At 35.4% G+C, this 115,343-nt stretch carries 110 protein-coding genes (2 of these 110 cut by a window edge); 53 read left to right on the top strand and 57 right to left on the bottom strand.

The genetic code is table 11. The annotated features are described in order from the left end of the window. Together ISP71_02125 and ISP71_02130 are read right to left on the bottom strand one after the other, a co-directional pair. On the bottom strand, window positions 1–542 hold the 5' portion of the coding sequence (locus ISP71_02125; GenBank protein MBL6662876.1) for an ATP-binding cassette domain-containing protein. The gene continues 205 nt to the left of window position 1, outside the view; the window shows 542 of its 747 coding nt (coding positions 1–542); it begins with the start codon at window positions 540–542; the stop codon falls past the left edge of the window. After that, entirely contained in the window at window positions 539–1,282 is a 744-nt protein-coding gene (locus tag ISP71_02130) for an ABC transporter permease (protein ID MBL6662877.1), read from the bottom strand. The genes ISP71_02125 and ISP71_02130 overlap by 4 nt, the downstream gene beginning before the upstream one ends. 257 nt (window positions 1,283–1,539) lie before the next feature. On the opposite strand from ISP71_02130, the gene ISP71_02135 reads away from it, so the two are divergent. The 4 genes from ISP71_02135 to ISP71_02150 are packed head-to-tail and all read left to right on the top strand — an operon-like array spanning window position 1,540 to window position 5,575. Beyond that, window positions 1,540–1,767, top strand: coding sequence for a ferrous iron transport protein A (locus ISP71_02135; protein MBL6662878.1), 228 nt, complete (start codon window positions 1,540–1,542; stop codon window positions 1,765–1,767). Window positions 1,768–1,771: 4 nt separating this feature from the next. Continuing rightward, the gene (gene feoB / locus ISP71_02140) at window positions 1,772–3,880 is read left to right on the top strand and encodes a ferrous iron transport protein B (protein ID MBL6662879.1); all 2,109 of its coding nucleotides are present in this window, start codon (window positions 1,772–1,774) and stop codon (window positions 3,878–3,880) included. After that, window positions 3,880–4,455 (top strand): SprT-like domain-containing protein, encoded by a 576-nt coding sequence (locus ISP71_02145; GenBank protein ID MBL6662880.1) that lies wholly within the window; start codon window positions 3,880–3,882, stop codon window positions 4,453–4,455. The genes feoB and ISP71_02145 overlap by 1 nt, the downstream gene beginning before the upstream one ends. Before the next feature lie 31 nt (window positions 4,456–4,486). After that, window positions 4,487–5,575 carry an NTP transferase domain-containing protein gene (locus tag ISP71_02150; protein ID MBL6662881.1) on the top strand — a complete coding sequence of 363 codons (1,089 nt, stop codon included), beginning with the start codon at window positions 4,487–4,489 and terminating at the stop codon, window positions 5,573–5,575. 1 nt (window position 5,576) lies between these two features. On the opposite strand, the gene fumC is transcribed toward ISP71_02150, so the two are convergent. The 4 genes from fumC to ISP71_02170 all read right to left on the bottom strand — a co-directional run bounded on the left by fumC (window position 5,577) and on the right by ISP71_02170 (window position 9,111). Beyond that, window positions 5,577–6,977: a class II fumarate hydratase gene (fumC, locus tag ISP71_02155; GenBank protein MBL6662882.1), complete on the bottom strand. Its 1,401-nt coding sequence runs from the start codon at window positions 6,975–6,977 to the stop codon at window positions 5,577–5,579. A 210-nt stretch (window positions 6,978–7,187) separates the two neighbouring features. Beyond that, complete coding sequence (gene arsC / locus ISP71_02160; protein MBL6662883.1) at window positions 7,188–7,532, bottom strand: arsenate reductase (glutaredoxin); 345 nt, start codon at window positions 7,530–7,532, stop codon at window positions 7,188–7,190. 4 nt (window positions 7,533–7,536) lie between these two features. Then, on the bottom strand, window positions 7,537–8,625 hold the full coding sequence (gene prfB / locus ISP71_02165) for a peptide chain release factor 2 (protein MBL6662884.1): 1,089 nt from the start codon (window positions 8,623–8,625) through the stop codon (window positions 7,537–7,539). Window positions 8,626–8,643: 18 nt separating this feature from the next. Next, window positions 8,644–9,111 carry a RecX family transcriptional regulator gene (locus tag ISP71_02170; protein MBL6662885.1) on the bottom strand — a complete coding sequence of 156 codons (468 nt, stop codon included), beginning with the start codon at window positions 9,109–9,111 and terminating at the stop codon, window positions 8,644–8,646. A gap of 25 nt (window positions 9,112–9,136) precedes the next feature. Between ISP71_02170 and ISP71_02175 the strand changes: the two genes are divergently transcribed. Beyond that, on the top strand, window positions 9,137–10,417 hold the full coding sequence (locus tag ISP71_02175) for an MFS transporter (protein MBL6662886.1): 1,281 nt from the start codon (window positions 9,137–9,139) through the stop codon (window positions 10,415–10,417). Here the strand turns inward: ISP71_02175 and ISP71_02180 are convergent. Both ISP71_02180 and ISP71_02185 read right to left on the bottom strand, forming a co-directional pair. Beyond that, entirely contained in the window at window positions 10,414–11,961 is a 1,548-nt protein-coding gene (locus ISP71_02180) for an Rne/Rng family ribonuclease (GenBank protein MBL6662887.1), read from the bottom strand. The genes ISP71_02175 and ISP71_02180 overlap by 4 nt on opposite strands. 208 nt (window positions 11,962–12,169) lie before the next feature. Further along, on the bottom strand, window positions 12,170–12,457 hold the full coding sequence (locus ISP71_02185) for an integration host factor subunit beta (GenBank protein ID MBL6662888.1): 288 nt from the start codon (window positions 12,455–12,457) through the stop codon (window positions 12,170–12,172). Between the two features lie 113 nt (window positions 12,458–12,570). Here ISP71_02185 and mutY point away from each other — a divergent pair, with 113 nt between their 5' ends. From mutY to ISP71_02205, 4 genes are all read left to right on the top strand, one after another. After that, window positions 12,571–13,608, top strand: coding sequence for an A/G-specific adenine glycosylase (gene mutY, locus ISP71_02190; protein ID MBL6662889.1), 1,038 nt, complete (start codon window positions 12,571–12,573; stop codon window positions 13,606–13,608). A gap of 57 nt (window positions 13,609–13,665) precedes the next feature. After that, window positions 13,666–14,088, top strand: coding sequence for a single-stranded DNA-binding protein (gene ssb / locus ISP71_02195; GenBank protein ID MBL6662890.1), 423 nt, complete (start codon window positions 13,666–13,668; stop codon window positions 14,086–14,088). Between the two features lie 111 nt (window positions 14,089–14,199). Then, window positions 14,200–15,426, top strand: a complete 1,227-nt coding sequence (gene gldE / locus ISP71_02200) for a gliding motility-associated protein GldE (protein MBL6662891.1) — start codon at window positions 14,200–14,202, stop codon at window positions 15,424–15,426. Further along, complete coding sequence (locus ISP71_02205; protein MBL6662892.1) at window positions 15,416–15,967, top strand: gliding motility lipoprotein GldD; 552 nt, start codon at window positions 15,416–15,418, stop codon at window positions 15,965–15,967. The genes gldE and ISP71_02205 overlap by 11 nt, the downstream gene beginning before the upstream one ends. Window position 15,968: 1 nt before the next feature. Here the strand turns inward: ISP71_02205 and ISP71_02210 are convergent, their stop codons facing one another. The 15 genes from ISP71_02210 to mraZ form a co-directional block, all read right to left on the bottom strand. Continuing rightward, window positions 15,969–16,277 carry an energy transducer TonB gene (locus ISP71_02210; GenBank protein ID MBL6662893.1) on the bottom strand — a complete coding sequence of 103 codons (309 nt, stop codon included), beginning with the start codon at window positions 16,275–16,277 and terminating at the stop codon, window positions 15,969–15,971. Window positions 16,278–16,425: 148 nt separating this feature from the next. Further along, entirely contained in the window at window positions 16,426–16,860 is a 435-nt protein-coding gene (locus tag ISP71_02215) for a GatB/YqeY domain-containing protein (GenBank protein MBL6662894.1), read from the bottom strand. Window positions 16,861–16,862: 2 nt separating this feature from the next. After that, entirely contained in the window at window positions 16,863–18,548 is a 1,686-nt protein-coding gene (gene ftsZ, locus ISP71_02220; GenBank protein ID MBL6662895.1) for a cell division protein FtsZ, read from the bottom strand. 31 nt (window positions 18,549–18,579) lie between these two features. Then, window positions 18,580–19,848: a cell division protein FtsA gene (gene ftsA / locus ISP71_02225; protein MBL6662896.1), complete on the bottom strand. Its 1,269-nt coding sequence runs from the start codon at window positions 19,846–19,848 to the stop codon at window positions 18,580–18,582. 2 nt (window positions 19,849–19,850) lie between these two features. Further along, window positions 19,851–20,576, bottom strand: a complete 726-nt coding sequence (locus ISP71_02230) for a hypothetical protein (protein MBL6662897.1) — start codon at window positions 20,574–20,576, stop codon at window positions 19,851–19,853. Further along, window positions 20,563–21,966, bottom strand: a complete 1,404-nt coding sequence (locus tag ISP71_02235; GenBank protein ID MBL6662898.1) for a UDP-N-acetylmuramate--L-alanine ligase — start codon at window positions 21,964–21,966, stop codon at window positions 20,563–20,565. Before ISP71_02235 ends, ISP71_02230 begins: the two co-directional genes overlap by 14 nt. Beyond that, a complete protein-coding gene (murG, locus tag ISP71_02240) occupies window positions 21,963–23,063 on the bottom strand; it encodes an undecaprenyldiphospho-muramoylpentapeptide beta-N-acetylglucosaminyltransferase (protein ID MBL6662899.1) in 1,101 nt (366 codons plus the stop codon). Before murG ends, ISP71_02235 begins: the two co-directional genes overlap by 4 nt. Then, on the bottom strand, window positions 23,053–24,219 hold the full coding sequence (locus ISP71_02245; protein ID MBL6662900.1) for an FtsW/RodA/SpoVE family cell cycle protein: 1,167 nt from the start codon (window positions 24,217–24,219) through the stop codon (window positions 23,053–23,055). The genes murG and ISP71_02245 overlap by 11 nt, the downstream gene beginning before the upstream one ends. A 2-nt stretch (window positions 24,220–24,221) precedes the next feature. Then, window positions 24,222–25,547, bottom strand: coding sequence for a UDP-N-acetylmuramoyl-L-alanine--D-glutamate ligase (gene murD / locus ISP71_02250; protein MBL6662901.1), 1,326 nt, complete (start codon window positions 25,545–25,547; stop codon window positions 24,222–24,224). Next, window positions 25,547–26,761 carry a phospho-N-acetylmuramoyl-pentapeptide-transferase gene (locus ISP71_02255; protein ID MBL6662902.1) on the bottom strand — a complete coding sequence of 405 codons (1,215 nt, stop codon included), beginning with the start codon at window positions 26,759–26,761 and terminating at the stop codon, window positions 25,547–25,549. Before ISP71_02255 ends, murD begins: the two co-directional genes overlap by 1 nt. Further along, a complete protein-coding gene (locus ISP71_02260; protein MBL6662903.1) occupies window positions 26,761–28,221 on the bottom strand; it encodes a UDP-N-acetylmuramoyl-L-alanyl-D-glutamate--2,6-diaminopimelate ligase in 1,461 nt (486 codons plus the stop codon). Before ISP71_02260 ends, ISP71_02255 begins: the two co-directional genes overlap by 1 nt. Then, a complete protein-coding gene (locus ISP71_02265; GenBank protein MBL6662904.1) occupies window positions 28,218–30,302 on the bottom strand; it encodes a transpeptidase family protein in 2,085 nt (694 codons plus the stop codon). The genes ISP71_02260 and ISP71_02265 overlap by 4 nt, the downstream gene beginning before the upstream one ends. Continuing rightward, window positions 30,302–30,646 (bottom strand): hypothetical protein, encoded by a 345-nt coding sequence (locus tag ISP71_02270; GenBank protein ID MBL6662905.1) that lies wholly within the window; start codon window positions 30,644–30,646, stop codon window positions 30,302–30,304. The genes ISP71_02265 and ISP71_02270 overlap by 1 nt, the downstream gene beginning before the upstream one ends. Next, window positions 30,643–31,539, bottom strand: coding sequence for a 16S rRNA (cytosine(1402)-N(4))-methyltransferase RsmH (rsmH, locus tag ISP71_02275; protein ID MBL6662906.1), 897 nt, complete (start codon window positions 31,537–31,539; stop codon window positions 30,643–30,645). The genes ISP71_02270 and rsmH overlap by 4 nt, the downstream gene beginning before the upstream one ends. Further along, entirely contained in the window at window positions 31,539–32,000 is a 462-nt protein-coding gene (gene mraZ, locus ISP71_02280; GenBank protein MBL6662907.1) for a division/cell wall cluster transcriptional repressor MraZ, read from the bottom strand. Before mraZ ends, rsmH begins: the two co-directional genes overlap by 1 nt. Window positions 32,001–32,175: 175 nt before the next feature. On the opposite strand from mraZ, the gene ISP71_02285 reads away from it, so the two are divergent. Beyond that, window positions 32,176–32,940, top strand: a complete 765-nt coding sequence (locus tag ISP71_02285; protein MBL6662908.1) for an alpha/beta hydrolase — start codon at window positions 32,176–32,178, stop codon at window positions 32,938–32,940. Between the two features lie 7 nt (window positions 32,941–32,947). Further along, window positions 32,948–33,556, top strand: coding sequence for a YihA family ribosome biogenesis GTP-binding protein (locus tag ISP71_02290; GenBank protein MBL6662909.1), 609 nt, complete (start codon window positions 32,948–32,950; stop codon window positions 33,554–33,556). Here the strand turns inward: ISP71_02290 and gldC are convergent. Then, window positions 33,545–33,871 carry a gliding motility protein GldC gene (gene gldC / locus ISP71_02295; GenBank protein MBL6662910.1) on the bottom strand — a complete coding sequence of 109 codons (327 nt, stop codon included), beginning with the start codon at window positions 33,869–33,871 and terminating at the stop codon, window positions 33,545–33,547. The two genes, ISP71_02290 and gldC, sit on opposite strands and share 12 nt — an antisense overlap. Next, complete coding sequence (locus tag ISP71_02300; GenBank protein MBL6662911.1) at window positions 33,871–34,839, bottom strand: hypothetical protein; 969 nt, start codon at window positions 34,837–34,839, stop codon at window positions 33,871–33,873. Before ISP71_02300 ends, gldC begins: the two co-directional genes overlap by 1 nt. A gap of 35 nt (window positions 34,840–34,874) precedes the next feature. Between ISP71_02300 and nadE the strand changes: the two genes are divergently transcribed. Both nadE and ISP71_02310 read left to right on the top strand, forming a co-directional pair. Next, the gene (nadE, locus tag ISP71_02305) at window positions 34,875–35,654 is read left to right on the top strand and encodes an NAD(+) synthase (GenBank protein ID MBL6662912.1); all 780 of its coding nucleotides are present in this window, start codon (window positions 34,875–34,877) and stop codon (window positions 35,652–35,654) included. 28 nt (window positions 35,655–35,682) lie between these two features. Continuing rightward, on the top strand, window positions 35,683–38,247 hold the full coding sequence (locus ISP71_02310; GenBank protein ID MBL6662913.1) for a carboxypeptidase-like regulatory domain-containing protein: 2,565 nt from the start codon (window positions 35,683–35,685) through the stop codon (window positions 38,245–38,247). Here the strand turns inward: ISP71_02310 and ISP71_02315 are convergent. The 5 genes from ISP71_02315 to ISP71_02335 are packed head-to-tail and all read right to left on the bottom strand — an operon-like array spanning window position 38,244 to window position 42,828. After that, a complete protein-coding gene (locus tag ISP71_02315; GenBank protein ID MBL6662914.1) occupies window positions 38,244–39,245 on the bottom strand; it encodes a 2-oxoacid:ferredoxin oxidoreductase subunit beta in 1,002 nt (333 codons plus the stop codon). The genes ISP71_02310 and ISP71_02315 overlap by 4 nt on opposite strands. Then, a complete protein-coding gene (locus ISP71_02320) occupies window positions 39,235–41,073 on the bottom strand; it encodes a 2-oxoacid:acceptor oxidoreductase subunit alpha (protein ID MBL6662915.1) in 1,839 nt (612 codons plus the stop codon). The genes ISP71_02315 and ISP71_02320 overlap by 11 nt, the downstream gene beginning before the upstream one ends. Beyond that, window positions 41,073–41,333, bottom strand: coding sequence for a NifU family protein (locus ISP71_02325; protein ID MBL6662916.1), 261 nt, complete (start codon window positions 41,331–41,333; stop codon window positions 41,073–41,075). Before ISP71_02325 ends, ISP71_02320 begins: the two co-directional genes overlap by 1 nt. A 2-nt stretch (window positions 41,334–41,335) precedes the next feature. After that, the gene (locus ISP71_02330) at window positions 41,336–42,460 is read right to left on the bottom strand and encodes an Mrp/NBP35 family ATP-binding protein (protein MBL6662917.1); all 1,125 of its coding nucleotides are present in this window, start codon (window positions 42,458–42,460) and stop codon (window positions 41,336–41,338) included. A 41-nt stretch (window positions 42,461–42,501) separates the two neighbouring features. Next, window positions 42,502–42,828, bottom strand: a complete 327-nt coding sequence (locus ISP71_02335; GenBank protein MBL6662918.1) for an MGMT family protein — start codon at window positions 42,826–42,828, stop codon at window positions 42,502–42,504. 89 nt (window positions 42,829–42,917) lie between these two features. Here ISP71_02335 and ISP71_02340 point away from each other — a divergent pair, with 89 nt between their 5' ends. From ISP71_02340 to ISP71_02350, 3 genes are read left to right on the top strand one after another with little or no spacing between them, the layout of a single operon-like run. Then, entirely contained in the window at window positions 42,918–43,703 is a 786-nt protein-coding gene (locus ISP71_02340; protein MBL6662919.1) for a hypothetical protein, read from the top strand. Between the two features lie 19 nt (window positions 43,704–43,722). Then, window positions 43,723–45,000, top strand: coding sequence for a discoidin domain-containing protein (locus ISP71_02345; GenBank protein MBL6662920.1), 1,278 nt, complete (start codon window positions 43,723–43,725; stop codon window positions 44,998–45,000). A 5-nt stretch (window positions 45,001–45,005) separates the two neighbouring features. Continuing rightward, on the top strand, window positions 45,006–45,803 hold the full coding sequence (locus ISP71_02350; GenBank protein ID MBL6662921.1) for a hypothetical protein: 798 nt from the start codon (window positions 45,006–45,008) through the stop codon (window positions 45,801–45,803). A gap of 2 nt (window positions 45,804–45,805) precedes the next feature. Here the strand turns inward: ISP71_02350 and trmB are convergent, their stop codons facing one another. After that, window positions 45,806–46,471: a tRNA (guanosine(46)-N7)-methyltransferase TrmB gene (trmB, locus tag ISP71_02355; protein MBL6662922.1), complete on the bottom strand. Its 666-nt coding sequence runs from the start codon at window positions 46,469–46,471 to the stop codon at window positions 45,806–45,808. Between the two features lie 50 nt (window positions 46,472–46,521). On the opposite strand from trmB, the gene ISP71_02360 reads away from it, so the two are divergent. Continuing rightward, the gene (locus ISP71_02360) at window positions 46,522–47,568 is read left to right on the top strand and encodes a glycosyltransferase (protein ID MBL6662923.1); all 1,047 of its coding nucleotides are present in this window, start codon (window positions 46,522–46,524) and stop codon (window positions 47,566–47,568) included. On the opposite strand, the gene ISP71_02365 is transcribed toward ISP71_02360, so the two are convergent. Both ISP71_02365 and ISP71_02370 read right to left on the bottom strand, forming a co-directional pair. Next, entirely contained in the window at window positions 47,554–48,576 is a 1,023-nt protein-coding gene (locus tag ISP71_02365) for a sensor histidine kinase (protein MBL6662924.1), read from the bottom strand. The genes ISP71_02360 and ISP71_02365 overlap by 15 nt on opposite strands. Further along, window positions 48,576–49,256, bottom strand: a complete 681-nt coding sequence (locus tag ISP71_02370; protein MBL6662925.1) for a response regulator transcription factor — start codon at window positions 49,254–49,256, stop codon at window positions 48,576–48,578. The genes ISP71_02365 and ISP71_02370 overlap by 1 nt, the downstream gene beginning before the upstream one ends. 143 nt (window positions 49,257–49,399) lie before the next feature. Here ISP71_02370 and ISP71_02375 point away from each other — a divergent pair, with 143 nt between their 5' ends. From ISP71_02375 to ISP71_02425, 11 genes are all read left to right on the top strand, one after another. Next, window positions 49,400–50,362, top strand: a complete 963-nt coding sequence (locus tag ISP71_02375) for a hypothetical protein (GenBank protein MBL6662926.1) — start codon at window positions 49,400–49,402, stop codon at window positions 50,360–50,362. A 200-nt stretch (window positions 50,363–50,562) separates the two neighbouring features. After that, window positions 50,563–51,501: a PstS family phosphate ABC transporter substrate-binding protein gene (locus ISP71_02380; protein MBL6662927.1), complete on the top strand. Its 939-nt coding sequence runs from the start codon at window positions 50,563–50,565 to the stop codon at window positions 51,499–51,501. Between the two features lie 100 nt (window positions 51,502–51,601). Then, on the top strand, window positions 51,602–52,483 hold the full coding sequence (pstC, locus tag ISP71_02385; protein MBL6662928.1) for a phosphate ABC transporter permease subunit PstC: 882 nt from the start codon (window positions 51,602–51,604) through the stop codon (window positions 52,481–52,483). Next, window positions 52,476–53,333, top strand: a complete 858-nt coding sequence (gene pstA / locus ISP71_02390; GenBank protein ID MBL6662929.1) for a phosphate ABC transporter permease PstA — start codon at window positions 52,476–52,478, stop codon at window positions 53,331–53,333. Before pstC ends, pstA begins: the two co-directional genes overlap by 8 nt. Then, a complete protein-coding gene (locus ISP71_02395; GenBank protein ID MBL6662930.1) occupies window positions 53,333–54,100 on the top strand; it encodes a phosphate ABC transporter ATP-binding protein in 768 nt (255 codons plus the stop codon). Before pstA ends, ISP71_02395 begins: the two co-directional genes overlap by 1 nt. Before the next feature lie 12 nt (window positions 54,101–54,112). Next, on the top strand, window positions 54,113–54,772 hold the full coding sequence (gene phoU, locus ISP71_02400) for a phosphate signaling complex protein PhoU (protein MBL6662931.1): 660 nt from the start codon (window positions 54,113–54,115) through the stop codon (window positions 54,770–54,772). Window positions 54,773–54,988: 216 nt separating this feature from the next. Further along, a complete protein-coding gene (locus ISP71_02405) occupies window positions 54,989–56,131 on the top strand; it encodes a hypothetical protein (protein MBL6662932.1) in 1,143 nt (380 codons plus the stop codon). A gap of 63 nt (window positions 56,132–56,194) precedes the next feature. Continuing rightward, complete coding sequence (locus tag ISP71_02410) at window positions 56,195–57,175, top strand: acyl transferase (protein MBL6662933.1); 981 nt, start codon at window positions 56,195–56,197, stop codon at window positions 57,173–57,175. Then, on the top strand, window positions 57,156–57,656 hold the full coding sequence (locus ISP71_02415; GenBank protein ID MBL6662934.1) for a GNAT family N-acetyltransferase: 501 nt from the start codon (window positions 57,156–57,158) through the stop codon (window positions 57,654–57,656). The genes ISP71_02410 and ISP71_02415 overlap by 20 nt, the downstream gene beginning before the upstream one ends. A 39-nt stretch (window positions 57,657–57,695) precedes the next feature. Further along, the gene (locus ISP71_02420) at window positions 57,696–59,720 is read left to right on the top strand and encodes a gliding motility-associated C-terminal domain-containing protein (protein MBL6662935.1); all 2,025 of its coding nucleotides are present in this window, start codon (window positions 57,696–57,698) and stop codon (window positions 59,718–59,720) included. Window positions 59,721–59,740: 20 nt separating this feature from the next. Further along, window positions 59,741–61,852 (top strand): gliding motility-associated C-terminal domain-containing protein, encoded by a 2,112-nt coding sequence (locus ISP71_02425; GenBank protein ID MBL6662936.1) that lies wholly within the window; start codon window positions 59,741–59,743, stop codon window positions 61,850–61,852. Here ISP71_02425 and ISP71_02430 read toward each other — a convergent pair whose 3' ends face one another. Next, a complete protein-coding gene (locus ISP71_02430) occupies window positions 61,853–63,121 on the bottom strand; it encodes a tyrosine--tRNA ligase (protein MBL6662937.1) in 1,269 nt (422 codons plus the stop codon). A gap of 74 nt (window positions 63,122–63,195) precedes the next feature. On the opposite strand from ISP71_02430, the gene ISP71_02435 reads away from it, so the two are divergent. Beyond that, the gene (locus ISP71_02435; GenBank protein MBL6662938.1) at window positions 63,196–64,206 is read left to right on the top strand and encodes an NAD-dependent epimerase/dehydratase family protein; all 1,011 of its coding nucleotides are present in this window, start codon (window positions 63,196–63,198) and stop codon (window positions 64,204–64,206) included. Here the strand turns inward: ISP71_02435 and ISP71_02440 are convergent. Next, the gene (locus ISP71_02440) at window positions 64,196–64,540 is read right to left on the bottom strand and encodes a DUF4296 domain-containing protein (protein ID MBL6662939.1); all 345 of its coding nucleotides are present in this window, start codon (window positions 64,538–64,540) and stop codon (window positions 64,196–64,198) included. The genes ISP71_02435 and ISP71_02440 overlap by 11 nt on opposite strands. Window positions 64,541–64,618: 78 nt before the next feature. Here ISP71_02440 and ISP71_02445 point away from each other — a divergent pair, with 78 nt between their 5' ends. Beyond that, window positions 64,619–64,810, top strand: coding sequence for a hypothetical protein (locus ISP71_02445; protein ID MBL6662940.1), 192 nt, complete (start codon window positions 64,619–64,621; stop codon window positions 64,808–64,810). Window positions 64,811–64,853: 43 nt separating this feature from the next. On the opposite strand, the gene ISP71_02450 is transcribed toward ISP71_02445, so the two are convergent. Beyond that, window positions 64,854–66,188 (bottom strand): dihydroorotase, encoded by a 1,335-nt coding sequence (locus ISP71_02450; protein ID MBL6662941.1) that lies wholly within the window; start codon window positions 66,186–66,188, stop codon window positions 64,854–64,856. Continuing rightward, window positions 66,181–66,924: a polyprenol monophosphomannose synthase gene (locus ISP71_02455; GenBank protein MBL6662942.1), complete on the bottom strand. Its 744-nt coding sequence runs from the start codon at window positions 66,922–66,924 to the stop codon at window positions 66,181–66,183. The genes ISP71_02450 and ISP71_02455 overlap by 8 nt, the downstream gene beginning before the upstream one ends. A gap of 178 nt (window positions 66,925–67,102) precedes the next feature. Between ISP71_02455 and ISP71_02460 the strand changes: the two genes are divergently transcribed. The 3 genes from ISP71_02460 to ISP71_02470 are packed head-to-tail and all read left to right on the top strand — an operon-like array spanning window position 67,103 to window position 73,171. Next, on the top strand, window positions 67,103–68,017 hold the full coding sequence (locus ISP71_02460; GenBank protein MBL6662943.1) for a lamin tail domain-containing protein: 915 nt from the start codon (window positions 67,103–67,105) through the stop codon (window positions 68,015–68,017). Between the two features lie 59 nt (window positions 68,018–68,076). Continuing rightward, a complete protein-coding gene (locus ISP71_02465; protein MBL6662944.1) occupies window positions 68,077–70,884 on the top strand; it encodes a TonB-dependent receptor in 2,808 nt (935 codons plus the stop codon). Window positions 70,885–70,894: 10 nt separating this feature from the next. After that, window positions 70,895–73,171, top strand: a complete 2,277-nt coding sequence (locus ISP71_02470; protein ID MBL6662945.1) for a T9SS type A sorting domain-containing protein — start codon at window positions 70,895–70,897, stop codon at window positions 73,169–73,171. On the opposite strand, the gene ISP71_02475 is transcribed toward ISP71_02470, so the two are convergent. Next, window positions 73,172–73,933: an alpha/beta fold hydrolase gene (locus ISP71_02475; protein ID MBL6662946.1), complete on the bottom strand. Its 762-nt coding sequence runs from the start codon at window positions 73,931–73,933 to the stop codon at window positions 73,172–73,174. It abuts the gene before it with no gap. Then, window positions 73,930–74,646, bottom strand: coding sequence for a pyridoxine 5'-phosphate synthase (locus tag ISP71_02480; protein MBL6662947.1), 717 nt, complete (start codon window positions 74,644–74,646; stop codon window positions 73,930–73,932). Before ISP71_02480 ends, ISP71_02475 begins: the two co-directional genes overlap by 4 nt. Here ISP71_02480 and ISP71_02485 point away from each other — a divergent pair. The 9 genes from ISP71_02485 to ISP71_02525 all read left to right on the top strand — a co-directional run bounded on the left by ISP71_02485 (window position 74,640) and on the right by ISP71_02525 (window position 83,741). Continuing rightward, window positions 74,640–75,365, top strand: a complete 726-nt coding sequence (locus ISP71_02485) for a CBS domain-containing protein (GenBank protein MBL6662948.1) — start codon at window positions 74,640–74,642, stop codon at window positions 75,363–75,365. The two genes, ISP71_02480 and ISP71_02485, sit on opposite strands and share 7 nt — an antisense overlap. Next, window positions 75,365–76,747 carry a hypothetical protein gene (locus ISP71_02490; GenBank protein MBL6662949.1) on the top strand — a complete coding sequence of 461 codons (1,383 nt, stop codon included), beginning with the start codon at window positions 75,365–75,367 and terminating at the stop codon, window positions 76,745–76,747. Before ISP71_02485 ends, ISP71_02490 begins: the two co-directional genes overlap by 1 nt. A 2-nt stretch (window positions 76,748–76,749) precedes the next feature. Continuing rightward, window positions 76,750–77,625: an NAD kinase gene (locus tag ISP71_02495; protein MBL6662950.1), complete on the top strand. Its 876-nt coding sequence runs from the start codon at window positions 76,750–76,752 to the stop codon at window positions 77,623–77,625. Between the two features lie 60 nt (window positions 77,626–77,685). Continuing rightward, a complete protein-coding gene (locus ISP71_02500) occupies window positions 77,686–78,600 on the top strand; it encodes a hypothetical protein (GenBank protein MBL6662951.1) in 915 nt (304 codons plus the stop codon). Between the two features lie 3 nt (window positions 78,601–78,603). Next, a complete protein-coding gene (locus ISP71_02505; protein MBL6662952.1) occupies window positions 78,604–79,356 on the top strand; it encodes an isoprenyl transferase in 753 nt (250 codons plus the stop codon). Beyond that, on the top strand, window positions 79,328–81,826 hold the full coding sequence (gene bamA, locus ISP71_02510; protein MBL6662953.1) for an outer membrane protein assembly factor BamA: 2,499 nt from the start codon (window positions 79,328–79,330) through the stop codon (window positions 81,824–81,826). The genes ISP71_02505 and bamA overlap by 29 nt, the downstream gene beginning before the upstream one ends. A 13-nt stretch (window positions 81,827–81,839) precedes the next feature. Beyond that, window positions 81,840–82,349, top strand: a complete 510-nt coding sequence (locus ISP71_02515) for an OmpH family outer membrane protein (protein MBL6662954.1) — start codon at window positions 81,840–81,842, stop codon at window positions 82,347–82,349. A gap of 24 nt (window positions 82,350–82,373) precedes the next feature. Next, entirely contained in the window at window positions 82,374–82,874 is a 501-nt protein-coding gene (locus ISP71_02520; GenBank protein MBL6662955.1) for an OmpH family outer membrane protein, read from the top strand. 66 nt (window positions 82,875–82,940) lie between these two features. After that, window positions 82,941–83,741, top strand: a complete 801-nt coding sequence (locus ISP71_02525) for a glutamate racemase (GenBank protein ID MBL6662956.1) — start codon at window positions 82,941–82,943, stop codon at window positions 83,739–83,741. On the opposite strand, the gene ISP71_02530 is transcribed toward ISP71_02525, so the two are convergent. Continuing rightward, window positions 83,731–84,246, bottom strand: coding sequence for a gamma carbonic anhydrase family protein (locus tag ISP71_02530; GenBank protein ID MBL6662957.1), 516 nt, complete (start codon window positions 84,244–84,246; stop codon window positions 83,731–83,733). The genes ISP71_02525 and ISP71_02530 overlap by 11 nt on opposite strands. Before the next feature lie 43 nt (window positions 84,247–84,289). Here ISP71_02530 and ISP71_02535 point away from each other — a divergent pair, with 43 nt between their 5' ends. The 6 genes from ISP71_02535 to ISP71_02560 all read left to right on the top strand — a co-directional run bounded on the left by ISP71_02535 (window position 84,290) and on the right by ISP71_02560 (window position 90,249). Further along, window positions 84,290–84,898, top strand: coding sequence for a NifU family protein (locus ISP71_02535; protein ID MBL6662958.1), 609 nt, complete (start codon window positions 84,290–84,292; stop codon window positions 84,896–84,898). Beyond that, window positions 84,891–85,619 (top strand): hypothetical protein, encoded by a 729-nt coding sequence (locus ISP71_02540; protein ID MBL6662959.1) that lies wholly within the window; start codon window positions 84,891–84,893, stop codon window positions 85,617–85,619. Before ISP71_02535 ends, ISP71_02540 begins: the two co-directional genes overlap by 8 nt. 113 nt (window positions 85,620–85,732) lie before the next feature. Continuing rightward, window positions 85,733–88,300, top strand: a complete 2,568-nt coding sequence (locus ISP71_02545; GenBank protein ID MBL6662960.1) for a gliding motility-associated C-terminal domain-containing protein — start codon at window positions 85,733–85,735, stop codon at window positions 88,298–88,300. Window positions 88,301–88,374: 74 nt separating this feature from the next. After that, window positions 88,375–88,626 (top strand): hypothetical protein, encoded by a 252-nt coding sequence (locus ISP71_02550; protein ID MBL6662961.1) that lies wholly within the window; start codon window positions 88,375–88,377, stop codon window positions 88,624–88,626. After that, on the top strand, window positions 88,592–88,855 hold the full coding sequence (locus ISP71_02555) for a T9SS type A sorting domain-containing protein (GenBank protein ID MBL6662962.1): 264 nt from the start codon (window positions 88,592–88,594) through the stop codon (window positions 88,853–88,855). Before ISP71_02550 ends, ISP71_02555 begins: the two co-directional genes overlap by 35 nt. Window positions 88,856–88,857: 2 nt before the next feature. Then, window positions 88,858–90,249 (top strand): T9SS type A sorting domain-containing protein, encoded by a 1,392-nt coding sequence (locus ISP71_02560; GenBank protein ID MBL6662963.1) that lies wholly within the window; start codon window positions 88,858–88,860, stop codon window positions 90,247–90,249. Between the two features lie 3 nt (window positions 90,250–90,252). On the opposite strand, the gene ISP71_02565 is transcribed toward ISP71_02560, so the two are convergent. The 16 genes from ISP71_02565 to dprA all read right to left on the bottom strand — a co-directional run bounded on the left by ISP71_02565 (window position 90,253) and on the right by dprA (window position 109,285). After that, window positions 90,253–91,740, bottom strand: coding sequence for a carboxypeptidase-like regulatory domain-containing protein (locus ISP71_02565; protein MBL6662964.1), 1,488 nt, complete (start codon window positions 91,738–91,740; stop codon window positions 90,253–90,255). 82 nt (window positions 91,741–91,822) lie between these two features. Beyond that, window positions 91,823–93,004: a 2-oxoglutarate dehydrogenase complex dihydrolipoyllysine-residue succinyltransferase gene (gene odhB, locus ISP71_02570; protein ID MBL6662965.1), complete on the bottom strand. Its 1,182-nt coding sequence runs from the start codon at window positions 93,002–93,004 to the stop codon at window positions 91,823–91,825. Between the two features lie 6 nt (window positions 93,005–93,010). Further along, window positions 93,011–95,719, bottom strand: coding sequence for a 2-oxoglutarate dehydrogenase E1 component (locus tag ISP71_02575; GenBank protein ID MBL6662966.1), 2,709 nt, complete (start codon window positions 95,717–95,719; stop codon window positions 93,011–93,013). A gap of 86 nt (window positions 95,720–95,805) precedes the next feature. Continuing rightward, entirely contained in the window at window positions 95,806–96,771 is a 966-nt protein-coding gene (locus tag ISP71_02580) for a polyprenyl synthetase family protein (protein ID MBL6662967.1), read from the bottom strand. Further along, window positions 96,768–97,628 (bottom strand): glucose-1-phosphate thymidylyltransferase RfbA, encoded by an 861-nt coding sequence (gene rfbA / locus ISP71_02585; GenBank protein ID MBL6662968.1) that lies wholly within the window; start codon window positions 97,626–97,628, stop codon window positions 96,768–96,770. The genes ISP71_02580 and rfbA overlap by 4 nt, the downstream gene beginning before the upstream one ends. Continuing rightward, window positions 97,625–100,003: an MMPL family transporter gene (locus ISP71_02590; GenBank protein MBL6662969.1), complete on the bottom strand. Its 2,379-nt coding sequence runs from the start codon at window positions 100,001–100,003 to the stop codon at window positions 97,625–97,627. Before ISP71_02590 ends, rfbA begins: the two co-directional genes overlap by 4 nt. A 99-nt stretch (window positions 100,004–100,102) precedes the next feature. Next, window positions 100,103–100,660 carry a ribosome recycling factor gene (frr, locus tag ISP71_02595; protein ID MBL6662970.1) on the bottom strand — a complete coding sequence of 186 codons (558 nt, stop codon included), beginning with the start codon at window positions 100,658–100,660 and terminating at the stop codon, window positions 100,103–100,105. Window positions 100,661–100,667: 7 nt separating this feature from the next. Then, the gene (locus ISP71_02600; GenBank protein MBL6662971.1) at window positions 100,668–101,375 is read right to left on the bottom strand and encodes a UMP kinase; all 708 of its coding nucleotides are present in this window, start codon (window positions 101,373–101,375) and stop codon (window positions 100,668–100,670) included. 63 nt (window positions 101,376–101,438) lie between these two features. Beyond that, window positions 101,439–102,260: an elongation factor Ts gene (locus ISP71_02605; GenBank protein ID MBL6662972.1), complete on the bottom strand. Its 822-nt coding sequence runs from the start codon at window positions 102,258–102,260 to the stop codon at window positions 101,439–101,441. 30 nt (window positions 102,261–102,290) lie between these two features. Continuing rightward, window positions 102,291–103,067 (bottom strand): 30S ribosomal protein S2, encoded by a 777-nt coding sequence (rpsB, locus tag ISP71_02610; GenBank protein ID MBL6662973.1) that lies wholly within the window; start codon window positions 103,065–103,067, stop codon window positions 102,291–102,293. A 92-nt stretch (window positions 103,068–103,159) separates the two neighbouring features. After that, window positions 103,160–103,546 carry a 30S ribosomal protein S9 gene (gene rpsI / locus ISP71_02615; GenBank protein MBL6662974.1) on the bottom strand — a complete coding sequence of 129 codons (387 nt, stop codon included), beginning with the start codon at window positions 103,544–103,546 and terminating at the stop codon, window positions 103,160–103,162. A gap of 2 nt (window positions 103,547–103,548) precedes the next feature. Beyond that, entirely contained in the window at window positions 103,549–103,998 is a 450-nt protein-coding gene (gene rplM, locus ISP71_02620; GenBank protein MBL6662975.1) for a 50S ribosomal protein L13, read from the bottom strand. A 103-nt stretch (window positions 103,999–104,101) separates the two neighbouring features. After that, window positions 104,102–105,292, bottom strand: coding sequence for a glycine C-acetyltransferase (gene kbl / locus ISP71_02625; protein MBL6662976.1), 1,191 nt, complete (start codon window positions 105,290–105,292; stop codon window positions 104,102–104,104). Between the two features lie 69 nt (window positions 105,293–105,361). Next, window positions 105,362–106,711 carry an NADP-specific glutamate dehydrogenase gene (gene gdhA, locus ISP71_02630; protein ID MBL6662977.1) on the bottom strand — a complete coding sequence of 450 codons (1,350 nt, stop codon included), beginning with the start codon at window positions 106,709–106,711 and terminating at the stop codon, window positions 105,362–105,364. Window positions 106,712–106,838: 127 nt separating this feature from the next. Beyond that, window positions 106,839–108,164 (bottom strand): T9SS type A sorting domain-containing protein, encoded by a 1,326-nt coding sequence (locus ISP71_02635; protein MBL6662978.1) that lies wholly within the window; start codon window positions 108,162–108,164, stop codon window positions 106,839–106,841. A 35-nt stretch (window positions 108,165–108,199) separates the two neighbouring features. Next, complete coding sequence (dprA, locus tag ISP71_02640; protein ID MBL6662979.1) at window positions 108,200–109,285, bottom strand: DNA-protecting protein DprA; 1,086 nt, start codon at window positions 109,283–109,285, stop codon at window positions 108,200–108,202. A gap of 41 nt (window positions 109,286–109,326) precedes the next feature. Here dprA and ISP71_02645 point away from each other — a divergent pair, with 41 nt between their 5' ends. The 4 genes from ISP71_02645 to ISP71_02660 are packed head-to-tail and all read left to right on the top strand — an operon-like array spanning window position 109,327 to window position 113,913. Continuing rightward, window positions 109,327–111,681: a TonB-dependent receptor gene (locus ISP71_02645; protein MBL6662980.1), complete on the top strand. Its 2,355-nt coding sequence runs from the start codon at window positions 109,327–109,329 to the stop codon at window positions 111,679–111,681. Further along, window positions 111,678–112,397, top strand: a complete 720-nt coding sequence (kdsB, locus tag ISP71_02650; protein ID MBL6662981.1) for a 3-deoxy-manno-octulosonate cytidylyltransferase — start codon at window positions 111,678–111,680, stop codon at window positions 112,395–112,397. Before ISP71_02645 ends, kdsB begins: the two co-directional genes overlap by 4 nt. Window positions 112,398–112,418: 21 nt before the next feature. Next, on the top strand, window positions 112,419–113,399 hold the full coding sequence (locus ISP71_02655) for an SPOR domain-containing protein (GenBank protein ID MBL6662982.1): 981 nt from the start codon (window positions 112,419–112,421) through the stop codon (window positions 113,397–113,399). A gap of 4 nt (window positions 113,400–113,403) precedes the next feature. Further along, window positions 113,404–113,913: an acyl-CoA thioesterase gene (locus ISP71_02660; GenBank protein MBL6662983.1), complete on the top strand. Its 510-nt coding sequence runs from the start codon at window positions 113,404–113,406 to the stop codon at window positions 113,911–113,913. Here ISP71_02660 and ISP71_02665 read toward each other — a convergent pair. Further along, window positions 113,906–114,835, bottom strand: coding sequence for a glycosyltransferase family 9 protein (locus ISP71_02665; GenBank protein ID MBL6662984.1), 930 nt, complete (start codon window positions 114,833–114,835; stop codon window positions 113,906–113,908). The genes ISP71_02660 and ISP71_02665 overlap by 8 nt on opposite strands. A 49-nt stretch (window positions 114,836–114,884) precedes the next feature. Between ISP71_02665 and ISP71_02670 the strand changes: the two genes are divergently transcribed. Beyond that, window positions 114,885–115,343: the 5' portion of a TatD family hydrolase gene (locus tag ISP71_02670; protein ID MBL6662985.1), read on the top strand. Its footprint extends 309 nt past the window's final position; the window shows 459 of its 768 coding nt (coding positions 1–459); it begins with the start codon at window positions 114,885–114,887; its stop codon lies beyond the right edge, outside the window.

A 115,343-nucleotide genomic window follows, 5' to 3' on the forward strand; every position in this document is an offset into this window, starting at 1 on the left:
TGAATAAGGTTATCAATAATAATGGCTGTTTGTGGGTCTAAACCTGAGTTTGGCTCATCACAAAATAGATATTTAGGCTTCATAGAAATGGCTCTTGCAATAGCTACTCGTTTCATCATACCACCGCTTAATTCGGCAGGAAATAAGGCATTAGCATTATTTAAATTGACTCTTTTCAAACAAAAATTTACTCTATCTTTTTTTTCCTCATTACTCATATCAGTAAACATATTGAGAGGAAAAGCAATATTTTCTTCGACTGTTAGGTAATCAAATAATGCTCCACCTTGAAAAAGCATTCCAATTTCTTTTCTAAGGTTTCGTTTTTCTTTTTTATCCAAATCATCAAATGAGGATTCATTAAATAAAATACTTCCAGAATCAGCTCTATGCAAACCTACCATGCATTTTATGAGGGTTGTTTTACCTGAGCCACTAGCTCCTATAACAAGATTGGTTTTACCAGACTGAAAGGTAAAAGATACGTCTTTTAAAACGTGATTATCTCCAAAGGTTTTATGTATATTTTTAACTTCTATCATGCCAACATTAATTGCGTAAGAATGAAGTTCATAATAAGAATAACTATACAGCTATAAACCACTGATTTAGTACTAGACTTTCCAACGGCTAAGGCTCCGCCCCTAGTAAAGTATCCAAAAAAAGAAGAAATAGAGGAAATAGCAAAAGCGAAAAATACCGTTTTTACCAGAGCATAAAAAATATAAAAAGGTTCAAACCAATATATAAGCCCTTGCAAAAATTCTGGCTTACTAATAATTCCACCTAGGGTAGCTGCTAAAAACCCACCGAACATACCAATACCCATACTAATAATAACAAGAAAAGGGAAAAATAATACTGATGCTATTATTTTAGGTTGGATAATAAAGGCAGCAGAATTGATGCCCATAATTTCTAAAGCATCTATTTGTTCAGAAACTCTCATTGTTCCAATTTCAGAGGCAATACTAGAGCCTACTTTACCTGCAAGAATTAGGGCAATCATGGTCGGTGAAAACTCTAATATGAGTGACTCACGTGTAGCATATCCAATCAAGTATTTAGGAATAAAAGGATTATTTAATTGCAAACCCGTTTGTATAGTCACAACGGCACCCATAAATAAAGATATGATAGAAACAATTGTCAAAGAGTTTACACCAAGCTTAATCATTTCATCGACAATGCGTTTGATATAAACCTTCTTATTCTCTGGGCGACTAAACACATTCCCCAACATACTGAGGTACAAGCCAAAAAGTTTTAAGCCATTAATCATAGTCCACCAAAAATAACAATATTTATGTGGCTATCTTAAAAGCATATTAGTATTTTTGATAAGATTATACAATAATTATGTTTTCTAAAAATCAAATACTTCTGTTCGTCTTAATTACTTCGCTTTTTTTAAGCTTATCTTCTTGTGGTATTTTAAAAGAAGATTGTGATTGTCCATCATTTTCAAAAACACAACCAGCCGTTGAAAAACATATTTAATTACTTTTTAGATTAATTCTAAATAAGTAATTTAGTGGCATGAAAAATTTAAGTGAATTAAAACTAGGCACTAAAGCTGTTATTGACTCTTTTTCTGATAAAGAATTAGCTTTGAAACTGATGGAAATGGGATGTTTACCTGGAGAAAAAATTCACATTGAACGCAAAGCACCACTTGGAGACCCCATTGCAATATCTATTTCTGGATATGTTCTTAGCATGAGAAAAGCAGAAGCAGAAACTATATTAGTTAATGAAATAAAATAACTCATTGGCAAAATCAAATAAAATCACTGTAGCCTTAGTGGGTAATCCAAACAGCGGAAAGACCACATTATTTAATGCTCTCACGGGTCTAAATCAAAAGGTTGGTAACTTTCCCGGAATTACTGTCGACAAAAAAGTTGGTGCCTGTCAAATTTCTCAACTTGCTAGTAAAAATAAAATAGACACAGAATTCATCGATTTACCCGGTACTTATAGCTTGTATCCAAAATCTATGGACGAAAGTATTAGCTTTCAAGTTTTGTGCGACCCCAAAAATGAACATCATCCTGATGTAAATATAATTATTGTTGACGCCTCGAATTTAAAACGGTCACTGTGTTTAGCAACACAAGTTATTGATTTAAAGACCCCTTGTATTTTGGCATTGAATATGATGGATCTTATAGAAAATGATGGTGTTAAAATTTATCTGAAACTATTAGAAGAAAAACTTGGCGTAACAGTAGTACCAATAAATGCACGAAAAAAAATAGGCATTGGAAATTTAAAACAAGCTATTCTTAATGTTAAAGAAAGAGAAAACAAAAATAGTTTTGTAGACATCAAGAATCTTTGTCCGGACCTAATAGAAGATATACAAAAATTACTTAACAAAGCTAGTGACTATAATGCCTTTCAAATTGCGTGCAACTACAAAACAATTACTGATTTTTCCAAACAAGACAAAGAAAAATTAGACAACATCATAAGTGAACATAAATTTATAGCCAAACGCTTACAAGCTACCGAAACAGTAAGAAGATATAAGGCTATAGACCAACTACTTGAGAAATGTGTTGAATATCCTGAAAACAGTAAAAACAATAGCCTCACTCAAAAATTGGATAATATTTTGACACATCCTATTTATGGCTTTGCTATTTTTTTAAGTGTGCTATTTTTAATCTTCCAAGCAGTATTTTCATGGTCCGAATATCCTATGGAAATCATTGATAATTCCATTTCTCAACTATCTCAATTTTTTGCCAATTCTTTACCTGAAGGTGCGTTAAATAATTTAATTGTGGATGGCATTATTGCTGGTTTGGGTGGTATTGTCATATTCGTTCCTCAGATAGCATTTCTTTTTGCTTTTATTGCCGTATTGGAAGATACTGGCTATATGTCTAGAGTGAGCTTTATTACAGATAAACTATTGAGAGGATTTGGTCTAAGTGGTCGTTCAATAATACCTTTATTAAGTGGTGCTGCTTGTGCTATTCCAGCAGTAATGTCAGCCAGAACAATCCCTAACTGGAAAGAGCGAATAATTACAATTATGGTAGTTCCCTTAATGAGTTGTGCAGCACGACTTCCAGTTTATACGCTACTAATTTCAATGATGATTTCAGCAGAACAAAAGTGGTTTATATTCAATCTGCAAGGTTTAACAATGATGGGATTCTATCTAATAGGTTTTGTCTCAGCAATATTGATAGCTTGGTTGATGAAATACATAATCAAGTCTAAAGAACGTAGCTATTTTGTAATGGAAATGCCTACATATAAAACTCCAGATTGGAGAACTGTTTTTTATACCATTATAGAAAAAGTGAAAGTCTTTCTTATTGATGCTGGAAAAATCATCATTGCTATATCTGTCGTTTTATGGGCCTTATCCTCCTACGGCCCATCTTCTAAATTTGACGAAATAGAACGTAAATACCAAAACACAGAAAATGCTGAAGTGGTAATTGCTAGCGAAAAACTTGAATCTTCATACGCAGGAATAATTGGTAAAAGCATAGAACCCGTTATTGCTCCATTGGGCTTTGACTGGAGAATTGGCATTTCTTTGATAACCTCATTTGCAGCTCGAGAAGTTTTCGTAGGTACTATGTCCACTATTTATAGTGTTGGTGATGCCGATAATACCAAGTCAATTCGTGAAAAGTTAATGTCATATAAAAACCCTAAAACAGGAGAAACATTTTTTACTCCGGCAGTAGCCTTGTCTTTAATGTTATTTTATGCATTTGCTATGCAATGCATGAGTACTTTAGCTGTAGTTTTCAGAGAAACTAACGGCTGGAAATGGCCTGCTATACAATTTATATACATGAGTGCTTTAGCTTATTTAGCAAGTTTCGTTGCCTATCAATTATTAAGCTAATGGAGTCTTTAAATCACTTTTTACCCACCCAATCGGTAAAAACCATTTCTAAATGGCTAACAGATTATGATTGCACATTGACTATAAAAAAATCGAGATCAAGTAAATTGGGAGATTATCGGTATATTCAAAATAAACATTATATCACTATTAATGAGGACTTAAATCCTTACTCATTTTTAATTACGCTAACCCACGAAATAGCACATATGATGGTGACTGATAAATATTCTTCTAGAGTTGCTCCACACGGCAAAGAATGGAAAAACGAATTTAAAACACTTATGCTTGCTTTTATCTCTATTTTTCCAACTGACATACAGCAATACTTAGCAATTCACCTGAAAAACCCCAAAGCATCTAGTAGTTCAGACTATAAACTTGTGAAAGCGTTAAGGAAATACGATAAAAATCCTACGCTTACCATTTCTGATATTCCTTACGGCAGTATTTTTTCAACGCCCAATGGCAAACGATATATTAAGGAAAAGAAAATTAGAACACGTTTTCAGTGCAAGTCTTTAAATAACAATAGAATTTATCTTTTTAACCCCTTAGCTGAAGTACAGATTTGATTTTGTATTTTTGAAGAATAATATCCTTATTATGAACACAAACAACTATGCCGTTATAATGGCTGGAGGAATTGGCTCTAGATTTTGGCCAATGAGTAGAAGTACATTTCCAAAACAGTTTTTAGATATACTAGGCACAGGAGAGACACTGATACAACAAACTTTTAGACGCTTAGCAAAATCTTGTCCTGCAGAAAATATCCTTGTTGTTACCAATGCAAAATACAAGGATTTATGTTTAGAACAACTCAGCGACATACTAGAAGATAATATTTTATGTGAGCCTTCAATGAGAAATACAGCCCCTTGTATTGCCTATGCCTCTTTCAAAATAACTAAGAAAAACCCTAATGCTAATATCATAGTCGCGCCTTCAGACCACTTGATTAGTAATGAAGATGAATTCACAAAAATTGTTGCTGATTGTTTTGAAGTGTGTTCAAAAAATAATGTGCTTTTAACCTTAGGCATAAAACCTTCAAGACCAGATACTGGCTATGGGTATATTCAATTCAACGAAGGAAATTCTGAACTTCATAATAACATACATAGTGTTAAAACATTTACAGAAAAACCTAACTTAGAACTAGCACAACAATTTTTAGAAAGCGGTGACTTTTTATGGAATTCTGGAATATTTATCTGGAGTGCTAAAGCCATTTCTTTAGGTCTAAGAAAACACTTAAGAGATTTATACGACAGATTTGAAGATGGCAACGATTATTACAATACGGATGAAGAAGTAGAGTTCATTAATCGCATTTTTCCTGGTTGTAAAAACATATCTATTGACTATGGTTTGATGGAGAAAGCTGAAAATGTTTTTGTTTATCCTTCTGACTTTGGCTGGAGTGATTTAGGAACCTGGGGCTCTTTATATGGTCATTTAAAGCTAGATGAAAGTCAAAATGGAATTATTGGCGATAATGTAATGATTTATGATTCTAAAAAAAATATTATCAATGCGCCTAATGATAAAGTTGTTGTTATTCAAGGTCTGGAAGATTATATTATTATCGATAATAAAAACACCCTACTTATCTGCAAAAAAGAAGACGAGCAACAGATTAAACAATTTGTTAGTGATATAAAAAGAGATAAAGGAGACGAATATGTGTAGTCTATTTCTTTAGACTACCACACATATCTTCAGGGCGAACCCACTCATCGAACTCCTCGGCAGTAAGGTATCCTAAATTGACAGACTCTTCTTTTAATGTTGTACCGTTTTGGTGAGCCGTCTTAGCAATTTTTGCTGCTTTTTCATAACCTATCTTGGTATTCAAAGCGGTTACTAACATTAAAGAATTATCCAAGTTCTTTTTTAGATTATCATAATTAGGCTCTATGCCTTCTGCGCAATTAACCTTAAAAGATACACAAGCATCTCCAATCAATCGTGCCGACTGTAAAATGTTAGCTGCCATCATCGGCTTAAATACATTAAGCTCATAATGACCTTGCATTCCACCAACACCAATAGCTACATCATTACCCATAACCTGAGCACATACCATTGTTAGTGCCTCACATTGCGTAGGGTTAACTTTGCCCGGCATTATAGACGAACCAGGCTCATTAGATGGTATTATTATTTCACCAATTCCGCTTCGTGGACCTGATGCTAGCAAACGGATATCGTTGGCTATTTTATTTAGAGAAACTGCTAATTGCTTCAAAGCATTATGAGACTCTACAATAGCATCATGAGCCGCTAAAGCTTCAAATTTATTGTCTGCTGATACAAATGGTAGCTGTGTAAATTCAGCAATTTTTTTAGAAACAAGAATGTCATAACCTTCTGGAGTATTTATTCCTGTTCCTACAGCTGTACCACCAAGAGCAAGTTCTGAAAGATGAGCTAAAGTATTTTTAAGTGCTTTTAATCCATGGTCTAGCTGTGAAACATATCCAGAAAATTCTTGACCTAATGTCAATGGTGTAGCGTCCATTAGGTGTGTTCTTCCTATTTTAACTACATGCATAAATGCTTTAGATTTTTTATCTAAAGTATCCCTCAACATTTCTACTCCAGGAATAGTAGTTTCAACAATCATTTTGTAAGCGGCAATATGCATGCCTGTCGGAAAAGTATCGTTAGACGATTGAGATTTATTGACATCATCGTTAGGATGAATAACTTTACTTTCGTCATCTAAACTACCACCATTTAAAACGTGAGCTCGGTTGGCTATCACTTCATTGGTATTCATATTAGATTGTGTACCTGAACCCGTTTGCCATATTACTAATGGAAACTCACCGTCGTGTTTGCCTTCTAATATCTCATCGCAAACAGCAGAAATTAAATCTCTTTTTTCAGTAGAAAGAACACCTAACTCGCAATTGGCATGAGCGGCTGCTTTTTTAAGGTATGCAAAACCATAGACTACTTCTAGTGGCATACTTGCTGATTGACCAATTTTGAAATTGTTTCTGGAACGTTCTGTTTGGGCTCCCCAATACTTTTCGGCAGGTACTTTTACCTCGCCCATGGTATCTTTTTCAATTCTATAGCTCATGATTTTTTTATTAGAATATTAACACTTACTTTTGTGCAAAGTTAATTCAAATATATAAAGATATGTTTATAGGTTTTGTCCTCTTTTTAGTTATCGCTGGTATGGCATTTTGGTTGTTAACCTTCATTATTAGTTTTTTACCATATTGGATTGGCGCTTGGTTTATCGAGTCATACAAAAATCGTGACTTAGTAGAAGACCTCGAATAGCTTAAATCACTTCTTGCACCCTTTCCAAAGGTCTTCCTACAACAGTACCTTTCTTACTTTTTATTATTGGTCGTTCAATTAATTTAGGATTTTGAACCATCGCTTCTATAATTGCTGTATCGCTCAAGTCTTTACCTTTGAATTGTTCTTTCCAAATACTTTCATTTTTACGAACGAGCTCAATTGGCTTTATAGATAAGTCGTGAAGTAAAGCCCTTAATTCTTCAGTTGACAATAAGTCTTTCAGATATTCTATAACTGTAATTTTACACGACTTTTCTTCTAAAAAAGATAAGGCTTCTCTACTCTTTCTACATCTAGGATTGTGATAAATTGTTACTTCCATAATTTTATTTTTGACCAAATTCCATTAAATATGCTTTGATAAAATCATTGATTTCACCATCAAGAACAGCTTGAGTATTAGATGTTTCATATTCTGTTCTTAAATCCTTAACCATTTTGTAGGGATGCAAAACATAGTTTCTAATTTGAGAACCCCATTCTATTTTTTTCTTGCCGTCTTCAATCTTATCTCTTTCAGATTGTCTTTTGCGTAATTCTATCTCGTATAACTGAGACCTCAACAACCGTATGGCTTTCTCTTTATTTTCAAGCTGAGAACGGGTTTCTGAATTAGCAATTATAATTCCTGTAGGAGCATGTTTTAAGCGAACTGCAGTTTCGATTTTATTAACTCCTTGTCCGCCAGCACCACCAGCCCGAAAAGTGTCCCAACTGATATCAGCAGGGTTAATCTCTATTTCTATGGATTCATCTACCAAAGGATATACAAAAACCGAAGTGAAAGAAGTATGTCGTTTGGCGTTAGAGTCAAATGGAGAAATACGAACTAATCGGTGTACTCCATTTTCACCTTTTAAATTACCAAAAGCAAAATCACCATCAAATTGTAGGGTGACCGACTTTATACCTGCAGCATCTCCAGCTTGAAAGTCTAGCTCTTTGACTTTAAACTTATTTTTCTCCCCCCACATGATGTACATACGCATAAGCATTTCAGCCCAATCTTGACTTTCTGTTCCTCCAGCACCCGGATTTATAGTCATCACTGCCGAGAGGTTATCTTCTTCGCCACTTAGCATATTTTTAAACTCTAAGTCAGCAACTTTAAGCAAAGTAGAGTCGAAACTTTTATTTATCTCATCTTCATCTGCTTCTCCTTCTTGAAAGAAATCAAAAAGCACAGAAAGGTCATCAAAAGCACTTTGCACCTCTTGAAAAGCAACAACCCATACCTTTTGTTTATTGATATTTTTCAAGTGAGTTTCGGCAGATTTAGGGTTATCCCAAAAATCAACAGCTTGAGTTTTTAACTCCTCAGCGGCTACAAAGTCTTTCTTTTCTTGTATAGATAAAAAGGCTTCTAAGTCAGCTATTCTTTTTTTAATATCGTCTATCTGTTCTGCTGTAACCATTGAGGCAAATTTAGTGTTTTAAAGTTTGTGGATGTAAGACCAGACCAATTCAGATTCATAGCCCTTCCTAATTAAATAATCCACCACTTTCTTCTTTCTAACATAGGTGTTTTTATCATTTATCAAAGCCATTTTCTTATTCGCTAAATGCTGTATAACATCCATATAATCTGCATCATCTATCTCAGACATCCCTAATAAAATACAGCTTTTTGGCACTTTCAGCTTAGACAGTTCGAAAGCTATCTTTTTTCGTCCCCAGCGTTTTATTTTAAATTTTCCACTACAATAAGATCGTGCAAAGCGCTCTTCATCAAGGTAGTTGTTTTGTATCAATTCAATTAAAATTTCATCAGCTAAAGCATCACTCACTCCATAGGACTTAAGCTTTGTAATTACCTGATATTGACAACGATCCATTACTGCACAATAATGTCTAATTCGGTCTTTTACAATTTTTACATCGTATATTTTGTCGTTCATCATTTCAAAGGTAGTATTTTTGTACCCAATGAAAAATAAAAAAGCAATAGGCTTATTATTTGTAGCTAATATCATATCAGGGCTTGCCCAAGGTATAAGTATGATTGCTATTCCTTGGTACTTTGCAGATATACTCGGTATGGGAGGCACATATGCTAAAGGTTATGCTATTTTAACATTTGCAAGTCTATTTTGGGGTTTATATTCAGGCACTCTTATCGATAGGTATTCAAGAAAGAAAATGTTCTTATACTCTAATTTAGCTTGTGCTTTAATAATCGGAAGTATCGCTTTGTATGGAATGAGTTTTGGTCAAACGCCATGGATATTAGTATTGGCTGTTTTTGGGACGACTATGTTTCATTATAATATTCACTATCCCAACCTATATGCATTTGGTCAAGAAATAACAGAGCCAAAAAATTATGCTAAGCTAAATGCCTACATCGAGATACAAGGGCAATCAACGAGTATTTTTGCTGGTGCATTTGCTGCTATATTATTGACTGGCACACAAAATGGTATCTTAAATTTATTAGGTTTCAAGATTAATATACCTTTCGATATACAAGCTTGGCAAATACACGAAATATTTTTAATGGACGCATTTACCTATATTTTGGCTTTCCTAATAATCCTATTTATCAAATATAAACCCATAGTAAAAAAGAACATTGACCAAGGAAATATGTTCAGTCGTCTGATAAAAGGATTTTCTTTTCTAAAAGAGAATTCTCTAATTTTTATTTTTGGCGTTTGTTCTTATGCAATTTTTACTTTTTTAATTGTTGAAATGTTTGTGTTGGTTCCCGTTTATGTCAGTAACTATTTAAAAGAAGGTGGAGATGTCTTTGCATCTTCTGAAGTATATTATTCTATTGGTGCTTTATTAGCAGGTTTTGGAATACACAAAGTAATGGGTAAAAATAATATCATAACAAACATCATCGTTTTGATGATAGCTACAATTGGAGGTTGTCTGCTTCTAACTTATACCAAGAGTGTCGCTGCTTTTTTCGCTGTTAGTCTTCTAATTGGACTAAGTAATGCTGGAACACGTATTTTAAGAATTACATTCCTTTTTGAAAAGGTATCTAACGATATCATTGGAAGAACAGGTAGCGTATTTAATTCAGTTAGCATCCTTATCAGAACAGCATTAATCACTAGCGTATCCTTACCATTCTTTAATAGTGGTGATAATGTAAGGTATGGCTATTTATTAGGAGCTATATTTTTATGCATAGCACTTATTCCACTGATAAAGTATCGTAAAAAATTAAGCGAATTAAAAAGCCTAAATACTTAGGTTGTAATGACTTTACGCTCCTTGTTAAAAAAGCGATATTGTAAAAGATGATAAGTAGTATCTTCTTCTACTTGTAGTTTACAACCGAATTCTTTAGACCACGTTTTTCTTTGATTTCTAAACCAACCTTTATTGATATAACTCGCCACAAATGGATGAGTTTTTAAAATGATATCGTTACTCTTGTTGGTGGCTTTAGCTAACTTTTGTTCAATTTCATCAATTAACAAAATACTTGCTTCTATTTTACCTGTTCCTTTACAAGAAGGACAACCTTCTTTAGTTTCAATATTCAATTCTGGTCGAACACGCTGTCTTGTTATTTCAATAAGTCCAAAACGCGATGGTGGCAAAATATGGTGTTTAGCCTTATCATCAGCCATAAACTCTTTTAATGCTTCGAATAACTTTTTCCTATTCTCACCATTATACATATCTATGAAGTCAACTACAATGATACCACCCATATCACGCAATCGTAACTGACGTGCAACTTCTTCAGCAGCAATTAAGTTAACTTCTAAAGCATTAGCTTCTTGGTCTTGCTTTGAATTGACGCGTTTTCCACTATTGACATCGATGACGTGCATAGCCTCAGTATGCTCAATAACTAAGTAGGTACTTTTACGCATAGTTACTGACTTCCCAAAGGAAGACTTGATTTGTCTTTCAATTTGGAATTTTTGAAAAAGTGGAATCTTGCCCGTGTACATACGAACAATTTTTTCTTGATTAGGAGATATTGTCGCTATGTAATCTTTTATTTCATCATGAAGTTTTTCATCATTAACGAGAATACTAATGAAGTCATCATTCAACACATCTCTGAGTAAAGATGCCGTTCTTCCAAGCTCTCCAAGAACTTTATAAGGAGGATTTCCTTTTTTAGTTTGCTTAAATAAGGTTTGCCATTTTTTGTATAAATACTTGATATCAGCATCTAAATCAGCTACTTTTTTACCTTCAGCAACAGTTCTTATAATAACACCAAAGCCTGGTGGCTTAATGCTTTGAACCAGTTTTTTTAATCTCTTTTTCTCCTCGTTGGATTCTATTTTTTGAGAAACTGAAACTTTATTAGAGAAAGGAACTAACACCATGTATCTACCGGCAATAGTTATTTCGGTAGTCAGTCTTGGACCTTTTGTAGAGATGGGCTCTTTGGCAACTTGTACAAGAACTTGATTGCCAGATTGCAGAACATCTGTAATAGAACCTGATTTATCAATTTCCTCCTCTAGTTTGAAGTTTTTTAAGGAAGCGGTATTAAGTTTTCCTCCAAGGTTTCTTTGTGTAAATTTCTGAAAAGTTTTGAATTTAACACCTAAATCTAGGTAATGAAGGAAGCCATCTCTTTCATAGCCTACGTCTACAAAAGTAGCATTTAGTCCAGTGATAATCTTCTTAACCTTAGCTAGAAAAATATCACCAACGGAAAACTTTGTTCCTATGGGTTCTTTGTGTAGTTCTATTAATTTCTTGTCTTTCAACAAGGCAATTACGACCTCATTAGGCCTAGAATCTACTAGCAATTCATATTTCAAAATAATAACGGCTGTGAGAACAAATCTAGGGTATAGACGATCTCAAATTGATACTAAAATAGTACAAAGACTATTTTTTCTTGTGTCTATTTTTTCTTAAACGCTTTTTACGTTTATGAGTAGCCATCTTATGTCTTTTTCTTTTTTTACCGTTTGGCATAACGTTTTGTTTTAAATATTTTTAAATCTCTTTTCTATTCAGCTCTTTTTATAACTGAACGTTTGTTTTAACTTTATTTACAAATTCTTTAGAGGGCTTAAAAGCAGGAACATTATGAGCTGGTATGATAATCGTTGTATTTTTAGAAATATCTCTACCTGTTTTTTGTGCTCTTTGCTTAACAATAAATGAGCCAAACCCTCTTAAGAAAACATCTTCTCCACTAGACACAGAATTTTTAACTTCGTGCATAAACGCTTCAACTACAGCTTGCACATCGACTCTTTCTACACCGATTTTATCAGAAATAGAATTAACGATTTCTAACTTTGTCATAATTAAAAGGATTTAAAAGATGTTTAAATATCTTAATTTCGCGTGCAAATATACTTACTTTTATTTAATTCAGATGTGTTTTATCACTATAACTCGCTAGAATTTACGACTTTATGGATTTTTTCTCTTCTAAAATTATCAAATGGTACTCCCAACACAAAAGGGAATTGCCGTGGAGAAATACCAAAGATCCTTACAAGATATGGCTTTCAGAAATTATTTTACAACAAACTCAAGTAAAACAAGGACTCCCTTATTATCAGAAATTTATTAAAACATTTCCAAGCGTTTCGGAACTAGCCAATGCTAATGAAGAACAAGTTTTGAAATTATGGCAAGGTTTAGGTTATTACTCAAGAGCAAGAAATCTGCATTTTGCTGCCAAACAAATACAGCAAGCTGGTTTCTTTCCAAAAGAATACAAGGACATTATCAGGCTAAAAGGCGTTGGAGAATATACCGCAGCCGCAATTGCATCTTTTGCTTTCAAATTGCCTTATGCTGTAGTAGATGGTAATGTTTTTCGACTACTTTCACGCTTTTATGGTATTGACACCCCAATTGATACTTCTAGGGGTAAAAAGGAATTTTCTGAGATAGCTCAAACACTATTGATAAAAGAAGATGCTGACACTCACAACCAAGCTATAATGGAGTTTGGTTCTCAAATGTGTAAACCAAAGCAACCCAATTGTAATAGTTGTCCATTAAAAGATGAATGTGTTGCTTTTGCTAACAACACTACACATCTTTTGCCTGTTAAAAAAGGTAAAGTCAAGGTGAAAACCGTTTTTTTCGAATACTTCTTTTTCAAAATGAATGGATACACTTTAGTCAATAAACGAGCAGACGATGGAATATGGCAAAATATGTATGAATTTCCACTCATTACTTTTGATGAATTAAAAAGTACTGAAGAAATTTTAAACCACAATCAATTTGATTCATGGATGAAAGACATTGACTTTAGTATAGAATCAATTAGTGAATTTAAGCACATTTTAAGTCACAGAAAAATTAATGCTCGATTTTGGGAAATCAAGTGTCAAAAAACACTTCCCGCATCAAATTTTAAAAAAATTAAAATTGAAACTATTGATAAGCTTGCGGTATCAAGACTCATTGAAAAATTTATTCAAGCTAAAATTTGATACCTATTAATAATTAGGCTATATTTGACTATAAGCAAAACTTAAAAACATAAAAAAATGGCTAGCGTAAATAAAGTAATCTTAGTTGGAAACTTGGGTAAAGATCCCGAGGTAAGACACTTCGAAAATGGCGGCTCTTTAGCGAGATTCCCATTGGCAACTTCCGAAACATACACTAAAAAAGACACTAATGAAAAAGTCACTCAAACCGAATGGCATACTGTTGTGACTCGAGGTGGATTAGCAGCAAAAGTGGTTGAGCCCTACCTCAAAAAAGGAAATAGTGTCTATATAGAAGGGCGACTGCGTACTCGTTCATGGGAAGATAAAGATGGTGTAACTCGATATACTACCGAAGTTATTTGCGACAGTTTAGAAATGTTAGGTAAAAAAGACCATGTTGAAAGTACTGAAAATGAAGCAACTACCAATTCAACACCACCAATTCAAGAGTCAGCTGATGACGATTTACCGTTTTAAGACTAACTAAACACCCTACTTTTGGACGAAGACCCTCAGCAACTCACACTTTTAATAGAAAATTTAACTACTAATAACTTAGACCTAAACTTGTTGTTAGCAAGTATAGCAATGCTATCCTTATTGTTTTGCTCTGCAATGATATCAGGTTCTGAAGTGGCTTACTTTTCTTTGGACGCTTCCAAATGGCAGGAAGAAGAAGATAAAACAAGTGTCACCCAGATTAAAAAATTACTTCAGAAACCCAATCATTTGTTGGCAACCATATTGATATCAAACAACTTTATCAATGTCGCCATTATTATACTCTCAACCTATATGACCGATAGCTTATTGGATTATACTCAACATCCAATTTTCAGCTTTGTTATTCAAGTAGTAGTTGTCACATTCGCATTACTGTTATTGGGTGAGGTCATTCCAAAAGTTTATGCCAATCAAAAAACTCTAACGTTTGCTAAAAGAATGAGTGGCCCATTAAGTTTACTAAGTACTCTATTTAAACCACTTAGCCAACTTCTAGTTTCATCAACGTCTATAATCGAAAAACGTTTTAACGCCAAGGGCTATCAAATATCTGTTGATGACTTGTCATCAGCACTAGATCTGGCTGGAGAAAATGACACTAAAGAGGAAGAAAAAAGAATTCTTAGAAGTATCGTTGAATTTGGTAACATTCAAGTAAAAGAAATCATGAAATCAAGAGTCGATGTAAATGCTCTTGAGCAAAACACCCCATTTGAAGTTGTCAAGAAATTAGTAATTTCAAGTGGCTATTCAAGAATACCTGTATACAGAGAGAATTTTGACACGGTAATAGGCATACTTTATATCAAAGATTTATTACCATTTCTAAATCATACAGATTTTGAATGGAGTAATTTAATAAGAACTCCGTTTTTTGTTCCTGAAGGCAAAATGATTGATGATTTAATGCGAGAATTTCAAGAGAAAAAAATACATCTCGCCATTGTGGTTGATGAATATGGAGGCACTTCAGGGATTGTTACACTTGAAGATATTATTGAAGAAATTGTAGGAGATATAAACGATGAATTTGATGATGATGGCATACATTTCTCTAGACTAGATAACTCTAATTATATTTTTGAAGGCAAAACATCTTTGAATGACGTACTAAAGACTATAGATGGGGAAATCGACTTTTTTGACCCTATTAAAGGAGAATCAGACACCCTTGCTGGACTAATACTTGAAATGAAAGGCAACATACCTGAAAATGGAGAGGTACTGAACTATGAGCAATATTCTTTTACAGTAGAATCTGTAGATAAAACAAGAGTTAAACGAATAAAAGTTACTATTAATGAGCAATAAACTTTACCTTTTTTGTGCTTTAATCTTTATTGCTTGTAACAACGACTACACTCCCAAACCTTGGGGATATTCTAGAGTAGATTTGCCTGAGCAAAGCACAACATTATTTGAAAGTAGTTGCCCATATAGTTTTCAGCAACCCAATTACAGTAACATCAATTTTAAATACGAAAATGAATGTTGGTTTGATTTAGAATTTAATGACTTCAATGGCAAAGTACATATGAGCTATAAACACCTTAAGGGTGATTTGAATAAATATACAGAAGACAGCAGACTACTTGCCTACAAACATGCCCAAATTGCAGAAGCTATTAGCGAACAAGTCTTTATTAAAGATTCTTTAAAAGTGTATGGCATGGTTTATACTTTTCAAGGAAGTACAGCAACACCTATGCAGTTTTATTTAACCGACAGTTTAAATCATTTTGTTAGAGGTGCTTTATACTTTAATTCTGCTCAAAACGACTCCATAACTCCAATTACCAATTTCATAAAAGACGATATTTATCGACTTATTGAAAGCTGGGAGTGGAAGTGATTTATAGTTTAAAAACAATAGGCAGAACTAATCTAATATTCACGTACTTCCCGTTCAGCAATCCCGACTTCCATTTAGGCATTTCAGAAACGACTCTTATTGCTTCATCATCAAAGTATTTTTTTCCTTGCCTTTTCAATTGCACGTCTTTAACACTACCCGATTTATCGACAACAAATTCGACAAAAACTCGAGCTGTTTCTTTGTTAGCTATAGCTTCTTTTGGATAGACTATATGCTCTTGAATATAGCTTGTCATAGCATCCATACCCCCCACAAACTCTGGAAATACATCGACTTGTTCATACACAGAGTCGTTATTTACAACAAGTACATTGGTAGCGAATAACGAATAGGAAAAACTTGAAAAAAGGTAATAGACAGAATTAATTTAATCAAATATAATAAAAAAAGCCCCAACATATTGTTGGGGCTTTTTAACTGAACATTAATTTTTACTATGACAACAGTGACTTCACAATTTGTGCAATGAGTTTGCCATCGGCTTTACCTGCCAACTGCTGGTTGGCTAAGCCCATAACTTTACCCATATCAGCCATACTGCTAGCTCCTACTTGAGCTATTACAGCAGTAACGACTTCTCGAATTTTATCTTCACTTAACTGCTCTGGAAGAAACTCTTCGAGTATAGCAACTTGTGCCATCTCATCATCGGCTAAATCTTGTCGATTTTGCTCTAAATAAATGGCGGCTGCGTCTTTTCTTTGCTTGACTTGCTTTTGTATGATTTTCTGCCTAGCAGCATCATCAAGTTCGCCAGCACCTTTTTCGGTTTGTGCCACTAAAAACGCTGATTTTATGGCTCTCAAAGAGGATAAACGCACCGAATCTTTGGCTAACATGGCTTCTTTTATTAATTGATTTATATCCATAATTAGTCAACGTTATCGTGTAAAAAATTATTTGGTTTAAGACCTACATTTTTATCATCGTCTTCTCCTAATACATAAGAGGAATTATCAGACTCTGAAGAATGAACAACGTCATCTAATTCGACTTCTCTTCTTTTATAAGCCGGTTCACTTTCTAAATCTGTAAGTCCAGAGGGCGTGCGTAATTTTACAGTTATTTCTCTAAGCCTTTCCATACGCTGGCGACTTCTTAAAGCCATTTGCTCTGCAGAAATACCGTGATTTATTTGAGTGAATTCTTCCTTTTCCACATCATCTTTTAAATCTGTTATTACATCCTCTGGAGAATCTTCTTCCAATTCAAGAGTGTGAACTACTACTTCGTCATTGTCATCTTCATTTTCACTCGTCAAGTTGATAGGGTCGTCTTGCTTAATATTTTCTATAGCAATTGGAAAGTCTATAGGGCTTTCTTCAGAACCTTCTTCTTCGAGTTCAAAATTCAATACAGGTGATTCTTCTTCCGTATTAAAATTCAAAGTTCCTTGTGGTTGCTCAGTAGATTCATCAGCTCTAGTATCAAACATTGACTCGAAAGAATCAACAGTTTCAGTATCATCTAAACTAAGCTCAACACTTTGTTCTTCAGTTGCAACTTCTTCTGTTTGCTCGTCTTTATCTAACTCATAGATTTTAGGAGTAATCGGTTTAGCTGGTCCAATGTTTTTATTGACCTTAAAACCAGTTGCAATTACTGTTACGCTTATTTCATCGTCCATACCTTCTTCAACACCGATTCCTTCAATAATATTGACATCAGAACCTGCGACATCTTGTATGTGTTTTTTGATACTGAACAACTCTGTCATTCTAATCTCTTTCTCACCAGAACCTGTAACTATTTTCAGTAGAACTTGCTGAGCACCTTTGATGTTATTATCGTGTAATAACGGTGAATCTAAGGCTGCCTCAATAGCATCAATAGCACGGTTTTCACCAGAAGCATAAGCCTGTCCCATTACAGCACTACCACTATCTTTAAGTACTCGCTTAGCATCATTAAGGTCAATATTTACCATCAATGTTTGAGAAATAACCTCTGCTATACCTTTTGTAGCGGTATTCAATACTTCATTGGCTTTGGCAAAGGCTTGACTTAAAGTCAAATCGCCATATACTTCAATGAGTCTATCATTATTAATTACTAACAGAGTGTCAACATTTGCTCTTAAGTCTTCCAAACCTTTTTCGGCATACTTTTTTCTGTAACCTCCTTCAGTCCAAAATGGTACAGTAACAACACCTACTGTTAAGATTTCTTTTTCACGAGCAGCTCGAGCAATTACAGGCGCAGCACCTGTTCCTGTTCCACCTCCCATACCAGCAGTAATAAATAGCATCTTGGTATTGCTTTCCAGCAGTTCTTCAATACGTTCGATACTTTCTTCTGCAGCTTGGCGACCAACTTCAGGATTGGCACCAGCACCAAGTCCTTCTGTTATTTCGGCACCTATTTGAATTTTTGTGGTTATTGGGCTTGCTTCTAAGGCTTGTAAATCTGTGTTACAAACCGCAAAATCTACGCCATCAATACCATTTTCGTACATGTAGTTTACAGCATTACTACCACCTCCACCTACTCCAATTACTTTGATAACTGAAGATTGGTTTTTTGGTAAATCGAATGCTAATACGCTTTCGTTTGTCATTGTTTTAATTATTAATTATTAATAGTTCAGTTTATTCATCATTTGTTAAATATTTGTCGATTTTATCGAGCATTTTTTTGAAAAAATCACCCAAACCTGCGTTAGATGTTCCACTTTTTTGGACACTACTCAATTCATCGCCATTTTCTTCTTCTAAGAATTTCATCACTAATCCTACTCCAGTAGCATACATTGGACTACTTACATCAATTGGTGAAGTAGAGGCAATGTGTTCATTAGGATATCCTATTCTGCATTCAATGCCAGTATGAAACTCAACCAATTGACCTATGTGCTTGAGCTGACTACCTCCACCAGTTAGCACTATACCCGTAATAAGTTTATTTTCGTAACCAGAATTTTTGATTTCGTGATGTACTAATTCTATAATTTCTTCTACTCTAGCTTGAATGATATTAGCTAGATTTTTTAAGGATATTTCTTTAGGGTCTCTACCTCTTAGACCTGGAATAGAAACGATTTCATTTTCTTTATTTTGACTTGCCAAGGCTGAACCAAACTTTATTTTCAAAAGCTCAGCTTGGTTTTCTAGTATTGAACAGCCTTCCTTTATGTCTTGAGTAATAATATTACCGCCAAATGGTATTACGGCTGTATGTCGTATGATGCCATCTTTAAAAATTGCTACATCAGTTGTTCCTCCGCCTATATCCACTAAAGCTACCCCTGCTTCTAACTCTTGATGGTCAAGAACAGAAGTTGCCGAGGCTAAAGGTTCAAGTGTCAATCCTGTCATAGCTAGACTAGCATTATTTACACATTTCTTGATGTTTGAAATCGCAGCAGTCTGCCCCGTTATAATATGAAAATTGGCTTCTAACTGAACACCCACCATACCACGAGGGTCAGGGAAGTTATCCTGTTTATCAACTATGTATTCTTGAGGGATTACGTGAATGATTTCTTCACCAGGCACCATAACAAGTTTATACATATTTTGCATCAACTTATTTATATCGGCATCGTTAATTTCAGTTTCTAAATTTTCTCTAACTAACTGTCCTCGATGCTGTAAACTTTTGATGTGCTGTCCAGCAATACCAACATTGACATTCTTAACTTGCATACCAGAAGAAGTTATGGCCTCCTCTAAGGCTTTGTTGATAGACTGTGTAGTTTTATCAATATTGGCAACTATCCCACGCATAACACCTGTTGACGGGGCTTTTCCCATTCCAAGTATTTCAATCTTTCCGTGTTCATTTTTTTGACCAACGATGACTGTGATTTTGGTTGTGCCAATATCTAAACCGACTGCTATTTTTGTGTTGTTTTCCATAATTATCTTTTTACACAAACAATTTGATTCCTAAATTTTAGGTTAATTTCTTTATAATTATTCCACCCAACTTGATTAACTCCTTTCTCGTAAAACAAATAGAGCTTTTTAAGTTTCTCTTGAAAGTTAGTTATGTCTCCTAACAATATAGTATGATTCCCTACTCTAGGGACAAGTTCTATTTCTTTATTCTCCTTTAGATAAATCTGTACAATTTGAGCATTCCAAAGGCTATCAGAATATATGTATTTTGCCAAATCTAAAACAGTCATATAATCTGTGCTATCTTGTATGTTACCATTAGCTACAAGTAGATGTTCTGTGTAGTTATGTGACAACCCAAAGATTGAACCTTCAGAATCCATATAAAAGTCTTTACCTTCTTTTGGACTTATTCGTACAATAGCTTTTTTCTGAAAAACATCTATATGTAACATTCCTTCCATGTTGATATAAACCTCAGCGTTTTGCACATTATTTAAACTCTCTATTTTACGCTCAATTTCATAGATAGGTACTTCAGTAATGGTTGTGCCTACAATACTATCTTGAATAGATTCCATAAGTAAAATTATCTCCCCTCGAGTTATGAGTGAAGTGTTTTCGTCAGCTAGATTTATACGATAATCTGTACAAGTCTTATTGCTATATCGAGTATTGGTAAAAGCTAACAGAAAAATGATACCTCCTACAAATAAAAATTGTGATATAATTTTAATCCATTTCATTGACGTAATAGTGTTTTAATGGTTCAACGAATTGGTCTATATCTCCTGCGCCTAGCGTCAGTAGAAGTTCTCTTTTAGGGTTAGTTAATTCCTCAACTAAATCAGATTTCTTTAGCAAGGACTTTTCACAATCTACTACTTGAGTGAGTAACATTTCAGAATTTACTCCTTCAATAGGCATTTCTCTTGCTGGATAAATATCCAACAACAACACCTCATCTGCTAAAGACAAAGAGTCGCCAAACTCAGCGGCAAAATCTCGAGTTCTTGAATACAAATGAGGCTGAAATACTACCGTTATCTTTTTTTCTGGGAAAAGCTCTTTAGTCGCTACTAGTGTTGCTTTAATTTCTTCAGGGTGGTGGGCATAATCATCAATATACACATACTTGCCTTTAGCATGTAAATCGTATCTTCTTTTTACTCCTTTAAAATCTTTTATAGCGGCTTTTATTTTCTCATGCTTAGCACCTAAAGAAGACGCTACAACAATAGCTGCAATGGCATTCTCTACATTGTGTTTTCCTGGTAATTGCAGTTGAATATCTTTTAACTCGTATTCATACACTTGACCTGGCATAATCTCCTTAAAATTAGCATCAAAATATTGTGAACCCTCTTTAATTCGTAAGTTGAAGGCTGTGTTGTCTGCTCTAACTGTTGAAGAATAAGTCATTAAGCTACCATCTAGGGGAGCTTCAAAATCAACATCGATGGATTTATTGACCAACAGCATACCATTCTGCTTTGTGTTTGATGCAAACATTTTAAATGTATTCTTCATATCATCAATATCATTGTAGATGTCTAAATGATCGGCGTCAAGAGATGTAATGATTGAAATATCAGGAGATAGCTTTAAGAAAGAACGGTCGTATTCATCGGCCTCCACAACTACAATATCACCTGATTCTGAAAGAATTAGGTTAGTATTATAATTACTGCTAATACCTCCTAAGAATGCTGTGCAATAGATGTCAGAATATTTAAGTATATGAGCTAAAATGCAAGAAGTGGTTGTCTTGCCATGAGTACCAGCAACTGCTATTGTGTAAGCGTCTTCTGTAATTAAACCCAATAACTCAGCTCGTTTTAGAACAGTCCATTTTTTAGAAGCAAAAGAAGTTAGTTGTGGGCTATCTTGACTTACTGCAGGTGTATAAACTATAAGGACTGATTGAAAATCAGCATCTTTTATCTCCTTAGGAATATAATTTTCATCAAAATGTAAACTCATTCCTTCTGCTGTTAGTGCATCAGTAATAGGCGATGGTGTTTTATCGTAGCCGCTAACTTTCTTGCCTTTAGCGTTGAAGTATCGTGCTAAAGCTGACATACCTATACCTCCAATCCCTACAAAGTATATATGTTCGACTAACTTAATATTCATTTTTCTTGTACTAATTTTAACACCTCATCAACAATGTGTTTAGCTGAATTTGGCATGGCTAACTTTTTAATATTGTCTCCTAAGTGTTGTTGAGTGTTTTCATGTTCTAATAAATCGAAGATAACTTGACCTAACTGCTCTTGAGCTTGGCTATCCTTAACCATCAGGGCGGCATTTTTTTCAATTAAAGCCATTGCATTTTTAGTCTGATGATCTTCAGCTACATTTGGAGAAGGAATTAATATAGCTGGTTTGCCAATAAGACAAAGCTCCGAAATTGTACTAGCTCCAGCTCTTGAAATAATTATATCTGCTGCGCTATATGCTAAATCCATATTGTAAATAAAAGCATGGGCTTGTACATTAGAAAGCGATTGACACAAATCCTTGGCAGTACTTTCATAAGAAAGTCCTGTCTGCCAAATTAATTGAATGTTTTTTTCTTCGAATTGCTGAACGAGCTCAGCTATAGAATGGTTAATTGTTCTTGCCCCAAGACTACCCCCTACTACCAATAACGTTTTACGACTCGAGTCTAAACTGAAATGCTTGACGGCTTCTGTCTTTTTTTCTGCCGAATCAAGTAAATCCTGACGAACAGGATTACCTAACATCATTAATTTAGATTTAGGGAAGAAACGTTCCATATTATCGTATGAAACACATATTTTCTGAACCGACTTCGACAACAATTTATTAGTAATACCTGGATAAGAATTTTGTTCTTGAATAAGAGCTGGAACAGAAAGTTTAGAAGCAACAAATAATAAAGGTCCACTCGCATAACCACCAGTGCCCACGACAACAGAGGGCTTGTATTTTTTAATGATCCAATACGACTTCCACAGACTAGATATCAATTTAAAAGGAAACCATATATTTCTAACATCTTTCCAACTCCTTTGTAATCCACTAATGTTAAGCCCTTTGATAGAGTAACCAGCCTTAGGGACTTTTTCCATTTCCATACGGCCTTTAGCACCAACAAATAAAATATTGATATCCTTGACTCTTTGCTTCAACTCATTAGCAATAGAAATTGCAGGGAATATATGCCCCCCTGTACCACCGCCACTTATAATAACTCTAACTGACATTGGTACTTATTTTAGAAACGTTAACACTTCGACTGGTACTAAGAATTACCCCTAATGAAATACAAGTGAAAATAACCGAAACACCACCCATACTTATCAATGGTAAAGTTTGACCTGTTACTGGAAAAAAATCAACCGCAACAGCCATATTTATAAAAGCTTGAAGAACCATGGATAAACTAAGACCAACCCCAAGATAGGCTGCTAATGGATCACTAGCTAAATTAAAAATCCGTTTACCCCGCAATAGTAAAACCACATAGGCAAAGACGACTGCAAAACCTCCTAAGAAACCCCATTCTTCTATTAGAATAGCATAAACATAATCTGAATTAGGTAAGGGCAAAACATTACGCTGTGTACTTTTCCCTGGTCCTCTACCCTTTATTCCTCCGTTTACAATAGCAACCTTGGCATGCGCCACTTGATAATTTTCATCACTTTTAACAGTTTTATTCTCTGAGAAATTAACAATTCTATTGACCCAAGTTTGTGCTCTAGGAAATGTTTTTTGCAAGGCAGGGACTGTTAAAGACAAACTAATAACCAACACTCCTAAAGTGAGGATACTCCCAAACAATAAAGCCAAATACTTAAATGGCACACCTCCAAGATACAATAGCATAAGACCTGCTAAAAATATCATCGCTGAAGTTGATAAATTCGCTGGAAATATAATAGCACAAATTAATACTAATGGAGCAAATAATTTCCAAGAAACCGTTTTCAAATCGCTAAGTTCGTCTTGACATCTTACCAATTGACGGGCTAGAAAAACAGTAATTGCAATTTTTCCAATTTCAAAAGTGTTTATTGGCATATCAGCAATAGTAATCCAACGATTAGCATCGTTCATAGATGTACCAAATGCAACAGTATAAATAAGGATAGGTATGGCAATAATGAACCCTAATTGCCCTAAACGAGAGAAATATTTATGTGGCACTTTATGAACAAAATACATTAATACAAGTCCAACAATTAAAAACTTGAAATGCTTGAAGAATAAATGCCAAGTGTTGCCACCATAAGAAGTATAGGCTAAACCACCCGTTGCACTATATACTACTACAATAGATACAATAGATAGAAAAAATACAACCCCCCAAATACGAGTATCGCCCTCTAAGTTTATGTATTTTTTTAGCTTACTCATCTTTATAAACTTCTTACTGATGATTTAAATTCATAACCTCGGTGCTCATAATTTTCGAATAAATCGAAACTAGCACATGCTGGCGATAACAAAACAGCATCGCCCTTAGTAGCGAGTTCATAAGATTTATTGACGGCTTCTTTCATAGATGATGCAAATAACATCTCTACATCTAACTTTTCAAATGCTGCTTTTATAGAATCTACATTTTCACCTAGACAAACAATTGCTTTTACTTTCTGATTGACTAAAGGAATTAGTGATGAGTAATCGTTTCCCTTATCAACACCACCGACAATCCAAATGGTATCTTTGGTCATACTTTCCAGAGCGTACCATGTAGAATTGACATTGGTAGCCTTAGAGTCGTTAATGAACTCGATACCGTGTACTTTAATGACACGTTCGAGTCGGTGTTCTACATTTTTAAAGTCAATAAGACTCTCTCTTATTAAATCTTTGTTTAAATCTAAAATCCTTGCTGATATAGCTGCAGCCATGGAATTGTAAATGTTGTGTTTGCCCTGAAGGGCTAATTGTTGAATATTCATATTAAATGATTCTTGGTTAATATTTATTTCTATCTCATCATTGTTTAAACAAGCACCTTGCTCTTGATTTTCTTTAATAGAAAATGGCAAACATTGAGCCTGAGTTTTTAAATTCATTGTTATATTATTATCATCCGAACAGTAGATTAAATAATCTTCTGAAGTCTGATTCATAGTAATTCTCATTTTTGATTGAATGTAATTCTCCATTTTGTTGGCATATCTGTCCAAATGATCTGGCGTGATATTGAGCAAAATGGCGATATAAGGCTTAAAATTATCTATGCCGTCCAATTGAAAACTGCTTAACTCTAAGACATAAAAGTCATGAGACTCATTGGCAACTTGCAAAGCAAAACTATCGCCGACATTTCCAGCAACACCCACATTTAAACCCGCTTTTTTGAGCATATGCCCTACTAATAATGTAGTAGTGGTTTTGCCGTTGCTACCTGTAATACCAATAATTTTTGCATCGGTATATCGTGCCGCAAATTCAATTTCAGAAATGATAGGCACTGAAGCTTTTTTCAAATCTTGTATTATAGGAATAGTATCAGGGATACCTGGACTTTTGACAATTATATCTGCCTCGAAAAAACGCTTTTCAGAGTGTTTTTCTTCTTCCCATTCAATCGCATTATGTGTAAGAACATTTTTGTATTTCTCCTTTATCTTTCCGATATCAGAAAGAAATACCTCAAATCCTTTTTGTTGTGCTAATAGTGCCGCCCCACAGCCACTTTCTCCACCACCAAGCACAACAACTTTCCCCATTATCTCAGTTTTAGAGTGACAATGGTTAGTATAGCCAACATGACACCAGCTATCCAAAAGCGAGTAACAATTTTACTTTCGTGCATACCTAACTTTTGAAAATGATGATGTAATGGTGCCATCTTGAATATTCGACGACCTTCGCCGAATTTCTTTTTGGTGTATTTGAAATAACCCACCTGTAGCATCACTGATAAGTTTTCTACCAAGAAAATACCACACAACACAGGTATCAATAATTCTTTTCTAATAGCAATAGCAAATACTGCAATAATTCCTCCTAGTGCTAAACTTCCAGTATCGCCCATAAATACTTGTGCTGGATAAGAATTGTACCATAAAAACCCTACACAAGCTCCTACAAATGCAGCCATATAGATAACCAACTCACCAGAGTTTGGCAGATACATAATATTGAGGTAGTCGGCAAAGAATACATTACCAGATACATAAGCCAATATGCCTAATGTAGCACCTATTATGGCTGATGTTCCTGTTGCAAGACCATCTAGACCGTCGGTCATATTGGCGCCATTACTTACGGCAGTAACCACAAAAATGACCATTAAGACAAAGACTATCCAAGCGTATTTCTTGCCAGTTTCTCCCATCCAACTTACCAAAGTGGTGTAGTCAAATTCATTATTCTTTACAAAGGGTATGCTTGTTTTAAGTGACTTTGTTTCTTCTCCAAAAACAACTTCTGTATTGGCTTTGTCAATATTTCGGATTTCTTCCTTGATAGTAATCCCTTCGTGAAAATACATAGTAAGACCTATGATGAGTCCCAGACCTACTTGTCCAATAATTTTAAATCTTCCCGCCAAGCCTTCTTTATCTTTTTTAAATACCTTGATGTAATCGTCTATGAATCCAATTAGCCCTAACCAAACTGTAGAGATTAGCATTATGACGATATAGATGTTTGAAAGTTTGGCAAATAAAAGTGTTGGTAACAGAATAGCTGCGAGTATAATTAAGCCTCCCATAGTAGGCGTTCCTTTCTTTTGTGCCTCTCCCTCTAAACCTAGAGTCCTGACTTCTTCTCCTATTTGTTTATTTCTTATTAGATTGATAATCTTACCGCCAAACACCATAGAAACCAATAAAGAAGTAATGACCGCTAAGGCTGCCCTAAATGAAATGTATTGAAACACACCTGCCCCTGGCAACTGATATACGGATTCTAGGTATTCAAATAGGTAATAAATCATTATTTTCTAAGTAGGTTAAATGTGTTTTTTAATTCTTCTTTATCATCAAATGCTAACTTTTCGCCATTGATTTCTTGGTATTTTTCATGACCTTTTCCCGCTAGCAGAATAATATCACCTTCGTTAGCTAGTGAGCAAGCTGTTTTAATAGCCTCTTTTCTGTCAGAAATACTTAGTACCTTTTTTAGGTGTTTAGGGTTTACTCCCTGTGCTATTTCATCTAATATATCATCTGGATTTTCAGTACGAGGATTGTCACTAGTAATGATGACTCTGTCACTAAGTTCTGAAGCAATTTGCCCCATTTTGGAACGCTTAGATTTATCTCTATCACCACCACACCCAAAGACTGTAATCAATTGCTGATTATTCTTGATTTCATTAATGGTATTTATCACATTAAGTAAAGCATCGGGCGTATGAGCATAATCTACTATGCCAATACAACCGTCATTGGCTCTGCATACATCAAATCTTCCCTCTGCACTAGTCAAGACGCTAAGACTTGTTAGTGATTGAAAACTGTCTTCTCCCAAAAGAAGGGTAGTAGCATATATAGAGAGGAGATTATAAGCATTAAATTCACCAATAAGCTTAGTCCAAACTTCTTTGCCATCGACATTTAAAAGCATACCGTCAAATTGATGCTCAATAATTTTAGCTTTAAAATCTGCTGAAGACTTTAAGGCATAAGTGTATTGTTTAGCCTTACAATGGTGTAGCATATTCAAACCGTGTCTATCGTCTTTATTAACTAATGCGAAAGCATCAGAAGGAAGTGAATCAAATAGTGCTTTTTTGGCAAGTATATAATCGTCAAATGTCTTGTGATAATCCAAGTGGTCGTGTGTGATGTTTGTGAAAACAGCACCTTTAAACTGTAATCCTGAAATTCGGTTTTGATGAATAGCGTGAGAACTTGCTTCCATAAAACAAAACTTACAACCCTCATCAACCATTTGAGATAAAAGCTTATTGATACTTAATGCATCAGGAGTAGTATGAGTTGAGGGAACTTCTTGAAAACCAATTTTGTTTATTATAGTTGACAGAACTCCTGTTTTGATTGCTAATGATTGATAAAACTGATGCAATAAACTGACAACCGAGGTTTTGCCATTAGTTCCCGTTACAGCGACGAGGTTTAATTTTTGAGAAGGATTATCATAAAAATTAGAGGCAATAACCCCTAAAGCTTTTGAGCTATCGTTTACTCTTATGTAGGTAAGTCCTTCTGGTTTTGTTAAAGGAAGTTCTTCAGCGACTATGGCAACTGCTCCTTTTTCAATAGCCTGATTGATGTACTCGTGTCCATCACTTATTGTACCTCTAACGGCGACAAATAAAGCGTCTTTTCCGACCTTTCTAGAATCAAAATAGACGTTTGGAATAGCAGCATGAGTTGAACCAGCAACTTCAAGTATCTCTACACCAAATAATATGTCTTGCAATAACTTCATGAAAGTACAATGGTTAAATTTTGTCCTTTTCTTATGTTTTCTCCTTTATTGATGGATTGCTCCTTGACACTACCACGACCTGAATAGCTGATATTCAATCCATAATTTTCTAATAAAAACAACACATCATTTAAGCCCATACCTTTTATATTGGGCATTATATTTTTTTCTAAATCTCTTGTGATATTTCTTGTTTGTAGTTTTACCTGTTCATTTTGGGATTTAGTAAGAACCCATTGTGCTTTATCGTCGTCGCTAAAAATTGGCACGTCAAAAGTATTGAAGACATTAGCCAAGTGCCTTTTATAGCCATCTTTAGAAACCGGAATTTGTCGCTTTTCGATAGTATCTGTAAGTTGTAGACTTAAGTCCGTATTCATTACATAATCAGAAATTGTTCTAAAAACAGGTGCTGCAACATCACCACCATAACTACCGTTTTCTTGGGGGTCGTTTATCATGACTATACAGGCATATTTAGGATTGTCTGCAGGAAAGTACCCAACAAATGATGCAAGGTGTCTTTGGTTGTCGTACACCCCATCAATTATCAATTGGGCAGTACCAGTTTTACCCGCTATTTTATACTGTTTAGATTTTATGTTTTTAGCAGTCCCATTTTCTACTACACCCTCTAGCATTCGTTTCACTTTTTTAATGGTAGTCATAGAGCAAATGGATGGATTTATAACTTCAGGATTAAAGTTTTTTTCTATTATCCCATTTGCCATTATAGACTTTACAAATAGAGGTTTCATACGCTGACCGTCATTAGCGATAGCGGCATAAAAACTTAGAATTTGTAATGGCGTCATTTTTATTCCGTAACCAATAGACATCCAAGGCAAAGTAGTTCCAGACCAATTGGAAGATTGTTTAGGATGTCTTATAGCAGGCTTAACCTCTCCAGACAATGCAATGCCAAGTGGCTCATTAATTCCCATACTATAAAGTCTATCTACGAATTGCGAAGGCTTATCTTTATAGTGTTTATTGATAAGTTTTGAAATTCCGACATTTGAAGACTTAGTGAATGATTCCTCTAAAGAAATTACACCATAGCCACCTTTTTTAGAATCTCGCATAACTCTATCATAAAAGCTATGTTTTCCACCTGTAGTATTTACAGAATCGTCCAATTGTAAAAAACCATCTTCAAGTCCTGCAATGACAGAAGCTAACTTAAAAGTAGAGCCTGGTTCAATACTTCTTCCAATAGCAAAATTGTAAAACTCAACATACTTATCTTCCTCGACTTTTTTGAGGTTCACAATTGACTTTATTTCGCCAGTAGCTACTTCCATAAGTATTGTTGTACCAAAGTCTGCATCGTGATAGTATAACCTATCCTCAAGGGCTTGATGAGCAATATCTTGAAAACGAATATCAATGGTAGTAATCACATCTTTGCCAGGAAAGGACTCTCTTTCTCGAATAGGCATCCATTCATTACCTGCCAACCTATGTTCTAATCTCTCACCATTCTTGCCTTTCAAATCGTAATTGAAAGCACCTTCGATACCAACCGATTTGGATTGTTTTTTATGATATCCAATGGTTCTACCTGCCAACTGTTGAAATGGCTTTTGACGTATATTCAACTGCTTATACTGAAAACCTCCTTTATATCGGCCTTCACTAAAAATTGGGAATTGCTTCAATAACTTAAGCTGATTGTAGTTTACTTTTCTTTTTATGAGAGCATAGCGACTCTGTTTTGCCCATACTTTTCTTAAATAATCGGAATAATCTGAGGCTGGTTTATCATCAAAAAGGGCCGATAATTTAGATGATAACTCTTCAACATCATTAAGAAATAATTCTTTATCGACTTGTTTGGCATCCCAACGTATCTCATATTCAGGAATTGAAGTCGCTAAAAGTGATAAATCATCGGAATAAATGTTACCTCTTGATGCTTGAACTGTGACAGTTCGTGTGACATTGTAATTCTCAGAATTATATAAATGTGACTCAAAAATCTGAGTATATAGTGGTTGGATGATAATAACAAGTGCCAACAAAATCATAAAAAGGTATATAGCAACAGCTCGTCTTTTTATGTTTTTAGAATGTTTCATTAGTTAGCTCGTATTATAAAAGGTTGAGAATTGCTTTGTTGTAATCCTTGACTAGCCACTAAAGATTGAACTTCGGTTTGCTTACTTTGAAACATCAGTAAAGACTTGGTAGTTATGTATTCTGAACGCAGGTCTTTGAGCTCTCTTTCCAAAGATGAAATTGTTCTTACATAACCTTCAGCTCGGTATGAATTATTGATGTAAAACACTATGAGTAAACAGATATAAAGCGAGAAAGGAAGTAGCTCGAACAAGCCTTTTTCAAGAACTTTGCCACTCAATAAATCGGAAAGTCCGTTTTGAAATCCTTTTTTAGGCTGGTATGTATGTTTTAAATCCTTCATACCTTTTGACCTATTCTTAATTTTGCACTTCTAGAGCGCGGATTACTATCTAGCTCTTCTTGTGTTGCAGTGATGGGTTTTCTATTGATAGAATTTAGAACGAGCTTAGGAACACCATAAAAATCCTTTTCTATTTCTCCTTCGAAATTGCCCGACTTAATAAGGTTTTTCACCAATCTATCCTCTAAAGAATGGTAGGATATAACAGATAACCTACCCCCCTTTTTAAGCAAATCAACAGACTGACTTAGCATGTCTTTTAAAGCGTTTATTTCATCATTGACTTCTATACGAATTGCTTGAAAAAGTTGAGCTAATATTTTATTTTTCTTGTGTGGAGGCACATGCTCTTTTACGGCGTTTTTCAAGTCCTCAGTTGTTGAAATAACTTTCTCTTCTCTGTAATGAACTATTGATTTTGCTAAAGCATAAGCATTGTTTAGTTCGCCAAACTTTCTAAAAATCCGACTTAATTCATTAAGGTCATAGTCGTTTACTACGGTTTTGGCAGACAGTTCTTGCTCTCTATTCATTCGCATATCCAAATCACCGTCTTCTCGAATGGAAAAGCCACGTTCGGCAGTATCAAATTGATATGAAGAAACACCTAAGTCCGCAAGAATACCATCAACCTCATGGATACCTTCCAGACGTAAAAACTTCTTGATAAACCTAAAGTTCTGAGCAATTAAAATTAGGCGATCATCATCAATACAATTTTGTTGTGCATCGCTATCTTGATCAAAGGCAAAGAGTTTGCCATTTTCTAATTTTTGTAGTATGGATTTAGAATGACCGCCGCCGCCAAAAGTGACGTCAACATAGATGCCGTTAGGTTGGATAGAAAGGCCAGCTATTGATTCATCTAATAAAACTGCCTCGTGATATGCCATTAGTCTTCTTTTTCGATGTTGCCCATTACTTCCTCTGCTAAATCTGCAAAATCAGAAGTAGCATCTTTTAATACTTGCTCGTATTGATCTTTATCCCAAACCTCAATCATATTGACTGAACAAGAAATGACTACGTTTTTTGAAATGTTAGCAAAGCTGATTAGATCCTTTGGAATTTGGAGTCGAGCATTAGAATCCGTTTCTAACATTTTGACACCAGCAGTAAAAAGACGTATGAAGTCATTATTTTTCTTTACAAATCGATTCAATTTATTTACCTCAGACATCAATACATTCCACTCGCTCATAGGATGTATTTCAAGGCAACTGCTAAACACAGAACGCTTCAAAACAAAGCCCTCTCCTATGATAGGAGACAACTGTTTTTTCAAGACTGCAGGTAGCATAAGCCTACCCTTAGCATCAATCTTGCATTCATATGTCCCAATTAAGTTAATCATTCAAATCGTATGTAAGCCGTAAATATATGCAATTTTACTCCACTTTTTACCACATTTTACCACATTGTTGATAACTCGTGACACTTTTCTCTAATTACACCTATTCTCTTGGGTTATAATCTATATGGCTTTGAGATGATTATTTTTACGTATTTTTGTGAAAAATTTAATCTGAATGGTTTTAGAAACGATTAAAGAAAAGGGCTATGAATACATAGAGGTTGGTGAAGGCCCCGTAATTGTTTTGTTGCATGGTTTGATGGGAGGTTTAGACAACTTTGAAAACGTCATTCCAAAACTTGCCTCTAATGGATACAAAGTGATTGGCCCAGTTCTACCACTTTTTGAAAAACCTATCCTTAAAACTAGTATCAAACATTTTTCAGATTACATCCACGATTTTTTAAAATTTAAAAAGCTAGATAAAGTCATCTTATTTGGTAATTCTTTAGGTGGTCATATTTCTCTTGTTTATGCTAAAGATCACCCTGAAATGGTTAAAGGCCTAGTACTAACAGGAAGTTCTGGCTTGTATGAAAACTCAATGGGCGACACCTTCCCAAGACGAGGCGACTACGACTATATTCGTAAAAAAACAGAAGAAGTTTTTTACGACCCTAAAATGGCTACAAAAGCTTTAGTTGATACTGTTTTTGAGATTGCCAATAACAGAAATTCTGTGATTCGTTTACTGACAATGGCCAAATCGGCTATACGTCATAATATGAGTAGTGACATTCCTCATTTAGACTTTCCTGTATGTTTAGTTTGGGGTAAACAAGATAGTGTAACACCTCCTGAAGTTGCCGAAGAATTCCATAGTCTTTTCCAACGTTCGGATTTGTATTGGATTGATAAGTGTGGTCATTCACCCATGTGGGAACATCCAGAAGAATTTTCTAAAATTCTTTGCACTTGGCTGAACGCCAATATCAAATAAATTTAAGATGCGCATCAAACAAGCTGAGTTTATTATCAGTAATACAGACATTAAAAAATGTCCTAAAGCTGATATGCCCGAATATGCCTTTATTGGTCGCTCGAATGTGGGCAAATCTTCTTTAATAAATATGCTAACGGAGAGAAAAAGTCTAGCTAAAGTTTCAGGCAAACCAGGAAAGACTCAGCTTATCAATCACTTCCTAATAAATAAACATTGGTATCTTGTAGATTTGCCAGGATATGGTTATGCTGGAGTATCCAAAACTCAACGCTATGAGTTTGCTCAGTTTATCAAAAAGTATTTACTAAAACGAGAAAATTTAATGTGTCTGTTTGTCCTCTTGGACTCTCGCCTAAAACCACAAGCTATTGATTTAGAATTTATGCAATGGTTAGGCGAAAACGGCATTCCTTTTGTAATCTGCTTCACCAAGCAAGACAAAATGTCTAAAAAAGAAAGTACAGAAAATCTGATTAACTACAAGAAAGAATTACTCAAAAGCTGGGAAGAACTCCCTCAAATATTTTTAAGCTCAGCCACTAAAAAGAATGGTAAAGAAGAAATTTTAACCTTCATAGCAAATACTAACGAGCTTTTTAAATCAGCGCAATAATTTTTCAGCAAAATGGTGACAAAAGTCACGCATATCGGCTGCCATTTTATCCTCATTAGTTGCTCTTTCTAAAGTATCTGCCATAGATACTAAGGTCTGATGAAAAAAGTGCTTCATCTCATCGGTTCGCATTTCTTTAGTCCACAAATCTATTCGTAAAGTATCTTTAGATTTATTGTCCCAAAAAGACAGAAAGGCCGCTTTACACTCACTTAAATCCTGACCTCCATCGGAAGCTTCCCAAAATAGTTTTTCAGGAATATTATTGTCGTCTAATTGTACATTTATTTTAATTTGAGATTCTTTAGCACTCATTATGGTTTGTATTTAGATTGATTTAAAATGTATTGGGCGTCCTTTATTTGAAATAATTCTGAAATGGTAACTTCAGTATTGTTTTGCATAAACTCATTAACGATATTCCAGCCTACCCAAACTGCAACTTGTCCTGGCGATTCATGGGGCATACCCTTGGAATAAGGGGCAGGATTCATATATTTACTAATTATAAATTGATCCTTGGTGTAGAGCAAACCTTCCTCAATTAGGAATTTCCATATTGAAAATTCACTGTTTTCACACCACTCCATTTGCGTCTGTGTAAAACCCATGGTAATATGAGGTGGGGCATCGACTAAAAATTCATTAAGAGTATATTTTATTTTTCCATAATGAATCATTTGAGCCAAAAAACTATCAAAAGAAACAGGAAATTCAGCCTCCAACCAACCATTGACAGCAACAGAAGTTAGATATTCTGACTGAAATTGATGATGCATATATTTTGGAAATTTATGAATCAAATTGGAATAGTAATTATCATTACCTAAAAACATCTCTAAGCCAATTCCTAAGGTGCTGTCCGTAGCAATAGCGATATAATTAAAGCCTCCAAAAAAAGTAACAATTGTCGGAATTGTCTTATTTGGAAATGCCATGTGATAATGGTAAAAAGCCCTTGACAATTTCTTATGTTGAGTACTAAAATCTTGGTACTGATTAATTACATCTTGATAGGGCTTGGCAAAATCTTGTTCTTGCTGAAAGGCCCTCAAAGAATCGGCAAATGATTCGGCAGGTAAAAAAATCACATTTTGACTATAAACCTCCCAAAAGTAGCCGTACTCATCAGCATAATCATCATAAGACGCATTATAAGGGTCAGTTGCATAAATAGTATCCAAGCGTTTTACTTCAAGCTCAAAATTGGTAGATTCATCATGTACACAAGACATGATTAGAAAAAGTGAAATAAAGACTAAATAATAGATGTTCTTTTTCATGATGTAAAATTACGATTTATTACCTTTGTACTGCTATGCAAACTAAAGAATGCGTTAATTACATCACAGATTGGCTTTTGAACTACTCAAAACAATCTAAGACTAAGGGATTTGTGGTTGGTGTTTCAGGTGGAATTGACTCTGCAGTAACTTCAACTTTAGCCGCCAAAACTGGACTAGAGGTCTTGTGCTTAGAAATGCCTATTCACCAAGAAATTAATCAAGTCAACAGAGCCAACGAGCATATAAATTGGCTAAAAGAAAACTATAACAAGGTGTCTTCTTTACGTATAGACTTGGGAGAAACCTACGACTGTTTTAAGCATACTGTTAGTAATGATATTCAAGGCGATAGCCATCAAATGGCATTAGTCAATTCTAGAGCAAGACTAAGAATGACAACATTATACTATCATGCACAACTCAATAATTATTTAGTGGCAGGAACGGGCAATAAAGTAGAAGATTTCGGTATTGGTTTTTACACTAAATATGGTGATGGCGGAGTAGATTTAAGTCCTATTGCGGATTTACTAAAATCTGAAGTTTTCGAAATCGGCAAAGAACTTGGCATAATAAACTCCATCCTTACAGCTGCACCAACCGATGGTTTGTGGGGTGATAATAGAACAGATGAAGACCAAATTGGGGCAACTTATCCAGAACTAGAGTGGGCTATGAGCTTTGAAGGAAATACTGATACTTTAAACAAACGTCAGCAAGAAGTTTTAGACATTTATAATCGCTTAAATAAAGCTAATAAACACAAGATGATACCCATACCAATTTGTGAAATACCCAATCATTTGAAATGATGAAATAGACCTCCTCAAAGCCCTTTAAATGAAAAAACATCAATTAGCTTTCAAATCCGTTTTACTCTTATTTTTGGTATTAAACTCATCCAACTCTGTAGGTCAAATCACTAAAGTAAAAGGTAAAGTTTTAGATGAATCTAACAATCCTATGCCTTTCGTAAATATCAATTTTGTGAATTCTCACATTGGCACAACTACCGATTTTGATGGTATGTATTCTATTGAAACTAAATGGGCAACAGATAATTTGTCAGCATCTTTCTTGGGCTACCAAAAAGAAGTTAAAAACATCGTGAAGAACAAAAATCAAATCATCAACTTTAAACTGAAAACCAATTCGGTAAAACTCAAGACCGTCAATATTGTAGAAAAGAAAAAATTGAAGTATAAAAACAAAGGAAATCCAGGTGTTGAACTCATCAGAAATGTAATTGCCCAAAAAGAGAATAATCACGAACACTCTCTTGAGTATTATGAGTGTGATAAATATGAAAAAGTAGAATTTGACTTAAATAATTTCTCCGAAAAAATAGTCAATAATAAACTCACTAAAGATTTTCAATTTGTATTTGAACATTATGTAGATACTTCAGAAATTAATGGTAAACCATTTATTCCATTTTTTATTAGAGAAAACCTATCCAAAGTCTATTATAGGAAACAGCCTGAGAGTCAAAAGGAATATATGTATGGCACTAAAATGAGTGGTCACCTGAACCGATTTGATAGTGACGGTATTGGTCACTTTATGAAAAAACTTTATTCTGACATTAATATATACGACAATCAAATTATTCTTTTTGGCAATCATTTTCCTAGTCCTATAAATGCCATAGCCCCCAACATTTATAAATACTTTATCATAGATACACTAGCAGTCGAAGGTGTTAATTGTATCAATTTAGGTTTCTCACCACGCTCAAAATCTGATTTTGCATTTACAGGTAATCTTTTCATCATCAACGATAGCACTTATGCAATTCGCAAAGTAGAAATGGGAATTAATGAAAACATAAACCTCAACTTTGTTAATGATTTACAAATTGACCAAGACTATATAAAGGTCAATGAATCTAAATGGATGCTGAAAAGAAACAATATATTCATAGATTACAGTTTATCAGAAAAACAGACAGGAATACTGGGTAAAAAAACCGTTTCTTTTCAAAATTATGTTGTCAATCAATGTAGACACGACTCCATATATTCAACTAAGAGTGATTTAATACATGTAGATAATAAAAATAACGTAAGTGAAAACTATTGGAATCAAAATAGACACGAAAACCTGAACAGCCAAGAAGAAGGGATTTACACTATGATTGATAGCATTCAAAATATCAGAACCTTTAAAATAATTTCGGAGGCAGCTTCTATTCTTACTTCTGGTTGGATAAATTGTAAATGGTATGAACTCGGAACAGTGGCAACTTTTGTTAGCTGGAACGAAATTGAAGGTCTAAAATTGAGAATTGGTGGCAGAACAACTACTCTATTCAATGAAAAATTTCAGCTAAAGGGACATATTGCCATAGGCTTAGGAGATTTGAGAATAAAGTACCTCGGTGGTATGGATTATTCACTCAATGACAATTACCTTAAAAATCCACAACACAAAATTTACGGAAGTATTTCTAGAAGGACATTTTTTCCGGGTCAATTTCTAGAAAAGCTAGACCACGATAATTTTTTATTGTCTTTTAACAGTGGTATTTCTGATAAAATGTTGCTCATTCATAAATTGCAGTTAGGCTATTTGAAAGAATTTGTTGGGGGCTTTTCATTGGACATTAAATTAGAGAATAAACGCTACAAGCCATTAGGGAATTTATTTTTTGTAAACGGTTACGGAGAAAAAGACTATCATATCAACACAGACGAATGTGCTATAAAAGTTAGATACGCACCTCACGAAAAATTTTATCAAACCAAAAATGGAAGACGTAGAATAAGTAGTAAACACCCTATTTTTATTGCAAAGCACACTATGGGAGTTAAAGGGTTTTTTAACGGAGAGCATCAGTTTTCAAAATCTACTTTTGAAATAATCAAGAGAATATATGTGCCACTAATGGGGCATTCTGATGTCAATGTAGAAGTCGGTAAGTTTTGGGGCAAAGCACCATTTCCATTGTTACAAATCCCTATTGCTAATCAATCTTTGGGTTATCAAAAAGAGGCTTTTAACACCATGAATTTTATGGAGTTTATAAATGATGAATACCTTAGTCTAAGGTGGTCTCATTTTTTTAAAGGTGCTATCTTTAACAAGTTGCCCTTGCTCAAACACCTCAAGGTGAGAGAAGTTATAGGCGTTAAAGCACTATTGGGCAAACTAACTGACACCAATAATCCTAATATGGATAAAAGTTTGCTGCAACTTCCTACAGACTCTAATGGTAAAGCGACTACTCATATCCTTAACGGCAACCCCTATATTGAGGCGAGTATAGGAGTAACCAATATTCTCAAATTCTTTAGAGTAGATTTAATAAAAAGACTGAATTATCTTGATGAAAAATACGAAGTGACTTCCTTATTAGGACAAAGAGGACTAACAGTCCGTTTTAGTGCTAAATTCGATTTTTAGTCGATTGTCCAAGTGTTAGACCCTTTTAGTAAATCGTCTAAATTACCTTGACCTTTTTGCTCAATAGCATTGTCAATTTGTTGTACCAAAGCATCTTCGTAAGTTGGTCTATCTTCAGAATAAAACACCCCAAAAGGACGTGGAAAATCAGCATCAAAGAAACGTGTTAGCAAACCCGCTTTGACTCTATCTTTTTCATCGTGAACCCACAAATCATCAATAGAGCAATCTTCTAATGAAACAATGATAGGCTTAAAGCCGTCCAAACGAATACCTTTATCTTTATTTTCTCCAAACACTAAAGGTTGTTCGTGTTCTAAAAACAGGGTTTGATTCATTTTTGTGGCTTTATCCGTCATGCTAAAAAATGCCCCATCATTAAAGACATTACAATTTTGATATATCTCTAGTAAAGAAGTGCCCTTATGACTGTTAGAGCGCATTAACATTTCTCGCATATGCTTAGGGTCTCTGTCCATTGTTCTTGCAATAAAGGTTGCATCAGCACCCATACACAAGGCTAAAGGGTTAAAAGGATGGTCTATCGACCCCATTGGTGTAGATTTCGTCTTTTTACCTTTTTCGGAAGTCGGCGAATATTGTCCTTTAGTTAATCCATAAATTTGATTGTTGAACAACAAGACATTGGTATCAAAATTTCTTCTTAGTAAATGAATCAAGTGATTACCACCAATAGATAATGAATCGCCATCACCAGTAATTATCCAAACGCTTAAGTCGGGGCGTGCTGCTTTTAGCCCACTTGCTATAGCCGTTGCTCTACCATGAATAGAATGCATACCAAAGGTTTCCATATAATACGGAAAACGTGAAGAACAGCCTATTCCTGAAATGAATACAATATCTTCTTTAGGCACATTGATTTCTGGCATTACCGACTGCACTTGTTTTAATATGGAATAATCCCCACAGCCAGGACACCAACGTACTTCTTGGTCAGAAGAAAAATCTTTTGCTGTATATACCTTATTCTCCATCGTGCAATTCTATAATTCGGTTTTTAATTTCTCTTGCTTCAAATGGTATTCCCTGAATTTTATTCATTGGAATAGCATCTATAACGTACTTATCACGTATCAGTTTTATCAATTGACCGTTATTTATCTCCGGTATCAACACCTTATCGTAAGCTCGTATTAGACTCTCTAAATTTTTAGGAAACGGATTAATGTAACGCAAATGAGCATGAGCTACTGAATATCCTTCAGCCAATAATTCTTTGACTGCTGTTTTTATTGCGCCATAAGTCGAACCCCAAGCTAGTACAAGGACTTTAGCTTTTTCTGAACCAGCATCTAACTTCTGATTAGGAATGAAATCAGCTATACGTTCCACTTTTTCGGCTCTAGTTTTCACCATTAATTCGTGGTTACTAGAATCGTAGGAAACATTGCCCGTCAAATTTTCTTTTTCTAAGCCCCCTACTCTATGTTCAAAACCTGACATACCAGGAATAGCCCATTCTCTTACTAATTTATCATCTCTTTTATAGGGCAAATAATCCGTATTTTCTTTTTTAGTCATCGGCACTTTTATAGACTGAAGGTCTTTAGACTGAGGGAATAACCAAGGCTCTGCACCATTAGCAATATATCCGTCAGATAAGAAGAATACAGGTGTCATGTGTTCTATTGCAATGCGACAGGCTTCTAAAGTAGCCTCAAAACAATCCGATGGTGTACTAGCCGAAATGATTGGTACAGGTGCTTCACCATTTCTACCATACATAGCTTGTAACAAATCGGCTTGTTCTGTTTTGGTTGGCAAACCCGTTGAAGGCCCACCTCTTTGTACATTAACAATAACTAAAGGTAGCTCTAGCATAAATGCCAAGCCTATAGCTTCTCCTTTTAAAGCTACACCAGGTCCAGATGTTGCCGTAACTCCTAGTGCACCACCAAAAGATGCTCCTATACTTGCGCTTATAGCCGCTATTTCATCTTCGGCTTGGAAAGAACGTACGCCAAAGTTTTTATGTTTGGCCAATTCGTGTAAGATGTCTGATGCAGGAGTTATAGGATACGATCCATAAAATAAGTCAAGACCTGACTGCTGAGAGGCAGCAATAAGACCCATAGCCGTAGCTTGATTACCCATTATATTGCGGTAAGTTCCTGATGCCATTTTTGCAGGTTTCACCTCAAACCTACTACTTGATATTTCACATGTGTTAGCAAAATTATAACCGGCTTTGAGCACTCTAGTATTGGCTTCTAAAACATCTGGTTTATTCTTGAATTTCTGTTTTAAGAAATCTATGGTATGCTCTAAAGAGCGGTTGTACATCCAATAGACAAAACCGAGGACAAACATATTTTTGCAACGGTCCTTTTCTTTGACGCCCAATGTAACATCAACCAAACATTCTCTAGTTAGTTTAGTTACATTCATTTCACTTACTCTATAATCTGCAAGAGAATTGTCTGTTAATGGATTTTCATCATCTGCAAAACCAGCCAGACGCAAATTTCTTTTATCAAAGCCATCGGTATTGAGGATTATTGCTCCTCCTTTTTTCAATCGCTTGAGGTTGGCTTTTAGTGCTGCCACATTCATTACTACCAAGACATCGCATTCATCACCGGGTGTAAATATTTCAGTACTTCCAAAAGAAATTTGGAAACCTGACACTCCGGCCAGTGTGCCTTGGGGTGCTCGTATCTCAGCAGGAAAATCAGGGAATGTACTGAGGTCATTACCATACAAAGCGGCGGTATTAGTAAACTGCGAACCTGTTAATTGTATTCCATCTCCTGAATCACCAGCGAAGAAAATAACTACTTTTTCTACTGTTTCTTGAGTCATTAATCCTCTAATTTATCAATATCAACTACTTTCTGAACCTCAGGTAGAACCTTTTTGATAGCTTGTTCAACACCAGCTTTTAAAGTCATCATACTGACTTGACAGTTGCTGCATGCACCAAGTAATTTTACTTTTACTATGTAATCGTCAGTAACCTCAATAAGACGTATATCACCACCATCCGATTCCAAAAAGGGACGAACTTGTGCTAAGGCATCTTCTATTTTATTAATTACTGTTGAATCAGTTATTATTCCCATTATTAATCTGTTGAACAACCGTTAGTGTTTGTAATTTCAACACGTTTAGTTGCCTCTAATTGGTTTCTTTTATTCATTTCTTCCACTACTTTATCAGCAAAATCTAAAAAGACAATGGCTGCTGGTGTTGAACCTTGCAAAACAGCAGGGCGACCAGCGTCAGCGGCTTCTCTAACACTTTGCACTAGTGGTATTTCAGCCAATAAAGGGAGTTCTAGTTTTTCAGCTAGTACTCTAGCTCCTTCTTGACCAAAGATATAATATTTATTGTTCGGTAATTCTTGTGGCGTGAAATATGACATGTTTTCTACTATCCCAAGCACAGGAACATTGATTGAATCCATTTGAAACATGGCCACCCCTTTACGGGCATCTGCTAATGCAATATTTTGAGGTGTACTCACGACAACAGCAGCACCAACAGGTATAGACTGCACCAAAGACAAATGGATATCACCAGTACCGGGCGGCAAGTCTATAAGCATGTAGTCTAAGTCGCCCCAATCGGTATCCCAAAGCATTTGATTCAAAGCCTTGGACGCCATAGCACCACGCCAAACTACAGCTTGGTCAGTATTGGCAAAAAATCCGATAGATAATAACTTTACACCATAACTTTCTACTGGTAAAATTTTTCGTTTACCATCCACCTCTCTGCCATTAGGCTTGGCTTTTACCACATCAAACATAATGGGCATAGAAGGCCCATAAATATCAGCATCGACTAAACCTACTTTGTAGCCTTTATCGGCAAGTGCTACGGCCAAATTTGCCGTTACAGTAGATTTACCAACACCACCTTTGCCCGAGGCAATAGCTATGATGTTTTTAACGCCAGGTATTTCGTTGCCCCTTATTATATTGGGTTTTTTTTCTGCTGCCTCGACTACGATATTGACCTTTACATCGGCCTTTTCATAAACGTGCTGATGGATAGCTTTTATGCAATCTACCTCTACTTTCTTTTTGTATTGAAGTGTTGGATTATCAATAACGATATCTAGCACAACCTCTGTACCAAAAATTTGAATATTACGAACGGCATTGGTAGAAACTAAATCTTTGCCACCACCGGGCAATGTGAAGGTTGATAATGCTTTTAAAAGCTGTTCTTTACTTATTTTCATCGGGAACAAAGATACGCAATTGCCGCTTTATTTAGAATGATTCAACTTAATTCTTTGCTAGGGTCCCAAAAGACATTTTGTAAGTCTTGAATTTGATTGTCGAGAACCTCTATACCTTCATTTTCTAAAAGCTGTTGCATCAAAGTGATACCATCAAAGTGAAATTTGCCAGTGAGTAAACCTTGCTTATTAACTACCCTATGAGCAGGGATTTCAACGGTATTGACCTTGTTTAATGCCCAGCCTACCATACGTGCAGATTGTGGGCTACCTAAATACTTGGCAATAGCACCATAGCTCGTTACTCGTCCTTTAGGAATTTGAATAACGACCTCATACACTTTTGAGAAGAAATTATTTGATGGCATATTTTTTAACAAAATTAAAGTAGTTTTTTTGATTTTTGATAGAAATTTATTAGTTTTCCAAGCCCTATATATTTTAAACATGAAAAACTATGTCTTCCGTCTTCCGTCTTCCGTCTTCCGTCTTTTGTTTTTGTTTTTTTATTTCGTTTCAACTTCAAGCTCAATTAAATTCAGAACAACTAATACGAGTTCATAATTTTTCAAGTGTCACCAATTTAAACAATGTAGCTAACCCATTAGCAGGTAACCTAGCATGTGTTCAAAACAATTTTTATTACTACGATGGCAGTCAGTGGCGAACAGTATGGAATACATTAGGCAATGACAATATTGGCACTAATAATTTTTTAGGCACTACAAACAACGCTTATTTAAAGTTTTACACAAATAATGTGAAGCAAATGGTGGTTGGGTATGGTAGAATTGGAATAAATACAGGAAGCCCAGGGCATCCATTTCATATTGATGGGGGAAGTACGAGCATAAATGATGATTTTATAATTGCTACTAACGGCAATGTAGGAGTTGGAGTTGTACCAACTGAGAAACTACATGTAAATGGCAACATTTTAGCTAACGGAACTATAACTCCCGATTATGTATTTGAACATTATTTTGAAGGCAGGTCTGTTACAAACCCTAACTATAAATTTTTAACATTAGAAGAAGTAGAATATTTTGTTAAAAATCACAAACACTTACCGGGAGTTCCCTCAGCAAAAGAAATTAAACAACAAGGAGGGATTCTTGTTAATAAAGCTACTGAAATAAATCTCGAAAAAATAGAAGAATTACACCTTTACCTTTTCGAATTGTACGAAGAACAAAATGAAATAGAAATGCAGCTGATTGAATTGGAGAATAGAATTAAATAACCCAAATATATATCTTGCCATGAAAAAAAGCAAACTTATGTCTGTTGTAGTGCTTATGAGTTTTGAAATAGTCATATGGGCACAGACCTCTGAACAACTAATACGACTACACAACATTTCTACAGAATTTGATTTACCTGCAATAGGTAATATTAATTCAAACCCACCCTACAAGGGCTCTTTACTTTACGTTTCTCAAGAGAAAAACATTTACAAATACAATGATAATCAATGGAGAACTACTTGGAATAGTTTAGGCAATAGCAATATTGATTCCCAAAATGGATTTATAGGCACAATTGAAAATTCCGATTTGAGATTTAGAACCAATAATGCCCAAAGAATGGTGGTGAAAAATGATGGTAAAGTAGGGATAAACCTAAATAATCCAATGGGTAGGTTTCAAGTTAATACCGCTAGCTTGACTACTAATACGTATATAAGCACAGGAACTGCATCGTCTAATGCCAACAATTGGCTAACAAACGGTGTTCCGCAAAATGCAAATGATAATCTTAGTTGGACATATTGGACCTCAGCTAATGTTGCTTGGAATTGGGTCAATTATTGGTATAGAATTGACTTAGGCGAAAATAACGCACAAGTGGTTAACAAATATCAAATAATAAAACAATTTAATCATCACCATCCAACTAGATGGGAATTTCAAGGATCAAATGATAATATTAATTGGGCAAATTTAGATGTTCAACACGGCTCAACAACTTGGAATTGGGGAGGTAGTATAACACGCACATTTCCAAACTCAACACCATATAGATACTACCGTTGGTTTATGCATAGAGGTTTTTACAGTGGCTCAGGATGGAGTGGTGGCTTTTCAATAAAAGAGTTTAAATTATTTCTTTCTGGAGATCCAGACGGCACAAATCTAACAGATGATTTTATCGTTGCTACTAATGGTCACGTTGGTGTAGGTATTGCACCTACAGAGGCTTTACATGTCAATGGCAACATTTTGGCAAGTGGAACGATTACCCCTGACTATGTTTTTGAAAAGTATTACGGGAGCAATAGTATTACAAAGCCGAACTACACCTTTAATTCTTTAGAAGAAGTCAAATCATATGTTAAAGCAAATAAACATTTACCTAACGTAGCATCAGCACCAGAGATAGAGCAACAAGGCGGCATAATAGTTAATAAATCTACTGAAAGTAACCTTGAAAAAATTGAAGAATTATACCTCTACTTTTTTGAGGTCAAAGAAAAATACAATCGTTTAATAAAGCGATTAAACAAATTACAAAAACTCTTTGAAGAAACTCAAAATTAAATCAAATGAACTTTCAAATTAAACTATACAGCTATGCCATTATATATTCTATCTTAATGTTTAGTGGTCAACTACTTTATGCTCAAACCCAAACAGCTAGAAGTTTACTATGTATCCATGAGCTTACGAATTTAAGTAGTTTAAATGCCATAACTTCACCTCAAAGAGGTAATATCGTTCATATGCAAGACAACTTATACTATTATGATGGCTCTAATTGGCGAGGGGTTTGGAGTGATTTTGGCAACCGTAATATTGGTAATAACGGTTTTATAGGCACTACCAATAATCGAGATTTAAAACTTAGAACTTACAATGTGGAAAGGATGATTATTAAAGCCAATGGTAATGTGGGAGTAAGGCTTAGTAATCCAGAACATCAATTTGTAGTCAAAACCCAACAGTTTTTTGTTGTAGCAAATAATGGCAGAGTTGGTGTAAACACTAATTCGCCCACCGAAAAACTTCATGTAACAGGTAATATTTTAGCAAGTGGTACTATCACACCTGACTATGTGTTTGAACACTATTTTGAGGGCGAAAGCCCAAGCAAGCCTGACTATATTTTAAAGCCCATAGAAGAAGTAAAAACATTTGTTAAAGAAAACAAACATTTACCTGGTGTTCCTTCTGCTCAAGACATCAAAAAACAAGGAGGTATCATAGTTAATAAAGCCACAGAAATTAACCTTGAAAAAATTGAGGAATTATACCTTTATTTGTTTGAACTGGAAGAAGAAAACATTAAAATTGAAAAACGTATATCTTACTTAGAAGAAAAATTAAAAGAGTTAGGAAAATGAATCTATTTCAACCTAAACCTCAAATAAGTAATAGGCATATTTTTTTCTAGAAACAATTGCTCGTAATGGGTTTTTATCTCCATATTTTCTCTTTGCAATACAGCATTGTAAATGTCGTGTTCGGCATCTTCTAAGTGGTGCTGATGACCTTCAATAATTCCTAATGTATAACCGTGTAAAAATTGGCTATCGGTTTTTAGGTGAATCAATCCCTTGTCTTGTAAAATATTGGAATAGCGTTCTAAAAATACAGGGTGTGTCAATCTATTTTTTGCTCTTTTCTTTTTGATTTGTGGATCTGGAAAAGTAATCCAGATTTCATCGACTTCACTCTTAGCAAAACAGTATTCTATAAATTCTATACGTGTTCTTAAAAAAGCTACATTAGATATGCCATCATTGACTGCATCACTTGCACCTTTCCACATACGTGCTCCTTTAACATCTACACCTAAAAAGTTTTTTTCAGGATATTTCTTGGCCAAACCCACCGAATATTCACCTTTTCCACAGCCCAACTCTACAACTAAAGGATGGTCGTTTTTAAAAACTTCAGACTTCCACTTGCCTTGGATTGAAAAGCCTGACTTTAATTCTTCAAATGTAGGCTGAAAGACATTAGGGTATTCTGCCATTTGAGAAAACTTACGGAGTTTGTTCTTTGCCAATGCTAAAAATTTTATGCTAAAATAGGTCAATTTTTAAGTACTTTCGAAGCGTGAATTCTAAAAAGAGAATACTTGTTGCCCCATTAGATTGGGGCTTGGGACATGCCAGCCGATGCGTTGCTATTGCTAAGACTTTAGAAAAAGAAGGTTATGAAGTTGTGTTTGCTGCTAGTGGAAGACCTTTAGAACTGCTTATTCAAGAATTTCCAAAAAATGATTTCATTAAGCTAGAGGGTTATAATATTAGTTACCCTAAAAATGGACAAATGGCACTGAGTATGCTTAGTCAATTGTTTAAAATTTGGAAAGGCATTCGCCTAGAACACAAACAATTGCAACAAATTATTGAGGATTACAACATTGACGGCGTCATTTCGGATAACCGTTATGGCTTGTATTCCAAAAAAGTGCCTTGCGTATTTGTGACACATCAACTGCAAATACAATCGCCCATATTTTCTGAAAGCTTACAAAAGATTAACTTCAACTACATTCAAAAATTTGATGAGTGTTGGGTGCCCGACTCAGACACGCATCTGTTGAGTGGTCAACTTTCAACAGCTAACAATAGCCCTTTCAAATGTCAATATATCGGTGCTTTATCCCGTTTTGAGAAGCTAGAAAAAACAGAACATTTAGATGTTCTAGCCATTGTATCTGGTCCAGAACCTCAACGTAGTATGTTTGAGGAATTACTTAAAAAACAGTTAATCGCATCTAAGCTTAAAGCGGTATTAGTTTTAGGCAAAACAGAAGAAAACAAGGAAGAAGAAATAGGAAACTTAAAGGTGGTTAGCCACCTCAACGCCAAGTCACTGAATCAGCAAATGGTCAATGCTAATGTTGTCATTAGTCGCTCGGGTTATTCTACAGTGATGGACATTGCCAAATTGCATAAAAAAGCCATTTTTGTACCAACCCCAGGACAAACAGAACAGCTTTATTTAGCCAAATACTTTTACGATAAAAATAGGGCTTTTGCTATGCATCAAAAGGATTTGGATATTCAACATGCCTTGCAAAAAGTGGAGCATATATCCCCATTAGAAAGTGACGATTACCAAGTCAATTGGCAAGAATTGCTAAGCCTTTTTTAGAGTAAATGAAAAGGTAGTTCCTACATTTTCAGTACTTCTGACATTGATGGTCTGTCGGTGCGCTTCTAAAATGTGCTTAACAATAGACAAGCCTAAGCCTGTGCCACCTGCATTTCTAGAACGGGACTTATCGACTCTATAAAATCGTTCAAACAATCGAGGCAAGTGTTGTGCTGGAATACCTGCACCATCATCAGCAATTTCTACTAATAAGTTATCGCCCATTTCAAAAAGACGCACTTTAGTGTGCCCACCTTCTTTACCGTACTTAATGGAGTTTTCAATAAGGTTAATAAGTACTTGTGAAATTTTATCTCTATCTGCCTTAACAAAATTATTTGTTGACTGATTGTTGATACTTAAGCTAACGCTTCTCTTTTTAGCTTTCATCTCTAAAATATCAAATAGCTCTTGTATATGTTCAACGATATCCCAACGGGTAAACTCTAGTTCAAGTTGATTGGATTCAATTTTAGAAATCATTTCCAAATCCTCTACAATATTTATCATTCTGTCTACACTTTTACTTGAGCGTTGAAGGTATTGCATATTGACATTTTCGTCTCGGATAGCACCGTCTATTAGTGTGTGTATATAACCTTGTATATTGAAAATAGGTGTCTTTAGTTCGTGGGAAACATTTCCCAAAAACTCCCTACGAAAAGACTCCATACTTTTCAGTTCTTCTATTTCTCTTTGACGTTCATTAATCAATTGGTCCACATCTTCGTCTACCTTGTCCAAATCTGACTCAACATCATCACTAACACCTCTTTGTCGAGTCAGGGTTTTGTATATAACCTTAACTCTTTCGTGTACGTATTGCTTTAAAAAATAATACGAAATCAGGTAAACAGAAAGGAGTAATGAAACTGAAATTACTGCAATTTGCCAAGGCTGTATGTTGTTTTCAAACCATATACATATCAGAGCAAATAATATAAAAACGGGCACTGCTAGAGCAAGTGTCAGTGCAATTGCAATTTTTTTAGGCGTTGTCCATTGCATCAATATTCGAATTTATAGCCAACACCCTTTACGGTTTTGACATAGTGGTCAGCTAATTTTTCTCGCAATTTACGAATATGTACGTCAATAGTTCTATCACCTACTACAATGTCCATTCCCCATACTTTTTCAAGAATTTCTTCTCTAGTAAATACTTTGCCGGGCTTGGAAATCAATAACTTCAAAAGTTTAAATTCTTTTTTAGCAAAAATGACTTCTTGACCTTTGTAAGTAGTCAAATGTTTTTCTTTGTCAATGACAATATCTCCCAATTCAATAATGGAATTATTGTCTTGAGAAATACCTCGGCGTTTAAGTAATGCTTTTACCCTGCTTACTAGTACTTTAGGTCGGATTGGTTTGGTAATGTAGTCATCTGCACCAGCTTCAAAACCTGCTATTTGAGAATAGTCTTCTGAACGTGCCGTTAGAAAAGTAACAACTGTTTCTTTCAATGAGGGTATTTCTCTGATTTTTTCACAGGTAGTAATACCGTCCATATCTGGCATTTGAACATCTAGAATTATAAGGGAAGGTTGTTGTTGTTTTGCTAATTCAATGGCCAAGACACCATTATTGGCAACGATAACATCATAACCTTCAGCACGTAAGTTATAACTTAGAAACTCTAGAATATCTTCCTCGTCATCAACAACCAGAATTTTTATATTATCGTTCATACATATCCAAATTTAATTTGTACAAAAATATCATATAAAGCCATTCATTTGAGTAATTTACAATTTTTTAACATAGACTTAATATAAGACTAGTTAATGTAAACTTATATTTGCCCCAACAAAATAATAACCAATAATTTAAAATGAAAAAAATCTTAAACGTATTAGCCTTTACATTTATAGGCTTAACTGCAATGGCTCAAGGTCAGCCAAGTGCAAAAGTATTTTCTAATTTCAACTACAATCTTTCTGATGAAGATAATAACTTCAAAGCATTTGAAGTTAACAGAGCTTACTTAGGATATAGCTATGCATTAAGTGATGAATTCACTACAAAAATCACTTTCGATGTTGGCAACAACAGTGCAGGAAGCCAATACACTGCATTCCTAAAAATTGCTTCTGTAAGCTGGAAAGCTAATGACAATATGAATATCAATTTTGGTATGATTGGCACTAAGAATTTCAAATTTATGGAAAAAACTTGGGGGCACAGATACATTTATAAGTCTTTACAAGACAAACATAAATGGGCTAGTTCGGCTGATGCTGGTGTTTCTGTTGATTACCAATTCAATGATAAATTAAGTGTTGATGCTCAGGTTCTTAATGGCGAAGGTTATAAAAAAGAACAAGAAGCCAATGGTTTGTTCAGAGGTAGTGTTGGCTTAACTTACGACGCTTCGGAAAATGTAGTAGTACGAGTAATAAGAGATGTTGTGCCAAGAGAATCTTATGGTGACAACGATGCCCACCAAAGTACAACTAGTGCTGCATTAGCATACAAAGGAGATGGCTTTAGCTTAGGTGCTGAATACAACCTTCAAGAAAATGCTAAAAATGTATTGGATCAAGAGCGTACAGGTATTTCTGCTTATGGTAGCTATAACTTAAATGATGGTATGTCATTGTTTGCCAGATACGATGAGTTAAGTTCAGAAAATGACTGGAACTTATCTAAAGACGGTACATTTATGATTGTCGGTGTACAAAAGCAAATGGTAAAGGGTTTAAAAGTAGCCTTAAACTACCAAAGCTGGACTGCAGCAACTGAAAATGCTGAAGCTGAAAGTTCAGTATTCATGAATTTGGAGTTTAAGTTTTAAACTTTTCTTTTAGTAAAATTTAAAAGCGAGGCTAAGTCCTCGCTTTTTTTATTTACCATAATTGGCAAGCCCACAATTAACACTTTTTACAATTCCTTAACATTAGAGTTTTAGATTTTACAAATACTTAATATGAGCATAAGCTTTACTTTCAATTGACCGTATATGTTTGTACCATAATTTAAAACTATAAACACAATATGAAAACATTAGGAAAATTAATCTTAGGTATCGCAACAATTGCTCTTACTGCATGTGGAGGTGGCGAACAAAAATCCAATCAATCAGAACTTAGTGGAGCTATAAAAATTGATGGCTCAAGTACTGTCTATCCAATTACTGAAGCCGTAGCTGAAGAATTTAGAGTGATTCAACCTGCTGTGAATGTTACTGTTGGTGTTTCTGGAACTGGTGGTGGTTTTAAAAAGTTTATGAGAGGAGAGATAGACATCAACGATGCTTCTCGACCTATCAAAGCTAAAGAAGCTACAGCCTGTGAAGAAATCGGTATCGGATACCAAGAATTGAGTGTTGCTTATGATGGTTTAGCAGTACTAATCAATCCTGAAAATGATTGGGTTGATTATTTAACTGTTGAAGAGTTGAAAAAAATATGGATACCTGAGGCACAAGGAAAAGTAATGTACTGGAGTGATGTCAGAGAAGGCTGGCCTAAAGAAGAACTTCACCTTTTTGGACCTGGTGTGGCATCAGGTACATACGACTATTTTGCCGAAGCTATTTGCGGTAAAAAAGTAGGAACACGAGGAGATTATACTGCCTCAGAAGATGACCATGTACTAGTTCAAGGTATAGCGACAGACAAAAATGCTTTAGGGTTTTTTGGATTGGCATACTATGAAGAAAATAAAGACAAACTAAAATTGGTAGGTGTAGATAATGGAAATGGTGTAGTTATGCCATCTTTAGAAACGGTTGGAGATGGATCGTATGCTCCCCTTTCAAGACCAATCTTTATATATGTAAGTAGTCTAGCTGTTCAAAAAGAAGAAGTTAAAGAATTTGTTTCATTCTATCTTGAAAGTGCTTCATCTTTAGTTTCAGAAGTAGGATACATTCCTCTTCCTGACACTGAGTACGCTAAAGAAATTGAAAAATTCAACGCCTTTGTAAAATAAAAAGCAATTTTTCATAGTAATAAAACTTTTTTTCATTGTGTAAAAGGTTAATTACTATTCATATCCAAGCAACCTAGGTTGCTTGGATAATTAAATAAAAATGAATAGAAAAGCAAAAGAAAATATCGTTGAGTTCCTACTCAAAAGTAGTGCAGCAATTACCATACTCACTACATTAGGAATTATTTGGGTTCTCTTGTCGGAGAGCTTTACTTTTTTTGAGGAAGTTTCAATAGTAGATTTTCTTACTGACGACCAATGGACACCCTTATTTGCTAACAAGCATTTTGGGATTATGCCACTTATTTCTGGTACATTGTTGACTACATTTATTGCTGTTTCTGTTGCCCTACCTGTTGGACTTACTATAGCTGTATATCTTAGCGAATATGCCCCTAAAAAATTTAGAAAAACCGTAAAGCCTTTACTTGAAGTTTTAGCCGCAGTGCCAACGGTTGTTTACGGGTTTTTTGCTCTAATGGTAGTGACTCCTTTTCTACAAAAGCTAATTCCTGAAATGGCTGGTTTCAACGCTTTGTCAGCAGGTATTGTAATGGGAATAATGATTATTCCTTTTGTTAGTTCGCTTAGTGAAGATGCTCTTCAAGCGGTACCAAAATCTTTAAGAAATGCCTCCTACGGACTGGGTTCTACACGCTTTCAGACAGCTTTCAAAGTTATGGTACCTGCTGCTTCATCAGGTATCATTGTATCTGTGATATTAGCCTTTTCAAGAGCTATTGGCGAAACTATGATTGTTGCCATAGCAGCAGGTCAACAACCAAGATTAACAGCCAACCCTTTAGTTCCTATTGAAACTATTACAGCATACATCGTTCAAGTCAGTTTAGGCGATGTCCCTCATGGCTCATTGGAATATCGAACAATATTTGCTGCTGGTATGACCTTATTTGTTTTCACATTTATTTTAAATAATATCAGTTTTTGGATAAGAAAGAAATTTAGAGAACAATATGACTAATTCAAGAAAAAATAGAATCAAAGACAAGGTGTTTGAGTACGTCGGAATTGTATGTACCTTTTTAGGACTTGTGATTTTAGCCATATTTATTGGCAATATATTAGTCGATGGTCTTGGAAGAATCGATTGGGATTTTATGAAAAGTTTACCCTCAAGAAAAGCAGAAAAAGCAGGTATATATACAGCATGGACAGGCTCATTATGGATTTTAGGATTTACTACTCTTATTGCTTTTCCACTAGCAGTAGCAGCAGGAGTTTATCTAGAAGAATATGGTAAAAAGAGTCGATTAGCCTCGTTACTTGAAGTTAATATATCCAACTTAGCTGGTGTACCATCTATCATTTACGGACTACTTGGTCTTGAAATATTTGTCCGAGTTTTCAAGATGGGGAATAGTGTTTTGGCTGGTGCCTTCACATTAGCTCTTCTTATTTTACCTATCATCATAGTAGCTACAAGAGAAGCTATCAGAGCAGTACCTCAAAGTATTCGAGCTGCATCTTTTGGTTTAGGTGCAACAAAATGGCAAACGATATGGCATCAGGTTTTGCCAAGTGCTATGGGTGGAATCCTAACGGGCGTCATATTAGCTATTTCTAGAGCTGTTGGCGAAACGGCTCCTTTAATTGTAGTTGGCGCATTGGCTTATGTGCCATTTACACCAAGTTCTCCTATGGACGAATTTACGGTAATGCCTATTCAAATATTTAATTGGGTATCTAGGCCTCAGCACGGTTTTATCATCAATGCCGCCGCCGCTATAATCATACTACTAATCATTACATTTATTATGAACGGACTGGCCGTTTATCTTAGAAATAAATGGGAAAAGAAAATCAGTTGGTAATGACAACAAAAAAAGAATACATTTTAGAAACTAAAGCACTTGATGTTTTTTATGGCGAAATGCAAGCCCTCAAAAATATCAATATGCATATTGAAAAAAATAAGGTTACTGCTTTTATTGGTCCTTCAGGATGTGGGAAATCTACCTTTCTTAGAGTCTTTAACAGAATGAATGACTACATCGAATCGTACAGAATGGAAGGTGAAGTGTTTATGCAAGGAGACAACATCTATGGCAAAAACATAAAAGTAGATGAATTGAGAAAAAATATTGGAATGGTATTTCAAAAACCAAATCCATTTCCTAAAAGCATCTATGACAATGTTACCTACGGCTTAGTCATTCAAGGTATTAAAGACAAAGCCTTTTTGAAAGAACGAGTAGAAAAATCTCTAAAACAAGCTGCTCTTTGGGATGAAGTCAAAGACGATTTGAAAAAATCTGCTTTGGCACTTTCAGGTGGTCAGCAACAGCGTTTGTGTATTGCACGAGCTTTGGCTGTAGAGCCATCTGTCTTGTTGATGGACGAACCTACTTCTGCCCTAGACCCAATATCAACAGCAAAAGTGGAAGAATTAATCCACGAACTGAAGGAAAAATACAGTATCGTTATAGTCACTCACAATATGCAACAAGCCAGTAGAGTAAGTGATAATACAGCCTTTTTCTATATGGGAGATTTGATAGAATTTGGCAAAACTGAAGAAATTTTTAGAAACCCTCAAAAAGAACGTACCCAAAACTACATTACAGGTAGATTTGGATAATCCCTATTTATTATGACACAATTAGAGCAAGAAATTAATGAACTAAGAAAGGAACTGTTTAATATGTTTTTGGCAGTAAACAACCAATTGCTAAAAAGTGAAAAAGCACTTTTAGAGTTTGATAAAGATTTGGCAGCAGAAATAACAAATGCTGAAAAAAGAATCAATTCTCTAGAATTGAAAATTGATAGAGATTGTGAAAATATACTGGCTTTGTATTCTCCAGTTGCTGTAGATTTACGCTTTGTTCTTTCGGTCTACAAGATCAATCATGAATTGGAACGAATAGCAGATATCGCTGATGGTATAGCCAATTATGTGAATAATGTAAAAGCACCATTTCCAAAGAAGGCCATCAAGAATATTAAAATTGAAGAAATGTTCTCTCAATGCCAAGCTATGATGGACAATGTTATTGAAGCTTTTGAAAAAGAAGATACCAAAATAGCACGTAGAGTTTTCAAACAAGACGAATTATTAAACACTATTAACTCAGATTGTAGTAATGCTATTATAGAAAACTACGATGAGAAAAATGCAGAAGCATTATTTTATCTTTTATCATGTGTAAGAAAATTAGAAAGAGCTGGAGACTTAACAAAAAATATTGCTGAAGAGCTTATTTTTTCTATAGAATCCAAAGTCATAAAGCACCGAAAAAATAAGCGATAAAAAATCGCTTAACAATTTCTTAACATTAGATTTACTTTCAATTAACTTGGAGTGTGGTTTGTTTGTGTTCATTTGTATAATAATATTAACACAATGATTATGGAAACTACTCAAAACAAATTTGACATTAGCAAAGTATTATACGTTGTTATTATGGTAGCAGTATATACTATAGCTGTACTCTAGTCAATATCTTCAATAACATATTTTTTTTCTATGAAAAAATTAATGTCTAAGTTCAGTTACCCAACTAACTTATGGATTCATAAAGGTGAGAGAAATTTTCTTTCTTTCATAGTTATCGCATTTATACTTGCTATGTTCGTTACACCATATCCTCAATTAGGGATGTGGGTAGGTTTTATTTTTGCGGCTTATGCTGCTGTTGCCAACGACAGTATCCAAACTCTAGGAACGTTCATAGCATCAAATCAAGATAAAAAATGGTGGGTACTATGGATATTTATTGGTGGTATATTTTTATTTACCGTCGGTTACTCATGGTATAACTTTGCTGGTGATGTTAGTCATGGGCGACTCATGGCTAAAGGTTTTGATAAAAGTCCTACCAATTTTCACTTTCTGCAAATAGCTGCCCCAATATTTTTATTAATTCTTACTCGTTTAAGAATGCCTGTTTCTACGACATTCATTCTACTTACTTCATTTGCTGCTGCACCAGCCGCAGTTGGTAAAGTACTTGCTAAGAGTATGAGTGGATATGTTTTAGCCTTTTTTATGGGTTTCATTATTTTTATGCTCATCTCCAAATGGGCTAAGAAAAAATTTGTTGGAGAAGCCAAATTTGGTTGGACTATAGCACAATGGATTACTAGTGGTACATTATGGTCAGTATGGCTCATGCAAGATGCCGCAAATATTGCCGTTTACTTACCAAGAAGTTTAAGCTTCATGCAGTTTATGGGTTTCGCTGGGGTTGTGTTTATCGGCTTAGGCTTACTACTTTTTTACAAAGGTGGAAGAATACAAAAAATTGTTACAGAGAAATCAGTAGTTACCGATGTACGTTTCGCTACAATAATTGACTTTATTTATTGCATCATATTGTTTTATTTCAAACTCTATTCTCAAGTACCAATGAGCACAACATGGGTATTTATCGGTCTTTTAGGAGGCCGTGAAGTGGCTATGGCAATAAGAAATTCTGGAGAAAATAGCACAGCTACAGCTTTTAAATTATTAGTTAAAGATTTCTCATATGCACTCATAGGTCTTATTATTTCTATCGCAATTGCTATAGGTGTAAACGACCAACTTACGTTCAGCTCTATGTTAACAGAAATACCTAAAGAGTTTGTTTCAGGATTAGCAAAGTTCTTTGGTAAGTTAGGGTTTTAACAAGCACATATTTTAGTTACAAAAAGCTCCTTTCGAAAGGAGCTTTTTTTTTACCTTAGTACTATGCATTGGGTTTTTGATAACAACATCTCTTTCGAAGAAAAAGCACTACAAGTTTTTAGACTTCAAGCCGAAGAATGTTTACTTTATAAACACTATTTGGACCTTTTAAAAATTGATATTGATAAGATTAACTCCATTCAAAAAATACCTTTTTTACCCATAGAGTTTTTTAAATCTAATACCATATTGTCAAAGAATAAAACTGCACAAATAACATTTAGCAGTAGTGGCACAACAGGTCAACAACGCAGTGAACATCATATCGCTGAACTGTCTATATATGAAGATAGCTTCAGACTTGGTTTCGACTATTTCTATGGCAATCCTAAAGACTATCGCATTTTTGCACTACTACCCTCATACCTTGAAAGAGAAGGCTCATCATTAGTTTATATGTGCAACCAACTCATAAAAGATAGTCAGCACCCACAAAGTGGGTTTTACCTCAACAACCTCAAAGATTTATCAGAAATTTTATCTCAAACTAGTGATAGGAAAACATTACTCATAGGTGTCAGTTATGCACTATTAGACCTTGCCGAACAATTTCCTCAACACTTGAACAATACTATTGTAATGGAGACGGGAGGCATGAAAGGTAAACGCCAAGAAATGATAAAAAGTGAATTGCATCAAAAGCTAAAAACCTCTTTTCAACTACAGCAAATACACTCCGAATATGGTATGACTGAATTGCTTTCTCAGGCTTACTCTAAAGGAAATGGAATCTTTGAAAACCCTCCTTGGATGAAGGTATTAATTAGAGATACTGAAGATCCCTTTCAAATTGTTTCTCACCACCAAACAGGTGGACTTAATATCATTGACTTAGCCAACATTAACTCATGTTCATTTATTGCAACTCAAGATTTGGGGAAATCACTAGATGATACTAACTTTGAACTCAAAGGTCGTTTTGACCAAGCAGACCTTAGAGGCTGTAACTTATTGCTAGAAGAAAATGATTATACGAAAAGCTAAAAAAAATGAACTCGATGACATAATGCAAGTCTATAAATCTTGTGTAAGCGGCATGATTGCCCTAGGGATAGACCAATGGGACGAAAGCTACCCCAATCGAGAAGTCATTGAACAAGATTTAGAAATTGGCGACTATTATGTAGGGCTTATTGATAAGGAAATTGTTGCAGGTATAAAGATTGATTCTGTTCAAGACCCTACTTATCTTACGATAGATTGGGCAGACAAAACCAATAATTTCATGGTTGTACATAGGCTTTGTTCTAAAACCAAAGTATGGAGTCAAGGTGTTGGCAAAAAAATGATGGACTTTGCTGAAAGTTTAGCAAAAAAGAACAATTGTGTGTCAATGCGATTGGATACCTACATCAACAACCCTAAAGCCATAGCGTTTTATAAACGTATAGGATATAATCAACTTGGAGATATCAAACTCAAACCTCATAAAGATATTTATTACTGTTTTGAAAAGGTTTTTTAAATCGTTAAATTTGCTGTTGATTTAACTCCCTTTAAGCAAATGAAATCAAAACTTATTTTTATATTCTTTACATTTTTATACCATTTTCATAGTGCACAAAACCTTGTGCCAGATTCTAGTTTTGAAGATTACGAATCATGCCAAACAAATCTGAGCCAATTTGACCTGCTAAACCAATGGTATAATCCAACACCAGGTGATCAAAATGCGGCTACTCCAGATTATTTTAATAGTTGTTCTAATTCTATTTATTGGGGGACAACTAATACATTAGGTAGTCAAACTCCTAGAACAGGAGCAGGAATGGCAGGCATTTTATTTGCAGATGCATTTGATAGTGAAACCAATACCGAATTTATTTCAGTACAGCTTAACGAAGAATTAGATTCGGGGCAAATATATGAAATGGGATTTTGGGCAAGTCACGCCGATTTAGTAGGCTTTTTTGCTAAACCAGTTGGGTTATATGTCTCTGACACTATGATCATTTTTCCTGAGCCATCGCCTGAAAATAATTATAATAATGGTGCTGAATTCAATTATGACCCTCAAGTAGAACATGATGAATATATCACTGAACACGATGACTGGGTAGAAGTTAAAGGATGTTTTACAGCAACAGGAGGAGAAAATTTTTTAACTATTGGAGCATTTCACCCTACTCAATTTCAAACTATACCAAATCCTGATGGATACGCTTCATACCAAATGTCTTACCTATACATAGACGATGTGTTTCTCAGGGCATATAACAATTCAACACCTTTTTCGATAGGTAACGATACAATTATTTGTCCAGGAGATTCTATTGTGTTAGAATTTGATGAATCATTACGATTTCAAGATTCTATTAATACAAATCGATTTGTTATTAATGGAGCAGGAACCTATTGGGGAGGAAACAGTTGCTATGGATACGATACTATTGTCGTGTCAACAGTCAATCAACTTAGTATAGAACTCCCTGATGACACAACATTATGTTTTGGCGAAACAATAGATATTGATATTAATACAGACAATCAAATTATTTGGTCAAATGGTTCGACAAACCCATCTCTATCCATTTCCGACGAAGGAATATATTGGGCAGAAATATACAATCAATGCTATTCAGCTAGAGATAGTATAGAAGTAAATTATATGCCTGAAGTTATATCTCCATTAGGCAACGACACTATTATTTGCCAAGGCGAATCTATTGTATTAAATCCCAATCTGAGTCCCATTATATGGAATGATAGTTCTACTTTACCTACACTTACAGTCAAAGAAAGTGGAATATATTGGTTTGAGTCGGGCAGATGCTATAAAGACACCATAAACATTTCTGTTATGGATAAAATACAAATCGATTTAGGTAATGATACAGCAATATGTCTAGGTACATCAATCAAATTGGATGTAGAGTCGCCTAATATTACTAAGTATTTATGGCAAGACAATTATAACGGAAGTGCCTATATTGTTACTATCGAAGGAGAATATTGGGTTGTAGTTGAAAATCTATGTGATAAAACTTCAGATAGTATAAAAGTAGATGTCATTCCAAATTTACCGGACATTCATTTAGGAAATGATTTTACGTATTGCAAAGACTCTACCTATTCTTTAAATTTTGATTTTCCTAACAACCAATACTTTAGCTATAGGTGGTCTGACAACACAACAAGTTCAACCAAATCTATAACAGAACCAGGGTATTATAAATTAGAAGTCGAAAGCGAATGTAATAAACTATCATCTGACATACTAATTTCTCAAAAATGTTATTGTGATATATACATAGCAGATTCTTTTTCCCCAAATGGAGATTTAAAAAACGATAACTTCTCAATATTTAGTTCGTGTGAATTCGAATACTACCATTTGCAAATATTTAATCGATGGGGGCAACTTATTTTTGAATCGAATGAATTAAAAAATAGTTGGAATGGCAAATTCAAAAATGAGTACGTGCAATCAGGTGTTTACACTTATAAATTGACCTATCTTTTTGAACTTCCTAAAAATCATATTAATCGACTTAAAGTTGAAAAAGGCATAATTAATCTGCTAAAATGATTTAGAAAAAATAAATTTTTATGATAAGAATAGCAAAACATTATAATTTGATAATTATTATAATGGCATTCTTATGTTTCAGTCAAATTAAAGGACAAAACCTTATCCCCAATCCTAGCTTTGAAGAATTTGACACTTCCTTTGTCCTTCCTGGTCCTTATTATTTAAATCAATCCTTTGGAATATATGATGATTGGAAAAGTATCAATACTGCCGACTTCTACTATACCGAAAACTATTGGATTTTCGATAATATGTCTCCTTCTCTATTTGACAGTCTGACTACTTTTATCTATGTTGGAGCGGACTCTTGCTTTTTATGTGTACCACAAAATAATTTTGGATACAGAACAGCAAGAACAGGCAACGGATATACAGGCATAAGAGCATATAGTGGCGCATATGGACATAATTATAAAGAGTATATCAAAGTAGAGTTTACAGAACCACTTATTCAAGACAAACTTTATCATCTTTCATTTTACGTTTGTCCATCAGCACAAAATCCTTTTTTTTTGAACTCACTAGGTGCTTTTGTTAGCGATGTTGAGTTATACAATTATCTTTCCTCAAGTGTTTCTGCTCAAATATTAACCAATCAGACTCTTTCAAATACCTCAGAATGGGTAGAAGTAAAAGGAGTTTTTAGAGCAAATGGTGGAGAAAGTTATATTACCATTGGTAATTTTGATACTGATACAGTATTCGATGACCCTTTCTTTAATGTACCACTCAGTTGTTTATACTACTTTCTTGAAGATGTTTCAGTATATCCATATTCCAACCTACAAGACACAAGTATATGTCAAGGAGATACTATTATCCTTAAACCTTTGCGACAAGAAAACGCCAATTGTTTGTGGCAAGATGGCTCAACAGATAGTATTTTTTACGCTTATGAAGAGGGAACTTATTGGATGAAGCAAAGCTATTACATAGCAGAAACCTCAACCATGGCGTACCACTATGACACCATCATTGTAAATTATAAACAAGTTGATAGCTTATTGACTACTAATTTAGGTAATGATACTAGCATTTGCACTGGTGAAACTATAACCCTAAACACAACAAATACGGATGTAAATTATTTATGGAGTAATGGTAGTAATGGGAATCAACTCACAACTGGACAAGCTGGGGTTATCTGGTTAAAAGAATTCAACGAATGTTTATCCACTAGTGACACGATACATTTAAATCTAATTGCACCGCTAACTCTTGACTTAGGTTCAGACACTAGCTTTTGTAGTGGAGATACGATGGTCATAATACCAACAATTAATACCGATGAAATTCAATACTTATGGCACAATGGCTCTGTTTCTGAAACATTTACAGCCAGTGAAGAAGGTATGTATTGGCTACAAATAAAAAACCACTGTGAAGTTATAGCTGATACTATTCAGATAAATCATTTTGATTCGATATATGTTGACTTGGGTCAAGACACTACTATCTGTTTTAATACGTCACATACCTTGAGAGTGATTAGTCCTAATGTAAATATTCTTTGGAGTGATGGCAGTAAAGGAAGCAGTCTAGATGTCAACGAAGCAGGCTTATATCATGTAAGGATAAGCAACCAATGTAAAATTCTTAGAGATAGTATTGAAATTAGTGTATATCCTCGCTTACAATTAAACTTAGGAGAAGACATCGAATTATGCGAAGATGATACCATAGGCTTTGAGGTTCATTTTGATGTTAGTAATGAAAATGCAAAATATTTGTGGCAAGATGGCAACAACAAAGCTAACTACACCATTAACAAACTCGGCAATTATTGGGTAGAAGTATCTTCATCGTGCGAAAAATTGAAAGATGACTTAATCGTTAAATACTTTTGCCGTTGTGAACTTTTCTTTCCCAATTGTTTTACTCCAAATCAAGATGAAATAAATGACCGTTTTCTTAGCCTACAAAATTGTGACTATTTAAACTATCACCTTCAAATTTTTGATAGATGGGGCGAACGCATTTATGAAACTTTCGATAATAAAATTGGTTGGGATGGAAAATATAAAGGTCAAATTTGCCCTATTGGAGTATATTCATACAAAGTCAACTATCAATTTCTAGAAAGTAATGTAATAGGACGAAAAACAGGCAACTTTATTTTGGCAAAATAATTATGCCACACTTATTAAATAGTAATTCTTTTTTCCTTTTTGAATAAGTAAATACTTATTTGAAATCAATTCGTCTGAAGATAGTTGCTTATCAGCAGAAATTTTTGTTTTATTGATACTGACAGCACTACTCTGAATCATTCTTCTAGCTTCTCCTTTAGAGGCAAACACTTGAGTTTTTTCAGCCAAAAAGTCAAAAATATCGGTTTCTAAATCCGAGGCACTGACTTCAAATTGTGGGACACCATCAAAAACAGAAAGAAATGTATCTTCATCTAAAGACATTAAATCTTCAGAAGTAGATTTACCAAATAAAATATTGGAAGCTGTAACTGCTGCTTTTAAATCATCTTCTGAATGCACACGTTTAGTAATGTCTTCAGCTAAGGTTTTTTGGAGTAATCTTTGGTGTGGTGCTTCATCGTGCTGTTGTTCAAGCTGCTCTATTTCTTCTTTTGTCATTAGCGTAAAAATACGAATGTAGTTTTTAACATCTTCATCAGAAGAATTTAACCAAAATTGGTAAAACTTATAAGGCGATGTTAGTCGTTTATCTAGCCATACATTTCCTTCTTCAGTCTTTCCAAATTTTCCCCCATCAGCTTTTTTTAATAGTGGCGTAGTAACAGCAAAGGCTTCGCCACCATCTTTTCGTCTTATGAACTCTGTTCCCGTAGTGATGTTGCCCCACTGGTCTGAACCCCCTAATTGTATTTTACAATTTTTATTTTTGAATAACCAATAAAAGTCATAGCCTTGAACCAATTGATAACTAAATTCGGTAAAGCTCATACCCGTTTCCAGACGAGATTTTACGGAATCTTTAGCTAGCATATAGTTGATAGAGATATGCTTACCAGCTTCTCTTATAAAGTCTAAAAAACTAAAGTCTTTAAACCAATCGTAATTATTGACGATTTCAGCAGAATTTTCACCACAATCGAAGTCCAAAAATCGTTCCATTTGTTTCTGAACAGATGTTAAATTATGTTGTAAAACTTCTTCTGAAAGCATATTTCTTTCCTTTGACTTACCTGAGGGGTCACCAACCATACCCGTTGCTCCTCCCATCAATGCTATGGGCTTATGACCACAACGTTGAAGATGAACCAAAATCATAATCTGAACTAATGAACCAATGTGTAAAGAGTCTGCGGTAGGGTCAAAACCAATATAAGCAGTTGTCATTTCTTTTTGTAATTGCTCCTCAGTACCCGGCATGATATCATGAATCATACCTCTCCATTTTAATTCTTCTACAAAGTTCATTTTTGTTATTTCTTTAAGGCAAATATAAATATATGTAAAACAATGGGGCTATTTTTTGTCTACCTTTGTTCTCGATGATATTTTTAACAGGTGGAACGGGTTTAGTTGGGGCACATATACTCCTAAAATTGACCGAAAATGGGCAAAAAGTCAAGGCTTTGAAAAGAAAAGAAAGTTCCTTAACTGTCATTGAAAATATCTTTTCTCATTACAATAAAGTAGATTTATTACAATCCATAGAATGGATAGATGGCGATTTATTGGACCTATTTTCCTTAGAAGAAGGTATAAAAGATTGTCAAACAGTCATACATTGTGCGGCTATTGTTTCATTCAACCCAAAAGATTTTGAAAAAATGATGAGTCAAAATGTGGAGGGCACTGCAAATATTGTTAATCTATGCCTAGAACATAACATCCAAAAGTTAGGCTATATCAGTTCTATTGCTACTCTAGGCAGTGTCGAAGAAAATAAAGTTAGAACAGAAGATGATTATTGGAAAGAAAGTAAATCAAATACACAATACGCCATAAGCAAATATTTGTCTGAGCAAGAGGTTTGGCGTGGTATAGAAGAAGGATTGAATTCAGTTATTGTCAATCCATCGGTCATTTTAGGACCTGGAGACTGGACAAAAGGAAGCTCTCAAATGTTTGAAAAAGTATGGAGTGGTTTAAAATTTTATAGCACCGGAAGTACTGGTTATGTCGATGTTTTAGATGTGGCTGAATGCCTAATTAAATTGTTAAATAGCGATATCAAAAACGAACGATTCATAATTAATGCTGGACAGATGAAGTATAGGGAAGTTTTCGATACAATAGCAGAAACCCTTAATAAACCAAAACCCCATATTAAAGTTACACCTTTTTTAAAGGAAGTCGCTTGGCGAGTAGAATGGCTGAAGTCTATAATTACCAACAAAAGTCCATTAGTCACTAAAGAAACAGCAAATACGGCTATGAAAAACAAAAGTTTTTCAAACCAAAAAATTGTAGATGCCTTGGATTATGAATTCATCCCTATCGAAGATAGTATCAAGCGATATAGTCAATGGTTTTTAGAAGAACACACTAATTCTTAGATTTCTCCTCTAAAAGTTGTAATTCTTGTAATACCTTGTCAAAAATCACTAACAATTCTTCGTTGGCATGGGTGGTATAATAATTCCAACTCTTATCAAATTCATCTTTAGAATAACCTAAAGAAAGGTAACAGTCTGACATTAATGAATCTATATGAAATTTTGAAAAATCACCTTGATATTGAAAGGTGTTTAACTCCGATACAATAAGTTGCCTTTGGGTTAAAATTGTAACCATATCATCAGAAGATATGACGTCTGTTCTTTTTAGATTTGAACCGCCAGAACAGGATTGAATTACCACAATAAAAATTATTAACAAGGTATTTTTCATTTTTCAAAGGTAATGAAGTAATTTGATACGCTAATAAGAGTATATTTGTAAATTATTTAATTAAAAAAAACACACACAATGAAAAATTTAGTTTATGTTTCGGCAATTGCTTTTATGGGCTTAGTAGCTTGTGGTGCTCCTGCTGACCAAAAAGAAGCTGCTACTGAAGAAGTTGTTGACACTATGGAAGTTAGCGTAGAAACAGTAGAAATGGACTCTACTGCTTCTGAAATGGACTCTACTGCTACCGAAGAGGAAGTGACTGAGTAATCCGTTTCACACCAAAAAATTAAAGGGGCTTAGGCCCCTTTTTTTATCTATCAAAAGTTAATCGATGACCCTTTTGGGATTCATCAAAAATTCCATTTTTATAAGCCAAATGACCATTAACCAAAGTGTGTGTTACTTTTGACTGAAAGGTAATTCCCTCAAATGGAGACCAAGCGCATTTGTACAAAATATTATCTTTATTGACTTCCCAAGGGTTGTCAATTTCAAAAAGTACTAAATCTGCTGCATATCCCTCTCTGATAAATCCTCTGTTTTCAACTTGGAAACAAATAGCAGGGGCATGACACATTTTCTCGACTATTTTCTCTAACCTTATTTTACCTTGATGATAAAGCTCTAGCATCACCACTAAGGCATGTTGTACAAGAGGGCCGCCAGAGGGAGCGTTGAAGTAAGTATTGTTCTTTTCTTCCAAAGTATGAGGGGCGTGATCAGTAGCTATTACATCAATCCTATCATCCAACAAGGCTTGAAAAACAGCCTCTTTATCAGCTTTACTCTTTACCGCAGGATTCCACTTTATAAGAGTTCCTTTATCAGCATATTGGCTGTCATCAAACCATAAATGATGGATGCACGCCTCAGCAGTTATCCGTTTTTCTTCTAATGGAATATCATTTCTAAACAATTCCATTTCTTTAGCAGTAGATAAGTGAAAAACATGTAATCTGGTATCGTGTTTTTTAGCTAATTCAATAGCCATTGATGAGGATTTATAACACGCTTCATCGCTTCTTATCTTTGGGTGCATTTCGATAGGCACATCTTCACCGTAAATGGATTTATAATGAGCTGTATTCTGTTGTATCGTAGCTTCATCTTCGCAGTGTACAGCAATCAACATTTTTGATTTTTCAAAAATGTTTTCTAATACGCTTTTGTCATCAACGAGCATATTACCTGTTGAAGAACCCATAAATATTTTGATTGCACCAACATTTTTTGGGTCTGTCTTTAGAACTTCTTCCAAATTATCATTAGAAGCTCCCATAAAAAAGGAGTAGTTAGCTAATGATACTTCTTTGGCTCTTTGGTATTTCTGCTCCAAAAGCTCCTGAGTAAGAGTTTGAGGTTTGGTGTTTGGCATTTCCATAAATGAAGTAATACCTCCTGCTACTGCAGCTTTGGACTCGGTATATAAGTCTGCTTTGTGAGTCAATCCAGGCTCTCTAAAGTGAACTTGGTCATCAATAATACCAGGTATTAAATACTTTCCTTCAGCATCAATATTTTCATCTGCTTGAACGTCTAATGAATGTCCAATTTGAGCAATTAAACCGTTTTGAATGAACACATCTGCAAGAAAAATTTTCCCTTCATTGATTATATGGGCATTGCGAATTAAAGTGCTATTCATATAAAGGCTTTTGTTTGAATTTAGTAAATAGACTAGAAATTTTCATTTGAATAACACCAATAAATGCTTCAAAGAAAATTGAGGTATCCATTTTAGAATTACCTTCTTTTCTGTCGGTAAAAATCACCGGAACTTCAACAATATCAAAATTAGACTTCCATGTCTTGAATTTCATTTCAATTTGAAAGGCATAACCTACGAATTTGATTTTATCGAGGTTTATGGTTTCTAAAACGTGGCGTCTGTAACAGATAAAACCTGCTGTTGAATCATTAATGGGAAGACCAGTTATAAACTTGACATATTTAGAAGCAAAAAATGACATTAACAATCGACTCATAGGCCAATTCACGATATTGACTCCGTTGGTGTAACGCGAACCTATAGCTAAGTCCTTGCCGTCATTTTTACAAGCGGAATATAATCGTAATAAATCGTCTGGGTCATGCGAAAAGTCAGCATCCATTTCAAATACAAAATCATAATCTCTATTCAACACCCATTTAAATCCGTGGATGTATGCTGTACCTAGCCCTAATTTACCCTGACGTTCTTCAATAAAGAGTCCATTAAATTCCTGTTGTAGACCTTTAATAATATCTGCTGTACCATCAGGCGAACCATCGTCTATAATCAAAACGTCGAAAGGAAGACTTAGCGAAAAAACTTTTCGAATTATTCGTTCAATGTTTTCTTTCTCATTGTAGGTGGGTATTATGACTAAACTATCAGACATTGAGTGATTTCTATTTTGTAAATATATACAATTTGTAAGTTAAAATTTATTCAATGATAACGTAAAATTATAGTTCGCAATATGAAAAAAATGATAATTTTATAATTGCATTGAATTTCTTCTTAAAATAATGGAAATTTAAACTAAATTTGAAGCACTTAACAAAATACCCACATTTATGAAATCAATTTTATCTTTTATTTTAACATTATCTTCTTTTAGCCTTATAGCACAAGATTGCTCTGAGCTTTTCTTTTCAGAATATGTTGAAGGAAGTTCTCAAAACAAAGCTCTTGAAGTCTACAACCCTACAAGTCAAACTATTGATCTAAGTGCCTACGTTATTCATCGATATTCAAACGGAAATAGTAATCCTGAAGGTGATGGATTAACATTAAATGGAAGCTTAGAACCATATCAAACATTTATTGTAACTAATGGTGAAACCGTTGATGATGGATTTGGTTTAATTGATCCAGCACTTTATGATCTTGCAGATCAAGTTTGTCCTCCTGAATATCCAAATCCGTTATCCATGAATGGAAATGATGCTATAACTCTTTCAAAAAATGGTGCTATAGTTGATATTATCGGAAAACTTGGCGAAAACCCAGGTGGTGGTTGGACTGATGATGCTACTGCTGGATTTACTGATGCCAATGGTGGCGCATGGTGGACTAAAAACCATACGCTCGTAAGAAAAGCAAGTATTAAATTAGGTGTAACAACTAACCCCGTTCTATTTAACCCAACTGCTGAATGGGATTCATTATCCATTGACACATGGACAAACCTTGGCACTCATGAATGTGATTGTTATTCTGGAAGTCCTTCTTCTATTGAAGACAAATCAACTTCTTTTGTTCTCTATCCTAATCCAGCGACAAACATGCAAACTATTAATGTAAGTGCTAACAAAGCCATTAAATCTTTTGAATTGATTAACGCTCTTGGACAAAAAGTTAATTTAAATTACACTCATTCAAATTCACAAGCTTATATCCACACTCACAATATAAATAGTGGTATTTATAGTTTGACTATAATATTTGAAGACAATAGCATCAAGAATAGCTCAATTGTCATAAACTAAAACTTCTAATTTAAAGTGCTGATAGAAATCTATCAGCACTTTTTTTTATTTATTATTCAATGAAACTTCAACTGATCTTATTGTTCTTTTTAGCATCAACAGTAGGTGCTTTGGCGCAAACGCGTGTGAGTGGAACCATAACTGATAATACTACCAACGACCCTTTGTTTGGAGCAACAATAGCCTACGATGGAAAAGGAATTATTAGTGACTTTGATGGAAATTTTGCCTTTGTGACTAGTAAAGAATCTATAGAGGTGACATTTTCCTATGTAGGCTACGAAAAAGTAATAAAAAAACTAACCCTTAACGGTAAGCCCATTAAGTTAGATATCAAATTGAATACTATTCTTTTAAATGAAGTACAAGTTGTTGCAGATGTGGCTATTGATAGAAAAACACCTGTAGCTTTTTCTACTATTCCACTAAAAAAGATTAACGAAGAATTAGCTTCACAAGACATTCCAATGGTGCTAAACTCTACGCCTGGCGTTTATGCCACTCAACAAGGTGGTGGCGATGGTGATGCACGAATAACAATCAGAGGGTTTAACCAACGTAATGTAGCGGTAATGATTGATGGTATTCCCGTTAACGATATGGAAAACGGCTGGGTGTATTGGTCCAATTGGTTTGGCTTAGATGCCGTTACCAGTAATATACAAGTACAGCGAGGTCTTGGAGCATCTAAAATAGCTATTCCATCAGTTGGTGGTACTATGAACTTACTTACTAAAGGTATTGATAGCAGAAAAGGTGGAAGTTTCAAACAAGAAGTAGACTCTTATGGAAAATTAAGAACGTCTATAGGCTACAATTCAGGCAAATTGAAAAACGGCTGGGGATTCACCTTTGCAGGTTCGTATAAAAGAGGTCGTGGTTTTGTGGAAGAGACATTTAGCGAAGGCTTTTTCTATTATGCCAAAGTACAAAAGAGCTTAGGAAAGCATACACTCAGCTTGTCAGCACTTGGCGCACCTCAACAACACGGACAACGCTCCTACAAAAGTGATATCGCAACCTATTCTAGCGAATATGCCAATGATTTAGGCATCAATGATACTTTGTTTGGAGAATATTCAGACAAAGGCATTAACTATAATAAGCATTGGGGAAACTTAAACCGATGGGAACTTAACTCCAATGGGGATACTGTTTCTAATTTAGAAACCTTAAATTCGAAGAAAAATTACTACCACAAACCTCAATTTTCTCTACGTGATTTTTGGGCAGTTAACGACAAACTATACATCTCAAATATTGCTTATGTATCAATAGGTCAAGGTGGAGGTACTAATCTAAGTAGCAACACCAATAATCTAGACTCATTGGGGCAATACAATTTTCAAGATGCTTACGATTTCAATAGAAATAATATAAATCCATTATATAATTCAACAGAAAAAGCCTCAGACACCTATCTGTATAGTTCTAGAAATAATCATTATTGGTATGGTGCTTTATCTACTGCAAATTATCAGCTTAATAAGTTATTCACTTTATCAGGGGGTATCGATTTACGTTATTATAAAGGTGAACATTACAGAGAAGTTTATGATTTATTAGGTGGTGACTATGCTATTGACGAAGGCAACAATTTACTTCAAGAAAGTCAAATTAAAAGAGTTGGCGATAGAGTTGGCTATCACAATGATGGTGTTGTTAAATGGTCAGGGTTATTTTCTCAGCTAGAATATAGCGATGATAAGTTAAGTGCATTTTTAAACATTTCAGGCTCAAATTCGGCAAACAAAAGAATTGACTATTTCAAAAAGAAAGACCTCGTATTAGATGACACAACCTACGTAGAGGCTTTAGGAACTTCTGTCTTTACTGAAATAGTATATGACGAAAATGGCAATATTGTTGGTGCTGTAAAAACTATGCAAGAAGATACTATTGTTCACAATGGTGTAGCATATACTATGAACTCGCCTGAGGCAAGACAGCAAGAAACATCATGGAAGTGGATAAGAGGCAAAACAATTAAGCTAGGAGCGAATTATAACATAGACTTTAATAACAACGTCTTTTTCAATATTGGTTACATTTCCAAAGCTCCTCGTTTTAATAATATTTACGATTACTCCAACAACTTGTATCGTGATATAGAAAACGAAATTGTAAAAGCTGTAGAAGGAGGATATTCTTTCCGTTCTCGATCTTTTTCTGCCAATGTCAATGGATATTTTACACAATGGGAAAATAAACCGTCTAATGGTGGGGTTACCATAATGCTTGATGATGAGCCTATTAGAGCTAACATCAATGGTATGGATGCATTACACAAAGGTATTGAAATGGATTTTGCTTATAAACTTAACGACAAAATCACACTAGAAGGGCTAATGTCCTTAGGAGATTGGACATGGCAATCTAAAGATAGTGTTCGTTTTTATGATGATAATAACAATGCTATTATTGATGATTTTGGAAATGAAGTGGTCGAATCATTTGATGCTGTAGGAGTGCATGTAGGTGATGCTGCACAAACACAGTTTGGAATGAGCCTACGTTATGAACCACTAGATCACATCTACTTAAAAGTTAGAGGAACATATTTTGACGATTACTACTCTGACTTCGACCCACTTTCTTTAGATGGTGAAAATGCAGGGCGAGAATCATGGAAAATACCAGCTTACTCTTTGGTAGATTTTCATGCTGGTTACACCCTAAAATTGAATAAAAAAAGCAAAATCAACTTTCGTTTAAGTGTTCTTAACGCCCTTAACGAAGTGTATATTTCAGATGCTCAAAACAACGACTCATACAATGCAGAATACGCTGAATTTGATGCCAAGTCTGCTGGCGTATTCTTTGGAATGGGCAGAAGAATTAATTTATCAGCAAAATTGACTTTCTAACTTAAACATTATGAAAAAAATATTCTTTTTAATTGGATGTATTGGATTACAACTTAACCTATACTCTCAAGATATAGCAACTGCTCGAACTCAAGGTGAAGGGGCAACTGTCACTATAAGTGGTATTGTAACCAATGGTGATGAATTGGGTAGCCCTATCCGATATATAGAAGATGCTACTGCAGCTTTAGCTATTTATGACCCTGAAGTAATGGGAGGAGTCAATAGAGGCGATAGCATTACAGTTACGGGTGTACTTGTAGATTATAACGGATTACTTGAAGTTCAGCCCGTTAATGACTTAACAAATCACGGAAGTGGATATAGCATTAACCCTCAACTCATAACCCCAAATCAAATCGGTGAGGATACAGAATCCGAACTTGTTAGTATCGAAAATGTTGTGTTTGAAAATGCAGGACAAGTTTTTAGTGTGGGTACTCATAATTTTTCTTCAGATGGGCAAAGCGGTATAATTTATATCAAGGCAGGAAGTAGTTTAGAAAATACGCTAATCCCATCTTGTCCAGTTAAAATGACTGCTATTTCTTCACAATATTCGTTTACAGGATTTGATGGCTATCAATTACTCATAAGAGATGAAAATGACTTTGAATATACTGGCGAAATTTGCTTTAGTTCTGCAGTCACCCAAAGCAACATTACAACATCAAGTTTTGATGTCAATTGGAGCACTAACTTAGAAAGTTACTCTAATGTGTCTTATGGATTAACTCCCGAATTGGAATTGGGTGAAATAAACGACCCTGACAACCTAACTTCTCTTGAACACACTATTAGTTTAGAAAACTTAGAAGCTGGAACAATATATTATGTTCAAGCCTTTTCTAATACGGAAGAAGAAAATGCCTATTCAGCACTATATGCCTTTGCTACCCAATCGACTTCATCAGGAAAAATCCGACTATGCTTCAACAATTCTGTTGATACAAATGTAGCAACCATAGAAAATGCTCAAACCTCAGGGGTATATACTAATGACTCTATCAAAGCATACATTGATAAAGCTATGCACACACTAGACATAGCTATATATAATCATTCTGATGCTATGATTACCTCAGCCATTAACGATGCCTATGAAAGAGGCGTTAGGATAAGATACATCACCTGTGAATCTACTGCTACAATGGCATTAGGAAGTTTGAATGATAATATCCCTGTTTTAGAAAGACCTGAAGTTATGGGAATTATGCACAACAAATTTATTGTTATTGATGCTGATGTTGCCGATAGCACTTGGGTGTTAAGCGGTTCAACTAATTGGACTTCCGAACAGATTTTTAACGACCCAAATCATATCATAATGGTTCAAGATCAATCTGTAGCAAGAACGTACGAGTTAGAATTTAATGAAATGTGGGGTAGCGATGGTGATGAGCCAGACGAAACTAACGCTAAATTTGGAAGTGATAAATCAAACAATACGCCTCACCAATTTATTGTCAACGGCAATCAGTTTGAGGTCTATTTCTCGCCTTCCGATAATACAACCCTAAATATTTCAAACGCTCTTAAAACTGCCGATGAAGAAATTGACTTTGCTTTATTAGTATTTACAAACAATCAATTGGCCAATACAATTGTCGAAAGATACGATGATGGTGTCGAAGTTAATGGAATAATTGAGCAAGTAAATACTCAAGGCTCAGAGTACGATGACCTATTAGATTTAGGTATCAATGTGATGTCCCATCAAGGCTTTGGGGATAGCTTTCACCACAAGTACTGTATCGTAGATCATGCCAATACAGACTCCGACCCACTAGTTATTACTGGTTCTCACAATTGGTCTGGTGCAGCAGAAACTAACAACGATGAAAATACTATGATTATTCACGATGCAAATATTGCCAATCAGTTTTATCAAGAATTTCATCAACGAATGAACGAATTGGAAAATCAAGTGGAGCCTTCTTATAACTGCGTTGGTGAAGCTTGTATAGACCCTATGGACGGAAGTGGTACTTATTCTTCATTGGTCGCTTGTGAATTTGTTTGTACTTCTACCTCAATTGATGAGTTAAAAACACAAAAGATACAAGTTTACCCTAATCCAAATAATGGTAGGTTTACATTACAGCTATTTGGTCAAGAATCTGTAAATATGGAGTATCAGATTATCGATATTCAAGGCAAGACTATCGTTACAGATTATGTAACTATGACCAATGGATTGAACAAAATAGAAATAAAGAAGAGTCTGAAAGCAGGTTTATACTTTATAGAATTTGCTAATAAGCGTATAAAATTCGTTGTACAATAACTAGAGGCAAAAGCGAACAGTCATTTCAAAAAATTCTTGAGGTTTTTCGGCGTGAAGCCAATGCCCTACCTCATCTACTGTTTGTATTTCGGCATCTGTAAAATGCTTGAAGATTAGGTCTTCATCATCATCGTTTATGTAATTGGAATTTCCCCCTTTAATAAATAAGGTAGGTATGGAGCAGATTGCTTCATTATCCAAAGCCTCTCCAACATTAGAAATATTTTGTGAAATGGATTTTAGGTTAAATCTAAAGTCTAATTGCCCTTTTTCTTTCCAATACATACTTTTCAATAAGAATTGACGGACATCGCCCTCTTCAATGTACTCAGATAAAACGGCATCAGCCTGAGAGCGAGATTTTAGAATTGAAAAGTCGAGCATTTTTAGACCTTCAATAATTTTATCGTGATGTATGGGATAAAAACGTGGTGAGATATCAACTATGATTAACTTGGATAAAAATTCAGGATAACTTACTGCAAATTGCATAGCCGTTTTACCGCCTAATGAATGACCTATGATAATGACATCATTCAATTGATTATCTATAATGTATTGATGTAAGTCATTAGATAAGTGCAAATAAGAAAATTCATCTGCGTGAGGAGAACGTCCATGATTACGTTGGTCAATGAGGTGTACCTCAAAATAATCAGCAAACAGTTTAGCTAAAGATTGCCAATTATCGGACATACCGAATAGTCCATGAATAATAAGTAATGGTTGTCCCTCCCCTAAAACTCTAGAAAACAGCTTCACTTTCTCAAACAATTTTTATAACTCTCTATAGTCTTTTCCAAACCCAAATATAATGCATCTGAAATTAGAGCATGACCTATAGATACTTCGTCTAAACAAGGAACAGAAAGAGCAAAGTAATTGAGGTTTTCTAAATTCAAATCGTGTCCAGCATTTATGCCCAATCCTAGTTCTTTTGCTAAAATAGCCGACTCTACAAATGGCTTAACTGCTTTTACTTTGTTTATGGCAAAATGTTGAGCATAGCTTTCTGTATAAAGTTCTATTCTGTCAGTTTGAATTGCCTTAGCTCCCTCTATATACTTAGGTTCAGCTTCAACAAATAAAGATGTACGAATTCCAGCACCTTTAAAATCTGATATAATGGATTTCAAAAAAGACTGATGAGTAAGCGTATCCCAGCCAGCATTAGAAGTTATGGCATCGGGTGCGTCGGGAACTAAGGTCACTTGATGTGGTTTTACAGACAGCACCAAATCAATGAAAGACTTTGAAGGATAACCTTCAATGTTGAATTCTGTCGTAACAATTGGGGCTATTTGACGTACATCATTATAAGTAATATGTCTTTCGTCAGGACGAGGGTGTACCGTAATACCGTCAGCGCCAAAGCGTTCGCAATTAATAGCAGCTTCTAAAACATTAGGCATATTGCCCCCACGTGCATTACGAATTGTTGCAATTTTATTAATGTTTACACTTAACTTTGTCATTAATAGATGAGATTATAAATACGGGGACAAAGGTAAAAATACTATGTTTGCCAAGTGTTATGATTACAAGAAAACTCATATCTAAGGAAATACAAACCATCACCCTAGAATATTCTGGAGCTGAAGCGTTAGCTATTATGCAAGAATATCATCTTTCTCATATAGCTATCTTATCCAATAATGAACTTCTAGGCGTAATCTCGGAGGAAGACATCTGGGGAATGCACGATGAAAACAATAAATTAGATAGTATAAAGGATAAGATACAACAAATTTTTATGCCTTTGGGTAAAGATGTTTTTGAAGTCATTAACTATATGGACGAACATAAGCTGAGTTTGCTACCTATGTTAGCTAGTGGAAAATACATTGGCTGTATAACTTATGAATCCATTATAAGCTCTTTGGCATCAATTGTAGCTATTCAAGAAAGTGGTGGTGTTATCATCTTAGAAATGATGAAAAAAGAATACTCTATGAGTGAAATTGCTCAAATTGTAGAAAGTAACGGAGCGCGTATATTGAGTGCTTATATTACCGACGTTGACGATAGAGATGTTATTAAAATTACACTAAAACTTAACATTATAGACATCGCTCCAGTCATTCAGACTTTCGAACGGTACAAATATACTGTAGCTGCAAGCTATAATCAGTCAGAGAGTGAAGATAATCTTGGCGATAGATACGATTTATTAATGAGGTACCTCAACCCCTAATGCGACTAATCCTAACATTTTTAATAGTAATTATTGCTTTTACCTCTTATTCTCAAGAGGTGTTTAGAGTAAACTCTATTGAAATAGAAGGTAATAAGGTAACCAAAAGAGCAACGGTCTTGAGAGAATTGTCCTTCCAAATCGGTGATTCCTTGACACTTAAAGAATTTAACGAAAAACTCAAACAAAGTGAGTTAAACATTGGCAGTCAATGGCTCTTCAACTTTGTGGACATTGTCCCCTCTTACAATCAAAATGAGATTGATGTAACCATTGAAGTTGTAGAACGTTGGTATGTTTGGCCTTATCCGATTTTAGAAATTTCTGAACGTAATTTTAACGTTTTTTGGGATAGCTTAAAAAACTCCAATTACACTGATTTTTCTAGACTTAATTATGGTGTTTTTCTCAATTGGTACAATTTCAGAGGGCGCAATGAACTCTTAAAACTAAAATTTAGAAAAGGCTATAAAGAACATTATTTATTTGAATACGATATTCCTTACATCAACAAAAGCAAAACACTAGGAACAATACTCAATGTAGAATTGTTTAGAATGAAGCAATTTCACTATAAAACAATAGATAATACCTTGTTGTATGAGAGCTATGACGACCAACATTTTTTAAATTGGAATAGTGCCTTTACACTCCAATATAAAAAGGATTTAAACCTAACCCACAGACTGAGCATAAAACATTCATGGTTTGAAATTCCCGAAGATATTCAAACATTAAACCCTAATTTTTTAGGAAATGATAAACATGAATTTGAATTTTCTACACTAGAGTATCAGTATGAAAACGAAAAAAGAAATTCTAGTTCATATCCAACAAAAGGTTCTTTTAATGAAGTATTAATTTCTGCTCATAGAGGTCGAAACACCGACTTCAATAACTTTAAAATTATCGCTAAAACAGAAAATCATTTTGTACTAAAGCCAAGATGGTTCATAGGCAATAGCATTAAAGCAAAAGCGCAAACTAATACGACACTTCCTTACATTTTAAACGAATCATTAGGTTTTGAAGATTACCTCAGAGGCTACGAATATTATGTAATTGATGGAGAACATTATGCTATGGCTAAAACAGCTATTAAGTACGAACTAGTACCTAAGCAAAAATTAGATGTTCCATATTTGAAAATGGAACAATTCAAAAAAAGCTATTATTCTTTTTACTTCAGTATATTTGCTGATATGGGAGTAGTCATTGACAATCAATACGCAGAGCAAAACGCCTTAAACAATACCTTCTTGTTTAGTCAAGGTATCAGTCTTGATTTTGTAACATATTATGACAAACTCTTGCGACTAGAATACAGTAGAAACCATCTCAATGAATGGGATTTTTATATCCATTTTTCAAATCCATTTTAATAATGAGAATTGCACTTTTTGGCACACAATTTAATTCCGCTAAAGCAAAATATGTTCAGCATTTAGTCAATAAGCTAGAACAAGAAAATGTTAAATTAATCATAGAAAATCAATTTTATGATAATCTAGTAGATATTGACTTCAAAAAAGAGTTTGAAACTTTCGAAACACCACAAGAATTAAAAGAAAAAGCCGATATTTTATTAAGTATTGGTGGTGATGGCACTTTACTTGGAGCAATTACCTTTGTTAGAGATTCTGACATTCCAATTTTAGGAATTAACACAGGAACACTCGGATTTATCTCAAGTGTTTCTACCGATCAAATAGAATACGCTATCAATCACTTGCTAAAAGGTGAATATAACATCAAGCAAAGAACCTTATTGCAATTAGAAAGTGAGAATAATTTATTTGGTGATACCAACTTTGCACTTAATGAAGTTACTGTACTGAAAAAAGACACCTCGTCTATGATTCGTGTTCATGCCTATCTAGACGATGAATTTATTAATACCTACTGGGCAGATGGGCTAATTATTTCTAGTCCTACTGGTTCAACAGGCTATTCTCTAAGTTGTGGCGGTCCTATTGTACTTCCAGGCACAAATAATTTTATTATTACTCCTATTGCTCCACACAATTTAAATGTACGTCCTATTATAGTTTCTGACGAATCAAAAATTACCTTAAAAGTTTCTGAACGTGATGAACTTGCTTTGGTAGCACTAGATAGCCGTTCTAGAGCTATAGGTCCAGAATTGGAGTTATGCATTCGAAAAGCTGATTATAAGGTAAAATTAATACAATTTGATAAGCAAAGTTTTATTTCAACCATTAGAGAAAAACTAATGTGGGGTAAGGACAAAAGAAATTAACACTATTAAACCATAAATACCTATATTTGTGCGTTAGGTATTAATAACCGTATTATTTAGATGAAAAGACTAATCATTTTTATTTTTTCTGTATTAACTTTCTCTTCGTACAGTGCTTTTTCACAAGGAATAGATCCTTATTCTGAATTAGGTGTAATGCTAGGCACTTCTTATTACATTGGAGATTTAAACGATCAACATCTTCGATTAGCAAGACCAGCAACAGCTTTACAATACAAAACAAATCTAAACAGAAGATTTGCAATAAGAGGAGGTATATCAGTAGGAGAGCTCAGAGGAAGTGACAAACTCAATGATGTGGATACTGCTAAATTCAACAGGAATTTACATTTCAAATCTTCTATATATGAACTTTCAGGCATTATAGAGTTTAACTTTTTTCCTTATGAAACAGGCAATTTAAGATATCCTTTTACTCCTTATATTTTTACAGGAATTTCTATGTTCAACTTCAATCCTCAGGCTAGGAAGTTTGACACAAACACACCGTTTGACAACGATGGAAATCAAACCAACAATGAATGGATAGACCTACAACCGCTAGGTACAGAAGGTCAGTATTCTAGTCAGTATCCTGAGAAAGACCCCTATCAGCTTATTCAATTCGCTATACCTGTTGGTATGGGTTTCAAAGCAAGTTTAGGTGATAGGTTTAGTATGGCCATTGAATACGGTTTACGTAAAACCTTTACCGACTACATCGATGATGTCGGAGGAATTTATGCTAGTCCACAATATCTTTTTATGGAAAATGAAGACGCTGCTAATCTTTCTGATAGAAGTATCGCACTTCAAAATTATATCGCTAGTAACCCAGGGGCAGATATTACCACATGGACTGGCAATACCAATAGAATCAGAGCTAATGAAAACTTATGGAACGATTGGTATTACTTCGCTGGACTGACACTTTCATACAAGATTTACACTAAACCTAAAGTCTGTCAATACTAATCGATGATTCAACATACTGACATCAACAAAGACACTTTACCCCAACACGTCGCTATTATCATGGATGGTAATGGCAGATGGGCTAAGAAGCAGTCTAAAATTAGAATTTTTGGGCACAAAGTAGGAGTCAAGGCTGTAAGAGATACCGTTGAAGGTGCTGCAGAGTTGGGCTTAAAATACCTTACGCTTTACGCTTTTTCCTCAGAAAATTGGAATAGACCCAAAAATGAAATTGATGCGCTTATGGAATTGTTAGTCAATACCATTCTTGATGAGACCAAAACGCTAATGGATAATAACATAAGACTACAAGCCATTGGTAATTTAGAAGATTTACCCGATAAATGTCTTCAAAATCTCAATTCAACAATAGAAAAAACGGCTAATAATTCTCGTATGACTTTGGTATTAGCACTAAGCTACAGTTCAAAGAAAGAGCTTGCTCAGGCTGTAAAAAGTATCGTTAAAAAAGTACAAGAAGGAGAACTGAAAAGTGAAGATATTAATGAAGACACCATACAAAATCATCTATTCACACACAATATTCCTGACCCAGAGTTGTTAATACGAACAAGTGGCGAACAACGAATTAGTAATTTTTTATTGTGGCAAATAGCTTATTCGGAATTATATTTCACCGAAATATTATGGCCTGACTTTAGAAGAGAACATCTTTTCGAGGCAATTACAAACTACCAAAAAAGAGAAAGAAGGTTTGGTAAAACTAGTGAACAAATTGAAAAAGAAAATGCTTAAGAATAGTATACTCATATCTATAGTTTGTCTATTTATAAGTCATTTTACAATAGCTCAAGTGAGTCTGTCTAGCACAAATTTTGACTACTCCAATCCTAAAGAGTTTAGCATAGGCGGCATTGATGTAGAAGGCACAAAATTTCTAGACCATAAAACACTCATTCAACTATCTACTCTTGAAGTTGGTTCAAGAATTATGGTTCCCGGCGATAAGCTCACTAAGGCTAGTCGCATATTATGGCAACAAGGTCTATTCTCAGATGTTCAAATACGAGTCAAGTCAATTCAAGGAAATTCCATTTTCTTTACCCTATACCTAGAGGAAAGACCTCGATTATCCAAGTTTAAATTTGAGGGCATAAAACGCTCTGAGATAGATGCTATACGTGACAAAATTAAACTAGCAAGAGGTAAAATCATTACTGAAAATGTCATTATCAACACCAAAAATATCATTGCTAGTCACTTTAAGGAAAAAGGATTTTTGAATGTGAATACTACTGTAAGCCAAGTGGTGGATACCATTACCAAAAATCACGTCATACTGGTTTTGAATATCGAAAAGGGTAAAAAAGTAAAAATCGGAACAATTGACTTTGAAGGTAATGAAGTCTTTTCCGACAAACGCCTTAAACGTTTGATGAAAGACACCAAGGAAAAGAAATTCTTCAGGATTTTCAAAGCATCGAAATTTCTAGATGAAGCCTATAAAGACGACAAAGAAAAAATCATTGCTAAATACAACGAAAAAGGACTCCGAGATGCTAAAGTTATTAGCGACACTATAATATACAACAAAGAGGAAGAACTACTTGATATTGACTTAAAGATAAACGAAGGTAAAACATACTATTTTGGAGACATTACCTTTGTAGGGAACACTAAATATTCGAATAACGAACTAGCTGCATTAGTAGGCATCAACAAAGGTGACATTTTCGACCAAAGCGTTCTAGAAACTCGAGTTTTAGGCAGCCCAGATAGTAGAGATGTTCACTCCATTTACCTAGACAATGGTTATTTATTTTCGCAGGTAACACCCATAGAAACTGAAATTCGAAACGATACAATAGACATTGAGGTTAGAATCTATGAAGGACTTCAAGCCAGAATCAATAGAGTGTCAGTAAGTGGTAATTCTAAAACCAACGACCACGTTATTATGCGTGAGATACGCACCAAACCGGGCGATTTATTTAGTCGTTCAGACATCATGCGTTCACAAAGAGAAATTGCTACCCTCAACTATTTTGATCCTGAAAAACTGAACATAGATGTTGAACCCAATCAAGAAGAAGGAACGGTAGATTTAAATTATATCGTTGAAGAAAAGTCCTCCGACCAAGTGGAATTACAAGGTGGGTACGGCGCAGATAGAATAATAGGAACATTTAGGGTATCCTTCAACAACTTCTCTGCCAAGAATATGTTTAAAAAAGGCGCATGGTCACCATTACCGTCTGGTGATGGACAACGTCTTAGCCTGTCAGCTACATCAAATGGAGTACAATTCCAATCCTACAACATCTCATTCACTGAGCCATGGTTAGGTGGTAAAAAACCAAATTCTTTGACTATTGGTGCTTACCATTCGATTACGTCAAACGGGTTAGATAGAGATGATGAAAATAGAGGTGTTTTTAAAGTAACTGGCGCGTCCTTTGGGTTAGGAAAACGCTTGAAATGGCCAGACGACTTTTTCACACTTTATCAGAATATCAGTTTGAAAAAATACTTGGTTGATAAATATAGCTTTGGCAACTTTAATGATGGCACATTCTATAACATGTCTTACTCTTTTGTATTGGGAAGAAATTCAGTTGATCAACCTACTTTCCCAAGAAAAGGTTCAAACATGAAGCTATCCGTTCAGCTAACACCTCCATATTCTGTGCTAGATGGTATTGATGACTATTCAGAGTCAGAGATTGAAGACTTAAACACATGGGTAGAATACCACAAATGGAACTTTGGGGCGAATTGGTTCAATAGCCTTGCAGATAAGTTAGTACTAAAAACAAACTTAGAATACGGTCTAATTGGAAAATACAGTGACGATAAAGAGCTGACACAATTCGAACGATTCTACGTTGGTGGTGACGGACTGAGCGGTTATGCTGTAGATGGTAGAGAAGTCATTGCCTTAAGAGGTTATGAGAATAATTCATTATCGCCAAGTAATGGAGCAACCATTTACAACAAATATACTTTAGAGCTAAGATATGCGTTATCATTAAATCCACAGTCTCCTATTTTTGCTCTAGCATTCTTAGAAGCTGGTAATACTTGGAATATGACTAATAAATTTAATCCATTTGACATCAAACGTTCTGCAGGAGTAGGAATACGAATGACGATTCCTATGATGGGAATTATGGGTGTGGACTGGGGATATGGCTTTGATGAAATTCCGGGTAGCCCAACATCAAGTGGAAGTCAATTCCATTTTTCAATTAATCAACAATTTTAATACTTTAGCACCGATGAAAAAGTTAATTCTCATATCACTAATATGTTTGACATCTATAGGTGTCAATGCTCAAAAGTTTGCCTATGTTGATTCGGATTATATCCTTGAACGTATGCCCGAATACGGTTCTGCACAAGAGCAATTGGATAAACTGTCACTAAATTGGCAAGAGGAAATAGAAGAGCTATACCAGCAGATTGATCAGCTTTATAAAAAATACCAAGCAGATAAAGTCTTGCTTACTCAAGAGATGAAAAACAAAAGAGAAAGTGAAATCATCAATAAAGAAAAAGACGCTAAAGAATTACAGAGAAAAAGATTTGGTCCAGAAGGGGATTTATATACCAAACGAAAAGAGCTAATACAGCCCATACAAGATAAGGTATATAACGCCATACAGGATTTCTCTAACGAAAAAAGATATGACATTATCTTTGACAAATCAAGTAATTTGATCATGCTTTTTAGCAACCCTAGCCTAGATAAAAGTGATGATATTTTAAATATGTTAGGCTACAAATAATTTATTAATTTAAACACTAAAACAATGAAAAAAGTATTATTGACCCTAGTTTTGTCCTTAGCCGTAATGTTATCGACACAAGCACAAAGTAAATTTGGATACCTCAATTCTAACGAGCTTTTGGCTATGATGCCTGAGAGTCAGTCTATGCAAGAGGAATTACAAACCTATGCTAAAGGTTTAGAATCTCAGTTAACTGCCATGCAAGCAGAATACGAAAAAAAAGTAGTGGAATATCAACAAAATGAAACCTCATACTCTGACATTATCAAAGAAGATAAAATTAGAGAGATTGAAGGAATACAGCAGCGTGTTATTGAGTTTCAGAAAAACGCTCAACAATCTTTAGGTGAAAAAGAAGCTGAATTGTTTACTCCAATACGAGAGAAAGCTATGGCAGCCATAGACAAAGTTGCTAAAGAAGGCAAATACACCTTTATATTCGATTCAGGAGCTGGAAGTTTCTTGTATGCCGCAGAAAGTGAAAATGTACTAAACTTAGTCAAGTCTAAATTAGGACTATAACAATCGATATATCATTTTAAAAAAGCAGTTTGTAACAAACTGCTTTTTTTATGCTATTTTAGTTAAGTGAATAAGGATAATCCCATAGGTATTTTTGACTCAGGTATAGGAGGGCTAACGGTAGCTAAGGCTATTCGCTCACTTTTACCCCATGAAAGTTTGCTTTATTTTGGAGATACCAAGCACTTGCCTTATGGTGAAAAATCAGCACATGCCATTCAAGAGTTCTCAAAAAATATCGCTCTTTTTCTCAAGCAAAAGAATTGTAAAATGATTGTTATTGCCTGTAATACGGCATCTTCAGTGGCCTACGATACCATAAAAAATGAATGTCCAGATATTGAAATTGTAAATGTCATAGACCCCATAGTCAATCGTATTACTACTAGTAAGGATACAAATACTATAGGTGTAATCGGAACTAAGGGAACTATCAATTCAGATGTATATCCTCAAAAAATAAAATCTATAAATCGTAAAATCATCGTAAAATCATTGGCTACCCCCCTGTTAGCCGCTATGATAGAAGAAGGTTTTTTTAACGACAAAATTAGCCAAGCTATCGTTCATAATTACCTCAAAGACCCAGCTCTTGAGGGAATTGACAAGTTAATTTTGGCTTGTACACATTACCCACTTATTTACGAAGTAATCAGGGACTTTTACCCTAAAGAAATAGAAATTATAGACTCGGCGAGTCATGTTGCTTTACACATTAAAGACGTTCTTAGCGACAAACAATTACTTGCTCATCAAAGTCAAAAGCATAAATTCTATGTTTCTGATTATACCCTTTCTTTCGAGAAGTCTGCAAAATTCTTTTTTGGAGAAGATATTCATTTGGAAGAGGTTAGCTCTATTCACTAAACCAAGAGGAGTACATTACATAATTGTTGGCAATACCTTCAATTAGTCGAGCCGTTTGTTCTTGACTCAGACTTTTTACCTTTTTGGCAGGTACACCAGCGTAAATACTACCACTTTCAACCAGCGTTCCTTCTAACACAACAGCTCCAGCAGCAATAATAGAATTGCTTTCAACCACCACACCGTCCATAACAATAGCACCCATACCTATCAAAACATTATTATAAATGGTACAGCCATGAACCAAAGCATTATGACCTATAGACACATTATGGCCAATTTCGGTGGGGTGTTTTTGATAAGTACAATGAATAACCGCCCCGTCTTGAACATTAACCTTGTTGCCCATTTTTATATAATGCACATCACCTCGAACCACAGCGTTAAACCAAATGCTACAAGATTCACCCATTACAACATCGCCAACAAGGGTAGCATTTTCTGCTAGATAGCAACCCTCTCCCATTACGGGACTTTTACCATTTACTGTTTTGATTAGAGCCATAATTTTATTTCCAAAGATAAAAGAATGGCGTAACTTTGCGAAAATCTTAATTATGACCAAAATACCTACATCATTATACAGTGAAGCAACGCCCAACCCAAGGGTAATGAAGTTTACGGCTAACCGTATGTTAGTTGATCAAAACATATACGAATTCAATAACAGAGCTGAGGCTTCGGCCTCCCCTTTGGCTTTAGAATTGTTTGGCTTCCCTTTTGTGGAGAGTGTCTTCATCAGTAATAATTTCATTTCTATCACTAAAAAAGACAATGGTATAGAATGGAGTGATATTATTTTGGAAATGCGTGAATTCATAAGGGATTATCTAGTCGATGGAGGAAGTGTTATTAACGAAGATGCTTCACCCAAAAAAAGCAAGACCGTTACTCATAAAGAAGAACTCAAAAGAGAGTTTAGTGACATAGAAAAGAAGATTGCTGATTTATTAGATGAATACGTAAGACCAGCCGTAGAGCAAGACGGTGGCTTTATCTCGCTCAAAAAATTTGAAAAAGGTATCGTAACCGTATCTTTACAAGGAGCATGTAGCGGTTGTCCATCTTCTAGTATGACATTAAAGTCAGGCATTGAAGGTTTGTTAAAAAGGGAAATGCCCGAAGAAATTGTGGAAGTTATTGCTGATAATGACTAAATCCATAGTCATATCATTGGTGTTAATTCCATTTCTATTATTGGGACAAAGCAAGACCGAAAACTTTCATTTTGGCTTACAGTTTAAGCCCATTATTGCAGCAGCTTATTTTGATGCTGGTGATGAATCTGCACAATGGGAGAACTACAATTTTGAGCTATCGCCACGCTTTGGGCAATCCTTAGGAATGATAGTAAGGTACCAGTTGAGCTCTACTTTTTCAACCGAAACAGGCTTGAACCTCGTCAATAGAAGGTATCAATTAGGCATTGACAATAGTGAAATAGGGTTGCAAGACTTGAGCAATTTCACCTTACGTTCCTATGAATTACCTGTTCAGATTTTGTCCTACGTCAAAGTTTCTGAAAAGTATTATTTAAATGCTGCCTTTGGCAATTCCTTTAATATTTTTGCTTCAGATGTCATAAGCTTTGGCGAAGAAAATCCTTATTTCTTTCAAAGTACGTCTAGAAGAAAACGCACTCAATCGGCTTTGATTGCCAATTTAGGAATGGAATACAGAACCCTTGAAAAGGGCATCTTTTATTTGGGCTTTAGCTTACACAGACCTTGGAAAAACACCGCAAGAAGTTATCCTGAATTTGATGATGGCAGCAATTCTTTCAACACCCAAGCTCCGGGCGGAAATAATGTCAAATACATGGATATTTCGGGCAATTATTTAACCCTCGACTTACGCTATTTCTTTCCTCAAAAATAATAGTATATTCACTTTTGAAGATGTAAGATTTTTGAAAGTATAGAAAGAGCGTTTGATATTAATTTATATTTTTTGTAATTTTATGCTCAACCTTTAGTTCAAAATAATTTAACATGCTTAACCTTAATTCACTCCTCACTTTAGTGTGTGTTATGTTTTTTTCTGTTATTTCTATGGCTCAACCACTGACCAATGGAATGGGCATCATTACGCATTGGACAGGTTTTAGTGGTGAATGGGATGCTTTTAGCATATACGAAACAGAAAACAATGCCTCTGCCACTCTCGGTCAGAATTGGGCAACAAACTTCAATACACCAGCCGACCCAGCAGTACATGATTCTTGGAAAGGAACCAATATGGGTGATGTCTTTGGCATTGCCATAGATGCCGATAAAAACGTCTATTTCAGTGCTACCAAAGCCATATCATCGAGTGGGTCAACAGGTACATCGGCAGGTGTTGCTGGAGATGGTGGCGTCTATAAAATGGATGCTAATACTTGGATGGTAACACCATTTATTTTTACTGGAAATGGTGCTAATGAAATCCCCAATCAAGGTAATGGCTTAGGAAATATAGCCTATGACAAATGGAACAATCAGTTGTTCATTACCAATTTTGAAGATGGTAACATTTATCGCTTTGATATGCAAGGCAATCTACTCTCTACCTTCGACCCTTTTACTGCCAATAGTACCGAGCTAGGTACATTTAGTGGACATGGAGAAGCGTTATGGGGCATTAATGTTTATGGCGATACTGATGGCGTAAAGGTTTACTTTTCATTATGGACAGAAGACAATTCACTATCCGACCCTAGTGGTGACAACAATTCGGTTTGGTCAGTTGACTTAGATGCTACAGGAGATTTTACAGGAAGTGAAAGTCTGTGCTTTGCCTTGGAGGACAATACAGGTAGTTTTATGAGTGGGATAGTTGGAGCCTCATATCCTATTTCTGATATTACTTTCAGTAGTGATGGCAAAATGTATGTTTGTGAAAAAGTACAAGGTGGCTGGGGAGCCTTTGGGGGCTGGAATGATTTGTTTACCCCTGGTGCACATAGCTCACGACTGTTTGAATACCAAAAAATTGCTGGCGTGTGGACACGCACTGTAAAATATGCTGTCGGTAACTACAATACGCCTAACGATGCTGACAATACCACAGGTGGTGTAGCTTTAGGAAATAGACAACTTCCAAATGGAGAAATAGAATGCGAAAAAATAATTTGGGCATCGGGAGACGCCTTACGATTCAGTGGTTATAATGATTTAGCAGGACAAGATTACGTTTATGGTCTTACTGGCATACCCGTAGAAGGAAACTCTAACGACCCTAGTGATGCCAATTATGTGCAACTAAGTAGTATTTACATAGACGTGGACTATACTGGAACAGGCAGCAATGGTGGGCAAAAAATGTCTTTTGGCGATATCGAAATATATTCTGATGCTATTAGTGAAGCTACTTTTACGGTAAGTCCAAATACGACTATCTGTCCCGGAGCATCTATACAGCTCAATGTAAGTGGTGGTACTAATTACGAATGGAGTCCATCTGCTACATTGGACGATAATACCTCAGACAGCCCAACTGCTAGTCCTACTCAAAATACCATTTATACCGTAACAGGAGAGGGAAGCTGTGGCGGTAGAGATACCGTTAGTGTAAGTATAAGTATTGATGATTTTACCTTTTCTTTAGGTCCCGATTTGGCTATTTGTGAAGGCATAAGTGGTGTTTCTTTAGATGCCGGTAGCAATGCTATTGCATACATCTGGAACACAGGGCAAACCTCTCAAACCATTAGTGTAAACGATGAAGGAATATATAGCGTTAGTGTAACAAGTCCAGCCGGTTGCGACTATACTGACGAGGTATCGGTAGAAAACAAATTCTTGCCCACAGTAGTATTTAGTACTCCTAACGACTCGGCATGTCCTCCAGCTAAATTTAGCCTTATTGATGAAAGCATACCTCAAGAAGGCGACCCCATAGTAGCTTGGAATTGGCAAATTGATAACCAAAATTTTAATACCTCATCTACTAATGTGGATTTAGCCAACTCAGGAAGTTATGGCGTAAGTTTGGAGGTAACAACAGAATTGGGCTGTGTAGCAACTCTAAGTTTGAATGACTACCTCACGGTACATGACTTGCCAAGTCCAAACTTCATAACGGAGCCAGAAGAAATTAACAACTGCGACAAAACCATCAAATTAATTAACTTCTCTACCGGCTACGATTCTTTAAGCTGGAACTTTGGCGATGGCGTGGTGAGTAGTGAAGATACCTCTGACTATTACACCTATTCGGAAGTAGGCAACTACATCATTCAACTAAATTTAGTTAATGAATTCGGATGTGAAAACGTCTTTCATAGAGAAATTAATCCAGTAGCAAGTATTCCTTTTTATACGCCCAATGCTTTTACGCCAGATGGCGATGAGCTCAACGAAACTTTCATACCACAATTGGGCTGTACCGATGGTTTTGAATTTTGGGTCATGAACCGTTGGGGCGAAGTTATATTCTATAGCAACGATATCAATGTAGGCTGGGACGGTACTTACAACAAGCAAAGATGCCCTCTAGGCGTGTACTCTTGGAAAGCACGATACAATGGTGCCAAAACCAACCAAATCAAATTGGGCGAAGTACATCTTATGAATTAACTCTAAGTTTTTATTATCTTCGTTGTACAGTGATGTCTATTAAATAGACGATATACTGATATACAATTTAGGCTATGAAATTTTACTTTCTGATTAGTTTTCTACTCATAAGATTGCTATCCTATTCTCAGTGGATAGACATTACACCTGATTTTGATTTACTACAACCAATTTTCTTTTTTGATATAGATATAATCGATGAAAACAATGTTTACTTTACAGGAAGTTCTGGTAGTGGCAGTGTTATTGTAAAATCAATTAATCAAGAAGAAAAATGGGATTTAACTAAAATTGAATTGCCTAGAAAAACTATCGGTATTTCCTAATCCTACCAATGAACGCGCTGTAGTGCTGTGGCAACAAGCCACAGCAGGTGTCAGTCAGCTAAGAGTAAGCGATATCAATGGACAGATTGTTTGGGAAGAACAACAAAGGAGTCATATAGGCACTAATGCCAAAGTCCTTGAAACAGCATCTTGGTCTGCTGGTATGTATATGGTACAAATTACTAGCAATGGAATGAGACAAAGTACCAAACTACTTAAAGTACACTAGTTATGAAAAAATCTATTTTATTTATATGTATAGCAGTAACACATACTCTCTTTTCACAAGAAGTGACTTTTGAACACCTTTTTCAAGAAGATGAATATGCCCTTTCAATTACTGAAGGCCCTAATGAAGGCTTTCTAATTGGAGGAACAATAAAATTCTTAGACAACCCAGTGGAGTGGGGCTATGCCCACGCCACACATTTCAATGCTCAAGGCAATATCGAATGGCAACAGTCTTATTTTCAAAATGAAAATAATTACGAAGAAGAAAAGTGGTTTACTTTTAGAAAGGTGCTACACCATAAATCCTCTAACAAATGGTTTGGCCTTACAAATAGAATTTTTGTTAGTTATATACAGGGTGAAAATATTAATACCCAAAGGGGTTACCCTATACTAAGCAAACACTTCAATGAGGGCTCAATGCAATGGCAGAAAGAGGTGCATGATACCTTAACTACTTATACAACCAATTCCACTTTTGAAATGATTTTTTCAAGCGATTCCAATGCCATTTATCTTAATATTTTGAGTAATGATGGAGAAATAATTAAAAAATACAGTTTGGATGGAGAGTTGCTTTGGGAAAACCGTAATTTGAATGAGCATAATTTATACGCCGACCCTTACCAACAGCGCTTTTTCGTTTATGGCAGACATAGCAATAATGAAGTTATATTCCACGACATCAATGAAGAAAGTGGAGCCCTAATTAATAGCTACATTACTCATGGTTTTGATGAAATATACGACATAAAAGCCCGTGAGGGGGGAGGCTATTGGTGCATAGGAGAAGAAGGTATAGGATCTGATTTAATACTAGCGGCTTTGGGTGAGCAGATGGATACCCTGTGGACTAAAAGCATACAGGGTCCTCAACATCCCATATCTTATCAATTAAATGATTTTTCCGAATTTTTTCCCAACAACAACGTACACATCGTTACATGCAATCAAAAATACTTTACCGAACCTGATCGTGGCTTAGTCATCGCCTTAGATACCAATATGGACACCCTCTGGACCTATCAGCACTTTAAAGGGGATACCTCTTCACGTATTCGAGATGCCACTCGCCTTAAAGATGGCTCAGTAATAGTCACTGGAAACTATGGCATTCCAAATGATTTTCACCATGGCTCATTTGTCTTCAAAATTGGTGTGGATGGTAGTGTGGGTCTATCTGAAAACATGCCTTTTCAAGACAAAGCACCCTACCCCAACCCTACAAATAGTGTGTTGCATACCCACAACAATACAGAAAAAAGCATCTACAACTTGCAAGGGCAATTGCTATGGCAAGGCAAGGATAAAAGCATAGAGGTCAGGCATTGGCAAAAAGGCATGTACCTGTTAAGAACTAAAGACAAAACTTACCGCTGGATGAAACAGTGATTACTAATCGTAAACGGGTTTTTTGTATTCCCGCATCTGTTGGGTAGGCTCTAAAATGTCATAGCCTTGCCATAGGCTATCGTCAAACTGTTCCACATATATAACCTTCATTTTTTTGCTCTGCTCAAAATGGTGGTAATCCGTGGGGCTAATATCCTCATGAGACAAAAGCAAACATTCAAAAGACTGCTGAGTCCTTACTTGCATATCTATAGCCCCTTTTAGCTCAAGTATGGTTTTGTCAAAAAGTGCTTTCTTCCTCTTTTTCAATAGGGCAAGTTTTCTATCAATACCAAAGCTAGAAACCTTTTTGAATGAAAAGTATTTGAGATGATAACGCTCATCTGTTTTCTCAAAATTGACAGATATTTTATATTCTTCTTCTTTAAAACTAATTCCCATCAGCTTGAAGTTCCTGCCGTGTTTGTCCTCAGCATAGTGAAAGTCGGCTCTGAGCAAGGCATAAGACGATAAACTGATGTATAACCTACCCTCATAAAGACCTTTGTTATTGGGCGCAAAATCTATGATGTAAATGTCCTGTCCTTGAAGTCGTGTGCCTCCCACCAAAGTGAAGCTATAACGAGAAGGTTTGTGCAAAAAGTCCCACATATCCTCATTATCGAATTGATAATCGCTCAAATCATAATACAAATTATTAGCAAAGTCCTCTACTGCCATTTCGTCTTCTTGCAAATTCAAAGTCGTGTCTTGAAAATCAAAGCCTACCTTACCACCAATAATTCCTGTTTTTATTTTCCAATACTCTAAGCTATCGGTTTTCTTAAACGCATCTTCAAAAACTTGGGTTAGTTGATCTATCTCTGTAATGTCTTTGTCTTTTAAACTAACTACCTTTTTGGGCTTTATCTTAATGCGAAGGCTATCTGTTTTATCTGGTGAGCTTAGCATTTCGCCTAAAAAGTCGGTATAAGAAGTGGAGTGACGAGGCATTTTTTGTTGTGCCGTAGCTATGGCGTCTTGGTCTATTTCGGAAATGGTGCTTTTCTTATAGTCTAGCTTAAATAACAATAAATCCGACTCATCTCGTTTTCTGACAAATACCTCAGATGCCGAATAATCCTTGTGATAGTTGCTATCGGCATACAGCAAAACTTGTTGGACAATAAATTCGGGGTCTTGCTCACGACCAAAAATCAAAGTCTCGCTAATGTTAATGATGTTTTCTTCTAAATGAACATCAGCAGAATGCAATAAGTCGCTAATGGCAACATCTTTAATCTGATAGCCCATATACTGAAAACGAACGCTATCTTGTAGTCCAAAAGCAGAAATATCAATAGTATATTGCCCTTGTTCGTTGCTAATAACCCCAGTATTGCTGTTTAACACAAAAACAGTAGCATACATCAAAGGTTGTTGGCTATTGGAGTCATAAATCATACCTTTCAAAAGGCTATTGGTCTTGTCTTGAGCAAAGAGTTGTAGGCTAAAACACAATAACAAAACAAGAAGTTTATACGTTTTCATAGGGCTTGAATTTGTGTCATAAACGTTCATTTTCTACAAAAATTTTAAACCAAAAAAAAGCCAACTTCCGTTGGCTTTATCATTAGAGTCCTAAACTCTTTTTTACGTCACCGTTCAGTAAATGGGTGCTTGGGTCTTCTAAGCATTCTTTAACTCTGACTAAGAAGCCTACCGATTCTCTACCGTCAATGATACGGTGGTCATAAGATAAGGCTACGTACATTATGGGTCTTATCTCTACTTTTCCGTTGACTGCCACAGGGCGTTCTACAATGTTGTGCATCCCCAATATCGCCGATTGTGGCGGGTTGATAATTGGTGTGGACAACATAGAACCAAATACCCCACCGTTAGTAATGGTAAAGGTGCCGCCCAACATTTCGTCAGGGGTAATTTTTCCATCTCTAGCACGTAATGCCAATCGCTTGACTTCCGATTCTACTTCTTTAAAATTCATCAATTCGGCATTGCGAATAACTGGTACCATCAGCCCTTTAGGAGCACTTACTGCTATACTGATATCAGCATAGTTGTGGTAAATCACTTCCTTGTCGTCTATCTGAGCATTGACGTCTGGAAATTCCATCAGTGCCGTAGTTATGGCTTTGGTAAAAAAGGACATGAAACCTAAACTGACATCGTACTTGTCTTTAAAGGCTTCTTTGTATTCTTTTCGTATAGCAAAAATTGCAGACATATCCACTTCGTTGAAAGTGGTTAGCATAGCTGTTTCGTTCTTGACAGATACCAAACGCTGAGCCACCTTTCTTCTGAGCATAGACATTTTCTTACGCTCTGTGCCTCTTGGTCCATCGGTCTTAACAGATGCCATAGCTTCCATCACATCCTCTTTCAAAATCTTTCCTCCTTCGCCACTTCCTTTGACGTCTTTGGGAGATAAATCGTTTTGCGAAATAATGGCTTTGGCTAAAGGTGTTGCCTTAGCATCTACTGACTTCGTAGGGCTTGGCGTACTAACTGCTGGTGCTGACTCTGGTGCTGGTGCTGTAGTTTTGGCTTCTCCAACACCATCGGTATCAATGATACACACCACTTGACCTACCTCCACGGTATCGCCTTCTTCGGCTACCAACTTAATGATGCCGCTTTCCTCGGCTGGTAAAGCTAAGGTGGCTTTGTCCGAATCTACTTCAGCAATTTCTTGATCTTTTTCAACATAGTCACCGTCTTCCACCAACCATTGAGCGATTTCAACTTCGGAGATAGACTCTCCCGGACTAGGTACTTTCATTTCTAATAGCATAACCTTCTATTTAAAAACTTCTTCTATAATTAATCGTTGTCTGTGAGCCGCTTGCTTAGACGAGCCAGAGGCAGTAGCTGCACTTGGTCTAGAGGCAATTAACTCAAAAGGTAAGTGTTGTAATCGATTTAGGATATGTGTCCAAGCTCCCATATTTTTAGGTTCTTCTTGTACCCATATCAAAGGCTTACCTTTATACTTTTCTAATACAGTATTAATCTGTTCTTGTGGTAATGGATAGAGTTGTTCTAAACGAACTAAGGCCACGTCCATACGAGCTGTTTTCTCTCTCTCTTGCAGTAATTCGTAATAGATTTTACCGCTGCAAAAGACTACTTTTTCTACTGCCGATGGCTTAACTTGTACATCGTCTATTAACTCTTGGAATCGCCCCGTTGACAAATCTTCTAATGTAGATACGCACAAGGGGTGACGCAATAAACTTTTAGGAGTAAATACAACCAAAGGCTTTCTAAACTCTCGTCTGAGTTGTCTTCTCATAACGTGGAAAAAGTTAGCCGGTGTGGTGCAATTGACCATCTGCATATTGTGCTTGGCACACATCTGCAAATAGCGTTCCATTCTAGCACTGGAGTGTTCAGCACCTTGTCCCTCATAGCCGTGAGGCAAGAGCATAACCAAACCATTATAGGTTTTCCATTTGTCTTCGGCACTAGAGATAAACTGGTCTATCATAATCTGAGCACCATTGCTAAAATCTCCAAATTGAGCTTCCCAAATGGTTAGACTATTCGGTAGTGCCATAGCGTAACCGTAATCGAAACCCAAGACTCCATATTCTGATAACAGAGAATTATAAGCCTCAAACTGAGCCTCAGGGTTAATGCTATTCAAGGGTACTATTTCTTGCTCGGATTGTTCTAACTTCAATACGGCATGACGGTGAGAAAAGGTTCCCCTTTCTACATCTTGCCCACTCAAACGTATAGGATTGCCTTCATGCAATAGCGTACCATAAGCCAACAATTCAGCCATTCCCCAATCCAGTTGGTTTTTTTCTTCCACCATCTTCTTCTGATCCGCCAACAAGCGTTGGGTCTTTTTAAACAGAGAGTCGTGTTGAGCTACCGTATATATTTTTTTAGCCACCTCTTTGAGTATATCAATAGGCACTGAAGTGTCTGGCGAGGATACAAAGTCGGCATCTTTAGATTTTCTAAAGCCTTCCCATTCACTTTGCATAAAACGAGTGATATGAGCCTTTTCTATTTCTTTGGATTCATCAAAGCGGTCTTGTAACAACTGCTTAAATTCTTGCTCCATCTCCTTGGCAATGTTAGCACCAACAATCCCTTCACTAATCAATTTTTGGTTATAAATTTCTCTAGGATTAGGGTGCTTACTAATGGCTTTATAGAGCATAGGTTGCGTAAAACGAGGCTCGTCACCTTCGTTGTGACCATACTTTCTATAACACAGTAAATCTATAAATACATCTTTATGAAACTTTTGTCTGTACTCTACCGCCATTTCCATAGCATGAACTACGGCTTCTACATCGTCACCATTGACATGAAAAACGGGCGATAAGGTCACTTTGCCTACATCGGTGCAATAGGTACTAGAACGGGCATCTAAATAATTGGTTGTAAAGCCCACCTGATTGTTTATTACAATGTGTATAGTACCTCCTGTTTTATAGCCATCTAATTGTGCCATTTGTATGACTTCATAGACTACGCCTTGCCCTGCTAATGCCGCATCACCGTGAATAAGTATAGGGACTATCTTGGAGTTATCTCCCTTATGATTTTGGTCAATCTTTGCTCTTGCTATACCTTGTACTACAGGGTCAACAGCTTCCAAATGCGATGGATTAGGTGATAGGGACATTTTTACTTTCTTGCCGTTATTACAGGCTTGTTCGGATGTGTAACCCAAATGGTATTTTACATCACCAGCAAAAAGGTGGTCTTCGTACTCTTTACCTTCAAACTCGGAGAAAATGTCTCTATAAGTTTTGTTGAAAATATTGGCTAAAACATTAAGTCGCCCCCTATGTGCCATACCCATAACGAATTCCTCAACTCCTATGTCTGCTCCTTTTTCTATCAGTGCGTCTAATGCTGGAATAAGAGCTTCAGCACCTTCCAAAGAGAAACGTTTTTGACCGACAAACTTAGTGTGCATGAAATTTTCAAAAGCTACCGCTTGATTGAGTTTGCGTAGAATTTGCTTCTTTTCTTGAGGACTGAACGTTGGGGTATTGCTATTTTTATGCAATCTATTTTTTATCCATTCTACTTGGTCGGGCTTACGGATATACATGTACTCCACGCCAATAGATTGACAATACACCTGCTTGAGATGTGTGATGATATCTTTTAAACTAGATGGTCCTATACCCACTTGACTACCCGCTTGAAAAACCGTTTCCATATCGGATTCTTCAAGTCCAAAATTTTCAATATCTAATGTGGGGGAATATTTTCTTCTCTCACGAACAGGATTGGTATGTGTAAACAAATGACCGCTTTTACGATAAGCGTCAATAAGGTTTATGACTTGAAATTCTTTCTTAAAGGTTTCTGGTACTTCGTCTTCTTCAGAATAAACTTCTTTAGCGAAATCGAAACCTGTGAAGAAATTACGCCATTCTTCATTTACCGACTCGGGGTTTTCAATGTACTGCTCGTACATGATTTCTATCATGTTGGTATGAACTGCCCCTAGAAAAGAAAATTTGTTTGCCATCAATTTTTCAGTTAAAGCAAAACTATTGAATTTTATTGATTTTTTAACCTATAATTCGCCCTATTTTTAGGAGTGCAAGTACAGCTTTAGTTTTCTCTTTTCTTTAGAAGAGAAGCAAATAGCTCTAATTCGCTTAGGTTGGCATTGATAGAGTTTAAAGACTTCATCGCTTTAGAATAGTAATCGTCAATTAAAATGTCGATATGTTCTTGTATGTCCATCGAAGCATATATAGTCTTGACACGCTCCACTTTTTCGGTGTCATTAAGCGATTCTGAACTGTACAAATTCACCAACTCCATCTTTTGCTCGCCTTCAGATAAGGAAAGTGCTTTTAGATAAAGACAGGTTTTTTTGTTGGCAATAATATCTCCACCTACTTGCTTACCGAAAGTTTGTTCATCACCAAAGACATCTAGCAAATCGTCTTTTAATTGAAAGGCTATACCAATATTTCTACCAAATTCGTACAAAGCATCTGCATCTGGATCGCTAGAATCAGCAATAATAGCACCCATTTTAAGTGCCGCCCCTAAGAGAACTGCCGTTTTATATTCAATCATTTTGAGATAGGATTCCATATCTACCTCTGCTTGAATTTCAAAATCCATATCGTATTGCTGACCTTCACATACTTGCAGAGCCATTTCGTTAAATACAGCTAAACACTTAGTTAATTGTTCGGACGGTAATTCGCATAAGTATTGATAAGACTGTATAAGCATAGCATCACCTGATAATATGGCTACATTTTCATTCCATTTAGAATGAACCGTTGCTTTGCCCCTCCTGACAGGTGCTTTGTCCATGATATCATCGTGCAACAGGGTGAAATTGTGGAAAACTTCTATCGCTAAAGAGGGCTTAATGGCTTTTTGGATATCCTCATCGAATAATTGATGCGCCAACAACAAAAGAATTGGACGCATACGCTTACCTCCTAAGGACAAAATATATTCTATAGGCGAATACAAATCGGCTGGAGAGCTAGGGTATTTTAAGCCATACAGCTCTTGCTCTACTAATGTTCTTAATTCGTCTATAGATTTCATTGCTTTTTTAACAAGGATAGTAAATAATTTCCGTAACCACTTTTCAATAATGGCTGTGCTAACTCCCTCAATTGATTGTCATCAATGAAGCCCATTTTATAAGCAGCTTCTTCTATACAGCCTATTTTACGTCCTTGTCTGCTTTCGATTACTTCTACAAATTGACTGGCTTGCATCAAAGACTTGAAGGTGCCGGTATCCAGCCAAGCTGTACCTCGTCCTAAAGTTTGAACTTTTAGCTTACCTCGTCTGAGATACTCTAAATTGACATCTGTAATTTCGTATTCTCCTCGTGCTGAGGGACTAATGTTTTTGGCAATTTCGATAACATCGTTATCGTAGTAATATAAGCCCGGAACGGCAAAGTCAGACTTGGGGTTTTGAGGTTTCTCCTCAATACTTATTACATTGTAATTCTTATCATATTCCACAACACCATAACGTTCAGGGTCGTTAACGTGATAACCAAAAACTAAGCCTCCATCGACATCAGTGCTAGATTTAAGAATTTGACTTTTCATATAGAAAATATTATCTCCCAACACCAAACACACTTTATCGTTGCCGATAAATTCTTCACCTAAAACAAAGGCTTGCGCCAAGCCATTAGGAACTTCTTGAACTTGATATTCTAAACGGCAGCCTAAGGAACTTCCATCACCCAACAAGCGTTGAAAAAGTGGCAAATCGTGAGGGGTAGAAATAATTAGTATTTCATTAATTCCTGAATACATTAAAGTCGTTAATGGATAATATATCATAGGCTTGTCATAAACAGGTAATGCCTGCTTACTGACGGCTAATGTCAAGGGATGTAATCTAGTACCAGATCCTCCAGCTAAAATTATACCTTTCATTCCTTATCGTTCTTTAACGTTAATTCTTTTAGTTCTATATCCTCCTCCTCGTCAAAAACGTCAAGCAGTGGGTCGCTTATAGCTTCTTCAATAAGAGATTTTTCTAAACTCAATAACATAGCGGGCAAAACAATCAAATTAGACAATAAGGCTATCAATAAAGTAATAGATACCAATAAGCCTAAAGCTAATGTCCCGCCAAACTGTGAGGCAATAAAGATAAAAAATCCAAAGAATAAAACAATTGAAGTGTAAAACATACTAACCCCTGTTTCTTTTATAGCAGCCACCACAGAGTCTTTAATGTTGTTGTTTCTGTACTTCAACTCTTGTCGGTACTTTGCTAAAAAATGTATGGTATCATCAACAGAAATACCAAAAGCAATACTAAATACTAATATAGTGGATGGTTTGATAGAAATACCAAAATAACCCATTATAGAGGCCGTTATAAGAAGTGGTATTAAATTAGGAATTAAAGAAACTACTACCATTCTAAAGGAGTTGAACATCCAAGCCATAAAAATGGATATCAATAAGACGGCTAAAAATAGACTAATGAAAAGATTTTTTACTAAGTAAGTTGTTCCTTCTAAAAAGACAACACTAGTACCCGTTAATATTACTTTATACTTTTCGGGATTGAATATTTGGTCTATTTTCAAACGTAACTCATCTTTGAGCTCTTTCATTCGTGAAGTGCCAATATCCGTAACATATAAACTCACTCTACCTATTTGTTGATTTTCATCTACTAAGGCATCTATCCATTGGTTTGGCGATTCACTATTAAGGGTATAATCCAATAGCCATCTTTTCTCTTGGGAGTTGGGTAGGGTATAAAACTGCTCTTCACCATTATATATGGCTTGTTTAGAATATTTTATGGGGTCAATAATAGAAAGTGGTCTTGAAAACTCATCATAGGTCATCAAAGTATCGGTCAATTTATTGATGCGGTTGAGAGTAGATAGTTTAGTAATACCGTTCTTTCTATGGGTATCAATAATAATTTCGAAAGGCATGACAGATTTGTAATGCTTTTCAAAAAATTTAATGTCTTTATATAGCACCGATTCTTTGGGCATATCGTCTGTAATATTTCCAGCAATACGCATTTGAAGAAGACCAAACAAAGAGATGGAAATAATCGTAATTGTTGTGGCATAGACGATTGTTCTCTTTTCTGTTACGAAATAGGTGATTTTCTGCATAAGTTTATTAAGCCATCTCCTATCCAAGTGACTAACGTGTCGTTTTTTAGGTGGATTTAAATAGCTAAATACTATGGGTATAAGCAATAATGACAGAATAAATACTGCGAATATATTTATGGAGGCTACTAAACCAAATTGACGTAAATCCTTACTTGAGGTTAGAATAAATGTAGCAAAACCTAATGCTGTAGTAGTATTTGTGAGAATGGTAATATTTCCTACACGTCTAATCATCTGAACTAAAGACCTTGACTTATTGCCGTGCTCTCTAAACTCATTATGATATTTATTGATAAGGAAAATACAATTGGGTACACCGATGACTATTAAAAGTGGAGGTATTAAAGCAGTAAGTATGGTTATCTCATAACCCAAAATTCCTAGTGTACCGAATGACCAAACAACACCAATTCCTACCACTACCATTGAAATCATCATTACCTTGACAGACCTAAAGAAAAAGAATAAGATGATAGCAGTCACCAAAAGGGCTAAGAAAATAAATAAGCCCACCTCTTTTCTAATCAATTCTGAATGAACGGTTCGTATGTAAGGTAAGCCCGAATACTTCACTTCTTTTTGTGTTGCACTAGTATAAATGTCACCAAAATCGGTAATGGCATTTATCATCTTAACTCGCTTACCGCTGGTCACATAATCATTACTTAATGAGACTAACATCAGCATAGCACTATCATTAATTAGTCTGTCATCATAAAATGGTAATTGCTGTAATTTAGAAATTGTTTTATCTAAGGATTTTTGTGTGCTAACATTTTCAAATAAGGATTCGACAATTAAGCTTTTTTCTTGTTTACTCTTTTTCAAGTCAACAGCATCAGTAATAGAGTACACCTCATCAACACCAGGAATGGATTTAATATTATCGGCAAAACTCTGCCAATGCTGAAAGTTATCAATTTCGAAAAAATTATCGGAATTAACACCAATAATCATAACATTATCCTTGATGCCAAACTTTTCTACAAAGAGGTTGTAATCGAGTTGAGGATCAGAATTTTTTGGAAGTAAACGAGCCATTGAGTAAGAAAGACTTACATCAGATGACTTTTGTACCATAAAGTATGTGGAAACTAATATAAGCCATATGAATACAGCTCTATATCTAAGAATTACTCTGGCAATAGTTAACCACATAGTTTTTTTAAAAGGTGCGCTAAATTAGTCATAAAATTCTGAGCAAAAAAAAAGCGCGATAAAAAATCGCACTTTAAATTTCTTTTTTGATTTAGTAAGTTATACCGTCAAAATTTCTTCTTCTTTCTTAGAGAAAAATACGTCAATTTTTGAAGTAAAACTATTGGTTAAATTTTGCACTTCATTTTCAGAATCCTTGAGAATATCCTCAGAAATACCGTCTAATTTTTTTAGTTCATCGTTAGCATCTTTACGAGCATTACGAATACTAACTTTAGCATTTTCAGATTCTGACTTAGCCTGTTTTACCAGCTGAATTCTACGCTCTTCGGTTAATGGCGGTACATTAATCATTATCATTTCACCATTATTCATCGGATTAAACCCTAAATTGGCATCTATAATCGCTTTTTCCATAACCTCTAGCATACTTTTATCCCATGGCTGAACAGAAATAGTTCTAGCGTCTGGCGTATTGATATTGGAGGCTTGTGATAATGGAGTAATAGCACCATAATAATCTATGCTGACATTATCTAGCATTTGAGGATTAGCTTTACCTGCTCGGATTTTTGAAAAGGCTACCTCTAAATGTTTGATAGCACCATTCATTTGTTCTTTTGCACTATCTAATATAAATTCTATCTCTTCCATAATTATAAATCTAAAAATTAACTAATGTGCCAACAGATTCTCCCTGAAGCATTTTGTATAAATTTTGTTTTTTGTTAATGTCAAATACAACAATTGGCAATTTGTTTTCATTACACAAAGTAAAAGCCGTCATGTCCATTATATTGAGTTCTTTTTCGTAAACTTCCTTAAATGTAATGGTATCGTACTTAGTTGCTGATTTATCCTTTTCTGGATCTGACGTATAAATACCATCAACTCGAGTTCCTTTTAAAATAACATCAGCTTCAATTTCTATAGCTCTTAGGGTGGCCGCTGTATCTGTCGTGAAGTAAGGGTTTCCTGTTCCGCCACCGAAAATAACCACTCTACCTTTTTGTAGGTGACGCATAGCACGGCGACGAATGAAAGGCTCTGCTACTTGCTCCATTTTAATGGCTGTTAACAAGCGAGTTTCTATATCGGCTTTTTCTAAAGCCGATTGTAACGCCATTCCATTAATTATGGTTGCCAACATACCCATATAATCGCCTTGAACTCTATCCAGTCCTTGACCTTCTACTTGAACACCCCTAAAGATATTTCCTCCTCCTATAACAACAGCAACTTCAACACCAAAATCTACAGCAGTTTTTATTTCGTTGGCATAGGCTGATAGCTTTTCTGTATCAATACCAAATTGTTTATCACCCATTAGGGCTTCACCACTTAACTTTAATAGAATTCTCTTATACTTCATAGTGCGCTAATTTAAGGCAAAAAAAAGAGAGTGAAAAACACTCTCTTAATTGATATATTAAAATTAAACTCCAAGCCCGACTCTCTTGAAGTCTGTGACCGTTAAATCTTTCTCTATTTTATTGAGATATTGAGATACTGAAGTCTTAGATTCTTTGATGAACTCTTGGTTCAACAAAGTATTTTCTTTGAAGAATTTATTCAAACGACCTATTGCTATTTTCTCTAGCATTTCTTCAGGCTTACCTTCTTGACGTGCTAAGTCTTTAGCCACATCAATTTCATTGTCAATTGTAGCTTGAGTAACAGAATCTTTATCCAAAGCTATAGGATTCATAGCCGCTACTTGCATAGCTACATCTTTACCTACTTGCTCATCAACAACAGAGGTAAGACCTACCAAAGTTGCTAAACGATTTCCTCCATGAATATATGCAGCTACCTGCGAAGATTCAATAGTTTCGTAAGATGATAAATCTAATTTTTCGCCAATAACACCCGTTTGCTCAATGATTTTTTCTTCGACAGTCATGTCACCTAAAGAACAAGCTTTTAATGCAGCTAAATCAGCAGGTTTATTTGACATAGCAACATCTAAGAAAGATTGTGCTAAAGCAATAAAGCTTTCATTTTTTGCTACGAAGTCTGTTTCACAGTTAAGTGCTATAAGAGCTCCAAACTGACCGTTTGTAGCTGAGATAACAACCCCTTCAGTTGCTTCTCTGTCAGCTCTTTTAGCAGCTACTTTTTGACCTTTTTTTCTTAGGATATCAACCGCTTTAGCCATATCGCCTTCAGCTTCGACTAAAGCTTTTTTACAATCCATCATTCCTGCACCAGTTTGCTTTCTTAGTGCATTTACCTCAGAAGCAGTAATTTTTGCCATTTCGTAAAGTATTTTTTTTAATTATCGATTTTATTTTTTCTCAGTTGCTTCTTCAACTTTCTCTTCTTCAGGAGTAGCTTTGGCTTCAGCTTTAGCAGAAGCACCTGCTTCTTTTTCAGAATTTCTTTCTGAAAGACCTTCTTGGATAGCGTCTGTTACTACAGAAACTATTTTTTCAATAGAACGACTAGCATCATCATTTCCAGGAATACAGAAGTCCACTAAGTTAGGGTCAGAGTTAGTATCAACAATAGCAAAAGTTGGAATACCTAATTTTTTAGCCTCAGCAATTGCAATGTGCTCTCTATGAATATCTACTACGAATAAAGCTGCAGGAATTCTATTCATTGAAGCAATACTACCAAGGTTTTTATCTAGTTTATCACGTGTTCTTGACACTTGTAAACGCTCTCTTTTAGATAAAGTATCGATAGTTCCATCGGCTTTCATTTTGTCAATGGAATTCATTTTCTTAATCGCCTTACGGATAGTAGCAAAATTGGTTAGCAAACCACCTGACCATCTTTCAGTAATGTATGGCATATTTACTTTTTCTGCATGAGCAGATACCGATTCTTTAGCTTGTTTTTTTGTAGCAACAAACATTACCTTTCTACCTGACTTTGCTAGATGCTTAAGTGCTGCACAGGCATGGTCTAACTTAGTAATAGTTTTGTTGAGATCGATAACGTGGATACCATTTTTCTCCATAAAGATATAAGGAGCCATTTTGGGATTCCACTTTCTTGTTAGGTGACCGAAGTGTACACCTGATTCTAATAATTCTTTAAAATTTGTTCTAGACATTTTTAAAATTGTTTACATTCATTAATTAACAATCACTTAGTAGTATAGTTTATAGTCTAAGTAATTTAGATACTAAACAATATCCTAAGATATTAACGCTTACTAAACTGGAATTTCTTACGCGCTTTCTTTTGTCCTGGTTTTTTACGCTCAACCATTCTTGGGTCACGCGTCATTAAACCTTCAACTTTTAGAGCTGAACGGTTTTCAGGATCAAGCTGACATAAGGCACGAGAAATTGCCAATCGTACTGCTTCTACTTGACCAGTAATACCACCACCACTGACATTAACTTTTACATCAAATTTTCCTTCCATATCAACTAGGCTGAAAGGTTGGTTTAATTTATAAAGTAGAGTAGCTGTAGTGAAATACTTGTCTGATTCACGGTTATTTACTGTGATATTTCCTTTGCCTTTGCTCATGTAGATACGAGCAACTGCTGATTTTCTTCTTCCAATGGTGTGTATTGTATCCATCGTTATAGTTTAATTTTTACTTCTTTGGGTTGTTGTGCTTCGTGCTTGTGGTCAGCGCCAGCATAAACGTGCAGGTTAGAATAAAGTGTATTGCCTAACTTATTCTTTGGCAACATACCTTTAACAGCTTGACGGACTAATGACGTTTGGTCTCTGTCGAACAATTCTTTTGGAGAAATTCTCTTTTGACCACCTGGATAACCCGTGTGTTTAAAGTGCTCTCTGTCTGTCCACTTTTGTCCTGTTAGACGAATCTTATCTGCGTTTATAACCACTACATAATCACCACAATCGGCGTGTGGAGTGAAATTGGTTTTGTGCTTACCTCTTAGCATAAATGCTACCTGAGATGCTAAACGACCTAAAACCAAATCTTCAGCATTTACTAAAACCCACTGCTTGTCAGCCGTTTCTTTATTTGCTGATACCGTTTTATAACTTAGTGTATCCACTATAAATTATTTTTATTATTAACACGCTTTAGAAATACCATATTCCAAAGGGTCGGCAAAAGTAGAACTTTATTTTAATTCAACAAAATTTTATTAACCATAATTAGTTGATAATTTTCATTTCCTTTCCAACCTTGGTAAAAGCAGCTATGGCCTTATCTAGGTGCTCTTTGGTATGAGCTGCCGAAACTTGAACTCTAATTCTGGCCTGTTCTTTTGGTACTACAGGGAAAAAGAATCCGATAACATAAATACCTTCTTCTAGCAATTTATCTGCCATTATTTGAGAGGTTTTGGCATCGTATAACATAACTGGCACAATGGGGTGGACGCCCTCTTTTATATCAAAACCTGCTTCAGTCATTTTACTTCTGAAATAAGTGGTATTACTTTCCAACTTATCTCTAAGTTCTGTAGAATTCGATAGTATATCGAGTACTTCGATAGCTGAACCAACAATGGAAGGTGCTAAAGAATTAGAAAATAAATATGGTCTAGAACGTTGTCTTAACATATCTATAATTTCTTTTCTGCCAGAAGTAAAGCCCCCCATAGCTCCGCCCAAAGCCTTTCCTAATGTTCCCGTAATGATATCAACCCTACCCATAACATTATGGTATTCGTGAGTTCCTCTTCCTGTTTTACCAACAAAGCCTGTTGAATGGCATTCGTCAACCATTACTAAAGCATCGTATTTATCGGCTAAATCACAAATTTTATCTAGCTGAGCAATATAACCGTCCATTGAAAATACGCCATCAGTGACAATAATTCTATGACGTTGGGCTTGAGATTCAATCAATTTTTGTTCTAAATCGGCCATATCGTTATTGTTGTAACGGTAACGAACAGCCTTACACAAACGAACACCATCTATAATAGAAGCATGATTCAATGAGTCAGAAATTATGGCATCTTCCTTGCTGAAAAGCGGCTCAAATACGCCTCCGTTTGCATCAAAAGCTGCAGCATAAAGAATAGTGTCTTCGGTACCTAAAAATTCAGCTAACTTATGTTCTAAAGTCTTGTGAATATCTTGAGTACCACAGATAAACCTCACTGAAGACAAGCCAAAACCATGAGTATCCAAACTATCTTTAGCTGCCTGTATTACTCTAGGGTGAGAAGATAATCCTAAATAATTATTTGCACAAAAATTAATAACCTCGTCACCACTACTTACTCGTATGTCAGCTCCTTGCGGAGTAACTATAGTTCTTTCATTTTTATAAAGCCCTGATTCTTTTATTGATTTCAGCTCCTCAAGCAGTTGATTTTTTAATTTACCGTACATACTATTTATAATATTTTAAGAATAGAAAAAGGGAGTCTCCTCCCTCTTTACTAAGAATTATTTTCCAATTTAAACAAGCCCTTGGTCAAGCATAGCGTCTGCTACTTTGACAAAACCAGCAATATTGGCTCCTTTTACATAGTCAACAAAATCACCGTCAGAACCATAGGCTACACAAGATGTATGAATATCTTTCATTATTCGTTTTAACTTTTCGTCAACTTCTTCTCTTGTCCAATTCATCCTTATAGAATTCTGTGACATTTCCAGTCCTGAAGTCGCTACTCCACCGGCATTAGATGCTTTGCCTGGGGCAAATAATATTTTAGCGGCTTGGAATGCCTCAATAGCCTCTGGCGTAGAAGGCATATTAGCTCCTTCTGAGACACAAATACAACCGTTGTCGATTAAGGTTTTGGCTTCATTACCATCCAACTCATTTTGTGTTGCACAAGGCAATGCAATATCGCATTTAACCGTCCATGGTCTTTGCCCTTCAACAAATTCACAATTGAAACGGTCTGCATATTCTTTAATACGACCTCTCTTGACATTTTTCAATTCCATGATAAAAGCTAATTTCTCAGCATCAATACCATCTTTATCGTAGACATATCCTGATGAATCGGAAAGGGTTACAACCTTAGCTCCCAATTGAGTAGCTTTTTCACAAGCATACTGAGCAACATTTCCAGATCCTGAAATAGCAACTACTTTATTTTTAAAGTCTTGATTTTTAGTTGCCATCATATTTTGTGCAAAATAAACAGTACCATAACCTGTAGCTTCTGGTCGAATTAATGAGCCGCCCCAGTTAATCCCTTTGCCAGTAAGTACGCCCGTAAATTCGTTTCGTAAACGCTTGTACTGTCCAAACAAATAACCTATTTCTCTTCCGCCAACACCAATATCTCCTGCAGGAACATCTGTGTTAGGTCCAATGTGACGGCTAAGTTCAGTCATAAAAGACTGACAAAAACGCATCACCTCATTATCGGATTTACCTTTAGGGTCAAAATCTGAACCTCCTTTACCGCCACCCATAGGGAGTGTTGTTAAAGAATTTTTAAAGACTTGCTCAAAGCCTAAAAATTTAAGAATCCCCAAATTTACTGATGGATGAAATCTCAAACCACCTTTGTAAGGACCTATTGCTGAATTAAATTCAACTCTAAAACCTCTATTGACATGAGTATTACCCTTGTCATCTAACCAAGGAACTCTAAATATTATTGTTCGCTCGGGCTCTACTATACGTTCCAACAAATTTGAGGATTTGTACTTAGGATTATCTTCCATAAAGGGGATAATTGCTTCAGCAACTTCTTGAACTGCTTGAATAAATACTGGTTCGTGAGCATCTTTAGCTAATACTCCCGCCATAAATGCATCAATTTTATCTTGGTACTTCACAGACATAAATTAGTTTTTTATACGCCAACAAATGTATACTTTTTCAATATTCAAATGATTTTTTTTTGAAAATTTTAAGGTACACAAAAAAACACTTTTTAATCCTATACATCGTGTAAATTATACACTAAACTTAGTTTAGGATAACTTTCTCGATACGATGGGATTGAATGCTTTGAAATTTTAAGAAATAAATCCCACGAGCATAATTCTTAATGGAAAGATTTATTTTGATATCGGTATTAGAGTTTAGATCTTTTTGCCAAATTAATTTACCCGAAATATCAAATAATTGAAGATTCGATGGACTATTTTCATCCTTTAATTCAATATGCAATAAATCCTTTGTGGGTTGTGGATAAACACTAAATTTATATTTTTCATTGCTATGTAAACCAACTGTAGTATCTGCATTTGCTGACGTTTCTGGCAGCTCAGCTCTTTGGTTGGCTAGTACGCCATGTATGAGTCCCATTTGTCCTTTTGTAAAAATATTCTGACAAGCGGGGTCAGAATAATCCATGTAGTTTTCTACCATATCATGAAAATCAAAAGGAGAATCTACACAAGTATTTTTATTATGATTACACACATTTTGACCATCTGAATCAGAAAAAGGTGTGTCATCAATACCGTCATCATCACTACATGGGCCATCACCCCAAACGTGTCTCAAACCTAAATAGTGTCCCATTTCGTGGGTTGTCACTCTACCTAAAAAGGCTACTGGCATACCCATATTAACTACGGCATCTCTACCAAACAATTCGTAGTGAATGACTACTCCATCTTCATTAGCAGGTGTTGGCGGATCTCCTTCCCAATTAGGTAAGTTATTGGGTGGTGTGGCATAACCTAATAATTGTACTTGTCCGTTGATTCTTATATCACAAACCCATATATTGATGTATTTGTTATTGGGCCATCCAGAAATACCCCCTGTACTTTCACTTTTCATAGAGTGCAAAATATTAGAGTATGGATCATACAAAGCTGACTCGTCAACAAAAGACGAGACAGTTGTTGGCGTTCGAGTTATACCATTTGTAGGGTTTCCTTGAGGGTCTTTTGTTGCAAGGAAAAATTCAAAATTAGCACGTCCTGCAAGCGTATCAAATTGTGCTCTTGTGTTAGTTGTATCAGCATTCAATCTTCTAAAATCTTCATTCAATACTTCTATTTGAGATTTAATCACATCATCGGAAATATTTTCAGCATCGTTTTCGTATAAAACATGTACAACAACAGGCAGACGTAGTATAGAATCAGGGTTAGATGAGTAGGCATTATTTTCAGACCATGCTTTTGCCTCTTCAAATGCTCTGTCAATAGACTTTTTATAGTTTGGGTTGACACTCTGGTAATGCTCAACCATTAAATTGTATCCACAAACGGCAGTATGTTGAGAAAACAGTAAAAATGGGGCAAATGTAAATAGGATAAAAAATAGTTTTTTCATAGTGTAAGCGCTTTAATGAATAGCAAAGGTAAAAATTAAATACAATATATGCTTCCGGGTCGAGCGTTTATAACGCCCTCTAGCTCTAATTTCATTAATATTTCTGCCAGCTCACTTGCTGATAGCTCCGATTTTTGACTGATATTATCAATGTGTAACTCTTTATTTTCAGCTATTAAATCATAAATAGACTTTTCATTTGGGGTAAAGTCAAATAGGCTAGTTTGAGTGTTAGTTTGAAGCTGTTGCCACGACAAATTATTGACGATGTCCTCAATACTCGTATAAATCATAGCTTCATTGTTTTTTATCAATTCTAAACAACCCAAAGAATATTTATCGTTAACTCTAGCTGGTACCGCAAATACATCTCTACTATATGAATTAGCCATTTTAGCAGTTATCATTGCTCCTCCTTTTATTTTACTTTCTATCACAATTGTGGCATCGGCAAGCCCTGCTACTATTCTATTTCTTCTCACAAAGTTTTCCCTAAGTAGTTTTGAAGAATTTAAAAACTCTGTCAACAAGCCTCCATTTCGTGTCATTTGTTTGGCTAAATTTTCGTTTGACTGGGGGTAGATGCGTTCTAAACCGTGAGCTAAAACCCCTATGGTTTGTAAATTATTTTTTAACGCCTCTTTATGTGCACAACTATCAATACCGTAAGCTAATCCACTAACTATTATAGGAGAAAATACACTCAGTTCTTTAATTAAATCTTTACATACTGAAAGCCCGTATGCACTTGCCTTACGAGTTCCCACAACACTAATTATGCGTCTATTGCTCCAGTCTATTTTACCCTTAGAAAACAATAATATGGGTGCGTCAATACATTGCTTAAGTTGTGTAGGGTAGTCTGAATCCCAATAAGACAAAATGGAAATTCCATGCCCTTGAATATATTTCATCTCTTGTTCGGCTCTACTCAATACGTTTGGATTTTGTATCTCTTTGGCTAATACATTACCAATAGTTGGTATTTTTTTGAGGTTGGCGATTTTCTCTTTAAAGACGGCTTCAGGACCACCGCAATAGGCTATTAATTTTTTGGCAGTAATAGGACCTACACCTTTAATAAGTGAAAGGGCTAATTGAAATATAAGCTCTTGTGACATGGCATTAAATTTGTACTTTGCAAAACTAAACAATATAATTTATGAAACATTTTTGGTCTTTAGCTTTGTTATTTACAGCATTTACATTTTTAAAATCTAAAGGACAGGAAGTTAGTGGGCGTATTTCGGATAAATTGACTAATGAAACATTAATAGGCGTTAATATACTGCTTGATGGAAAGGGTGTAGCATCGTCTGATTTTGATGGAAATTTTAGCGTGGTCACTTCTGAAGGTGTTCATGAAATGGTTTTTAAATTCATTGGCTACAAGGAGGAGAAAATAAAGTTCACGCTGTCAGCTGGAGAAAGTAAACGAATTGAAATAGAAATGAGCGAAGATGCTGAACTCATTGAAACGGTAGTGGTTTCGGCAGGAAAATTTGAACAACGTATTGAAGAAACCACCGTTTCTATTGAGGTAATAAAGCCAAATTTGATTTCCAATAAAAACACCACCAATATTCAAACTGCCATTGACCAAGTTCCAGGTGTAAATATAACCGATGGTCAAGCCAATATAAGAGGAGGTAGCGGTTGGAGTTATGGTGCTGGAACACGTGTTCAAGTATTGGTTGATGATATGCCACTAATCTCAGGTGATGCTGGTCAGGCGCAATGGAGTTTGATTTCTACAGAAAATATCAACCAAGTAGAAATTATAAAAGGAGCAACATCAGCTTTGTATGGGTCTTCGGCTTTAAATGGCGTTATCAATATTAGAACAGCTTATCCCACCGACAAACCAGAAACCAAAATTAATTTTCATAACGGCAAATACGCCAACGCTAAGCGTAAAAGCCTTAATTGGTGGGGCTACAACAAAAGAAAAGTCTATGGTATGGATTTTTTACACAAACAAAAAATCGGCCATCTTGACCTCGTCTTAGGTGGGTTTTTCTTAGAAGACCAAGGGTATAGATATAAAGAGGTAACGTCTAGGCAAAGAATTAACTTCAACACCCGCTACAGGAATCCAAAAGTAGAAGGTCTTTCCTACGGAATTAATGCTAATTTTTTGTTTAATGAAACAGCATCTGCGCTAATTTGGGAAAGTTATGAATCGGCTTACATCCCCTTAGATAGCGCAGTAACCAAGACAAGTGGAGATGTCTATAACATAGACCCATTCATAACTTATGTAAACCCTAAAAGTGGAGACAAGCATAGATTAAGAACGCGTTATATGAGAGTTATAAACGATAATGAAACAAAAGACGACCCAGATGGACAAGATAATCAATCCACTACATATTATGCTGAATATCAATACCAAAAAAACCTTGAATCTCTTGGAATTAATTGGACTTCAGGTCTAATGAATGAATATGTTGATGCTGTTGCTGAATTATTTAATGGCACTAACTACAGACTTAATAATGCTGTGTTTACCCAATTGGATAAAAAACTAGGAAAAAGGATTAACCTTTCTCTAGGTGCTAGATATGAGCAATTTATGCTCAAAACAAGTGAATTGTATGAAATATCAGGCGATAGTGTGAATTCCTTCAAAGCCGCTAAACCTGTTTTTAGAGCAGGTATCAACTACCAATTGGCTGAAGGCACTTTTTTGAGGTCCTCATGGGGGCAAGGCTATCGTTTCCCTAGTATTGCCGAACTATTTATAGAAACTGAGGTGACTAGCGGCATATATGTTTATCAAAATCCTGAACTCAAGCCTGAGTCTGGTTGGAGCTCCGAACTTGCCATAAAACAAGGTTTCAAAATAGGTAATTGGGGTGGGTTCATAGATATCGCTGGATTCATTATGGAATACGAAAATATGATGGAGTTTAGCTTTGGTCAGTGGCAACAAACAACAGCCAACAGTTTAGGTATCGGCTTTAAGTCCATAAACATCGGCGACACTAGAATTTCTGGTATTGAATTTTCTTTAAGCGCAGGTGGTAAAGTAGGAAAAAATGAACTGATACTTTTAGGAGGATATACCTATATCGATGCGATACCCCTAAATCCAGAAATCCCTTATGGTGAAGATATTAATGGCAACGAATTGAACTATTATAATACCAGCTCTTTGGATTCAAGCTCACTATTTTTAAAATATAGACACAAGCACGTTGCCAAATTGGATATGGAATATAAAACAGGAAATTGGTCATTTGGAACGAGCTTTAGGTACAATAGCTTTATGCTAAACGTGGATAAAATATTCGTTGACCCCTTCTTTGAAACTTTAGTGCCCGGTATTCCTGAATCTAGAGAAAATCTTGCTAATGGGGACTTTATTGTAGATACTAGAATTATTTGTGAGTTATACCAAACAACTTCACTATCTTTAATCATCAATAATTTATTGAATAGAGAATATCAGACTCGTCCAGCTAATATGATGGCGCCACGAACTGTATCACTCAAATTTGGTATTTCTATATGACAGTAATTGGTATTATACCTGCACGCTACGACTCAAGTCGTTTTCCTGGAAAGCCCCTGAAAAACATTTTAGGTAAAAGCATGATACGCCGTGTGTATGAACAAGCTGAACAATCAGAATTAGAAAAGGTTATAGTTGCTACTGACGATAAACGCATTGTAGATGAGGTACTTTCCTTTAATGGCGAAGTTATAATGACCTCATCCGAGCATATTAGTGGCACAGATAGGTGCCTAGAAGTAGCTCAAAAGATTGCTAATGTCAATGATATTATCATCAACATACAAGGTGACGAACCCTTTATAGAGCCCCAACAAATCAATCAGCTCATAGCAGCTTTTACCGACAAGGAAATCGGTATAGTCACTTTATGCAAATGCATAGAAAAAGCAGAAACATTAGTCGATAATAGTAAGCCAAAAGTCAAATTTGACGACAATAAAAAGGCTATTTCCTTTGATAGAGTGATAAATTCACCATTTGAAGACGGTATTTTTTACAAACATATTGGCGTCTATGCATACCGTTTTAATGTATTAGAAAAAGTTTGTGCTTTAAAACCTTCTTCTCTAGAAATTAAACATAAATTAGAACAATGGAGGTGGCTACAAAATGGATATGACATACTAGTTTTAGAAACGCCCTTCGACTCCTATTCTGTAGACACTCCCGAAGATTTGAAAAAAATTATTGAAAGATTTGGGGACAGCAACTGATTTTGATACTTTAGCAAAACAATGAAAACAAAAATTAACAAGCACATTTCATTCCTTTTGTGTGAACACAATTGCGTAGTAATTCCTGACTTTGGGGGGTTTGTTGCGAACTATGAATCGGCACGAATAGATAGTCGTTCGCACTTTATGTATGCTCCTAAAAAAAGCATTGTTTTCAACAAAAGCTTACAAAATAACGACGGATTACTTGTTAATGAAATTGCATCTTGTGAAGGATTGACTTTTAAACAAGCCAAAAAAGAATTGGACAAATATGTCCTAGACTTGAAAGAATCCTTAAAACTTTATAAAAAAGTTTTCATCGAAGAAGTTGGTACATTATTATACACTTCTGAAGGCAATATTTTATTTGTTCAGTCCAACTCACGCAATCATTTGCTAGACAGCTATGGACTAAGTACATTACAATATCCAGCCATTCAAAGAACTTCTGTGCAAGAACAATTTGAAGAAAAAATAAAACACATAGACAAGAAACACCTTCCTAGTAATAAGAAGGTTTGGTTGAAAGCTGCTGCTGTTCTTCTGCCATTATTCATGGTAAGTGCTTTAGGCATTAGCCATAAAGAGAAGATACAAACCACTTATGCCAACCTTTCACCTTTTTCTTCATCAACTACAGAAATTGTAGAAACAAAAAAATCATATAGTCTAGCTAAATTTGATATTGAAAGCCCAACCAATGATATTGAACAGGCAGTAATATCTTTTTATGAAGCCAAAGACAATATGGTCAGTGCACCTATTGACTTAGACAAACATTTCATCATTGCTGGAGCTTTTTCTTCCGAGAAAAATGCCCAAAAAATGATAGCAAAACTAAAGGGTGCTAACTTTGGCAACTCTAAAATAGTAAACCAAAGCCATTCAGGGCTTTACAGAGTATGTTACGATGGCTTTAGTAATTCTTCAGAAGCTTTATCGGCACTACGAAAAATAAAAAAGACCAATCCTTCAGCTTGGCTTTTATCACTAAACTAAAACAATGTCTTCCAAAACACCTTTACACAGTTTAGCCACTCTTACTGAGATGGTACTACCTAACGACACCAACAATTTGGACAACCTCATGGGTGGCCGTCTATTGCATTGGATGGATATTGCTGCTGCTATTTCTGCACACCGCCATTGTGGGCGAATTGTAGTTACGGCCTCTGTCAACAATGTCTCTTTTGAAAAGCCTATCCCTAGAGCTAGTATTGTAACTCTTGAAGCTAAAGTTTCACGAGCCTTCAAATCCTCAATGGAAGTGTTTGTAGATGTTTGGATGGAAAACCAAACGACCAAAGGACGAGTGAAGTGTAATGAAGCTATCTACACCTTTGTAGCTGTTGACCAATTAGGAAATCCTATTGCTGTACCTTCTATCACGGCTGAATCCGATTTAGAAAAAGAACGTTATGAAGGGGCATTACGAAGACGTCAATTGAGCTTAATTCTTTCTGGCAGACTAAAACCAGAAGATGCAACTGAGCTGAAAGCCTTATTTACTTAATAGGACTTAAATCTATTTCTGTCATACATTTAAAATGTCCACGTGGGCATTTGGCATAACCTATCTTAGAACAAGGACGACATCCTAATTCTTTGTTTTCTACCATTACGGATTCTGGGTCAGGAAGATAAGGCACCATACCAAAAGCTGGTGCTGTATTACCCCAAACCGAATAGATTTTCTTTTTTAAAGCAGCCGATATGTGCATCATGCCCGTATCGTGAGAGACCACAAAGTCAGCACCTTTAACTAACAGAGCTGACTGAGTCAAAGAAAGTTTACCACAAGCATTTAGACCTAGTGAGGTGGCTTTTATTATTTCTTCTCCCCTTTGGGCATCTTCTGGGCCTCCTACCAAAACAAAAGGACGATTGAGCTGTTGACACAACTCAATAAGTTTAAAGGTAGGTAAAATTTTGGTGGCATGCTGACCGCCAATTACTACAGCTACAAAAGGCGTTTTTATTTGAAATTCCTGTGGTAAAGTTTCTGTATCAGGAATAAAAAAGTCGAGACCTTGCATATCATTTTTTACCCCCAAATGTTCTATGGTCGCCACATTTCTATCTACCATATGAATAGGAGGCATGAGGTTCCATTTGAAAGTCGTCAGCAAGAACTTTTTAATATTCAATTTATCGACACTTTTAGATGGCACTTTCAAAGCACGTTTGACTCCTAGGCTACGCATATTGTGGTGCAAATCCACAATTAGGTCAAAATTCAGGAGTTTAAGTTTGTCCGTACCTTCTTCATAATGATGAATAACATCAATGTAAGGATTGTGAGATAGCCAAGAAGAAAAATTGGTTTTAGTTAAAAAATGAACCTCAGCATTGAGTTGTTTTTTCAAGATTCTTACTACTGGCGAAGTCAGCACTATATCGCCAATAGAACTGAGTCGAATAACTAATATTTTCATCGATTTTGACACCCCTCAAAGCTAAAGAAATTATCCTAATTTTGCCCCTATGAATCTAATAGATACGCATACGCATTTGTTTTCTAGCCAATTTGATGAAGACAGACACCAAGTTGTTCAACAAGCCATTGAACAAGGCGTTGACAAAATGCTATTGCCCAATATCAATAGCGAAACGGTAGAAGCGATGCACCAACTTTGCCAAGATTTTCCACAGCATTGCTATCCTATGATGGGGCTACACCCCTGCGATGTCAAAGACGATTATGAGCAAGAATTAGAAATTGTCAAATCTCATCTCGACAAAGGGAAGTATGTAGCAGTAGGAGAAATTGGCATCGATTTGTATTGGGACAAAAGCACATTAGATATTCAAAAAAAGGCTTTCCGTCAGCAATTGATATGGGCTAAAGAATACGACTTGCCAGTAGCCATACATATTAGAGAAAGTTTCGATGCAATTTTCGAAGTGTTAGAAGAAGTCAATGACCACAATTTAAGAGGCGTT

It is taken from the genome of Flavobacteriales bacterium (assembly GCA_016779995.1).
In the GTDB taxonomy this organism is placed as follows: domain Bacteria; phylum Bacteroidota; class Bacteroidia; order Flavobacteriales; family UBA7312; genus UBA8444.

Coding starts and splice junctions, on each gene's coding strand:
- ISP71_02130 (MBL6662877.1), bottom strand. CDS start 1,282: ATGATTAATGGCTTAAAACTTTTTGGCTTGTACCTCAGTATGTTGGGG.
- ISP71_02135 (MBL6662878.1), top strand. CDS start 1,540: ATGAAAAATTTAAGTGAATTAAAACTAGGCACTAAAGCTGTTATTGAC.
- ISP71_02145 (MBL6662880.1), top strand. CDS start 3,880: ATGGAGTCTTTAAATCACTTTTTACCCACCCAATCGGTAAAAACCATT.
- ISP71_02150 (MBL6662881.1), top strand. CDS start 4,487: ATGAACACAAACAACTATGCCGTTATAATGGCTGGAGGAATTGGCTCT.
- fumC (MBL6662882.1), bottom strand. CDS start 6,977: ATGAGCTATAGAATTGAAAAAGATACCATGGGCGAGGTAAAAGTACCT.
- arsC (MBL6662883.1), bottom strand. CDS start 7,532: ATGGAAGTAACAATTTATCACAATCCTAGATGTAGAAAGAGTAGAGAA.
- prfB (MBL6662884.1), bottom strand. CDS start 8,625: ATGGTTACAGCAGAACAGATAGACGATATTAAAAAAAGAATAGCTGAC.
- ISP71_02170 (MBL6662885.1), bottom strand. CDS start 9,111: ATGATGAACGACAAAATATACGATGTAAAAATTGTAAAAGACCGAATT.
- ISP71_02175 (MBL6662886.1), top strand. CDS start 9,137: ATGAAAAATAAAAAAGCAATAGGCTTATTATTTGTAGCTAATATCATA.
- ISP71_02185 (MBL6662888.1), bottom strand. CDS start 12,457: ATGACAAAGTTAGAAATCGTTAATTCTATTTCTGATAAAATCGGTGTA.
- mutY (MBL6662889.1), top strand. CDS start 12,571: ATGGATTTTTTCTCTTCTAAAATTATCAAATGGTACTCCCAACACAAA.
- ssb (MBL6662890.1), top strand. CDS start 13,666: ATGGCTAGCGTAAATAAAGTAATCTTAGTTGGAAACTTGGGTAAAGAT.
- gldE (MBL6662891.1), top strand. CDS start 14,200: ATGCTATCCTTATTGTTTTGCTCTGCAATGATATCAGGTTCTGAAGTG.
- ISP71_02205 (MBL6662892.1), top strand. CDS start 15,416: ATGAGCAATAAACTTTACCTTTTTTGTGCTTTAATCTTTATTGCTTGT.
- ISP71_02215 (MBL6662894.1), bottom strand. CDS start 16,860: ATGGATATAAATCAATTAATAAAAGAAGCCATGTTAGCCAAAGATTCG.
- ftsZ (MBL6662895.1), bottom strand. CDS start 18,548: ATGACAAACGAAAGCGTATTAGCATTCGATTTACCAAAAAACCAATCT.
- ftsA (MBL6662896.1), bottom strand. CDS start 19,848: ATGGAAAACAACACAAAAATAGCAGTCGGTTTAGATATTGGCACAACC.
- ISP71_02230 (MBL6662897.1), bottom strand. CDS start 20,576: ATGAAATGGATTAAAATTATATCACAATTTTTATTTGTAGGAGGTATC.
- ISP71_02235 (MBL6662898.1), bottom strand. CDS start 21,966: ATGAATATTAAGTTAGTCGAACATATATACTTTGTAGGGATTGGAGGT.
- murG (MBL6662899.1), bottom strand. CDS start 23,063: ATGTCAGTTAGAGTTATTATAAGTGGCGGTGGTACAGGGGGGCATATA.
- ISP71_02245 (MBL6662900.1), bottom strand. CDS start 24,219: ATGAGTAAGCTAAAAAAATACATAAACTTAGAGGGCGATACTCGTATT.
- murD (MBL6662901.1), bottom strand. CDS start 25,547: ATGGGGAAAGTTGTTGTGCTTGGTGGTGGAGAAAGTGGCTGTGGGGCG.
- ISP71_02255 (MBL6662902.1), bottom strand. CDS start 26,761: ATGATTTATTACCTATTTGAATACCTAGAATCCGTATATCAGTTGCCA.
- ISP71_02260 (MBL6662903.1), bottom strand. CDS start 28,221: ATGAAGTTATTGCAAGACATATTATTTGGTGTAGAGATACTTGAAGTT.
- ISP71_02265 (MBL6662904.1), bottom strand. CDS start 30,302: ATGAAACATTCTAAAAACATAAAAAGACGAGCTGTTGCTATATACCTT.
- ISP71_02270 (MBL6662905.1), bottom strand. CDS start 30,646: ATGAAGGATTTAAAACATACATACCAGCCTAAAAAAGGATTTCAAAAC.
- rsmH (MBL6662906.1), bottom strand. CDS start 31,539: ATGGCATATCACGAGGCAGTTTTATTAGATGAATCAATAGCTGGCCTT.
- mraZ (MBL6662907.1), bottom strand. CDS start 32,000: ATGATTAACTTAATTGGGACATATGAATGCAAGATTGATGCTAAGGGT.
- ISP71_02285 (MBL6662908.1), top strand. CDS start 32,176: ATGGTTTTAGAAACGATTAAAGAAAAGGGCTATGAATACATAGAGGTT.
- ISP71_02290 (MBL6662909.1), top strand. CDS start 32,948: ATGCGCATCAAACAAGCTGAGTTTATTATCAGTAATACAGACATTAAA.
- gldC (MBL6662910.1), bottom strand. CDS start 33,871: ATGAGTGCTAAAGAATCTCAAATTAAAATAAATGTACAATTAGACGAC.
- ISP71_02300 (MBL6662911.1), bottom strand. CDS start 34,839: ATGAAAAAGAACATCTATTATTTAGTCTTTATTTCACTTTTTCTAATC.
- nadE (MBL6662912.1), top strand. CDS start 34,875: ATGCAAACTAAAGAATGCGTTAATTACATCACAGATTGGCTTTTGAAC.
- ISP71_02310 (MBL6662913.1), top strand. CDS start 35,683: ATGAAAAAACATCAATTAGCTTTCAAATCCGTTTTACTCTTATTTTTG.
- ISP71_02315 (MBL6662914.1), bottom strand. CDS start 39,245: ATGGAGAATAAGGTATATACAGCAAAAGATTTTTCTTCTGACCAAGAA.
- ISP71_02320 (MBL6662915.1), bottom strand. CDS start 41,073: ATGACTCAAGAAACAGTAGAAAAAGTAGTTATTTTCTTCGCTGGTGAT.
- ISP71_02325 (MBL6662916.1), bottom strand. CDS start 41,333: ATGGGAATAATAACTGATTCAACAGTAATTAATAAAATAGAAGATGCC.
- ISP71_02330 (MBL6662917.1), bottom strand. CDS start 42,460: ATGAAAATAAGTAAAGAACAGCTTTTAAAAGCATTATCAACCTTCACA.
- ISP71_02335 (MBL6662918.1), bottom strand. CDS start 42,828: ATGCCATCAAATAATTTCTTCTCAAAAGTGTATGAGGTCGTTATTCAA.
- ISP71_02340 (MBL6662919.1), top strand. CDS start 42,918: ATGTCTTCCGTCTTCCGTCTTCCGTCTTCCGTCTTTTGTTTTTGTTTT.
- ISP71_02345 (MBL6662920.1), top strand. CDS start 43,723: ATGAAAAAAAGCAAACTTATGTCTGTTGTAGTGCTTATGAGTTTTGAA.
- ISP71_02350 (MBL6662921.1), top strand. CDS start 45,006: ATGAACTTTCAAATTAAACTATACAGCTATGCCATTATATATTCTATC.
- ISP71_02365 (MBL6662924.1), bottom strand. CDS start 48,576: ATGCAATGGACAACGCCTAAAAAAATTGCAATTGCACTGACACTTGCT.
- ISP71_02370 (MBL6662925.1), bottom strand. CDS start 49,256: ATGAACGATAATATAAAAATTCTGGTTGTTGATGACGAGGAAGATATT.
- ISP71_02375 (MBL6662926.1), top strand. CDS start 49,400: ATGAAAAAAATCTTAAACGTATTAGCCTTTACATTTATAGGCTTAACT.
- ISP71_02380 (MBL6662927.1), top strand. CDS start 50,563: ATGAAAACATTAGGAAAATTAATCTTAGGTATCGCAACAATTGCTCTT.
- pstC (MBL6662928.1), top strand. CDS start 51,602: ATGAATAGAAAAGCAAAAGAAAATATCGTTGAGTTCCTACTCAAAAGT.
- pstA (MBL6662929.1), top strand. CDS start 52,476: ATGACTAATTCAAGAAAAAATAGAATCAAAGACAAGGTGTTTGAGTAC.
- ISP71_02395 (MBL6662930.1), top strand. CDS start 53,333: ATGACAACAAAAAAAGAATACATTTTAGAAACTAAAGCACTTGATGTT.
- phoU (MBL6662931.1), top strand. CDS start 54,113: ATGACACAATTAGAGCAAGAAATTAATGAACTAAGAAAGGAACTGTTT.
- ISP71_02405 (MBL6662932.1), top strand. CDS start 54,989: ATGAAAAAATTAATGTCTAAGTTCAGTTACCCAACTAACTTATGGATT.
- ISP71_02410 (MBL6662933.1), top strand. CDS start 56,195: ATGCATTGGGTTTTTGATAACAACATCTCTTTCGAAGAAAAAGCACTA.
- ISP71_02415 (MBL6662934.1), top strand. CDS start 57,156: ATGATTATACGAAAAGCTAAAAAAAATGAACTCGATGACATAATGCAA.
- ISP71_02420 (MBL6662935.1), top strand. CDS start 57,696: ATGAAATCAAAACTTATTTTTATATTCTTTACATTTTTATACCATTTT.
- ISP71_02425 (MBL6662936.1), top strand. CDS start 59,741: ATGATAAGAATAGCAAAACATTATAATTTGATAATTATTATAATGGCA.
- ISP71_02430 (MBL6662937.1), bottom strand. CDS start 63,121: ATGAACTTTGTAGAAGAATTAAAATGGAGAGGTATGATTCATGATATC.
- ISP71_02435 (MBL6662938.1), top strand. CDS start 63,196: ATGATATTTTTAACAGGTGGAACGGGTTTAGTTGGGGCACATATACTC.
- ISP71_02440 (MBL6662939.1), bottom strand. CDS start 64,540: ATGAAAAATACCTTGTTAATAATTTTTATTGTGGTAATTCAATCCTGT.
- ISP71_02445 (MBL6662940.1), top strand. CDS start 64,619: ATGAAAAATTTAGTTTATGTTTCGGCAATTGCTTTTATGGGCTTAGTA.
- ISP71_02450 (MBL6662941.1), bottom strand. CDS start 66,188: ATGAATAGCACTTTAATTCGCAATGCCCATATAATCAATGAAGGGAAA.
- ISP71_02455 (MBL6662942.1), bottom strand. CDS start 66,924: ATGTCTGATAGTTTAGTCATAATACCCACCTACAATGAGAAAGAAAAC.
- ISP71_02460 (MBL6662943.1), top strand. CDS start 67,103: ATGAAATCAATTTTATCTTTTATTTTAACATTATCTTCTTTTAGCCTT.
- ISP71_02465 (MBL6662944.1), top strand. CDS start 68,077: ATGAAACTTCAACTGATCTTATTGTTCTTTTTAGCATCAACAGTAGGT.
- ISP71_02470 (MBL6662945.1), top strand. CDS start 70,895: ATGAAAAAAATATTCTTTTTAATTGGATGTATTGGATTACAACTTAAC.
- ISP71_02480 (MBL6662947.1), bottom strand. CDS start 74,646: ATGACAAAGTTAAGTGTAAACATTAATAAAATTGCAACAATTCGTAAT.
- ISP71_02490 (MBL6662949.1), top strand. CDS start 75,365: ATGCGACTAATCCTAACATTTTTAATAGTAATTATTGCTTTTACCTCT.
- ISP71_02495 (MBL6662950.1), top strand. CDS start 76,750: ATGAGAATTGCACTTTTTGGCACACAATTTAATTCCGCTAAAGCAAAA.
- ISP71_02500 (MBL6662951.1), top strand. CDS start 77,686: ATGAAAAGACTAATCATTTTTATTTTTTCTGTATTAACTTTCTCTTCG.
- ISP71_02505 (MBL6662952.1), top strand. CDS start 78,604: ATGATTCAACATACTGACATCAACAAAGACACTTTACCCCAACACGTC.
- ISP71_02515 (MBL6662954.1), top strand. CDS start 81,840: ATGAAAAAGTTAATTCTCATATCACTAATATGTTTGACATCTATAGGT.
- ISP71_02520 (MBL6662955.1), top strand. CDS start 82,374: ATGAAAAAAGTATTATTGACCCTAGTTTTGTCCTTAGCCGTAATGTTA.
- ISP71_02530 (MBL6662957.1), bottom strand. CDS start 84,246: ATGGCTCTAATCAAAACAGTAAATGGTAAAAGTCCCGTAATGGGAGAG.
- ISP71_02540 (MBL6662959.1), top strand. CDS start 84,891: ATGACTAAATCCATAGTCATATCATTGGTGTTAATTCCATTTCTATTA.
- ISP71_02545 (MBL6662960.1), top strand. CDS start 85,733: ATGCTTAACCTTAATTCACTCCTCACTTTAGTGTGTGTTATGTTTTTT.
- ISP71_02550 (MBL6662961.1), top strand. CDS start 88,375: ATGAAATTTTACTTTCTGATTAGTTTTCTACTCATAAGATTGCTATCC.
- ISP71_02560 (MBL6662963.1), top strand. CDS start 88,858: ATGAAAAAATCTATTTTATTTATATGTATAGCAGTAACACATACTCTC.
- ISP71_02565 (MBL6662964.1), bottom strand. CDS start 91,740: ATGAAAACGTATAAACTTCTTGTTTTGTTATTGTGTTTTAGCCTACAA.
- odhB (MBL6662965.1), bottom strand. CDS start 93,004: ATGCTATTAGAAATGAAAGTACCTAGTCCGGGAGAGTCTATCTCCGAA.
- ISP71_02575 (MBL6662966.1), bottom strand. CDS start 95,719: ATGGCAAACAAATTTTCTTTTCTAGGGGCAGTTCATACCAACATGATA.
- ISP71_02580 (MBL6662967.1), bottom strand. CDS start 96,771: ATGAAATCTATAGACGAATTAAGAACATTAGTAGAGCAAGAGCTGTAT.
- rfbA (MBL6662968.1), bottom strand. CDS start 97,628: ATGAAAGGTATAATTTTAGCTGGAGGATCTGGTACTAGATTACATCCC.
- ISP71_02590 (MBL6662969.1), bottom strand. CDS start 100,003: ATGTGGTTAACTATTGCCAGAGTAATTCTTAGATATAGAGCTGTATTC.
- ISP71_02600 (MBL6662971.1), bottom strand. CDS start 101,375: ATGAAGTATAAGAGAATTCTATTAAAGTTAAGTGGTGAAGCCCTAATG.
- ISP71_02605 (MBL6662972.1), bottom strand. CDS start 102,260: ATGGCAAAAATTACTGCTTCTGAGGTAAATGCACTAAGAAAGCAAACT.
- rpsB (MBL6662973.1), bottom strand. CDS start 103,067: ATGTCTAGAACAAATTTTAAAGAATTATTAGAATCAGGTGTACACTTC.
- rpsI (MBL6662974.1), bottom strand. CDS start 103,546: ATGGATACAATACACACCATTGGAAGAAGAAAATCAGCAGTTGCTCGT.
- kbl (MBL6662976.1), bottom strand. CDS start 105,292: ATGTACGGTAAATTAAAAAATCAACTGCTTGAGGAGCTGAAATCAATA.
- gdhA (MBL6662977.1), bottom strand. CDS start 106,711: ATGTCTGTGAAGTACCAAGATAAAATTGATGCATTTATGGCGGGAGTA.
- ISP71_02635 (MBL6662978.1), bottom strand. CDS start 108,164: ATGAAAAAACTATTTTTTATCCTATTTACATTTGCCCCATTTTTACTG.
- dprA (MBL6662979.1), bottom strand. CDS start 109,285: ATGTCACAAGAGCTTATATTTCAATTAGCCCTTTCACTTATTAAAGGT.
- ISP71_02645 (MBL6662980.1), top strand. CDS start 109,327: ATGAAACATTTTTGGTCTTTAGCTTTGTTATTTACAGCATTTACATTT.
- kdsB (MBL6662981.1), top strand. CDS start 111,678: ATGACAGTAATTGGTATTATACCTGCACGCTACGACTCAAGTCGTTTT.
- ISP71_02655 (MBL6662982.1), top strand. CDS start 112,419: ATGAAAACAAAAATTAACAAGCACATTTCATTCCTTTTGTGTGAACAC.
- ISP71_02660 (MBL6662983.1), top strand. CDS start 113,404: ATGTCTTCCAAAACACCTTTACACAGTTTAGCCACTCTTACTGAGATG.
- ISP71_02665 (MBL6662984.1), bottom strand. CDS start 114,835: ATGAAAATATTAGTTATTCGACTCAGTTCTATTGGCGATATAGTGCTG.